The 115,343-nt window shown below is 60.9% G+C and carries 97 protein-coding genes and 1 other RNA gene; 58 read left to right on the top strand and 40 right to left on the bottom strand.

Features of this window, described 5'->3' with window-relative positions:
- The first annotated feature begins 537 nt into the window (after nt 1-537).
- Together FKB36_RS09960 and FKB36_RS09955 are read left to right on the top strand one after the other, a co-directional pair.
- A complete protein-coding gene (locus FKB36_RS09960) occupies nt 538-696 on the top strand; it encodes a hypothetical protein (protein ID WP_261597907.1) in 159 nt (52 codons plus the stop codon).
- Between the two features lie 89 nt (nt 697-785).
- The gene (locus FKB36_RS09955; protein ID WP_261597906.1) at nt 786-1,334 is read left to right on the top strand and encodes a hypothetical protein; all 549 of its coding nucleotides are present in this window, start codon (nt 786-788) and stop codon (nt 1,332-1,334) included.
- Between the two features lie 429 nt (nt 1,335-1,763).
- Here FKB36_RS09955 and FKB36_RS09950 read toward each other — a convergent pair whose 3' ends face one another.
- The 3 genes from FKB36_RS09950 to FKB36_RS09940 all read right to left on the bottom strand — a co-directional run bounded on the left by FKB36_RS09950 (nt 1,764) and on the right by FKB36_RS09940 (nt 6,220).
- The gene (locus FKB36_RS09950; protein WP_261597905.1) at nt 1,764-3,482 is read right to left on the bottom strand and encodes an asparagine synthetase B family protein; all 1,719 of its coding nucleotides are present in this window, start codon (nt 3,480-3,482) and stop codon (nt 1,764-1,766) included.
- A 132-nt stretch (nt 3,483-3,614) separates the two neighbouring features.
- Nucleotides 3,615-4,781 (bottom strand): CapA family protein, encoded by a 1,167-nt coding sequence (locus tag FKB36_RS09945; RefSeq protein WP_261597904.1) that lies wholly within the window; start codon nt 4,779-4,781, stop codon nt 3,615-3,617.
- 65 nt (nt 4,782-4,846) lie between these two features.
- On the bottom strand, nt 4,847-6,220 hold the full coding sequence (locus FKB36_RS09940) for a lipopolysaccharide biosynthesis protein (protein WP_261597903.1): 1,374 nt from the start codon (nt 6,218-6,220) through the stop codon (nt 4,847-4,849).
- Between the two features lie 188 nt (nt 6,221-6,408).
- Here FKB36_RS09940 and FKB36_RS09935 point away from each other — a divergent pair, with 188 nt between their 5' ends.
- A complete protein-coding gene (locus FKB36_RS09935; protein WP_261597902.1) occupies nt 6,409-7,884 on the top strand; it encodes a hypothetical protein in 1,476 nt (491 codons plus the stop codon).
- A gap of 254 nt (nt 7,885-8,138) precedes the next feature.
- Here the strand turns inward: FKB36_RS09935 and FKB36_RS09930 are convergent, their stop codons facing one another.
- From FKB36_RS09930 to FKB36_RS09875, 12 genes are all read right to left on the bottom strand, one after another.
- Nucleotides 8,139-9,476 (bottom strand): glycosyltransferase, encoded by a 1,338-nt coding sequence (locus FKB36_RS09930; protein WP_261597901.1) that lies wholly within the window; start codon nt 9,474-9,476, stop codon nt 8,139-8,141.
- Nucleotides 9,477-9,485: 9 nt separating this feature from the next.
- Nucleotides 9,486-11,312 (bottom strand): hypothetical protein, encoded by a 1,827-nt coding sequence (locus FKB36_RS09925; protein WP_261597900.1) that lies wholly within the window; start codon nt 11,310-11,312, stop codon nt 9,486-9,488.
- A gap of 26 nt (nt 11,313-11,338) precedes the next feature.
- Complete coding sequence (locus FKB36_RS09920; RefSeq protein WP_261597899.1) at nt 11,339-12,001, bottom strand: glycosyltransferase family 4 protein; 663 nt, start codon at nt 11,999-12,001, stop codon at nt 11,339-11,341.
- A gap of 946 nt (nt 12,002-12,947) precedes the next feature.
- Nucleotides 12,948-14,045 (bottom strand): glycosyltransferase family 4 protein, encoded by a 1,098-nt coding sequence (locus tag FKB36_RS09915; protein WP_261597898.1) that lies wholly within the window; start codon nt 14,043-14,045, stop codon nt 12,948-12,950.
- 90 nt (nt 14,046-14,135) lie between these two features.
- Nucleotides 14,136-15,080: an SDR family oxidoreductase gene (locus FKB36_RS09910; RefSeq protein WP_261597897.1), complete on the bottom strand. Its 945-nt coding sequence runs from the start codon at nt 15,078-15,080 to the stop codon at nt 14,136-14,138.
- Between the two features lie 12 nt (nt 15,081-15,092).
- Nucleotides 15,093-15,749: a class I SAM-dependent methyltransferase gene (locus tag FKB36_RS09905; protein ID WP_261597896.1), complete on the bottom strand. Its 657-nt coding sequence runs from the start codon at nt 15,747-15,749 to the stop codon at nt 15,093-15,095.
- Nucleotides 15,746-16,705: a UTP--glucose-1-phosphate uridylyltransferase GalU gene (galU, locus tag FKB36_RS09900; RefSeq protein ID WP_315901836.1), complete on the bottom strand. Its 960-nt coding sequence runs from the start codon at nt 16,703-16,705 to the stop codon at nt 15,746-15,748. The genes FKB36_RS09905 and galU overlap by 4 nt, the downstream gene beginning before the upstream one ends.
- Nucleotides 16,702-17,970, bottom strand: a complete 1,269-nt coding sequence (locus tag FKB36_RS09895; RefSeq protein ID WP_261597895.1) for a UDP-glucose dehydrogenase family protein — start codon at nt 17,968-17,970, stop codon at nt 16,702-16,704. Before FKB36_RS09895 ends, galU begins: the two co-directional genes overlap by 4 nt.
- A 26-nt stretch (nt 17,971-17,996) precedes the next feature.
- Nucleotides 17,997-19,190, bottom strand: coding sequence for a glycosyltransferase family 4 protein (locus FKB36_RS09890; RefSeq protein WP_261597894.1), 1,194 nt, complete (start codon nt 19,188-19,190; stop codon nt 17,997-17,999).
- Nucleotides 19,191-19,323: 133 nt separating this feature from the next.
- Nucleotides 19,324-20,301 (bottom strand): glycosyltransferase family 2 protein, encoded by a 978-nt coding sequence (locus FKB36_RS09885; RefSeq protein WP_261597893.1) that lies wholly within the window; start codon nt 20,299-20,301, stop codon nt 19,324-19,326.
- A gap of 1,189 nt (nt 20,302-21,490) precedes the next feature.
- Nucleotides 21,491-21,763: a type II toxin-antitoxin system RelE family toxin gene (locus FKB36_RS09880; RefSeq protein ID WP_014868005.1), complete on the bottom strand. Its 273-nt coding sequence runs from the start codon at nt 21,761-21,763 to the stop codon at nt 21,491-21,493.
- Nucleotides 21,760-21,990, bottom strand: a complete 231-nt coding sequence (locus FKB36_RS09875; RefSeq protein ID WP_014868006.1) for a DUF7557 family protein — start codon at nt 21,988-21,990, stop codon at nt 21,760-21,762. Before FKB36_RS09875 ends, FKB36_RS09880 begins: the two co-directional genes overlap by 4 nt.
- Nucleotides 21,991-22,166: 176 nt before the next feature.
- On the opposite strand from FKB36_RS09875, the gene FKB36_RS09870 reads away from it, so the two are divergent.
- Entirely contained in the window at nt 22,167-22,622 is a 456-nt protein-coding gene (locus tag FKB36_RS09870) for a hypothetical protein (RefSeq protein ID WP_261597892.1), read from the top strand.
- Between the two features lie 55 nt (nt 22,623-22,677).
- Here FKB36_RS09870 and FKB36_RS09865 read toward each other — a convergent pair whose 3' ends face one another.
- The gene (locus FKB36_RS09865; RefSeq protein ID WP_082070463.1) at nt 22,678-23,058 is read right to left on the bottom strand and encodes a type II toxin-antitoxin system HicA family toxin; all 381 of its coding nucleotides are present in this window, start codon (nt 23,056-23,058) and stop codon (nt 22,678-22,680) included.
- A 105-nt stretch (nt 23,059-23,163) separates the two neighbouring features.
- Between FKB36_RS09865 and FKB36_RS09860 the strand changes: the two genes are divergently transcribed.
- From FKB36_RS09860 to FKB36_RS09815, 10 genes are all read left to right on the top strand, one after another.
- A complete protein-coding gene (locus FKB36_RS09860) occupies nt 23,164-23,493 on the top strand; it encodes a nucleotidyltransferase family protein (protein ID WP_261597891.1) in 330 nt (109 codons plus the stop codon).
- Nucleotides 23,490-23,828, top strand: coding sequence for a HepT-like ribonuclease domain-containing protein (locus FKB36_RS09855; RefSeq protein ID WP_261597890.1), 339 nt, complete (start codon nt 23,490-23,492; stop codon nt 23,826-23,828). Before FKB36_RS09860 ends, FKB36_RS09855 begins: the two co-directional genes overlap by 4 nt.
- A gap of 477 nt (nt 23,829-24,305) precedes the next feature.
- Nucleotides 24,306-25,472: a Fic family protein gene (locus tag FKB36_RS09850; protein WP_261597889.1), complete on the top strand. Its 1,167-nt coding sequence runs from the start codon at nt 24,306-24,308 to the stop codon at nt 25,470-25,472.
- A 292-nt stretch (nt 25,473-25,764) separates the two neighbouring features.
- The gene (locus FKB36_RS09845; RefSeq protein WP_261597888.1) at nt 25,765-26,031 is read left to right on the top strand and encodes a hypothetical protein; all 267 of its coding nucleotides are present in this window, start codon (nt 25,765-25,767) and stop codon (nt 26,029-26,031) included.
- Complete coding sequence (locus FKB36_RS09840; protein WP_261597887.1) at nt 26,028-27,638, top strand: hypothetical protein; 1,611 nt, start codon at nt 26,028-26,030, stop codon at nt 27,636-27,638. The genes FKB36_RS09845 and FKB36_RS09840 overlap by 4 nt, the downstream gene beginning before the upstream one ends.
- Nucleotides 27,592-28,440 (top strand): DUF4350 domain-containing protein, encoded by an 849-nt coding sequence (locus FKB36_RS09835; RefSeq protein ID WP_261597886.1) that lies wholly within the window; start codon nt 27,592-27,594, stop codon nt 28,438-28,440. Before FKB36_RS09840 ends, FKB36_RS09835 begins: the two co-directional genes overlap by 47 nt.
- Complete coding sequence (locus tag FKB36_RS09830) at nt 28,433-29,401, top strand: AAA family ATPase (protein WP_261597885.1); 969 nt, start codon at nt 28,433-28,435, stop codon at nt 29,399-29,401. The genes FKB36_RS09835 and FKB36_RS09830 overlap by 8 nt, the downstream gene beginning before the upstream one ends.
- Before the next feature lie 2 nt (nt 29,402-29,403).
- Nucleotides 29,404-30,639 carry a DUF58 domain-containing protein gene (locus tag FKB36_RS09825; RefSeq protein WP_261597884.1) on the top strand — a complete coding sequence of 412 codons (1,236 nt, stop codon included), beginning with the start codon at nt 29,404-29,406 and terminating at the stop codon, nt 30,637-30,639.
- Nucleotides 30,639-30,932: a hypothetical protein gene (locus FKB36_RS09820; RefSeq protein WP_261597883.1), complete on the top strand. Its 294-nt coding sequence runs from the start codon at nt 30,639-30,641 to the stop codon at nt 30,930-30,932. Before FKB36_RS09825 ends, FKB36_RS09820 begins: the two co-directional genes overlap by 1 nt.
- Complete coding sequence (locus FKB36_RS09815; RefSeq protein ID WP_261597882.1) at nt 30,929-31,714, top strand: hypothetical protein; 786 nt, start codon at nt 30,929-30,931, stop codon at nt 31,712-31,714. The genes FKB36_RS09820 and FKB36_RS09815 overlap by 4 nt, the downstream gene beginning before the upstream one ends.
- Here the strand turns inward: FKB36_RS09815 and FKB36_RS09810 are convergent.
- Nucleotides 31,668-32,636, bottom strand: coding sequence for a DUF1616 domain-containing protein (locus tag FKB36_RS09810; protein WP_261597881.1), 969 nt, complete (start codon nt 32,634-32,636; stop codon nt 31,668-31,670). The genes FKB36_RS09815 and FKB36_RS09810 overlap by 47 nt on opposite strands.
- Nucleotides 32,637-32,648: 12 nt before the next feature.
- A complete protein-coding gene (locus FKB36_RS09805) occupies nt 32,649-33,812 on the bottom strand; it encodes a hypothetical protein (protein ID WP_261597880.1) in 1,164 nt (387 codons plus the stop codon).
- A gap of 259 nt (nt 33,813-34,071) precedes the next feature.
- On the opposite strand from FKB36_RS09805, the gene FKB36_RS09800 reads away from it, so the two are divergent.
- The 7 genes from FKB36_RS09800 to FKB36_RS09770 all read left to right on the top strand — a co-directional run bounded on the left by FKB36_RS09800 (nt 34,072) and on the right by FKB36_RS09770 (nt 50,362).
- Nucleotides 34,072-34,764, top strand: coding sequence for a PKD domain-containing protein (locus FKB36_RS09800; RefSeq protein WP_261597879.1), 693 nt, complete (start codon nt 34,072-34,074; stop codon nt 34,762-34,764).
- Nucleotides 34,765-35,098: 334 nt separating this feature from the next.
- Nucleotides 35,099-40,405, top strand: a complete 5,307-nt coding sequence (locus FKB36_RS09795) for a S8 family serine peptidase (protein WP_261597878.1) — start codon at nt 35,099-35,101, stop codon at nt 40,403-40,405.
- Between the two features lie 20 nt (nt 40,406-40,425).
- Nucleotides 40,426-44,229, top strand: a complete 3,804-nt coding sequence (locus FKB36_RS09790) for a hypothetical protein (RefSeq protein WP_261597877.1) — start codon at nt 40,426-40,428, stop codon at nt 44,227-44,229.
- A gap of 14 nt (nt 44,230-44,243) precedes the next feature.
- Nucleotides 44,244-44,933: a hypothetical protein gene (locus FKB36_RS09785; RefSeq protein ID WP_261597876.1), complete on the top strand. Its 690-nt coding sequence runs from the start codon at nt 44,244-44,246 to the stop codon at nt 44,931-44,933.
- 435 nt (nt 44,934-45,368) lie between these two features.
- Nucleotides 45,369-48,503: a PEGA domain-containing protein gene (locus FKB36_RS09780; protein WP_261597875.1), complete on the top strand. Its 3,135-nt coding sequence runs from the start codon at nt 45,369-45,371 to the stop codon at nt 48,501-48,503.
- 536 nt (nt 48,504-49,039) lie between these two features.
- A complete protein-coding gene (locus tag FKB36_RS09775) occupies nt 49,040-49,552 on the top strand; it encodes a hypothetical protein (RefSeq protein ID WP_261597874.1) in 513 nt (170 codons plus the stop codon).
- A gap of 96 nt (nt 49,553-49,648) precedes the next feature.
- On the top strand, nt 49,649-50,362 hold the full coding sequence (locus FKB36_RS09770; RefSeq protein WP_261597873.1) for a hypothetical protein: 714 nt from the start codon (nt 49,649-49,651) through the stop codon (nt 50,360-50,362).
- A 7-nt stretch (nt 50,363-50,369) separates the two neighbouring features.
- Here the strand turns inward: FKB36_RS09770 and FKB36_RS09765 are convergent, their stop codons facing one another.
- Both FKB36_RS09765 and FKB36_RS09760 read right to left on the bottom strand, forming a co-directional pair.
- Nucleotides 50,370-50,615 carry a DUF5671 domain-containing protein gene (locus FKB36_RS09765; protein WP_261597872.1) on the bottom strand — a complete coding sequence of 82 codons (246 nt, stop codon included), beginning with the start codon at nt 50,613-50,615 and terminating at the stop codon, nt 50,370-50,372.
- Nucleotides 50,616-50,617: 2 nt separating this feature from the next.
- On the bottom strand, nt 50,618-51,607 hold the full coding sequence (locus FKB36_RS09760; RefSeq protein ID WP_261597871.1) for a DUF7490 domain-containing protein: 990 nt from the start codon (nt 51,605-51,607) through the stop codon (nt 50,618-50,620).
- A 483-nt stretch (nt 51,608-52,090) separates the two neighbouring features.
- Between FKB36_RS09760 and FKB36_RS09755 the strand changes: the two genes are divergently transcribed.
- From FKB36_RS09755 to FKB36_RS09745, 3 genes are read left to right on the top strand one after another with little or no spacing between them, the layout of a single operon-like run.
- Nucleotides 52,091-52,996: an ABC transporter ATP-binding protein gene (locus FKB36_RS09755; protein WP_261597870.1), complete on the top strand. Its 906-nt coding sequence runs from the start codon at nt 52,091-52,093 to the stop codon at nt 52,994-52,996.
- Between the two features lie 4 nt (nt 52,997-53,000).
- Nucleotides 53,001-54,086 (top strand): ABC transporter permease, encoded by a 1,086-nt coding sequence (locus tag FKB36_RS09750; RefSeq protein WP_261597869.1) that lies wholly within the window; start codon nt 53,001-53,003, stop codon nt 54,084-54,086.
- Nucleotides 54,087-54,090: 4 nt separating this feature from the next.
- Nucleotides 54,091-55,509, top strand: a complete 1,419-nt coding sequence (locus tag FKB36_RS09745; RefSeq protein ID WP_261597868.1) for a COG1470 family protein — start codon at nt 54,091-54,093, stop codon at nt 55,507-55,509.
- Nucleotides 55,510-55,557: 48 nt separating this feature from the next.
- Here FKB36_RS09745 and FKB36_RS09740 read toward each other — a convergent pair whose 3' ends face one another.
- Nucleotides 55,558-58,350 (bottom strand): PAS domain S-box protein, encoded by a 2,793-nt coding sequence (locus tag FKB36_RS09740; protein WP_261597867.1) that lies wholly within the window; start codon nt 58,348-58,350, stop codon nt 55,558-55,560.
- 471 nt (nt 58,351-58,821) lie between these two features.
- Nucleotides 58,822-59,850: a GNAT family N-acetyltransferase gene (locus FKB36_RS09735; RefSeq protein WP_261597866.1), complete on the bottom strand. Its 1,029-nt coding sequence runs from the start codon at nt 59,848-59,850 to the stop codon at nt 58,822-58,824.
- A gap of 364 nt (nt 59,851-60,214) precedes the next feature.
- Here FKB36_RS09735 and FKB36_RS09730 point away from each other — a divergent pair, with 364 nt between their 5' ends.
- The 6 genes from FKB36_RS09730 to FKB36_RS09705 all read left to right on the top strand — a co-directional run bounded on the left by FKB36_RS09730 (nt 60,215) and on the right by FKB36_RS09705 (nt 63,932).
- On the top strand, nt 60,215-60,493 hold the full coding sequence (locus FKB36_RS09730; protein WP_261597865.1) for a ubiquitin-like small modifier protein 1: 279 nt from the start codon (nt 60,215-60,217) through the stop codon (nt 60,491-60,493).
- A gap of 14 nt (nt 60,494-60,507) precedes the next feature.
- On the top strand, nt 60,508-60,924 hold the full coding sequence (locus FKB36_RS09725; protein WP_261597864.1) for a molybdenum cofactor biosynthesis protein MoaE: 417 nt from the start codon (nt 60,508-60,510) through the stop codon (nt 60,922-60,924).
- The gene (locus FKB36_RS09720; RefSeq protein ID WP_261597863.1) at nt 60,921-62,135 is read left to right on the top strand and encodes a YcaO-related McrA-glycine thioamidation protein; all 1,215 of its coding nucleotides are present in this window, start codon (nt 60,921-60,923) and stop codon (nt 62,133-62,135) included. The genes FKB36_RS09725 and FKB36_RS09720 overlap by 4 nt, the downstream gene beginning before the upstream one ends.
- Nucleotides 62,095-62,748, top strand: a complete 654-nt coding sequence (locus FKB36_RS09715; protein WP_261597862.1) for a TfuA-related McrA-glycine thioamidation protein — start codon at nt 62,095-62,097, stop codon at nt 62,746-62,748. Before FKB36_RS09720 ends, FKB36_RS09715 begins: the two co-directional genes overlap by 41 nt.
- 547 nt (nt 62,749-63,295) lie before the next feature.
- On the top strand, nt 63,296-63,610 hold the full coding sequence (locus FKB36_RS09710) for an ArsR/SmtB family transcription factor (protein ID WP_261597861.1): 315 nt from the start codon (nt 63,296-63,298) through the stop codon (nt 63,608-63,610).
- Nucleotides 63,597-63,932, top strand: a complete 336-nt coding sequence (locus FKB36_RS09705; RefSeq protein WP_261597860.1) for a hypothetical protein — start codon at nt 63,597-63,599, stop codon at nt 63,930-63,932. Before FKB36_RS09710 ends, FKB36_RS09705 begins: the two co-directional genes overlap by 14 nt.
- A gap of 186 nt (nt 63,933-64,118) precedes the next feature.
- Here the strand turns inward: FKB36_RS09705 and FKB36_RS09700 are convergent, their stop codons facing one another.
- Complete coding sequence (locus FKB36_RS09700) at nt 64,119-64,955, bottom strand: alpha/beta hydrolase family protein (protein ID WP_261597859.1); 837 nt, start codon at nt 64,953-64,955, stop codon at nt 64,119-64,121.
- Between the two features lie 140 nt (nt 64,956-65,095).
- Between FKB36_RS09700 and rbcL the strand changes: the two genes are divergently transcribed.
- Nucleotides 65,096-66,388, top strand: coding sequence for a type III ribulose-bisphosphate carboxylase (rbcL, locus tag FKB36_RS09695; RefSeq protein WP_261597858.1), 1,293 nt, complete (start codon nt 65,096-65,098; stop codon nt 66,386-66,388).
- Between the two features lie 697 nt (nt 66,389-67,085).
- On the opposite strand, the gene FKB36_RS09690 is transcribed toward rbcL, so the two are convergent.
- Nucleotides 67,086-67,811 (bottom strand): DUF5591 domain-containing protein, encoded by a 726-nt coding sequence (locus FKB36_RS09690; protein ID WP_261597857.1) that lies wholly within the window; start codon nt 67,809-67,811, stop codon nt 67,086-67,088.
- Between the two features lie 325 nt (nt 67,812-68,136).
- Between FKB36_RS09690 and FKB36_RS09685 the strand changes: the two genes are divergently transcribed.
- The 4 genes from FKB36_RS09685 to uvrB all read left to right on the top strand — a co-directional run bounded on the left by FKB36_RS09685 (nt 68,137) and on the right by uvrB (nt 75,050).
- Complete coding sequence (locus FKB36_RS09685; protein ID WP_261597856.1) at nt 68,137-68,592, top strand: ferritin-like domain-containing protein; 456 nt, start codon at nt 68,137-68,139, stop codon at nt 68,590-68,592.
- Nucleotides 68,593-68,770: 178 nt separating this feature from the next.
- The gene (gene uvrA, locus FKB36_RS09680; protein WP_261597855.1) at nt 68,771-71,575 is read left to right on the top strand and encodes an excinuclease ABC subunit UvrA; all 2,805 of its coding nucleotides are present in this window, start codon (nt 68,771-68,773) and stop codon (nt 71,573-71,575) included.
- Nucleotides 71,572-73,122, top strand: a complete 1,551-nt coding sequence (gene uvrC, locus FKB36_RS09675) for an excinuclease ABC subunit UvrC (RefSeq protein WP_261597854.1) — start codon at nt 71,572-71,574, stop codon at nt 73,120-73,122. The genes uvrA and uvrC overlap by 4 nt, the downstream gene beginning before the upstream one ends.
- Nucleotides 73,119-75,050: an excinuclease ABC subunit UvrB gene (uvrB, locus tag FKB36_RS09670; RefSeq protein ID WP_261597853.1), complete on the top strand. Its 1,932-nt coding sequence runs from the start codon at nt 73,119-73,121 to the stop codon at nt 75,048-75,050. Before uvrC ends, uvrB begins: the two co-directional genes overlap by 4 nt.
- A 481-nt stretch (nt 75,051-75,531) precedes the next feature.
- Here uvrB and FKB36_RS09665 read toward each other — a convergent pair whose 3' ends face one another.
- The 3 genes from FKB36_RS09665 to FKB36_RS09655 all read right to left on the bottom strand — a co-directional run bounded on the left by FKB36_RS09665 (nt 75,532) and on the right by FKB36_RS09655 (nt 77,962).
- Nucleotides 75,532-75,753, bottom strand: a complete 222-nt coding sequence (locus FKB36_RS09665) for a PspC domain-containing protein (protein ID WP_074370236.1) — start codon at nt 75,751-75,753, stop codon at nt 75,532-75,534.
- Nucleotides 75,754-75,841: 88 nt separating this feature from the next.
- Nucleotides 75,842-77,101, bottom strand: coding sequence for a RecQ family ATP-dependent DNA helicase (locus FKB36_RS09660; protein WP_261597852.1), 1,260 nt, complete (start codon nt 77,099-77,101; stop codon nt 75,842-75,844).
- Nucleotides 77,102-77,170: 69 nt separating this feature from the next.
- Nucleotides 77,171-77,962 (bottom strand): N-formylglutamate amidohydrolase, encoded by a 792-nt coding sequence (locus tag FKB36_RS09655; RefSeq protein WP_261597851.1) that lies wholly within the window; start codon nt 77,960-77,962, stop codon nt 77,171-77,173.
- Nucleotides 77,963-78,136: 174 nt separating this feature from the next.
- On the opposite strand from FKB36_RS09655, the gene FKB36_RS09650 reads away from it, so the two are divergent.
- Nucleotides 78,137-79,432: a sodium-dependent transporter gene (locus FKB36_RS09650; RefSeq protein ID WP_261597850.1), complete on the top strand. Its 1,296-nt coding sequence runs from the start codon at nt 78,137-78,139 to the stop codon at nt 79,430-79,432.
- 12 nt (nt 79,433-79,444) lie between these two features.
- Here the strand turns inward: FKB36_RS09650 and FKB36_RS09645 are convergent, their stop codons facing one another.
- The gene (locus tag FKB36_RS09645) at nt 79,445-79,939 is read right to left on the bottom strand and encodes a redoxin domain-containing protein (RefSeq protein WP_261597849.1); all 495 of its coding nucleotides are present in this window, start codon (nt 79,937-79,939) and stop codon (nt 79,445-79,447) included.
- 111 nt (nt 79,940-80,050) lie between these two features.
- Between FKB36_RS09645 and FKB36_RS09640 the strand changes: the two genes are divergently transcribed.
- Nucleotides 80,051-81,367, top strand: coding sequence for a hemolysin family protein (locus FKB36_RS09640; RefSeq protein ID WP_261597848.1), 1,317 nt, complete (start codon nt 80,051-80,053; stop codon nt 81,365-81,367).
- Between the two features lie 493 nt (nt 81,368-81,860).
- Here FKB36_RS09640 and FKB36_RS09635 read toward each other — a convergent pair whose 3' ends face one another.
- The 5 genes from FKB36_RS09635 to FKB36_RS09615 form a co-directional block, all read right to left on the bottom strand.
- The gene (locus tag FKB36_RS09635; protein WP_261597847.1) at nt 81,861-82,370 is read right to left on the bottom strand and encodes an FKBP-type peptidyl-prolyl cis-trans isomerase; all 510 of its coding nucleotides are present in this window, start codon (nt 82,368-82,370) and stop codon (nt 81,861-81,863) included.
- Nucleotides 82,367-85,561, bottom strand: coding sequence for a tetratricopeptide repeat protein (locus FKB36_RS09630; protein WP_261597846.1), 3,195 nt, complete (start codon nt 85,559-85,561; stop codon nt 82,367-82,369). Before FKB36_RS09630 ends, FKB36_RS09635 begins: the two co-directional genes overlap by 4 nt.
- Nucleotides 85,562-85,861: 300 nt before the next feature.
- Nucleotides 85,862-86,248, bottom strand: a complete 387-nt coding sequence (locus tag FKB36_RS09625) for a rubredoxin (RefSeq protein WP_261597920.1) — start codon at nt 86,246-86,248, stop codon at nt 85,862-85,864.
- Nucleotides 86,249-86,403: 155 nt separating this feature from the next.
- On the bottom strand, nt 86,404-86,832 hold the full coding sequence (locus FKB36_RS09620; RefSeq protein WP_261597845.1) for a J domain-containing protein: 429 nt from the start codon (nt 86,830-86,832) through the stop codon (nt 86,404-86,406).
- 6 nt (nt 86,833-86,838) lie between these two features.
- Nucleotides 86,839-87,243, bottom strand: a complete 405-nt coding sequence (locus FKB36_RS09615; RefSeq protein ID WP_261597919.1) for a DUF126 domain-containing protein — start codon at nt 87,241-87,243, stop codon at nt 86,839-86,841.
- A 37-nt stretch (nt 87,244-87,280) separates the two neighbouring features.
- On the opposite strand from FKB36_RS09615, the gene FKB36_RS09610 reads away from it, so the two are divergent.
- The 3 genes from FKB36_RS09610 to FKB36_RS09600 all read left to right on the top strand — a co-directional run bounded on the left by FKB36_RS09610 (nt 87,281) and on the right by FKB36_RS09600 (nt 90,123).
- Nucleotides 87,281-88,453: a proteasome-activating nucleotidase gene (locus tag FKB36_RS09610; RefSeq protein ID WP_261597844.1), complete on the top strand. Its 1,173-nt coding sequence runs from the start codon at nt 87,281-87,283 to the stop codon at nt 88,451-88,453.
- Nucleotides 88,454-88,875: 422 nt separating this feature from the next.
- Nucleotides 88,876-89,319 carry a DUF5804 family protein gene (locus FKB36_RS09605; RefSeq protein WP_261597843.1) on the top strand — a complete coding sequence of 148 codons (444 nt, stop codon included), beginning with the start codon at nt 88,876-88,878 and terminating at the stop codon, nt 89,317-89,319.
- Between the two features lie 207 nt (nt 89,320-89,526).
- Nucleotides 89,527-90,123, top strand: a complete 597-nt coding sequence (locus tag FKB36_RS09600; RefSeq protein WP_261597841.1) for a GNAT family N-acetyltransferase — start codon at nt 89,527-89,529, stop codon at nt 90,121-90,123.
- A gap of 429 nt (nt 90,124-90,552) precedes the next feature.
- On the opposite strand, the gene FKB36_RS09595 is transcribed toward FKB36_RS09600, so the two are convergent.
- Nucleotides 90,553-91,791, bottom strand: a complete 1,239-nt coding sequence (locus tag FKB36_RS09595; RefSeq protein WP_261597840.1) for a proteasome-activating nucleotidase — start codon at nt 91,789-91,791, stop codon at nt 90,553-90,555.
- A 30-nt stretch (nt 91,792-91,821) separates the two neighbouring features.
- On the opposite strand from FKB36_RS09595, the gene FKB36_RS09590 reads away from it, so the two are divergent.
- The 9 genes from FKB36_RS09590 to FKB36_RS09550 all read left to right on the top strand — a co-directional run bounded on the left by FKB36_RS09590 (nt 91,822) and on the right by FKB36_RS09550 (nt 100,613).
- On the top strand, nt 91,822-92,340 hold the full coding sequence (locus FKB36_RS09590) for a multiprotein bridging factor aMBF1 (RefSeq protein ID WP_315901835.1): 519 nt from the start codon (nt 91,822-91,824) through the stop codon (nt 92,338-92,340).
- A gap of 315 nt (nt 92,341-92,655) precedes the next feature.
- Nucleotides 92,656-93,447, top strand: coding sequence for a 2-amino-3,7-dideoxy-D-threo-hept-6-ulosonate synthase (locus tag FKB36_RS09585; protein ID WP_261597838.1), 792 nt, complete (start codon nt 92,656-92,658; stop codon nt 93,445-93,447).
- A gap of 5 nt (nt 93,448-93,452) precedes the next feature.
- Nucleotides 93,453-94,238: a 2-amino-3,7-dideoxy-D-threo-hept-6-ulosonate synthase gene (locus tag FKB36_RS09580; RefSeq protein ID WP_261597837.1), complete on the top strand. Its 786-nt coding sequence runs from the start codon at nt 93,453-93,455 to the stop codon at nt 94,236-94,238.
- Nucleotides 94,235-95,221, top strand: a complete 987-nt coding sequence (locus tag FKB36_RS09575) for a 3-dehydroquinate synthase II (RefSeq protein ID WP_261597836.1) — start codon at nt 94,235-94,237, stop codon at nt 95,219-95,221. The genes FKB36_RS09580 and FKB36_RS09575 overlap by 4 nt, the downstream gene beginning before the upstream one ends.
- 5 nt (nt 95,222-95,226) lie before the next feature.
- Complete coding sequence (locus FKB36_RS09570) at nt 95,227-96,051, top strand: prephenate dehydrogenase/arogenate dehydrogenase family protein (protein ID WP_261597835.1); 825 nt, start codon at nt 95,227-95,229, stop codon at nt 96,049-96,051.
- On the top strand, nt 96,048-96,842 hold the full coding sequence (locus tag FKB36_RS09565; protein ID WP_261597834.1) for a prephenate dehydratase: 795 nt from the start codon (nt 96,048-96,050) through the stop codon (nt 96,840-96,842). Before FKB36_RS09570 ends, FKB36_RS09565 begins: the two co-directional genes overlap by 4 nt.
- A complete protein-coding gene (aroA, locus tag FKB36_RS09560) occupies nt 96,839-98,107 on the top strand; it encodes a 3-phosphoshikimate 1-carboxyvinyltransferase (RefSeq protein WP_261597833.1) in 1,269 nt (422 codons plus the stop codon). Before FKB36_RS09565 ends, aroA begins: the two co-directional genes overlap by 4 nt.
- Nucleotides 98,104-99,588 (top strand): shikimate dehydrogenase, encoded by a 1,485-nt coding sequence (aroE, locus tag FKB36_RS09555; RefSeq protein WP_261597832.1) that lies wholly within the window; start codon nt 98,104-98,106, stop codon nt 99,586-99,588. The genes aroA and aroE overlap by 4 nt, the downstream gene beginning before the upstream one ends.
- Nucleotides 99,585-100,613 (top strand): chorismate synthase, encoded by a 1,029-nt coding sequence (locus tag FKB36_RS09550; RefSeq protein ID WP_261597831.1) that lies wholly within the window; start codon nt 99,585-99,587, stop codon nt 100,611-100,613. The genes aroE and FKB36_RS09550 overlap by 4 nt, the downstream gene beginning before the upstream one ends.
- A gap of 433 nt (nt 100,614-101,046) precedes the next feature.
- Here the strand turns inward: FKB36_RS09550 and FKB36_RS09545 are convergent, their stop codons facing one another.
- Together FKB36_RS09545 and FKB36_RS09540 are read right to left on the bottom strand one after the other, a co-directional pair.
- Nucleotides 101,047-101,676, bottom strand: a complete 630-nt coding sequence (locus FKB36_RS09545; RefSeq protein WP_261597830.1) for a type I 3-dehydroquinate dehydratase — start codon at nt 101,674-101,676, stop codon at nt 101,047-101,049.
- Between the two features lie 81 nt (nt 101,677-101,757).
- Entirely contained in the window at nt 101,758-102,558 is an 801-nt protein-coding gene (locus tag FKB36_RS09540; RefSeq protein WP_261597829.1) for a pyrroline-5-carboxylate reductase family protein, read from the bottom strand.
- Nucleotides 102,559-102,656: 98 nt separating this feature from the next.
- On the opposite strand from FKB36_RS09540, the gene FKB36_RS09535 reads away from it, so the two are divergent.
- Together FKB36_RS09535 and tpiA are read left to right on the top strand one after the other, a co-directional pair.
- Nucleotides 102,657-105,188, top strand: coding sequence for a U32 family peptidase (locus FKB36_RS09535; protein ID WP_261597828.1), 2,532 nt, complete (start codon nt 102,657-102,659; stop codon nt 105,186-105,188).
- Nucleotides 105,189-105,258: 70 nt separating this feature from the next.
- On the top strand, nt 105,259-105,927 hold the full coding sequence (gene tpiA, locus FKB36_RS09530) for a triose-phosphate isomerase (protein WP_261597827.1): 669 nt from the start codon (nt 105,259-105,261) through the stop codon (nt 105,925-105,927).
- Between the two features lie 2 nt (nt 105,928-105,929).
- On the opposite strand, the gene FKB36_RS09525 is transcribed toward tpiA, so the two are convergent.
- Complete coding sequence (locus FKB36_RS09525; protein ID WP_261597826.1) at nt 105,930-106,484, bottom strand: CBS domain-containing protein; 555 nt, start codon at nt 106,482-106,484, stop codon at nt 105,930-105,932.
- 85 nt (nt 106,485-106,569) lie between these two features.
- Here FKB36_RS09525 and FKB36_RS09520 point away from each other — a divergent pair, with 85 nt between their 5' ends.
- Nucleotides 106,570-106,830 (top strand): hypothetical protein, encoded by a 261-nt coding sequence (locus tag FKB36_RS09520; RefSeq protein ID WP_261597825.1) that lies wholly within the window; start codon nt 106,570-106,572, stop codon nt 106,828-106,830.
- A gap of 41 nt (nt 106,831-106,871) precedes the next feature.
- On the opposite strand, the gene rnpB is transcribed toward FKB36_RS09520, so the two are convergent.
- Nucleotides 106,872-107,214: RNase P RNA component (gene rnpB / locus FKB36_RS09515), an RNA gene on the bottom strand.
- Nucleotides 107,215-107,383: 169 nt separating this feature from the next.
- On the opposite strand from rnpB, the gene FKB36_RS09510 reads away from it, so the two are divergent.
- From FKB36_RS09510 to arcS, 4 genes are read left to right on the top strand one after another with little or no spacing between them, the layout of a single operon-like run.
- Nucleotides 107,384-107,944 (top strand): flagellin, encoded by a 561-nt coding sequence (locus FKB36_RS09510; RefSeq protein WP_261597824.1) that lies wholly within the window; start codon nt 107,384-107,386, stop codon nt 107,942-107,944.
- 29 nt (nt 107,945-107,973) lie between these two features.
- A complete protein-coding gene (locus FKB36_RS09505; RefSeq protein WP_261597823.1) occupies nt 107,974-108,540 on the top strand; it encodes a TIGR00296 family protein in 567 nt (188 codons plus the stop codon).
- 5 nt (nt 108,541-108,545) lie between these two features.
- On the top strand, nt 108,546-109,997 hold the full coding sequence (gene tgtA / locus FKB36_RS09500) for a tRNA guanosine(15) transglycosylase TgtA (RefSeq protein ID WP_261597822.1): 1,452 nt from the start codon (nt 108,546-108,548) through the stop codon (nt 109,995-109,997).
- Nucleotides 109,984-111,618 (top strand): archaeosine synthase subunit alpha, encoded by a 1,635-nt coding sequence (gene arcS, locus FKB36_RS09495; RefSeq protein ID WP_261597821.1) that lies wholly within the window; start codon nt 109,984-109,986, stop codon nt 111,616-111,618. The genes tgtA and arcS overlap by 14 nt, the downstream gene beginning before the upstream one ends.
- A gap of 402 nt (nt 111,619-112,020) precedes the next feature.
- On the opposite strand, the gene FKB36_RS09490 is transcribed toward arcS, so the two are convergent.
- On the bottom strand, nt 112,021-112,344 hold the full coding sequence (locus FKB36_RS09490) for a YbjQ family protein (protein WP_261597820.1): 324 nt from the start codon (nt 112,342-112,344) through the stop codon (nt 112,021-112,023).
- Between the two features lie 7 nt (nt 112,345-112,351).
- Nucleotides 112,352-112,528: a hypothetical protein gene (locus FKB36_RS09485; RefSeq protein WP_261597819.1), complete on the bottom strand. Its 177-nt coding sequence runs from the start codon at nt 112,526-112,528 to the stop codon at nt 112,352-112,354.
- Between the two features lie 181 nt (nt 112,529-112,709).
- Here FKB36_RS09485 and FKB36_RS09480 point away from each other — a divergent pair, with 181 nt between their 5' ends.
- Both FKB36_RS09480 and gltA read left to right on the top strand, forming a co-directional pair.
- Nucleotides 112,710-113,570: a sulfide/dihydroorotate dehydrogenase-like FAD/NAD-binding protein gene (locus tag FKB36_RS09480; protein WP_261597818.1), complete on the top strand. Its 861-nt coding sequence runs from the start codon at nt 112,710-112,712 to the stop codon at nt 113,568-113,570.
- Complete coding sequence (gltA, locus tag FKB36_RS09475) at nt 113,563-114,909, top strand: NADPH-dependent glutamate synthase (protein WP_261597817.1); 1,347 nt, start codon at nt 113,563-113,565, stop codon at nt 114,907-114,909. The genes FKB36_RS09480 and gltA overlap by 8 nt, the downstream gene beginning before the upstream one ends.
- Nucleotides 114,910-115,343: the final 434 nt, after the last annotated feature.

Genomic DNA, 115,343 nt, shown 5'->3' with positions numbered 1-115,343 from the left:
GATCTTTTCCGGCATTCCGGATTTCGCACACACCCGCACATCCATCCACCCCGGCACCGGTACCGGGGGCTGTGTGCGTGTTCTGCTGTACTTCAGTACTAAGAGAGAGACGCATCTCTCTATCTGTATAGGTACTGCCTGATCCGGCGCCTTCCCCGGCCGTTCGATCTTCGCGGCCGGTGCTGGAATCCTGCGGTAAACCTGCTGCAACGTTGCAACTCGCACCTCCGGTGCTCGAACTCAGTTCCTCGCACCGGACGGTGCTCACGCTCCTGCCGTCCCGGCAGTCGCGCTCCGGAACATCGCAACCATTGGTGCTCCCGCTCCAGCCCGGAGCCCGTCGCGAGCTGTAATCGTCGGACCAGGGTTTGATAACTTATTGTCCTCCGGGAGGGTTACCGAAATGACCGACGCAAAGACTACCCGGGAGCTCGTTTACGAGACAAAACGGGATGTGAATTGGATCTGTAAGATGTTGCAGCGAATGGAGGCGCAGGACGCGATGGTTCGTGAGAACCGGAGCGGGAGTACCGCAAGATGCGACTTGAGGAGTTCGAGGCCCGGATCCGGGCGCTGGAGGGGTGGCGGGCAGAGAAGGCCGGGGAGGAGCGGAGGTTGTCGACGGGCAGCGCCGGGGCCGGCGGGGTTGTGGGTGGGGTGGTGGCGGTGATCGTGCGGGTGCTGGGTGGGGGGTGAAAGGTGGGGAGAACAGCCTGCCCTTCCGGTATCAGGCAGGAAAAGTTGAATCTAAGTGACTGTACAGCGCAAGATCTGTGATACCAAGCATGACAGTACCGCAGATATTCTGTAGACACCCGGACACCATCCATTTCGAGAAGGAGATCAGGCATCTGAGTGATCAAGAGGTCGTCGGCATCTTCACCAGTCAGGGAGAGTTGTTGCACAGTTACAGCAGCGATTACAATGGGGTCTTACACGTCAAGATACCAGATGCAGACCGATTGAGTTCACAACACCAGATACTGACTCACAATCACCCATCAGGCACCTCATTCTCGCTCCCGGATCTGGAGACCGCGGCAAAGCTCGATGTTGCGGAGATCAGGGTTGTCGGGGAAACGGGCGTTTACTCAATGATGCCCCCGCCGGATGGGTGGCCGGAGCCGGGTATCATCAGTGACCAGTTCAGAGAAGTGGATTCTGACCCGGAGTTTGACTCCCGTATGCTCGATATCAAGTTTAGCGCTGAATTCCTTGATCAGGCAAAAGATATCCATAAAGACATCGTGCGAATCCGTTCGGATCTCCACTGTCGTCTGGTGGCAGACACGGTCGGATTAGTCTATGAGGGGGCATGCTGGAAGGCTGAATAAGGGGATATCAGAGCTCCCGATCTTTCATCACTGCCCATGCTTTTGTTCGTGGGCTGCTCCTCTTCAAACAGAACGCCAACTGCAATGTCCCGGGCCCACGCCAGAACAAAGGCAGACCAGCCGCCCCCAGTTCAATTCAGAAAGCCCTAAACCGACACTCAACGTAAACTATTCATGCGCTACATCGTCACCGGCGGGGCCGGCTTCATCGGGTCAAACCTTGCAGACACAGTCGCACCTTAACGGTGCTCCCGCTCCGTTCCTGCGGAACATCGCACTTAGCTCAACACCACGACGTCGTCATCATCGACAACCTCGCCACCGGGTGGCAGGGCCGGCCTATTCTGTGCATCGAGTTCTACTCATCCACAAAACTTAATTCTCACATTTGCAGCCTCATAGAGAGCACAAACATACAACTACCTGCACTTATAGTGCTGACAGTACCTGATCTGCATTCTTGAAGTATCTCTTAACTGCACCACTTAACGAAGCGGGACAGAGCCTATTGATATAGGATAATCCAACAAATGAATTGACATGTTCTGCGCCCGAATATATTTTTAGGAAGCGATCTTTCGGAAGGATACCGTACCAAGCAAGAGGATGGGTGTCGTACTCGGTATGGATTCGCCTGAAAGTATAGACGTTTTTCCCAAGTTTCCCAAGTAACGGTAATTCTTTCAGGGAAGATTTGATATTCGATATAAAGCCATTGCGAGCGTAATGCTTACTACCAACCTTAAGATTGGCAGTGCTATCAAGATTCCGTAGAGTTTCTAAAGGACCTATAAACAATTTATTCATTGCATATTCCCGATATAGCACCTGTTTGAGCCTCAACATCAATGGCACCCTCAGGAAGAAATCGATCAATTCTGCATCCCACAGTGGGATTCGCCACTGAAATCCAAAAAACTCATAGACGCGAACAGAATTGACAATGAACTTCGCCTGCCTCTCATTGAAATTAAATAGTTCTATTACATTCGCACAAGATTCATTGTTGTGGACTGAAATGTCCTCTACGCTTTTCCCGATCTTACCCTCGAAGAGAGACCCAAGTTCAGCCTCATCCCACTTCCAGAGCCGATAGTGTTTTTTCAGGCTATCTTCCAGGAACTTTTCAAAAGTATAGGCCTGCGGTTGATCGTAATCTTGGGGAATCCAACTTCCTGCAAGCATATCCCCACTGTGTCCCGGCACAAAGACCACGTTTTCAGGGATCTTTCCCTCTCCCTTCAGTTCCTTAACGGCGAGATAGTCCTGTATGTGGGGAATTGACACCAGGTTGCCCGCGTAAGAATAATATGCCTTCATATCATCTGCATACGCGCAGGCATACCACTTCTCATTAGTATACTCAACGAAATGCCATTGGTACCCCAGCGCCTCCGCCACCTGCCTGCTGATCTCTGCCTCCCGGTTGCCCTTCTTCCCGTAGGTAAAACAGATCACCCCCTCCACACCGAGCCGTTTCAGCATCGCAACGATGATCCGCGAGTCCAGCCCTCCACTGAGAGGGACCACGATCTGGCGGCCCTTTGTGGACTCGATAAGCCGCTCAAAGACACGCACAAAGACTTCGTCAAGCTGGTCCAACAACTCCTCGTCCGAGTCCGAGAAGTAATTCCCATGCCAGAAACGGTGATAAAAGTGTGTGGCAAGGGCTCCATCCCTTTTGTTGTAGACGAGATACTCCCCGGCCAGGATCTGGGATATTCCATCAAAGAGGGTGTCGGGGCCGGTGACATATCCGGTGACCAAGAACTCGGCACCGTTTTCTTCATTGAAGGGAGGATTCAGGCGGTCCCGGAGATGGTTCGCATCGTCCGAAAAGAGAGCCTCACTCCCGCTCACAGCGTAGAAAAGAGGGGTACTCCTGACACGGTCCACCGCGCAGAAGATACACCCGGGACTCTCCATAGTAAGGGCAAAGTTCCCGTTCAGAGCAAGGAGAAGGGCCTTCAGGGCTTCATGGTCGACCCGGGAGCCCTCTAGGACTGAAGAAAAGAGACGAACGACATCATCACCCCGAAGGAGTTCATTCTCATAGAAGAACGTTCCCTTCAGCCAGCAGGTAATATCATTAGCTTTGATTTCCGTCCACGGGTAGTAATGATTATGGAAAGACATTTCAACCTTCATGGCCTGACTCCCAGTAGTATCCCCATAAATTCTCATTAAAGGTGAGGCATCTAAGTGTAATAAATGCTTCAGAGGCGCCATTCACGATCTTAGCAATAATAAGAAGCAGTACATTAGGAGTAAAGTATATTACTAACCATTTCCAGTTCTCTTAAAAACATATTTAGTCGCCCCAATCAGCAAGACTCTCCTAGCTGGATGCACAATATCTCGTATTATCACTCTCATTGAAAGGTACATTGTCCGAATTAATCCTCTCTGATTAATGCTATTTTGCACTCTTTTATTCATCTTATTTGGAGATGCGGACCGTTTCAAGATTTTTTCGCTATTGTTCGCATTCGAGGTCAATTTATTGCCGAAGTACACTCTAAAAGCTTCTCGCTCCCAGTGAGAATTGTACTTTTTTGAAGTTTGAAACACTTGTAATTTGTCATCAAAAGAATTCCTCACCGTTTCATTATTGTTTAATGACACATGTCCCGTATCTCCATCTATTCCTATATAATATTTAGTAATAGATGGGGGTTTGCTTTTAGCAAGATTTAATTCAATAAAATAGGATTCTGCTGTATATTGATGTTTTTTATGGCAAGGTATGTCAAAGCAGAAATTACCGAGCCCATAAACAATAATGCTTCTCTCATGAACCTCTATTCCCTGCGGGACATGAGCATGATGACCAATTATGATGTCGATACCTGAATCGGTCAATTTATGGAAAAATCTTCGCCTCCCCGGCTCCGGGATGAGGTTGAACTCTGTCCCTCCATGATAGCTAAATATGATATAATCTGGTTCGTCAGTATTTTTAATTTTTTTGATTAATTGTTTTAAATCTCTCATTTTAAATGAAAAGGGTGCAGGATTATATCCATCCCACAAAGGACCTTCTTTGTGGCAGGAAGCAATCAGTGCAACTTTTATATTATCTTTATTTAACAGAAGGTAGGAGTGATGACCGCCAATCCCATAGAATTTAATTCCATTTTGGTTAAGAGAATCTATGGTATTATTCAGCCCAATGCGACCACAATCCATGATATGGTTGTTTGCCAGTGTGCAGATGTTAATGTAACGATCCTTCAAATATTCTGCAGTTTTCGGGGGAGCTCTTAATGCAATCCCCCTCTTTTCCCTGAATGGAGCGTTGGTGATGGGGTTCTCGAGGTTGATATTTACATAGTCGGCGTTTTGAAATATCTCTCTAATTTCTTCATCTAGTATTTCATTTCCAGACGATACATTTTGGGAGAAAATTCCGCTAACAGAAAAATCTCCAGTAAATATTAGTCTCATTGGAAATCTACACCATATATTGGTGTTATAAGCATATAAAACAGTTTTGAAATTCTTTTTAGAAATTAGTTGTCGACTAAGGTTCTATTTAAGATATTGGACATTGCTTTAATATTTAATATAATGAGAATGTAGTTCATTGAAACTCTTATAATCGAATACACCAAAAGAGTGATGAGCACTGGAAATCCAAGAGCGTAACTGACATAAAATCCAAATAAAGCTAAAATAACCCGCCCAATGTCCCAGATGAGCTGCCACCGATTGTAACCATATAGACTTAAGAACGATGTTGGAGATACCACAAACCCCATTATAGCCGCCAGTGCCAACGGCCAGCAGTACCATCCTGCCTCAGCCCACGAACCTCCAAAAATGAACGGGACCACAAACGGAGCACACAGTGCTGGGATGCCGATCAGAGGGATAGCAATCACCAACAGGTGCTTGAGTGTTCTCACATACAGGGACCGCAGTTCCTGCGACCTTTCCCGAACCATCTTCGATGCTTCCCCAAGGTATGCCTGTCCCATTGAACCTGAAACAAACCTGCCTGGAAGCACCACTAGCATATTGGCAAGCGCGTAAAATCCCACAACCGCCGGATCATAGAGCGCAAGCAGCATGAGGGAAGGAAGCTCCAGCGACATTGTATTGACAATGGAGGCTGGAAAATTAAACGCCGGAAAACTCCTGTATGTCTTTGCGACGCTCTTCATGCGGCTCCAGGAGATGGCCTTGAGATTATTTCTCTCCTTCCTCCACATCGCACGGGCAAGCGTGGTTATCCCGGCGATCTGGGAAACAATATGCCCAATAATCAACCCTACCGGCCCGAGAGAGAGAATGCCGAGGAGGATCTTGCATACCGAACCGCCGGCACCCTGGTTGATCTTCGTGTAAGTGATCCTTTTGTAATCCCTCTGCCGGACAGCCCAGTAGTTTAACATGGTATACAGGCCCATCCCGAAGAAGCCGATGAGGAGGAACCAAATGTACTGCTCAATAACCCCAAGGTCGAGCGCATTGACCAGCAGATCCCTTCCAAAAAAGAGAATGAGCGCAAACGCCGACGTTGTGATACACAGGAGTATCAGACACAACCCAAAGAGATTGATCGTGTCTTCGTTCTCTTTGGGGAGTGCATATGCGAATTCATAGCGGAGAGTGGCTCCGACGCCGAAGATCGCCAGGACAGACGAATACACCGCAAGAATACCCATCTCTGATGGGAGGTAGAGCCGGGTGATGATCGGCATCGTGACAAGCCCGATCAACTGGGCAACCGCGGTGCCGCTGCCGAGGATGAGTACGCCTTTGTAGAGCGGATTATTCAGGATAAACTCAATCGCCCGGGAAGTATGGGGGTTCCTCTTCACGACCGGGATCAGGCATGAAAGGAACCTGGAGACTATGCTCTGCTGGTGGTTGCCTGTCATCTGTCTGGCTCAAAGGCTCCCCGGTGTACCGGGGCGTGCTCTCTTATCGATTCCCCTGTAATTGATCTGAATTTTAGACAGTTTTGGATCTATTATCTGGACGAGGATGAAGTTATATTCTCCGAATTGCTGCGCGAAAGAATGTTGATGATGAGGTCATCCCAATACTTTCGCGATCATGACGCTGCATGCCAGGTGAATCAGTCCCAGGAATGAATGCTCATATCGCTCGTATCATATCAGGATTCAAGGGGCTATCAAGCAGAGGCTTGGCACATGTTTTTGGGGATTGCGTTGCACAAACACCGGATAAATTCTACAGTATCCTCGAAGAGCGCCCAGAACTACCATCCATCTATCTGAACGCCCTCCTGAGAGGATTAACCGATGCCCGAAAAGGAGGTTCCGCCCTGGATTGGGGTCTGGCGATCGACTACATCCTGTATCTTGTCGAATCGGAAGATTTCTTGAGAGAGGAGACCGGAGATGCAAGATATAACTTCGAGCCCGATGCGGTAGTAGCGATTAGCGATCTGATCACGGAAGGCGTAAGACATGAGGAATATCTCTCCAGACCAGAGTTACGCTCAAAAACTGAGAAGATCCTTACGATCCTGGCAGACAGGACGACCCCTCAAGTCAGAGACGCGAGCGACTTTACTATGCTGCAGGTAATAACACCGCAATCTGCGATCTTCCACACAATGATCTCTTACTCAATGAGCGTCGCTCCGATAATTGAGAAGGAATCAGGAACCCGCTGGGTAAGAAGCATCAGGGATCGGTTTGTCAGCCAGCTCGGCCGGCCATCTGAGAGGACCCTTGAGTTTTTGGCTGTAGTGGGGAGGTGCCTGCCGCAGCTCTGCTATCTGGATGAGGACTGGGTGACAGAAAACCTGGATGCTATATTTCCCAGGGGTGATGAGAATCACTGGAGGTCTGCATTCAGGGGATACATACGGTATGCCGCGCCGAGCAGAAAGTGTTACAGGCTCCTGCGGGATCATCGCGACTATTCTAGAGCCCTTGGGGCCTTTGATGATGATCATGAGGTGCGGAAACTCCTTATTGCAAGCATCTGTCGGGAATACCTCAACGCTGAGGAGGAAATAGACGATCCCGGGAGTTTGCTGTCGGAGCTGATCGAGCGGGGTGATCTTAAGCAGATATCTACCATGATCTGGGCGATTTGGTACTTCAATAGACATGATTTGCTCAATGCAGAGATGAAAGGGAAGGTAAAAGCGCTCTGGAGGTGGATCATGAACCGCTATGCAGTCGGGGATGTTGAGCCAGATAAGCAGAAGATCCTGGCGGGATTGTTTAACTGGATCTCGATATTCGATGAGATAGACGATGAGATGTACGAATGGTTGAAAATATCTGCTGCCTACGTGCGAAATGGAGTGGGTAGTCTGCGTTTCTTTGATTACTTCCAGGAGCGTGTTGAAGTGGCGCCCGGGAAAGTTGCTGAGCTGACCCTGATCAACTCAAACATGGGGAACCACCTGCCGTACGAGGAGAAGCACCTTCGACGGATTGTTGATGTTCTCTATCGTTCCGGGCAGAAAGAGAGAGCGGACAGGATCTGTAACTTCTATCTGGCCGCGGGGTATGATTATTTACGGAAGATTTATTCCCGGAACAATGACGTGGCCCTCTAGAAGATCTCTGATAAGGGAGGTTGATCCCAGATCCTCAATCTCATGGCGCAATGGCAAGATTTGACTTATCGCGGAACACTCAAGATCTTCAAACGATCAAATTCTGAAGAGTGGGCAGAAGCGGAACGCCTGCTTCCAGCAGATGAACTGATACAGGGCCAGTGTACGATTTTCAGCACAATACAGCATTCCAGAAAAATTTCTAAGGCCACCTTTCCCTTGAACGCCAGGACATAAGCGGTATTTTTGGGGCCTTATTGAGTGAACTTCTGCGCCGAATCACTACGTGCAGCTACGGACGTGGAATGCTGAGATGCCTCTGTTTGGACCTTATCAAGAACGCCAGCGAATTTTTTCGCCATCTCCAGATGACTGTATTTGGAGGTTGCACTCTCTTCAGTGGGGGGTATTGCTCCGGTTCTTACGTACTCCGAATAATACTTGGACAAGGCAACTTCCAGGTCCTCCAACGATGTTGCGTAATGCCCGGCCCGTGTCTCGTTAAGCAAATCTTTCACGACACTCTCTTCTGGACCGCCTAGCGTGATGATCGGCCTCCCGGCGGCAAGGTACTCAAAGACCTTCCCGGTGTACACCCCTTTCTCCTGCGGGTTGTTCCATAAGAGCAAGAGTAAGAGTTGTGACTCACGCTGCCTCTGGAGCGCCTGGTCTCTCGGGACGAACCCGAAAACTTTGACAACACCTTCCAGGCCGGCGCCCTTGATCTCGTCGCATAACCAGGGATCCTGTGAGCCGAAGAAACGGACTTCAACACGCTCTGGGTCGATAACACCATCACTTATTAGATTTTTTAGAGCTTCAAAGAGCATTGAGGGATCCCGTTTTCCGCCATAAAGCGCCCCAGTATAGGTTATGGTGAATTTATCCGTTAATTCCGGTGGGGCAAAAGATGCATCCTCTGGATCAAATCCGTTAGTGATAACATATACTGGTTTATGGGTGTGCAGGCGGCTCAGGTCGTCTGCCAGAGGCCTGGATACCGTCACCAGTGCACTCGCTTTGTCAAGTGTCCGGAGTTCCAGGCGCCTTTCAGCAAACCTCCGGAGAGCGCAATGATTATGATAAGGATTCTGAGTCCAGAGATCACGGAGATCCGCAATCCAGGGGATCTGGTACTTCTCCGCGAGAGTCTTGGCAATAAGGTGACACGTTATGGGGTATGATGAGCTGAGGATTGCATCGATCCGCTCACTCTGGAGAAGTCTTTCTCCCGCCTGACCTGCATGCTTATACCAACCCCTGATAGGATCGGGATAGGTGATTATTTCATTCGGGAGGTATACAAGGCGATCTATGACAGAGGGGCGATCTTTCGCCCTGGAAACCCCCAATTGAGCATTTAACGATTCTTTTGTATTTAGCCCCATGCGTTTCTTCCAGAGCCCAACCACGTCGTCGTAGGGCGTTTGAATAACGCGGAATCGCGAATCTGGTTCCCCTGGCAAGACTGGTGTCAACATGATTGGGTTCCAGCCATACTCAGTGAGGTACTTTGCAAGCCCATATAAACGAATTCCACCGATATTGGGCGTAGGAGGGAAGAAATAGGTAATGATAAGAATATTTCTCAAACGACCACCTTAAACTACTGTAGTAACTTTCCGGAGGTCAAAGCCTCCGTTTGAGTACAGGAAACTCATACCAGGATCATAATCCAGTTGCTCAAAATCCTGTTCAGTAAATCGTAATTTCGCCATATTAGGGAATAAATCTACATACTGCAATCTGTCCCTTTGAGTTATAATCATATCAATCTCATCGGTATAATGAGCTGCTAATGTATGATGTCTATCGTATCCGAAATGCCATGGAACAATCCGACCTCCAAGATACATAGGAAGACGTTGAACAGATTGCTCTTCAGGAGTTAGAAACGCACGGGAAAATCTTCCTGGAGCGACGGTAATCCCTGTTACAGGTATGTCCACATCACGATAATCGTAAAAGAATGTCATCCCCATAACCTCAGATTGTGTTGTGTGGTAGTTCGCCCCTAGATTATACGGCGACGGATAGAGGATAAGCATACTGGCGAGGAATAGAAGGATAATTACCGCAGTTACACACGGCACTTTAAAGGCGGTTCTTTGTAGTAAAGAATTATTCTTCGATTTTCTATCAACCAAAAAGTGCGAGAGGAGATACGCTGCGAATAATGTTCCCAGCATTGAAATATAGATCATAAATCTAAGCGGGCCGAACGGCAGGTTGAAAATAAAGAGGATACCCATAATAAATAAAATGACGAAGAATGGGCCATAAAACGATAAAAGAGGCATATTCTGACCTCTAGCAGTAAATTCTCTCCATAACAACAGTAGAGCCAATAATGAGAGAAGAACAAGAAGCGCTTGTACACCGTACACCTTAAGGGCTTGCTCAATAACACTGTACCCATAATTCTGTGCATAAGAGATCTGATCTAGGAAAGCTGCACCTTTTGATTCTTTTTCCTCTAAAGCGAGGGTATCATATATATCTTTAATAGTATATCCAAAAACGTGGAACGAAGAGATCCAAAAGATAAACCAGCTAAATAGTAACAGAAAAGGAAATACTAGTCGGAAATCCTCACTGTTGTACTTTAAGATAAATGCCTTTTTTTCGCGTAGATTTTGAAGCACCTCCACCAATTTACCAGGGATCCAGAGTGTGAGGAGCATCAGCCCCAGGACAATAGCTGGAAGGACATGAAAAACAGGATAGAAGATGATGATAGCCGATAACGGGACGGCCCAGGTCCATACCCTCTTTTGAAGGAACCTAACAATTAAAAATAACGCAAAAGGAATTAACATATTAGAAAGTGCGTTCGGTGTCAGATTATGATACCAACCAAACGTCAAACAACAACTGATAACCCCGGCAAGTACAGCACCACCATAATTCGCAAATAAGGCTTTAGCAAGAACGTACATACACAGAGCGCAGAGCAGTCCAAAGGTGAGCGGTACTATTTTATGTAAAACGACCAGATCAAGACCGGTAAAAAAGACGAACTCAGACAGGTAAATATGAGTGATCGGATAAATTAGCGAGGTTGAAACATGTCCCGTATCGAGTGTTTCTTTAATCAACCCAATATGGCTGGCCGGATCTCCACCCATACACCACATGTAATAACCACGAATGATAAAGAGAGCTAGGCAGATAGTGTAACACAGGAATACGAGCAAAAACCCTATCTTCCAGAGGGAACTCTGTTCCAATTCATTCTTTGCTATCGATACAACGATAAGTGTAATCCCAACAATCACCGAAGCGATCAAGCTCACCCAGAGTATGAGCGGCGTCGATCGATAGATCGAGGACTCATAGCCCGTGGCGGGTGTATTCCAGGTGATAATGAGTGCTACGCTCAGGAGGAGAAATAAAAAGATCAGGACGACCTTCTGGAAGCGCTGCATATGGATTGCACTGGGGCTGAACATGACTACTCGACGCTCTGAAGAATTTCCTTCCAGTTCTCCACGGTTCTTTCAAACGAAAAATTCTCCTCCACAAACCGCCTTCCGTCCTTCGCGATCTGCTCCAGGTCCGGGGAGTCGAGCGCCCTCTTTACATTCTCTGCAATGCACTCCGGCGAGTTATTCTCCATAATAAATCCGGTCTTGCCGTCTATTATAACATCCGGTATCGCCCCGACCGGCGTCGCGAGCACCGGGGTCCCGCAGGCCATGGCCTCGAGCATGATGTTCGGGAGCCCTTCGGTGTAGGAGGGGAGGATGAGGAGCTGGAGCTGGTTGAGGTAGTTGGGAAGATCGTCGTGGGAGATCCAGCCCGGGAGGTCGACGTGGGCGGTGACACCCCTTTCCTGCAGAGAGGCCTCGATCGACTCTTTCAACTGCCCATCCCCGCCGATGAGCACCCGGAGGTCTTGCCGGTCGGCGAGGATGGCGGGGAGGGCCTGGGCGAAGTGCTGGACGCCTTTCTCCCCGCTCAGTCGGCCGATGTAGCCGATGAGAGGGGGCCGGCCGGGCAGAGGAGTGGTGACGGAGAAGGTGCTGAAGTCGAGGAAGTGCTCGTGGGCGATGAGGATTTTGTGGCGGTATTTTTCAAAGTTCCATTCGGATATAAGACTGTGAGAATAAAGCACTATATATGTAGAAAGATGAAAATTTACATTTAATGAAAATAAAGTCGCTCTATAGAACAAGTCATTAATGGATAAGGCATCTTTGATACTCGATCCACCTTTGAGTAATATGATTTTTTTCCCAAGTAATTTTGCAGTCAGCATTGGCAGAATATATTTATCACCACCAAAGAAAAAAACCCAAGCGTCAACGTTTTTATTTAACGCCTTTACAAGTAGAGCGAGTCGTAATTCCCTCTGCAAATACTTGACGATTTTTTTAATCGAATTAAATTCTAAAGTGTAGTTAATACTATAAGTACGGACCCGAGGATACTCATCGATCTGATCTAAATAATCAGTACTGGTCAGCAGATACGTTCGAGATGCAATCGAACTGAGTATATGTACTAAATTTTTGCTGGGTGTAGCATTTGATTTAGTTAACGGAAAAGAAAAAATCCCCAATTTCAAATTTTTTTTATTCATAAGCAAATCCATTCCGACAAACATCAAAATATACGCTCAAAATTACATTCTACATTTATATTAGAAGATGCAGGGGATTTCCCTCTATTAAATCACCAGAAATAACATAATCCCCAAATACACTAGGATACTGCTCGGAAATAAGATACCAATCCAATTGGTCGAGAACGTACCCTTTCGCATTTCTTGAGTGTTCAGAACGTTCATTTGATATATTTAATAGATAATTCAACATCTGAACAGATGCCATACTAACATCCCCATAGTTAAAGGTTTTCCTACAGTCGGCGTCTATCACAGTCGCTAATTCCGGGATATCAGACACAATACACGACAAACTCGAGATCATTGTCTCTGCAAGGCTCAAACGGGGCATACCTCCCTCATACTCTGGGGTTATAATATGGTAATCAGCGCAAGCATAGGGATACTGATGTCTTAGATTATCACATGTCATTTAGATCTCTCGCATCACGGATCAACCCTGGATAACATTATAAAATTCCTTAAAGTATTTATTTGAGATTATCTCCCAGTCTAAGTTTTTCCTAGCATAATTTCGGATCTCTTTAGAATAATTTGAGTCATAATTATTTAAGTAACCTAGAATTTCAGACTCTGCTATATCATCGTTTGAAGGGTGGAACAACAGTCCTAAGTTATTCTCTTCGATTAACTTAAAATTAGGTATCCTCGAAGCAATACATGGCAAACCTGACGCCAAAGCTTCTGCTACCGTAAGAGTGGGTTCCCCCCCCTCATATTTGCTAGTCATAAAGAAAAAATCTGAGCAACTGTATATTTCAGGTAATTCTTCGGATCTGACATAACCCAAAAACTTCACCCGCACGTCATTCTTTCTCGCGTATGCTTCTAACTCCGGTAAAAGTTTGCCCGCTCCAACAATGACCAAAAGGTAATCCTCAGAATATTTTTGAATCCTTTTGAATAGATCCATCATCCTAAACGGCATTTTGTGGTAAGTTAACCTTCCAACCGATAGAAATATCCTAGACCCCATTGGCAAGCCATATCTAGCCCGAATTTCATTTTTTTCGCTATTGGAGCTAAATACATCCGCATCTACCCCGTTAATTATTTTTATGACCTTTTTCCGATCAATTCCATTTGCTTTTAAATCTGAAATTGATTGTTCACTGACTGAAGAAAAAGGGATACTTGCATCCAGTTTATTCAGACAATAATTTTCAAGGGCCATACCCATGATTTGGTATGGTTTTAGATAGCATGGATACTTTATGCCATATGCTGTTGAATGAATGGTCACATAGCTCTTCTTGAAGGGATTGGATTTTAAAATTAATGGATAGTGTAACCAGGCCAAATCATATTGATCTTGTCGATTTTGAAAGTATTTTGATACTCTATGCCAGTAATGTATAAGAGAGAGCCTGCCGCACCTGGGTATGGCTTCAATTTTTATATCAGGCCCCGTAGGAGAACAAACAATGCATTCAACTCCCTTCTTTTCTAACTGTTGAACAACATTATATGCAACATTAGCAATACCCGAACCGTGAGGATAGTACTCCGTTGTGCAAACCAGCAATCTCATATTATCCCTCAGATCTATATTTAGGACCACGATTTCGGTCTATTAGCAACTCTATAGGCCTTGTAAACATAATTGGTAAACATAGTTTTCTCAGCGATGCTGCCTATACCATGCAACAAACCTGCCCAGGCCTTCTCTGATAGAAACTTCCGGCCTGTATCCGACCAATTTCTCTGCAAGAGAAGTGTCCGCAAGCGTATGCTCCGCATCGCCCTTCTGCTTGTCAGAGTACACAATCTCAGAAGCACTCCCGGTGATCTCCCGAAGGTGAGCGATCAGGTCGTTCACCGTGATCCGGTGGCCGCCGCCGACATTCATCGCATAGCCATCGGCAGCATTCGTATCAAGCAGCCGCCGGTTCACCCGGACGATATCGTCGATATAGGTGAAATCGCGGGTCTGCTTGCCGTCTCCATAGACCGTGATCGGCTCGTTTGCGAGCATCTTGCCGGTGAAGATGGAGATCGCGAGGTCCGGGCGCATCCGGGGCCCGTAGACCGTGAAGTAGCGTAGCGAGACCGTCGGGAGGCCGTAGACCTCGTAGAAGACGCGGCAGTAGTGCTCGGCGGCAAGTTTTGAAACCCCGTAGGGGGAGACCGGCATGGTGGGATGTGCTTCATCGAAGGGGAGGTACTTCACCTTCCCGTAGACCGAAGAGGAGGAGGCGTTGATCACCCGCTTGACACCGGCATCGAGGGAGGCCTTGAGGACGTTCAGGGTGCCAAGCACGTTGACGTTATTCGGTTTGAACGGGTCCTCGACCGATATCCGAACACCGGCCTGGGCGGCCTCGTGGTAGACGAACTCCACGTCAGCATCGATCACCCGCCGGAGAAGATCAGTATCGGTGATATCGCCCTCGATAAACTGCACATTCGGGTTTGCGAGGAGGAGTTTAAGGTTCCGTCGCTTTAACTCCAGCGAGTAGTAGTCATCGAGGTTATCGATAATGATGATTTCGTGTTCTGATACCAATTTCTCTGCAATGTGCGAACCGATGAAGCCAGCCCCGCCAGTGATCACGATTTTGGACATAAATAACTCCCGTTATTTCTCTTTGTGTGCAATTATGGTGAAATTTGTGGCATGATGGATATCTTTCCTCTGTTGAAATGAAAAAAGAGAGCCAAAGATCTTAGTTATCATGAAAAATAATCCGAGGACAAGAATGTAGAGAAGTGAACCGAAGGTTTTGTAGTCCTTATCTCGGGTAACTCTCCAACCAATCGCGCTGAAAAGCAAATATTCTATGTTGTCCAGTACGCCATAACTTCCATAGAGTTTATCCAAACAGAAGCCCGCCTTGCCAATCTCGTACCTTAAACCTTGATCAGTAAATCTCCTAAAGTCATAGTTTGAATGGATATGCTGTAGAAAAGGAACTGATAACCATAACACCCCATCATCTCTTAGAATACGGTTACACTCCTGTAACGCTATTCCAGGTTCAAGCACATGCTCTAAAACCGCATTACAGATGCAAGCATCAAAGACCCCGTCTTTAAAAGGCAATTTGTGTATGTCGGCAATTAATGCGGTATATTTGGATTTTTCAATATCGACACCAATATATTCACTACCAGGTGTAAAACCAACACGATCCAAAAGGTTCCCACACCCAATATCCAACATACGTCCATCCATTTGCGCAAAAGTCTCTTGCATCAATTTTAAATCGTTTTTATGAAACCGAGTATAGGTCATGGCTTTTCCTCAACCATATAATTTGCCTGAGGCTCCTGTTCCTTCTTTACCCCCATTGTTTGAGACTCTAAGCTATCCCAGATAGGCGGTTTTATGAATGCTCTATCAAGGTATTGAAGAATACTATCACGAGTCTCAGGGTTCTCTAACGCAAAATCAATGATCGCCTCGATATATCCTGCCTTGTCCCCGGTATCATATCTCTTCCCCTGGAACGCATGAGCGTAAATGTCCTGGAACTGGAGGAGGATCCGTATCCCGTCGGTGAGCTGGATCTCGCCGCCGACGCCCGGGGTCGTGTGCTCCAGGCATTCGAAGATCTGGGGGGTGAAGACATATCGGCCGATCGCTCCGATGTTCGAGGGGGCCTCTTCAACCCGGGGCTTCTCGACGATATCGTCGATCCGGTAGAGCGACGGGCTTACCCGCGTCCCCCGGATGATACCGTAACTGCTGATCTTCTCCCGGGGAACCGCCTCGACCGCAATGACGGATCGCTGCTTCTCCCGGTAGAGGTCGATGAGCTGCTTCGTGCAGGGAACATGGTTCCTGATGATGTCGTCCCCGAGGAGCACCGCGAACGGTTCGTCGCCGATGTGCTTCTCGGCACGCATGATGGCGTCGCCAAGCCCCCTTGGCTCCTTCTGCCGAATGTAGTGGATGTCAACGAGGGAGGAAACGTCCTGTACCATCTTGAGCGTCTCAAACTTCCCGTGGTCGCGCAGGTGCATCTCAAGCTCCGGCGAGTCGTCGAAGTAGTCTTCAATTGCCCGCTTCCCCCGGCCGGTGACGATGATCAGGTCTTCGATCCCCGAATCGATCGCCTCCTCAACCACATACTGGATCACCGGGCGGTCGATGAGCGGGAGCATCTCCTTGGGCATCGACTTCGTTGCCGGGAGGAACCGGGTGCCGAGGCCTGCCGCCGGGATGACGGCCTTCCGGACCTCCGTCACCAGCAGACCCCCTCGTAGATGTCGGCAGTCTTAGAGGCCGCGGCGATCCGACGGCCGTCGATGACGGTCGTCCCGCTGTAGTTGAGGCGCTCGAACTCCTCCCACTCGGTCGTGATCAGGACGGCGTCGGCCGTGAGGACAGCCTGTGCCGAGGGTGCGTATTCGATCTCCGGGAAGATTTTAGAGAAGCTCTCCATAGCAAGAGGGTCGTAGGCGACGACCACAGCGCCGGCATCGAGCAGCGCCCGGATGACCGGGATGGCCCGGCTCTCCCTGATGTCATCGGTGTCGGGCTTGAAAGCAAGCCCAAGAATGCCAATCCGCCGGCCCTTCAGGTCGGGGATATGCGCCTGGAGCAGCTGGACCAGTTTCAGGGGCTGGTCCTCGTTGACACGCAGCGCCGCATGGAGGATCTGGAGAGTTTCGTGGTGATCTCCCGCCCCGGCGATCAGCGCTCGGACATCCTTGGGGAAACACGAACCACCAAACCCGATCCCCGTCCGGAAGAAGGCCGGGCCGATCCGGTTGTCGAGCCCGACCCCGGCAAAGACCTCCTCCGCATCGATCCCGAGTTTCTTCGCGAGGTTCCCGATCTCGTTCGCGAAGCTGATCTTTGTGGCAAGGAAGGCATTGCTCGTGTACTTGATCATCTCCGCCGTCCGGATCGAGGTCTCGATCTTCGGGCAGGCAAAGGAGGCGTAGAGGTCCCCGAGCGCCCGCATCGTCCGAGCGTCCCCGGCACCGAGCACGATACGGTCGGGCACGCAGAAGTCGTGGACGGCGTTTCCTTCCCGGAGGAACTCCGGGTTTGAGCCGAGGCCGAAGTCCACAAACGCCTGCTTCCCTGACGCCTCTTCGAGCGCCGACCGGATCGGACCCTCGGTGCTTCCCGGGAAGACGGTGCTCTTGACGATAACAGGGTGGAAGTCCGGGGTCTCCCGCAGGGCCTTTCCGATCGTGGCACCTGCAGAAAGGATATAGGTGAGGTCTATCGACCCGTCGTCCCGGGATGGGGTGCCGACGCAGATGAATGTGATATCCGTATCGCGCACCGCAGCCGTGAGGTCCGAGGTCGTGACGAGGCGCTGCCGGTTCTTCTGGATCAGGTCCTCAAGAGAGGGCTCATAGATCGGTGACTCACCCCGGGCAAGGAGGTCCAGCTTCTTCTCATCAATATCGTAAAAGACGATGTCATGGCCAAAGCTGGCAAAACATACTCCGGTAACCGTGCCGACATACCCGCAACCAATGATCGATATCTTCATATCTTTATCTCCGGACGAAAACATCCCTATCCGTCAATTCTATCAGAATCTACAAGCTTCGGGGATTTCTCCGTAGCCTTCGAGACCTGCGGCGCCCTGTGACCCGAGGGAACGGGGTGAGCCAGCGAAGCATAGAGGTCGAGGGTTTTTGCGACCGTATCATCCCAGGAATACTGTGAGACAACCTTCACCCTCGCGGACCGCCCGAGGCTACGGGCGAGGACCGGGTCTGATGCCAGTGCTGAGAGGGCATCGGCCACGGCCCCGGCATCGCCGGTGGGGACGAGCGACCCGCACCCCGAGACGATATCGACGAGTTGGGGGAGGGCGGTGCAGACCACCGGCCTCCCGCAGGCCATCGCCTCCAGGATTGTCCTGGGAACACCCTCCTCAAGGCTTGGAAGGACGAAGAGAGACGACTCCTGGTACAGGCCGGGGAGTTCCTTGTTCGGGATGAAGTCCCTGAGGACCACCCGGTCTTCGAGATCCATCTCCCGGATCATCCTGACGAAGTCGTCCCTCAGAGGTCCCCTGCCGACCATCACGAGAGTGTAGTCAGGGAATTCCCGGGAGAAATCCTGGAATCCTTTCAGGAGATACTCCACGCCTTTTCCCGGGGTGAACCGTCCTATCCAGAGGATCTGTTTTTTGGATGATGGCAAATCTGAAGGGACAAAGACGTTGGTGTCGATGCCGTTATGGAGGACATGAACCCTATCAGGGGAGACACCGAGATCGACCACCTGGCCTCGTTCGGTGCCAGTGTAGCAGATGATCGCATCCGCCGATCTGAAGACCCACCTCCCTATCGTCGGGAGGTAGAGCCGTTGCAGCCAGTCGGGCGCAGTCTGTGACACGAGGCCGTGGTTCGTGACGACCAGCGGGGTGGACCGGAACTTCCGGGCAAGTGTGCAGAGAACCGTGGAGAAGAACAGGTGCGAGTGGGCGTGAACGACATCGTAAGAGTCCCAGCGTTGAAGGAGAGAGAAGAACTGGGAGAAGGAGATCGTATTCCCGAAGAGACGGAGTGATGCATCGGATCTGGCAATATGGTAACCGTCCCTATCCTCGGAGGAGGGCTGCCCGGAGTCGGTTCGGTAAGTGAGGACCGTGACATCATGCCCCCCCTCTGCCTGGATGCGGGACATCTCGTGGGCATGGAGGCCGACCCCTCCAACGACCGAGGGGTAGAGATCGGAGACGACACGCAAGATCTTCATACGTTCTGCCCCGCTCTCTGCTCCTTCACCAGCAGATCCCGGATAGGTGCAGCCGGGCAACAGATGCCCCAGCCGGAACCTTGCGTACCACATTTGTCGATATTTTCAGGCTGGATCCCATGAACAACCGCAATCATAGTGGACCTCTCCCGGCCGCGGAACTCCTGGTGATGATCACCAGCGAGTTCAAGATCAACCCCGACGTCACGAGCAGCAGCCCGAGGATCAGCGCCGCAAACCCGCCCGTGAAGACGATGTAGTGGAACTGCGCGGTGCGGTAGAACTCGGAGAACGTGTAGATCTCCGCCCCGATCCCGAACAGCGTGATAAGGGCACCCGGGATCCCGAAGGAGAGGAGAGGCCGCTTATAGCCGATCAACCCGACGATCCGGGCGAGCACCCCGAAGCCGTGGGAGACCGGGTTCTTCTTGTGCTTGTGGGGGACGTCGTAGGTGACGGAGATCGGGACCTCGGCCATCGCGAGACCGAGCGGGGCAAAGTGGGCGATCATGTCCGACTCGATGTTGTAGCCCTCCGAGGAGAACGTCAGGTTCTCCAGGGCCCGGCGGGAGAGAGCCCGGAAGCCCGACTGGGAGTCGGTCGTTGCAAAGCTGCCGCCGTCGACCGAGAGGTTCGTGAACCCGTTGAGGACCGTCTGGCCGGCCCGACGGTAGGCGGGGATCTTCGCCTTCACGTCCAGGAAGCGGGAGCCGATGACGAGGTCGGCAACGCCCGCGAGGACCGGGGCCGCCACGGCCGGGATCTCGTCGGGGTTGTGCTGGCCGTCGCCGTCGAGCATCACGACGGCCTCGTAGCCGAGGGCCCGGGCCCGGGCAAACCCGGCCATCATCGCTTTTGCCTTGCCGCCGTTCTCCGGCATCTCGATGACGTCGGCGCCGGCGAGCCGGGCGATCGCGGCGGTCCGGTCCGATGAGCCGTCGTCGACGACGATCACCTGGTCGGCGTACTGCCGTGCCTGGAGAACGACGCTCCCGATCACCAGGCCCTCGTTGTAGGCCGGGATGACGGCGGCAAGCGCCGGCTCGGGGGAGGGGGCAGCATGGACGCTCTCCGGGCAGGAGAGGCTCTGGGGAGTGACTGGCTGCATCATGGGTATGCCGGAATCTGGGTCGTTGGAAATCCCCGTAGGGGGGGCGGTACGGCTGTTCGCGGGCGGTGCCGGGGCCGCTGCTTCTGTTATGTAAATTGTCATGAATGGGGGGAAAAAGATACCGGTTCGAATCAGGGAAAGTTACATGAACATCATTGGAAATTACCCGGTTTGAGGGTGGGAACGGCGGCGCCGCCCCCGGGAGGGGGGTGGGGTTTGCGGGAGAACCTGCAAGTATTGATATAATAATTTTTCTAAAACGTATCGTTGCTGAGAGGGGCTAATTTGGGATAAGAACGGACAAAAACCGGCTTGAGGGAAAAATTCTTTCATTTTCCGGGCTGCACAGCGACCGGATCCCATCCGGTCGCGGATATCGCGTTTCCCGGCCATCCATGCTTTAAATGACCCTTCTCCCAACCCGGCCCGGGCCGGGATCGTCGCCCCCGGCGGCCCCGGGCCGGGAGAGAGAAAAAGCCCGGGACGGCCCCGATCCCCGATGCGCGCCATACCAACAACCATAACCGGAAACAGAAGAAGCAACGAGCACCTCCGCGGCCGCCCGGAAGGCTCCGGGCCGGCAGACCGACCAGGAGAGCGGTCCCGCACCCCCTCGGGCCCGCGGAGCGGGTGAAGGCCCCGCCGGCAGACGGTCATCGCTCAAGGTCTGGCCGGCGTACTCTGAGGAGTCTCGCCGGCACCGTGCTGCCCGGCAGAACCTGGAGCGGCCGGGGATCCCGCCGGGACGACTCCACCCCCGACAGAGGTCGGGGCATTGTTACCCGGGTGCAAAACCGACGGTATTCTATGGCATCAGAGGAGTATATTGAGAGAATGCAGGAGACCGGATAAAGAGAGACGCCGCGGTGTTGCCGCATAATGCTAGTATTCCCATTCTCCAGAGCCCGCCATGAGCCTTCAGCTCATAGATGAGCACGAAACGGGGTGGTCGACACGATCCTCCGCCAGCCGAAAGCGACCTCCGTTCACGCTTCGTGAACATATTGTTCACGGATCGAAAACAACATCTCCCCCCACCACAAACAACCTCTCGGGATCATGCTCAGAGAGATCTTCAAGACGGAAGAACGCATCCGCATCCTCCGCCACATCAGCCTCAGGCAATCGGCCACGGTCGGAACAGTCGCCCTCGCCACCGGCGTCTCCAAAGGGCTTGTCTCCGGCTACCTCAATATTTCCGATAGACGTTGCTCCGGTTGCCGACATCGATCACGGCAATAACCATCACATTATCCTCGAACACAAGAATGATCCGGTACTGTCCCACACGAAAAGAATACAACGGACTATTCGGATGTCCTTTCAGTTTTTTGGCGTACAGGCGAGGGTACGGCTCGTCTGCCAGGGCGTCGAGTTCGTCCTTGATTCGTTGGGCATCAAGGTCCGGGAGTTTATTGAGTTTCCGCTCGGCCCCTGGCAGGAGGTGAAGCCGCCAGATCATTTAAGGCCACGTTCCCGAGCATACTCTTCGAAGGGGCGACCCCGACCGGCCCGCATGTCCGCAATGCTTTCTTCGATCTCCTGCAGGGTCTCTTCGGAGAGCGGTTCCGGATCGAAGAACGCGTCCAGGATACGATTGAGTGTCTCGTCATAACTCTCCCGAGGATGCGTTTTCAGGGTATCCAGGCGGGACTTGGTCTCGGGTTGGAGCTGGATCGTCGTTGCCATAACTACCCATAGGTTACCATAAGGCATAAAGATTTTGTCAGGGCTCCGTTCAAAATAATGGGCTGAGGATTCCCGCGACTTGAGTCGTGGGAGGAATCGGCCCTCCACATATCCCGATACACGTTCACCTCGCGGCGGTATTCTTTATGCCGGGCGAGCGCCAATCGAGACGGTGTATGCAATCGGTGACTGAGTTGCGGTTGTTTGCGTCTCCCGACGAACGACGGCTGCTGTTCGCCACGATGGAGCGGTACAATGCGGCCTGCAACGCCGCCTCGCCGGTTGCCTTTTCTGAGGGGCAGTTCTCTGACCGTGGGCTCCAGGCCAGACGGTATCATCGTATCCGGGGGACCTTCGGGCTCTCGGCACAGATGACCATTCTTGCCCTCCGCAAGGTTGCCGGGAGTTATCGGAGCACCCGGGAGGCGATCAAGGAGCAGAACAAGATGCTCGCCGCTCTCGGCAAACTCTTGAAGTCTCTCACCGAGATCTCGTTCCGGGAGCACGGGGCCATCTGTTACGATGCCCGGGTACTCTCCCTCGGTCGGAACCGGGTAAGCATCTGGACGCTGGACGGCCGGATCAACCTCCGGTGCAGCAGGCGGTCTTCGAATGACAAAAGTCCTGTTTGACGGCTCGGTCTTCCGGCCGTCCGGCCCCATCGATCTCGAAGCAAGAAATACACCATCACAGTACACCTCTCCCCGGAAGAGCCCGACAAGGATCCCGCCTTCGAGATCGCGTCGCTTGCCGTAGACACCCATATCCCCGACCTTGCAGCGGAGCACGACCACTATCTCTACGGATCGCCGAAACGGGTTGCTCACGAGTAATGACAGGTGTTTTGTCGATTCGGCTTGCTGGATCGCACTCCTGAACAGGCACGATAACCTTCATGAAACCGCTAAAACCCTCCATAACCTCCTCGCGGGTGAGGCCTGCCTGCCGGATGATCGCTCGTAATATCCCTCTCCCAAGTTCTTCTCCCTGGTGGACAACGATACCTCTTCCATCAGAGTGCTGCAGAATGATGTGGCTGCCCCTCTGCCGGGTAAAAACCCGTATCATCTACTGGATCAACCGGCGCGATCCAAGGCCAACCCCTAACCGGCAAAACCTCATATCCTGTGATGGCAAAGAACTATCATCGGTAAGTCCCGGAGGTGAACGAGGGTGAAAGAATATCAATCCATCAAGTCGCAAGTTCTGGCCCTCCTTGAGCGTGAGCTTCCTGTCCTCCGGGAGAGATACGGCATTAAAACGATCGGTATCTTCGGCTCCGTGTCGCGTGGAGAGGACACACCGGAATCGGATCTGGACGTCATATACTCATTCCGTCCGGAAATGGACACGTATGACAATCTATTGGATTTAGGGGATTTTCTTGAGGGTCTTTTTCAGAGGAAAGTAGATCTGGTCCCCGAAGAGTGGATGAGTGAGAGGTTCCGTGCGAGTGTGATGACGGAGGCTATTTTCTGTGCACGCGAGCGAGGTACGGCATGACCGGGTTGCGATCGTATCTTGCGGATATGTACGAGCAATCTGAAAATATCATGAAGGCGACCGGACGAATGAGTTATGAGGAGTTTCTGGAGGATGCACTATACAGCGCGGGTCTCATCAGATTTTTTGAGATTATCGGCGAAGCAGCAAAGCATGTTCCGGATGATTTCCGAAACGAACACCCGGAGATTCCCTGGAGAAAGATCTCGGGGCTCCGGGATCGGCTGATCCACGATTATCCCGGCGTGAACTTGAAATACGTCTGGACTCTGGCAACAGTGGAAATACCTGTTCTGCACCGGCAAATCGGAGAGATTCTCGGCGATCTGGAGTAAACGTTACCTTTACCGGTACTTCAGCAGCTTCGTCATGAACTCCTCGCGGGTGAGGCCGGCCGCCACGTTGATCGGGTTATACCCCGACAAAAACAAACGTTTTTGTTGGAATATAACCCAACAAAATGTATGCCCTCGGTCCTCCCGCGTCACCGGGAGAAGAGCACGGTCCCCGTCTCCGCTGCCCGGCGGGTGAGGGGACTGCCTCCGGCGCCATGTTCACGCCCGGGGCGCCAGTCGACGACCGGCTCAGCGCTACCACCATCCCTCAATCGCCTCCCAGCCCCTCCTTGACCGCCTCGTCCGGGAGCGTCCCGGAAGCGCCGGACCCCACCGTCCCGGGTGTCGCGACGATGAGACCCGGTCGACCTGCACGCCCCGGCCCGTTCTAAATTAAGCAAACTTAACATAGAAGGCGATCCACCACTCTAAGTAAACAAAAGTTAACTTAGAGAACACTCACCTCGCAGGTGCTTCATGCAAGAGAGTCGATCCGGACATTTCGTTCACCAAAAAGGTGGCTATAACGCATTCATACCCAGGAGCCTCCCACCCGACCCGCCGATCGTATACGATGAGACGCTACAGTACCTCCTCTCGGAGGCCGACCGGGCGCTTGCAAGGCTCGACGGCATGGCAGTGACGCTCCCCAATCCTGACCTGTTCATCGCTATGTACATGAAGAAAGAGGCGCTGCTGAGCTCGCAGATCGAGGGGACAGAGGCCTCCCTCAAAGGGGTTCTGGAGTTCGAGGCGAACCTGAAGCCGACGGAGAACATCAACGACCTCCGTGAGGTCGTCAATTACCTGCGGGCCATGGACAGCGGGCTGGAGCGACTCAAAAGTGCTCCGATATCCCTGGATCTCGTCAGGGATATCCACTGCATCCTGATCAAGGGGACACGGGGCTCAGATCGGGAGCCGGGTAACTTCCGGACCGTCCAGAATTACATAGCCCGCTCGGGGGCTACCTCGATCCGGGATGCCGTCTTCGTGCCGCCACCGCCGGAACGCGTTGAAGCCCTGATGAAGGATCTTGAAGCCTTCATCCTCGCGAAGGGCTCCGTGCCGCCCCTCATTAAGATTGCCCTCATCCACGCCCAGTTTGAGACCATTCACCCGTTCCTGGACGGAAACGGTCGTATGGGGCGGCTGCTCATAACATTCTACCTCTGCTGGAAAGGGATCCTTGCAAAACCGCTCCTTTACCTGAGCATCTACTTCAAAAGACACCGGGAGGAGTACTACCGGACCTTGAACGAGGTCTGGACGGATGGAGCATGGGAGGCATGGCTCCGATTTTTCCTGCAGGGGGTTATCGAGGTATCCAACGAGTCGATCGCGTCGGCAAGGGAGATCATCCAGCTGAAGGACGGTGTCGTCGATACGCTCCTCAAACACGAGATCGGCGGAGCGAATGCCGTAAAATTGGTGTACGCGCTCTTCGATGAACCGATCATCACCACACGTGAGGCAGCGGAGGTGCTCGGGGTGAGCGGGCCGACAGCCTACCAGTTGATCGGAAGGTTGGAGGATATCGGCATCTTAAAGGAGATTACCGGCGGACGACGGTACAAAAAGTACATGTTCGCAGATTATGTCTCGATCATCGAGCGGGGAACCCGGCCGGGTCCCGGAAATTGAGAACTTCATCGATGGGCCGGGTTCCATACCGACGAGCGCGTGGCCGACACGGAAGCCGGTCCCCACCCCGGTTAACCTGCACGAGCGAGTCCCCCTTAATCAGGCAAACTTAACGTAGACACGGGAACCCCCCTCTCAGTAAACAAAACTTAACTAAGACGAACCCCGGAGAGAGAGGCCGGGGCGCCCCCGCCGCCACAGTCCCAGGACCGCCCAATTCCCCTTACCTGCCCGTCACAAAATAGTATACTTTCAATAGAATTATCTCTCGCAGAGCCGAAATTTAATCAGGATGGCGAGTGCGAAGAAATACTCTGCAGCGGCCGTACTCGCAGCCTGGCTCATCATCGTCGCCTTCTTCATGGTCTTAAACCGCGCGCTCGACCTCGAGGTCTTCTTCGTCCTCTCGCTGATCGGCCTCCTCGTCGTCGCGGTCCTGATCGACGGAGCCTTCTCGCGCCCCCGCTACATGCGCTACATCGGCTACCTCATCGCCGCGGGGGTCGCCCTCTTCGCCTACATCGTCGTTGAAAAAATCCTGGAGATCCTTGCCGCATGATCCGCCGGGCGTCCCACGTCATCCTCGCGGCGGCAGCCGTCCTCGTCCTCCTCCTCCTTGGAGCCCAGGCGGCCTCTCCGATCCTCTACACCGCGGAGAACACCGCGACCGCCGCCCACGCCGACCCCGCGACCGTCCAGAAGAAGTCGCCGGGCAACGCCGCGGCGCTCGTCCCCCTGATGGACGACCTGCTGGGCCAGACCGGAACCCTCGCCCTCACGATCAAGCTCAAGGACTACGAGAGCGCCGAACGCGACCTCGCCCGCTACAGCGAACTCTCGCGGCAGTTCGACCGGCTGGTTGTCACGCTCGACGTCTCCGGGACCGACATCGGTGAGTTCCAGCAGAACAACCGGCAGAACCAGGAAGCCCTCGCGACGCTCTTAAACGACACCCGGCGGTTCGAGGACTTAAAACGGCTCGAGATCGAGGTCCAGGGCGACGAGGGCCAGCGTATGGCCATCGCCTACGAGGGCGAGGCGCTCCGGCAGAAGATGCAGGAAGGGTTCGCCTCTTACGCAGGCCGCGAAGCGGCGACCACCCGGATCGCCGACCACTACGACCTGAACACCACCCCCTACCGCGAGAGCGTCGGGCACTTCGCAGAGGTCGCCGACGCCGCAGACGACTGGCGGGAGGAGACCGGCGGGACAGGTACCGGTGGAACCCCTGTACGCTCCCCGCTCACTATCGCGGTCGCCCCCGGTGAGGGGCGGTACGCCGAGACGCTCACGATCGCCGGAACCTACCCCGGCGGCGCCCCGGGAACCCGCGTCGAGGTCTACGTCGACAGCAGGAACGCCGCGGCCGCCACACTCGATGCAAACGGCACCTACGCCTGCTCCTACCGGATCGGCCGGATCCTCACGGGACCGCACCTCGCTTACGCCGTCGCGGGCACGGTCTACTCCGAGGTCGCGACGTTCGAGGTCCTCACGGAGAACACAACGATCACCCTCGACACCATGGAAGTGAACGCGACCGCCGTCGCCTGCACCGGAAACCTCACGGCCGACGGCCTCCCGGTCACCGGCGCTCCGGTCCTCGTCCGGGTCGACAACGCTACGCTCATCAGCACAGAGACCGACGGCAACGGCACCTACGTAAAAGAGATCGTCCTCGCCCCCGGGGAGCATACCCTCCAGGCGGAGTTCCACGCAGCGGGTTATCCCCTGAACGCCTCCGAGAGCGAGACCGTGGCCGTCCAGGTTCGGGGCGAGGGGCTCTCCCCCCTCCCGTTCATAGCGGCGCTCGCCGCCGCTGCCGGGGCCGGCTGGTACCTCCAACGGCGAAGGCCGGAGGAGAGCCCGGTGGAGAGACCCCCGGAGGAAGAGGCTGCGGTAGAACCGGCAGCAGCCGGCCCGCCGGAGGGGAGCGTGGCCGGCCTCCCTCCGCGCGAGGCCGCGACCGTCCTCTTCCGCATGCTCCGTGCCCGGCTCGGCATCCCCGGGACGAAGACCCCGAGGGACTGCGCCCGCATCGCCCCCGACCACGCCGGGTTCTTCGAGCGCTACGAGAGGATCCGGTACGCCGGCGAGACCCCGACGGAGGAGGAACTCCGTGCGATGGAAGCCGAAGCCCGGGGAGGTGACGAAGATGCAGCGTGAGGCCTGGGCGGTTCTCCTCATCCTCATTCTCGCCGGCGGTGCGCTCTTCATCCACGCCACCACCACCACCGAGGAGTACAGCCGCTGCAACATCGGCTGGAACGGCACCTCGGCGCTCGCCGCAGAAGAGATCCGCGATCTGGCAACCCTTCCTCCCGGCGCGACCCTCCTCATCCTCGCACCCGACCGGCCCTTCAGCCCCGAAGAGGCCGGCTACCTGCGGACGTTCCTCGAATCCGGAGGCCGTCTCCTCATCGCCGACGAGGACGGCAGCGCCAACCACCTCCTCGCCGACCTCGGGAGCAGGATGCGAGTCCGGCCGGAGAACCTCGCGAGCCTCGAGCGTGACCACGCCGAGCCCGGGCTTATCACCGGATACGTCGTCGGCAACGCAAGTCCCTTTGCCGGTGTAGAGACCGTCCTCGTGAACCGCCCCGCGGCGGTCGAGGGCGGCGAACCCCTCATCGAGACCTCGATCCTCACCTGGAACGACGCCGACGGCGACGGGCGCGTCAGCGGCGACGAGACCTTCGCGCGCCGGGCGGTCGCCGCCCGCGAAGGCAACCTGACCGTCCTCGGCGACCCGAGCCTCTTCGTCAACGCCATGCTCGCCGAGAACCCCACATTCATCGAGAACCTCGGGCCGATCCTGATCGACGCCGCCCACAGCAGAACCGGCACCGCTAACCCGATCGTCAACACCATACTCTGGATAGAAGAGAGACCACCGGCCGTGGCCGCCATAGCCGCCCTGGCCGTCCTGCCGGTAGCCTACCGGTTCGGGAGGAGAGAGAATGATTGATAACAACCTGACCGAGCGCATCGAAGCGATTGCAAACACCTACGAGACGATACAGATGACCATCCGGCAGGTGATCGTCGGGAATCGCGACCTCATCGAGGGGATCTTCATCAGCATGATCAGCGGCGGTCACCTCCTCATCGAGGGGGTTCCCGGAACGGCAAAGACCACCATCTGCAAGATCATCGCCCATCTCGTCGACTACGACTTCCGGCGGGTTCAGGGGGCGGTGGACATCCAGCCCGCCGACATCATCGGCGTCCGGATCTACGACAGGAACCGGGGCGAGTTCTTCCTCCAGAAAGGCCCGATCTTCACGAACTTCCTGATGGTCGACGAGATCAACCGCCTGACGCCGAGAACCCAGGCCGCCCTCCTCGAAGCGATGAGCGAACACCAGGCGACGATCGACGGGACGACCTACCCGCTCCCCGACCCCTACTTCACCATCGCCACCCAGAACCCCCACGAGGCCGAAGGGACCTTTCCGCTCATCGAGGCCCAGTGCGACCGGTTCATGTTCAGCTCCGTCCTCAACCATCTCGACGCGGAGAACGAACTCGAGGTCCTCCGCCGGGAGCGCGCCGGGGAACTGGACACGAGGATCTACCAGGTCGCCCCCGTCCTCAGCAAGACCGAGATCGCGGCCATGACCGTGACCGCCCAGGAGATCAGGGTCGACGAGTCGGTTCTCGGCTACATGCGCGATCTCGTCCTCGCCACGCGGTCGCACGGCGACATCCGGCTCGGCGCGAGTTCCCGTGCCTCGATCGCCCTCATCCGGGGCTCGAGAGTCCGGGCGGCCCTGAACCGCCGCTCCTACGTCATCCCCGACGACGTTCGCGCTCTCGCCCTCCCGGCGTTCCGCCACCGTATCCTCCTCACCCGGGAGGCGGCGATCACCGGGGTCACGGCGGACGCGGTCATCGCCGAGATCCTGGAAACGGTCGAGGTGTCCTAGAGATGATCCGGCCGACCCGGACGGCCAGCGGCATAGCTGCCCTCGCCCTCGCCCTCACCGTCGTCGCCCTCCCGCTCGCGAACCCGGCCGCGGCTCTCGCCGCCGGTTCTCTCGCCGTCTTCCTCCTCTGGCGGGGCTGGCGGTTCGAGCGCGATCTCGCGGCCATAGTAACCTCGCTCGCGGCCGACCGCGAACTCGACCGGACGATCCTCCGGCAGGGGACTGCCGTGACCGTCCGGGTCCGCGTCGACTGCACCGTCCCGGCGGGGATGGCAATCCGGGCACGCGACCTCCCGCCGGCGGTCGCGGTCGGCGACGCCCCGTCCGTTCTGCCGGGCGAGACCGCGACCTACACCATCCGGCTGATGGCCCCGGGGGAGACGGTGTTTACGGGGGTCGCCCTTGAGGCGCAGGACGCCTTCTTCTCCCGCAAGATAGTCTGCCGCCGGCACGATGCCCCGCGCCTCCGGGTCTTCCCCGCGGGAACCAACGGCAACGGCAGAGGGAGGGGAGCCACCAGCGGAGAGATCGAGGTGAACCGGCAGACCGCGTTTGCCGGGCAGAGCGTACGCGGGTTCCGGCCCTACCAGACGGGCGACGACCCCGGCCAGATCGACTGGAAGGTCACCGCCCGGCGCGACGCCTACTACGTCCGGCAGCTGACCGGGCTCGAGGGGGGAGCCCCCCTCATCGTCGTCGACCTCCCGGCCCGGACAGGGGATCCGGAGACCAACTCCAGGTTCTCGATGGCCGTCTACGGTGCGGTCGAAGCGGCGATCGCCTCCCGCGACGGTTGCTCGCTCCTGGTCGTCGCCGGCGGCGAGATCGTCCGGTTCCTCCCCCGGACACAGGACATCCGTGACGCGCTCGCGGCCCTCGGCGGGCTTGCGCCGCTCGAACCCCGGGCCCCCCTCTACCGGGCGCCGGGTCCCGCCGTCCTCGCGGCCAGGGCCCGGGTGCCCCGGAACGGGGGGGGCCCGGAGGAGGTGTACCGGGAGAGGCTCGGCGGGATCCTCTCGGCGTTTGCAAAAGAGAGCCCCGTACCGTTCGCAGCGGCGGTGAGGAGGGCGCTCGACCGGGCGGACGCCCGGGAACTCCGCCTCTACTCCCTCCTCCCCGCGGGCGATAAGAGCCACCTTGTTCAGGTGGTCAACGAGGCGAAGATCCGGGGGATGCAGGTCGTCCTGAAGGCTCCGGCCGGGACAATCCCCGGGGTCGATGCCGTGGAGGTGCTCTGATGGCGTTCGATCGAAAGTTCCTCCTGCTCTCTGCCGGCGAGGTGCTGGTCGTCGCCGCGACCGATCTCCTCGTTGCGCTTGTCCTGCAGGCGATCGTGCTTGCAGTCTTTCTCGAAGACCGGCGGGGCTACGGGGTCTTCGCCGTCGGGATAGCCATCTTTGCCGGGATCATCGCAGCCTCGGGAAACGTCCTCCTCCCCCTCCTCGGCCTTGCGGCCGCCCTCGGGTGCGGCTACCTCGCCCTCACCCTGCAGGACTACCGGATCGCCCGGTGGGCGGGAGGTGGCGCATGAGCCAGAACACCCCCTACCGGGGAGCCTTCCTCCTCATCGTCGCCGCGGCGGTCCTCCTCGCCGTCGCGGCCCTGACCGGCCGGGGCGACATCACCACGGCAACCGTCGTCCTCGCGGGCACCGGGTGCTTCGTCGCCGGGGTCTTCCTCCTCGCGCTCCACAAGGGCGAACCCATCGACCCCGAGATCGCCGCACTCCTCCCGGCGCAGGGGACGGTCACCATCGCCACGCTCTGTGCGGATCTCGGCGTCCAGGGCGACGGCTGGTTCGTCCCGGAGGGAGAGACCGTCATCGAGATCGTCCCGGTCGGGGAAACCCTCCCGGCGGCGACGGACGACGACTACTCCTACATCACCGCCGAAGGCGCAGCCGCCGTCCGGCTCGTCCCGGCATGCGCCCCGCTCCTCGCACGGCTGAAGGAGAAGCACGCGCTCGAGATCCCCGTAGAGGAGGACGCCCTCCTCGCCTGCATCGTCGAGGTCTGCGACGACCTCCTCGAGGTCGCGGAGAAGACCGAGGCCAGAAGAGACGGCGAGAACATCGTCGTCACCCTTGCCGGCTACCGGCTCATGCCCGGCTGCCGGGCGGTCCGGGCAGCCTCGCCGAAGTGCTGCACCATGATCGGCTGCCCGGTCTGCAGCCTGCTCGCCGTGATCGCCGCACTCGGAACAGGTCAGCCGACAACGATCGAGCACGTCGCCGTCGACGAAAAGAAGGGGATGCTCCGGGTTATTCTCACCGGACCCGCACCCAGAGGTGCAGATCCCGGTAACTCGCGTTGATCCGCTCCTCGCCCGCGACCTCTTCTCCCGGCACCGTCTCGTTGAAGAGCAGGAACTCGATCCGGTTGTACTCTCTCGACGGCACCGAGAACTCCCAGGGCACCTCCCGGGTCTCGTTGTGTGGAACCGTCAGCACGAACCGGTCGAGCGGTGCAACGGCATGGATCGTCGAGGTGTTCGTCGCGGGATCGAAGGTCTGGTTGAGAGCCAGCGCCTCGACCGTGTAGGGGATCTCCCGGTACTCGTGGTTCCCGATCCCGATGATCAGCGACTGCGTCGACCCGGCCGAAAAGGCGCTCGGGTAGTCCGCGGCCTTCCCCCCGGGCCCGAGGATGTAGAACTCGGTGAAACGCTCCCCCTCTTTTGGCACCGCGATGACGTAGGCGGTCGTCGCAAGCGCAGCCACGATCGAGACGACGAGAAGAACGGAGAGTGCCCGGTCGAGCCGGGAGGCCCCGGGGTCATAGAGTTCGGTCCACGCTGCACCGAGCATCTCCCGGGCCGGAACGGTGAACCGGTCGCCGGCAGGGAGGAGGAGCCGCCGGTACCAGGCGACCAGGGTCATCGCGAGGGTGAAGAGCGTGAGCGAGACAAGGATCGGGTCGAGCCGGATCCCCCAGGGGGTGTAGTTCAGCGCAAGCCCGATGAGGGGGACGACGGCGATCGAGAGCCCGAACGAGAGAGCAACCCGCTCGATCCCGTCGAGGTCCCCCTTTGCCGGGAAGAGCGCGGCGATCAGGGCGTAGCCGGGGATGAAGAGGACCATCGCCACGCCGAAGAGGATCCGGAGAAGACTCTCGTTCAAGACCGGAACGTAGACGCAGGCGAGGGTCGCGGCCGTGAAGGCGGCGACGGCGACGAGGTCGCCCGGGACGTCCCCGGCGGCCTCGAGGATCAGGGGTTGCTGGTCATCAGTCGTCATGGGTTGATCGTGTCAGCCTCTTCTCTTCCACCCAAGCATCAAGATTGTGAAAGCGATGACCGGGAGGAGGGGGGCGACCGGCGCGGCGGTCGGGGTCGTCTCCGCGGAGGTGGTCGTGGAAGTCGTGGCAGGCGTGGAGGTCGTCACGGTCGTGGCCGTCGGTTCAGGCGCCGATGCGGCGACGAGGAGGACGTAAGGCCCTCCCCGGGCGACCGGGGTCGTGATCCGGTCGCCCTCGATCCTCGACGGGACCGCCGTCCAGGCGCCGTCCTCGTACCGGGCGATCGTCGCGGTGGTACCGGCCGCCGGGAGGCGGAAGGAGAGGGTCGCCGCGGGGTCGAACGCCCGGTTCGCGGGGGTCACGGCGTAGGCGTTCCCGGAGAGGGACCAGCCGGTGGGGGCGGTGCCCTGCGCTGCTATCTTGAGAAGCCCGGCGCCCGCGATATCGGCTCCGGTTAGAGAGGCCTTCCCGTCGGCCGAGGTCACCGGCGCGGAGCCGGGGGTGGGACCGGTCGAGCCGCCGTTACCCCCGTTACCCCCGCTGCTGCCCGGGGAGGAGGTGGCGGTCGCCGTTGCCGTCGGCGTCGGGGAGGAGGACCCGATGGCGATCGCCCGGGAGAGGGCCTGGCTCCCGTCGACGAAGACGGTGACCGTCGCGGTGCCCTGGTCGACCCCCTCGATGGCAAAGGAGATCGTGCCGTCATTGGGCCCCTGCTTCGTGCCGAGAACCGTCAGGTCGGCGATGATGCTCGTGGCGTTGGCCTCCCCGCGGAGGGTGACGAGACTGAGGGTCCCGGCGGGGAGGTTGCGGGGCTGGCTGATCCAGAGCTCGTCGTTCCTGTCGGCGTTTTGGCGTATGCTGCCGGAGCTCCCGTCCGGCAGTTCCGCCGCGAGTTCGGTCCAGTTCGTGCCCTTCGTGTAGGCGTTCACCTCTCCCGAGGTGAGGGCGAAGGGGAGGGTGAGATCCCGGGCCGTGAAGGCAAACGTCTCGCCGGGGGTCGCGGCGAACTCACCGCGGATGCCGAGCGAGAAGGCAGCGCCGTCGGGAAGATCGTTTACGTTCACGGTGACCGTATCCCCGGACTCGATCGCGTCGGGGCTGATGCTGATCGTCGCCGCCGTTGCGGCCGGGACCAGGAAAAGTAACAGAAGCAAAAATATGCCGAATTTCGTCATAAACGGAGATCTCCTTTTGATAGATAGGATATAGGTAATTTTTGAGAGCAAAAAAGGCTTATGGATGAATAGCGTGAACTGCCCCGACCCGGGGACCGGGGTCTTCCCGCTCCGCCCCATATGCGATCGGCCATGAACCCGGGAGGGAGCCCGTCACGGCCGGACAGTGCTCCGCCGGTTCCCGGCGCAACCCCGGTTGACCATAAGTGCATCCCCCGGGGCAGGGGGGAATACAGACAAATCCTCCTCCATATCCGGGTTGGTCCCGGCCGGGACCGTCGTCACCGCCCGGATCGACGGCCGCGACTGCGGGTCGCTCACGCTCGCCACCGCCGGGGTCTACGGCGGGGATGCCCTCTTTGATGAGCGCCTGCTCGTCTGCGGGGAGGACGGCGATGCAGGGAAAGCGATTGTCTTCCTTGTGAACGGCACGCTCGCCGGGACAGCGGTCTATACCCCCGGCATCTCCACCCGCCTCGATATCACGGCCACGTCCGGAGCAGCCTTCTCTGCAGACGTCCCCTCCGGCCCCGCGCCGCTCACCGTCCGGTTCACCGATGCAAGCACCGGCCGCCCGGCGTCGTGGCATTGGACGTTCGACGATGGCGGCACCTCTGCGGCACAGAACCCGGTGCATACCTACACCCTCCCCGGCAACTACACCGTCACGCTCTCGGTGGATGGGGGTAGAGCGGTCTGTACGAAACCCGGGTTCATCAAAGTCACCCCGGTCCTCTTCGGTGACGCGAACGAGGACAACCGGATCGATCAGGCCGACACCCTTCTCGTGCTCCAGGAGGTCGTGGGGCTCCGGGAGAAGCCTCTCCCCGGCACCGGCCGGTTCACAAAGACCGACGTCCATGCAAACGGCGCGATCGAGGTCGGCGACGCGCTCTTCATCGCCCAGTACAACGTCGGCCTCCGGGACCCGTGGTTTGTGCTGTCGGGATGAATCCCCCGGTCCACCCGTTTTTCCTGGATCCGCGTAAGGAGAGGGGGCATGACAGCCGGAAACCCCGGATACCTGTTTTATTGAAAAATCCCCCGAAAACCGTTTAAAAAACTTTACTCTCGCTGATATTCAGGGGATCTGGCTCGCGCGCCGAAGATATCCCGGATATAATTGTTTCTATGAAGCGTGGATCTCTCCGGGGAGGTTATACCGAATCGAGGCTTGATTTGTGCATATTTTACCTATACCCACCATACCTCACGAATTGAAAACAAAATGAATATATGCTGTATCTGTGATTAAACTCTTCATTAATAGATTTTGGGTGATCAGTATGAAACTGTCTAAATCACAGGCAGGATTGATAGTCCTGCTCTTTGTACTGCTTCTGGCGGGCACAGTGAGTGCCCTGCCGGGCGATGACCGGACCATGCGGGATCCCCCTTCCGTCCAGGCGGGAGAACGGGTTCCAGTGTTCCTGGTCTTAAATGAACAGCAAAAGCAGCCTGCATCGTTTGCCGAGCTCAAAGCCGATGCTCTGGGCCGGCAGGCGCAGGTGCTGCAGACCGTCAAAACGGTCGACTCTGCGGCCGCGAAGACCGCCCGGTCTTACTGGATAGCAAACGCTGTCTGGCTTGAGGCCGACCCGGCAACCCTCGATCAGCTTGCCGCGATTCCAGGGGTCGACCACATCGAGCCGGACCTGACCGTGACGCTCGATGACCCGGTCGCGGTGGTCTCATCGACGATCAGCCCCGATGAGATATCGCAGCCGGAGACCGGGTATGCCACCGTCTGGAGCGTGGACTCTATCGAGGCCCCGTCCGTCTGGAAGAGCGGGAACACTGGTGAAGGCGTGACGATAGCCATCGTCGATACCGGTATCGACGGCGACCACCCCGCGTTCGGTAACCGCGTCGCCGAATTCGCCGACTTTGTCTACGGTGACAACTCCTCCGCCTACGACGACTACGGCCACGGCACCCACTGTGCCGGTACGGCAGCAGGCGGCACGGTCACGGCCGGTTACATCGGCGAAGAATACGACGTGGCCCTGGGTGTCGCTCCCGGGGCGAACCTGATCGGGGCGAAAGTCCTCAACGACGAAGGTTCCGGCCAGTTCAGCACCATTCTCCGCGGTGTCCAGTGGGCGATCGATAACGACGCCGATGTCGTCTCGATGAGCCTCGGCGGCTACATGGCCCCCGGTCAGGGCATAGAAGATGAGTACCTTCCCGGAGGCGAGAGTTATATCGTAAATCTTGAGGTCTCGTCAGAGTTGCGTGGTGACCCCGGCTCCCTGTACGAGCCTCAGTTCGTGATCGGATCGGTCGAGGCTGAGGATGAGTCCTATGCATACGCGGCGGACTACTTCGGCCCCACGAACCCCCTGCAGAACCTCACCATCACCCTGACCGATGGTCAGGGGAATGTCGCCAGCGGGGCGGAGGTCGACTGGGTCGGCTTCGACCAGGAGACGAACCGTTACTGCTTCAAGGCACCCTATGCCTCGAACTCTGTGGGCTGGAACGGCAACTGGAAGATCAATGTCACCAACAACGGAGAGACCGGTGTCTGGATCGAGGAGCTCAGCCTTCGTGAGTGCTACCAGTCCAGAGGCGACACCGTCATGGATAACGCGATTAACGCCGCTGTTGCCGGAGGCACCGTCGTCGTAATCTCCGCCGGGAACAGCGGCCAGTTCGGCACCTCAACCATCGGCACGCCGGGGACCGCAAAAGATGCCATCACCGTCGGCGCCACCGACTACCTGATGGACTACCGTGCATCCTTCAGCAGCATGGGGCCGGTCAACCGGGCAGCGCCGTACATCAAGCCTGATGTCATGGCACCCGGTGTCGGCGTCATATCGGCATACCCCGGAAACCAGTACGCCTCCATGCAGGGTACGTCCATGGCCTGCCCGGCTGTTGCCGGGACGGCGGCGCTGATGCTCTCGGGCAACGAGACGCTTACGCCCGCCGACGTGAAGGCCGCCCTGATGGAGACGGCAGTCCACATCGGTGAAGACGGGGCCATCCTGCCGGTGATGCAGAAGAACAACGCCTACGGTGCAGGCAGGATCAATGCCTACGAAGCCGTGAACACCACCGGCGGCCTTGATGAGGCCGAGCCGTGGGATGGGATCAAGCACGAGCTCATCGGCGGAACGCTCACTTCGTACTCCGTGACGGGCGATGCGCTCCCGGTCATGGCGGTCCTCTGGAACACGACCGCGGGAGAACCCCTTGCAGGAGCAGAACTTAACCTCAGCGTATGGTATGACTACTATACCAACTACCAGCACCAGTACATCTACATCGAGAACCGGACGCTCGTAGCCGATGCGAACGGTTGCGCCCGCTATGATGTGGACATATCCGATGTCCCCATCGGCGAGGACGTGTACGCCCGGTTCACCTATGGCAACCTCCAGTTAGAGGACTACGCGTACAAGAATGCGGTCACACCGACCCCGACCCCAAATCCGACCGTCCCCATCTATGAGTCGGCGTCCTACTCGGTGGATTACAACGCGACCGTCGAGATCAAGTATCCGCTTCTCGCCGCCGATGGCTCGGCCTATGAGGAGAGCGTCACCTTCGTGGTCAGGAACTCCAGTGGAGAAAGCATCTTCGAAGAGGCGCTTGTCCCGGTAGACGGTGTTATATCCTGCTCGCTTGACCTTGCCGGGCAGCCCCTCGATGCGACTTACTACTACATGAGGATCAACGACAGAAATGCAGGAAGCATCTACGTCGGCGAGGAGGGGTACTCTTACCAGGAGGTCATTCCGCTTCCGGATCGCGCCATCTGCCCGCCGGGAGAGAGTGTCGACCTCGGCATCATGGCCATGCCAATGCACGGCCAGAAGACCGTAAGCCAGGAGTTTGACGTCTATGTAACCACGTTGACCGAGACCGAGGTCCTCTCGCTCTCGTCGGCAGGCGCCCGCGCGCTCTCTGTCCCTGAGGAGGACGACATGGAGGCGCTTCTCGTCGAGATCGACGGGATGAAGCCGGAGACCTACTCGGGTACCGCCAGCCTCACGAACGGCATCGCGACCTACAACTTCACGATGCCGGAGGAAGGCTACATTGCAATCGTCCGGTTCGTTACTGACTATGATTACTACATGGAGGAGACCCCGGTTCTCGTCTACGGGACGCTTGAGCCCTGGTTCATGCACCGGAGCACTCCAACGGTATCCGAGGACTTCTATGACGGAAACCTGACCTATATCTACGGTGGTTATGACTGGCCGGCGACCTGGGACCAGGCCGCCTACGCGTCGGTTCCCTCTGGTGAGGCGACCATCACCGCGTACGTCTCCACCTACGACCCGGTCCGGGGAGTAGAGAGTCTCATGCCCGGACAGACCGTCTACCTCTACACAGAGAATGGTGTTGCGACCGACGTGACCGATGCGGACGGAACCTGCACCTTCACCGTCGCTACGGTAGGGAAAACGCAGCTGGATTACCTCCTTGTCACGCCGGGAATCTCCGGGTACACGACTACGTGGATAGGGGGCTCCCCGCTCAGCCCGATCTCGCATGCCCCCGTCAGCCCGGGGATAGTAACGAACACTTTCGTTGCACCTGCGCATATCGGGACGCTCTCCCCGGACTCCGAGACGCGCAGCGCCGGTGTTACCCGGGACGGCGATGCCTACAACGTAATCGCGACAAGCTACGGGCCTGCCGACGAAGCCATCCACGAGAAGGGCGCCTTCGTCTTCAAAAAAGTCTCCGAGACGTCTATCTGGTACTATACGGGAACCGAAGCGGCTGCCGTCGTGGACTTCACCGGCACGGGGACCAAACGCGTAACCCCGGCCGCGGAAGGGAACTATGAGGCCAGGTACGGCCTCCTGAACCCGAATACCCAGACCATCGGCAAGTACATCTACACCACGTTCCGCAACCCGGAGAGGTCCGTCTCCTACACAATGCCGGACTCAGTCCTCGTCGGATCGTCCGTACCGGTCGTCTTTAATGTATCGACCGGGGACGGATCGCCGATCTCCGGTGCACGTGTCGTGCTTGCGGCTGGCGCGGCAGGGGACTGGGAATGGTCTTCATACTACGACGATCCGAGGGATGCCAACATCCTCCTCGCGGCCGACTACTACCCTGACCCCTACACGGTGATCGCGACCGGCTACACCGACAACTCCGGTAAGGCAACCCTGACGTTCACCGCACCGACCGCCGGCCAGCAGGCACTGCGGGAGGCCCTCATTCACGAGTCGGATCTCCCCTACATGGTGCTCTGCTACCACAACGGCGAACTGGTACAGGAAGACTACGGCTATATGGGCGTGACAACCGCGCTCCTCCCCGACTTCGTGCCGGACGTATCCGCGCCGCAGGTTGTGAAACTCGAGCGGGACGACACCATCACGATCTCCAACGTCGCCCTCCTCATCAGTAACATCGGGACGGCGGACTACGTCTATGACCCAACCAACAAGATGGCCTGCACGGCTGAGGTCGGGCCCCACAGCAAGAGCACCTACTTCATGAAGAGTCTCGCTCAGGGTGAGAAGACGGATGTCCTCACCACGACGGTATCGCGCAACGCGCGTGAGTTCGGGATTAACACGAGCGACTACCGGCTGCCGGTCGACGTCAACGTCGGGGTAGAGGTCAACTCGAACCGGACGGTCGAGGAACTGAACTACCAGAACAACTATCTCGTGTATCCTGTCAGGATCACCGCCCCGGACCTGGCCGTGGAGATCCTCGCACCGAGGTATACCACGCCGGCGAGCACCACCACGATCGGTGTTCGGGTGACGAATCACGGTGAGGTCGGGAGCAACGCGGCGAACCTCTACTACAGCATCACCGGCAAGCCGGAAGCGACGATCGCGGTTCCGGCGCTCGAGCCCGGTGCGTCGACGATGATCTGGCAGAACCAGACACTTGTCGCCGGCGAGTACACGATCGATACCGAGGTCAACCGGGCGGGAGCGACCGACTACGAGACGACGTTTGCCAACAACCGCGTGAACGCCACGATCGGTTCGTACGCCCACCCGGCGACCAAGATCGAGCTGCCCAGAGACCTCGTGCTGGTGCCCGGCACGACTTACGATCTTCCGATAACCGTCAACCAGGTCTCCGGTCTTGCGGCCGCCAATATCAACCTCACCTTCAACGGATCCGTCCTTGAGGTTAAGGGGGTCACGGCTGGAGCGCTGCCCCTGATTGGTCAGCCAAACATTGAGTCCGGGCGTGTCCGCTTTGAGAGTGTATCGGTATCCGGTGTCAGCGGAAACGTCACCATCGCGACCGTCCGGTTCGATGTCACTGGTGTTACCGGCGATGAAACGGCATTAAATCTGGTTGCAGGGCTTACCGATGAGAACGTCCTTCCCATTCCTGTCGAAGCCGCGAGCGGCGATGCATATCTCCTGCTCTACGGCGATGCAAACTCCGATGGAGTCGTCAACCAGGCAGACACCCTGAAGGTTCTTCGGGAGGTCGTCGGCCTTGATGCGAAGCCCGCCATCGGGACGACGAAGTTCCTCCAGACCGATGTCACCAGGAACAGCGCCGTCGAGGTCGGTGATGCGATGTTCATCGCCCAGAAGAATGTCGACCTGAGGGATGAGTACTTCAGGATCAAGTGAGGGAAAAGGAGGAAAATGAAATGAGACATATGGTATGGAGCATCCTGCTCTTCACCCTCCTCTGCGGCGTCTGCTCTGCTGCCACGCTCTCTGTGGCCCCGGCGGAAAGCACCTGCGCCAGCGGGGAGACCGTGGACCTGACCGTCTGGGTCAAAGACGTCAGCAACCTGGGCGGTTTCGACTTCGATGTGACGTGGGACCCCCGGGTTGTCAGGCTTGACGCGACAGACAGCAACGTGACGAGAGGGCCCTACGTTGATAGTATCATGATGAAGTCCCAGAGCGGCAGGCTCCGGGTCGCAGGAGTCAGCGCCTATGGCATCACTACAGGCACTGACGGCGCCGACCTCTTCACCGTGCGGTTTGTCGGTGTCGACGACACAGGTGCTTCGACGCCGGTCGGCCTCATCGTCAACAACTATGGATTCCTGAACTCCACATCCGGCGAGGTGATTCCGGTCTCGGCGATCACCAACGCCACCATCACAACTGAGAAGAGCAACACCATCGACGCCCGGGTCGCCGTGCCGTCGAACCAGGTGATCTCCGGCCAGGAGAGCCGGTTTACCGCCTCCGTCGTGAACCGCCGCGGTGCCGTGACGTCCCCGCTGAACATCAACGTCAGCGTCGTCGACGGGAACGGTATCCCGGTTGATGGGGCGTTCTGGAACTATCCCAACGAGGTCATCCCCGCCTGGGGCAGGTTCCAGCGGGAACTTGCATGGACTCCGGCAACGGCCGGGACCTACACCGTGCGGGTCAACGTGACAAGCGATGATCACGTCACCGGCACGACGAATTACACGACAGGCCTCACCGCGAAGGAGTACACCCTCGAGTTCACCGACAACTACGTCTACGGCCCGTGGGACGGCAGGGCAACCGCCGGCTCACGGTTCTCCATGGGCGCCTACGTGAAGGCAAGCCAGCCGGGTAACATCTGGTTCAACATTACCGCCCCCGACCATGTCGAGGTTGACGGCGGGAAGACCCAGACCCGATACACGTATTCCTCCGATTGGAACTATATAGGTGTCTGGATGCGCTCGAACACGCCGGGCCGGATTGCTGCTGGCGACATCAAGTTCGATATCGCCGCGAACGGCAAGGCAGACTCGCTGAACGGGACGGAGGTCTTCATCTGGATCCCCTCGATCAAGGTCTCGTCCGTCAACTCCACGTCCGTAACCGGGACCCCCGGTGAACTGACCTTCAACACCCTCCACACCAACAACACCTACGACAACGTAACGAAACTCGTTATCCAGTCCGGCGCCCGCGGGCGCACGCTCTCCGGTCTCGACTACCTGGTCGGCTACCCCTACGGGTGCGTCGAGCAGACGACGAGCCGGATGCTGGCATCGTTGAACGTGAAGAACTACTACCTCGAACGCGGAGAGAGGCCGGCGGACTGGGACAACCTCCGGGAGACCGCGAACACCTCGATCTCCGGCGGTGTCCAGAAACTCATCAGGGGTGGCGAGGTCGGCCAGAACAGTGACGGCGGCTGGAGCCTATGGGGCGGCGACCCCTCGGAATCGTCGTCGAGTTCCTACGCGAGTTACACCCTCGCCCGGATCAACATGCCAGCCGAAGATCTGAACCGGCTCCTTGACGGGAAGGTCTCGAACGGCAGCACGGTTACCTCCGGCACCGTAAACTTCGAAAAACTGATCCAGTGGTTCCACGACAACCCGGACAACCCGGGCACCGGCACCTGGACGTGGAGCGCTCACGTCTGCCATTCGTGGACTCCGGAGTCAAACACCGCGTTCGTCATGCTCATCCATGACATGATCAACCAGACGGTGGAGCTGGATGCCGAGCACCGCGGCTACATGGAAGACAACATGAGGAACGCCACGCGGTACTTCATCGATACCCAGAAGCCTGAAGGCTCCTGGTCGACCGGTGATGACCAGGCGATGGCGACGGCGCTTGCCCTCTGGGGCCTTGAGTCGTTCGCGCTGTCCTCAGACGATGTCACCGATCAGCAGATCGCTGATGCAAAGGCGGCCGCGGCGGAGTGGCTGATTGAGAACCAGAACGCTGATGGATCCTGGCCGGTCAGCGGCTACTACGGCTGGTATGACAACGGGAGGATGACTGAGTCGACCGGCTACGCTGTCCTTGCCCTGAACGCGACCGGGCTCCAGGAGGATAACGCGACGATCAGCGGCGGTGTCAACTGGCTCATCGAGCAGTACGAGAACGGCGGAGGCTGGGGTTACACCTGGGCCACGCAGGTAGCCGTCGATGCGCTGATCCAGTGCCAGCCCAACGTCGTCACCACCGGCACGGTTGATGTCGCCATCGACGGTGAGCTTATCGGCACCTTCAACGTGGACGCGACCAACCCCCGTGTCACCCACACGCTCACATCCGATCAGATGGACGTCCTTATGGCAGGCGGAACCCTGAAGCATGATATCTTCGGCGACGGGTTCTCCACGGTGAGGTCGCATGAACTCACCGCCACCACCGCCGGGGCCAGCGGACCGATCCTGGTCAGCGTCGACCATTCGCAGTATGCTCCGATCAATGAGATCGACAACACCATGCAGTGGAACCCGGTGATCCAGTCGTTCGGCTACGAAGAAGAAGAGGCCGGACCCCTGCAGGTCTCGACCGATATCGAGACACTCTCCGATGTCGGCGAAGAGACTCACTACACCGTCAGCCTCACCTCGACCCCGATGGTCGCCGGCGAGACGGCGGATATGACCCTCAAGGTCGTATCGGATGCGAATGTCTTCTCCCCGATGATCGAGATCCCGATCGCAGGGTTCAGCTTCGACAACGACTCGACTATCTACGAGAACGGCAACCCCGGCGCGTTCGAAGTCCTCAACAGCACGACGAGCAGCGACCGGCTCGCGCTCTTCATCGAGTCGGTCGGCTGGGAGCAGGGCATGGAGATGACCTACGAGTTCACGATAACGCCCGAGGATCATGGGGCGCTGGATCTCGACCTCCGTATCCGGCCGCTCTATGATGACACCGATGTCTACCTGGTCAACGAGACCTTCCAGGTTTTGGGCAGAGGGAATGTTACCGTCAACGTCGTCGGTGAGGATGGTGCACCGGTCACCGCCGACAGCATCGCTCTCGGCGCGGACAGGGTTACCAACAGTGCGAGCCACACCTTCACCGGCATTCTCGAAGGGACCTACCCGCTTGTCGTGAACGAGACCGACTACCCCTCGATCCACACCACGGCCCGGGTCACGCCGGATGCGACGGCGCTCTACAACATAACGCTCCCGTCGTCCCTCATTGACCCGACCCTGGTCTTCTCTGAGGGAGGCGCAGGGAGCATCGCCGGCGTGGCATGGGTGGAGCCCGAGCCGCTCAACGCGGCCCGGAGCGAGAACACCACCTACAACGTGACGGTTCTCGGGAACGGCGGCGAACTCGGCATTGCGCTTGAGTTCCCGATGAGGTACCTGATGAATGAACCGGTGGTGAAGGTGAACGGCGTGGTGACGGACTATGAGTTGATCAATGGGACGTTCGAGTACGACCCCACTATGAGGACCTACTCAACCACGAATGCTACCCTGGTCATCTATAACGCGCCGGTCGGCAGCAACACGGTTGAGATCGAGTTTGAAGGTGGGGTTCTTGGCGATGCATATCCGGACGGAACAATCGATCCTACGGATGCGCTCATGATTCTGCACTTCTATGTCGGGAATATTGATGGATTCGAGAACTTCGACTATCCGTTCGTATTCAACCGCGAGGAACAGAAGATCGACCCTGTTGATGCACTCATGGTGCTCCATCGCTATGTAGGAAACGTAAACGAATACTACCAGTAAATGGTGAAAAACCCATGAATCCATTTTTTGTTCGCATACTCGTCCTTCTCTGTGCAGTATGCATAGCAGTTACAACCGTACAGGCAGCAGAAGTTTCCCTTGAAGACGACAGACTCGTTGTTACGGGCGTTGACGATAGCCTCGGACTCGGGGCCTTCGATGTCATACTGACCTACGGCAACGATGTAACCGTCGACTCGACTGAAGGATTGTCCGGGTTCATGGTTGCAGCGAACGTCAAAAATGACGAGGGGGTAGCGATCGTTGCAGGCATCTCAACCGAAGGGATGACAGGAACAGTTCCCGTTGCAACCGTGAAGAGAAGTGGGACCGGGATAGTCGACGTTACTGTCAGGATGCTCGCCAACACCAGAGGAGATCCCATACCCTTTACAGATCCGGAATTTTCTGGCAACACGCCGACCCCGCACCCCTCCGTGAGCAGCAGTCCGACCGAGACAACCCTGCCTACGGCCGCGGTCACACCGACCCTGACGGCGGAACCCGTTCGGGAGCAGGATCCGTCAGGAGTGCCTGCTGCCACGCAGACCACTACAGTGTCGGATTCCCCCATGACTTCTGGCGTGACCGAAGTTGTGGAAGTGGCGGAATCGATTCCGTTAGACACTCCTAAAGCAGGGTTGCCCTCGGTTATCGCAGCCATCTCGCTTTTGGCAGTCATGATATTAAAAAGGAAGTCTTAATAAAATTAAGTTAGATAATAGACTTAATAAAAATTAGGGGAGGATGAAGAGATGGTAAGGTTAACGGCAGGACTTAATAAGTTCCTACTACTACTCTTAACCCTGGCACTTTTATCGTGTACGGTGAGTGCGGCAGGAGCCGGCACACTGCACGTGATTAATGCTACCGGGGTGGCGAAAGATGATACTGCAATAGTGTCATTTGTTTTGAGCAACGACTATAACCCCAAAGTGGGCTCTTTAGGGCTTAAAATCTACTATGATAGCAATGTGACAACTGCTGTGAGCGCAGAGCCTCTTACAGGCTTCCTTCTTCCAGCTGACCTTTCCAGCCCAATAACTGTTGGTGGAGCACTAACATTAACGGGTGGACTGCCAAATGGAGACCCTGCTATTGTCAACATAACTTTCAAGTCCATGAAAGATGATGGGAGTGTGACTGACATTGGGCTGCATATCGATTCGGCGCGTGACATGTCTCTCCCCCCGGCCCTGCTAACAGTCTCTGTTATCAACGGCACCTTCTCCACCAAGGATGAAGTGCTCCCGGTGATCAATATCACCACGCCGGTGACTGTCTCGCCCACGTTCAACATCGCCGGGACGATCTACGATGTCGGTGGGATGGGCACCGCGCAGGCAACCCTGAAGAACACGACCCATGCAGCGGTCACGTACGATCTCACGCTCAACGGATTGGCCCCGACCTATACCTTCAGCGAACAGGTCACCTGGCCGATTGAGGACGGCGTCACCCTGACGGTCACCGCGACCGATGACGCAGGGAACACCAACACCTCGTCACAGGTCATCAACGTCGTGGATGTCGGTTTCTCGAATCCCGAGCCGACCGGTTACATCAATGCCACCCCGGCCCAGGCCCAGGCGTTCATGTCCCAGATAGACAAGACCGAGCCCATCACGATGTACCTCGGCTCTGCGACCGACGGGCCGACACTGCTGCCCCTCGATACCACCACCGACTACGCGAAGGGCAACCTGCCCAACGATCTCGTTGACGGCGAGTACTGGGTGAACGTCAGCGGAACCGACAACTTCGGCACCGGACGGTACCTGAACTGGACCTTCACGCTCGACACTACCGCACCGGTGATCAACACCTTCACTATCACCGACAGCGACGGTGACGGCTACATCGAGGCCGGCGAGAACCTCCACCTGGCGTGGAACGTCGCCGCCGACCCGAACTTCGACCACGTCGCCCTTGTCGACACGGTGACCGGCCAGGAAGTCTGGTCCAGCAGCAGCATCTCCGGAACTGCTACAACCCTGATCCTCGATGGAAACCGCGACCTCGCGTTCCGTGCCTATGACTACGCGCGCAACTCCGACAGCCGCGGGTTCCACCTCTACTACGACTACATGATCTGGATGAACTCGACCAAGATGGGCGAGATCGCCGGCATCGACACGACCTATACCGCGATGAAGGACTTCAGCAGGACCGCGGTAAGCTCCATCACCCTCTACGGGTGCACGGTAACCCTCCCCACCCTGAACACACTGGAGAGAACGGTTACGAACGTCGGCCAGGTTACTCCTGACACCTACGTGACCGTCGATGTGAACGCAAACAGGACTCTTTCCGGCAGCGAGACCTACCGGAACGTCTGGGTCCTTGACCCCGGCGTGGCTCTTGACTTCTCGGTGGGAGTGCCGCACGCCCACAAGGCCGTCCTCGTCCTCGCGGAGGCGAACGAGTCCTACATCGCCGACCTGATCTCCGGCGGAAGCGGCGGCATGCACTCGGTCAACTACACCGAACTCATCAAGAGAACCGCCTACATCTTCATCGAGGGCGGCTGGACGAAGGTCACGGTGGCTGACGACGGCACGCTCTCGATGGACGCACAGTCCGGAACCCCCATCACCAACGCAGGCAACATCTCTGCGACCCTCCGCCACCCTGCAAACCAGGTGGACCTGCACACCGGCTACCGGCTGAGCACGCAGGGCCTGACGGCAATCACGCCCGCTTCCGGTGACTATGTGCTTGCCGCAATCGCTATGGACGGCGACCGGATGGGTCTCCTCGGCGCGATGCCGGTCATGTACCTGGAGAGCGGCGATCTGGGTTCGATCTCCAACACGACTGTGGTGCAGGGAGGAACCTTCACCGCACAGTTCACGACCCCCTGCGAGCACCTCGGCGTGATCCTGCTCCGTGACGTCACCTATAACGGCACTGCGCTCATCGATGCGGCGAAGCTCGATAAAGAGTCCCTCCACCTGAACCTTACCTACAACGGTATTCCCGCGACCCAGAAGCTCATCGGCAACGTCTACGTCAGCCCGAGCAGCGGGAAGTATGTGGTGGCGAACACAAGCCAGGCCACAGTCTCGACGTCGGGACTGGATGCCGGCACCTACCGTGTCTACATGGTTGGGCAGAGTGCGAACGGAACGATGCAGGCCTACGGTCAGCACACGCTCCAGATCACCCCCGGTGGAAGCATTACCGTCACGTCCGTCCCCGCAGGTGCGGCAATCTCCCTCGACGGAGCCGATACGGGCATGGTGACGAACGGGACCCTGAACTGCGTTCCGGCAGGGAACCATAACGTCACGGTGACGCTGGCCGGGTATGCCCCAGCCTCCTCGCAGGTGACGGTCGTTGCCGGCCAGACCGCTGCGGTTCACTTCGCTCTCACCCCGGTTGGGAGCATCAGCGTAACGTCCGTCCCCACGGGTGCGGCAATCTACCTCGACGGAACGAGCACGGGCGTTGTGACGGATGGTACCCTGAACAATGTTCCTGTCGGGAACCACACCGTCATGGTGACGCGGTCCGGGTATAACTCTGCCTCCTCGCAGGTGACGGTCGTGGCCAACCAGACCGTTGCGGTCCACTTTACCCTGAGCCCCACCGGTGGCGGTGGCGGTGGAGGCGGCGGCAGCAGCGGCAGCAGCACCAGCACCTACACCTCGACAGGCACCCTGTTGACCGGCAGTTCGGGCACCGTCCTTAAGTCCGTCATAGTCAGCGCCGACGACAACGTGGGCAGCCTGTTCGTCCCGATCGGCACGAAGGCGCTCGATGCAAATGGCAACCCGCTCACCACCATCTCCATCGATCCCATCACGGGAAGCGTGGTTCCGGCGGTCCCGACCGGAGCGGTCTTCAAGTTTGCCGGCTACGCCTACGAGGCCGGGCCTGCAGGCGCCACCTTCGAGCCGGGCATCACCCTGACGCTGACTCCCCCGGATGACTTCTGGAACTCGCTCGATCTCACCAACAACCAGCTGACGCTGATGTGGTACAACCAGGAGAGCGGTCTCTGGGAGGAAGTCCAGGCAACCATCTCGCCGGGATCGAAGACCGTGACGGCAACGGTAACGCACTTCAGCACCTACGCGCTCTTCACCGAGCCGGGGACGACGCCGGTCACCCCGACCGAGACGGCGACCACCGTCCCGACGACGACCACCACGACGCCGACTGGAGAGCCGCCCGCTGAAGGCCTGCCCATGACGACGATCGTCTTCGCTATCGTTATCATCGCCATCATCGCAGCAGCGGGATACTACTTCTTCGTAATGAAGAAGTAATTCTCCCACTCTTTTTTGGATCCCGGGACTACCGGGACGGAACTCTCAGAAACCACGTTCGGCTTACTTTTCTCCGGCTAGTGCATCCTGTCACTTTATGTTAGAAATTTTAGCGTGTGGGGGCGGGTGCTATGGTCGCACTCCAGAGCACGGTTTTCCACCGGGTATCGCCATGACTGCCCCCGCCCCGGGGCGGGGGAGGAGGCCGGAGGCCGGGCGGGATGGGGGTTACGGGTATCCCATTCGGCAGTAGAGACAGGGGAGGGGGAGACCCCCTCCCCGTCGGCCCCACCCCCGCGAGGCGATATTCCCACGGTCCACTTGCAGGGGCATGCCCGGGGTGATTCCTCATCCCGGGTCTATGCTTCCCTATTCATGCCCTATTCAACAGAACTGAAATTTCGTAGCTTCGCGTGAAGCAATCCATGGTGCAGATCGGGATATGGTCCCACACTGAAGGCAGGCCGTGAGAGATGCGAAGGGCGGGAAAGGAAATTCATAGAGTTACATGACAACGAGCACTTAGATAATCCAGGATGGCAGGAAGACACGGTAAGGGTCGGACTGGCCTGCAGCGGAACGGCATGGCGGCGCACAACGAGGATCGGACGGACGCCGGGGCGGCGGAAGGTAGGGCACCGTGGAGAGACCCCGTCATCGGCATCCTTCTCATTCTTGCCGTATCGTGCATCGTCGCCGTCGGGTTCTTCCACTGGAACAACCTGATTGACGAGACACACCTTGCTGCGTTCCCCCGAGAAGGGGCTGTTGACGCCGCTTCCGTGACGCACCTCACCGAAGCTGACTTCCGGGAGCACCCGGCGCTCGGCGCGCTGATCCTCGATGGGAAGCGTATCCTGGTCTCGAAAGGCCCCCTGTTCGATGCACTTCTCTGGGTCGACCCCCGTTCTTCGTATAGCCCGTTCGGAAAAGAACATGAAAAGTGCAGTTCGCTCCGCATAACAACAGAGGAGATGCGGCGGATTCTCGCGAAGTATGCTCTCTGCGAATGGAACGGGACCGTCTACGGCGTGGCGCAGAGTGCGTGACGGCGATGGGTCTGCCGGAGAGTTGACCGACGGCACAGAAACGATATATGGTGCTCTCTCCTCTCTTCTCTTATGTACTGTTCAGCCGGAGGTGCGATGAGACCCTTCTATCTCGTATGTATCCTCCTCCTTGCCGCGTCCTTCCCGGCTGCTGCTGCTGTCGGAGCAGAGGATGCCGGGCGATATGTCGTCCACTGGTTCAACGGCGACGGTGCGGAGGTCTACTTCGACGGCGAGTACAGGGGGACGATCGCCGAGACCGAACTTACCGTGGCTGCCGACCCCTCGGCCCCGCCCGCACGGGAGTATACCGTCTGGAGGGGAGAGCGCCTGATGTACACCGGTTTCATCGAGAAGGCCCCGGCCGCCGGGGAGACGATCGACCTCTTCCCGCAACGCTACCAGGTCGAGCAGCCCGCCCCGGGCGCGGAGGTGAGCGAGACCGGCTGGTACCTGATCTACGAGCCGGATGGGGAGGAGATTTACATCGACAACACGTTCGCGGGCGTCGTCGAAGGCGGGACCCTCCGGGTCGCGGTAAACACCACACTCCCGCCTCCGGAAGAGTTTGTCTGCAGGAATAAGGATAGAGGGACGATGTCGCGATGTCAGCTCCCGCCCCTGCCGCCGCCGGGAGGGACGGTTCACGTCTACACCCGGGTGCAGCCGGCACCTCACTTCTCCGTCTCGGTGACGCCGAACACCTCCTCCCTCCCGGCGGAGACGGTGCCCACTTCTCTCCCCGGATTCGGGGCGGCGGTGGCGGCCGCAGGACTGCTGGTTGCCGCGAGATCCCTCGAAAAGAGATGAATCCTCTTCAGTGCTCTTTTTTAAGCAGCATCCAGTGGTAGCCCCAGACGACGAGCCCCACCACGACCTGCGCCACGCTCCCGGGAAGTTCGGGATAGTACTGCGGCACCGGGTAGGGCTGGGGCGGCGGATATATGAAGACCTCGATTGCGATCGCGATGAGGTTCACGGCACCCGCGATCGCGACGATGAGCGCGATGAACGAGACGGCGTAGAGGTAAACCCTCCACGCGGTGAGACCCTCAGGCACCACGCCTACCTCCTCCGTCTCAAAAACCCGGCGCCGAAGAGCCCGGCGGCGGCGAGCGCGACGGTAAACCCGGGTGAGTACGTCGGCGTCGGCGCACCGCTGCTCTGCACCCTGAACTGGCCTACCTGTGCGGAGGACGGCTTCCCCGGGGTAGGGGCCGGTGTCGAGAGAGCGACCGGCGACGTGCTCTTCGCGGGGCTGAAGACCGCACCGTCGGCGAGGATCACCTGCGGCGGCGGTGCCAGGGTGATCCGGCCGGTGCTGGTCGCGAAGGCCGCGCCGTTCTCGACGAGCCGGATGCGGATCTCGTAATCGTAGCCGTTCGGCACCGTGATGCTCACCCTCTTCTCGCCGTCCGAACCTTCGGGGACCGTCCCGAGCGGCCGGGACTCGCGGACGGCCGTGATCCCGGTCTGGAGGTTGACCGCCCGGATCTCCATCGCGAGGTTCCCGGACGAACTGCCGCTATTCAGAATCGCGGTGATGATCTCGAGCGTGATCGGGTCGGCGTCGAGATCCGGGGTCATGACGTCGATCGCGGAGACGGTGAGGAGCGAGTAGGCCAGTCGTTGCGTAGCGACCGTCCTGTCGGGGAGGAAGACATTCACCGATCCTTTCTCCCGCATGCGCCCGTCCTGCCATACCGTCACCCAGACATCGTACCCCCGGCCGTTCTCGAGCGTGAGCGTGACCTCCTCCTTCGCCGTCTTCCCCGAGACCAGGGTGCCGATGGAGCGAACCGTCTCCTCGACGACGATATCCGTCCCGGCCTCTTTTGCAACGACCTGCAGGTCGACGCCATTCACATCCGCGTAGACCGCGTCGAGGTAGGGGACCGCAACGACCCGGGTGACGTTCGACGGCGGCTGGCCGTCCGGGATGCTGACATCGACGCTCCGGATCGTCACGTAGCCCGCCGGGGGCTGGGACGAGATGCACCCGGCCGCGAGCACCAGGAAGAGGAGCACCACGACCGCACCGAGTAACCTTCTCATGCCTATCAGGAGAACCTTCAGGCCAGGGAGAGAAAAGGTTTTTGCATTGCGGCCCGGCTCCGAGGGTCTTGAAGAAGAAGGGCGGTCGAGAGGCTGTGGATATCCGTTATCGAAGTTCCTGGCCCTGCCGATGCCCGAATACCTGCCTTTGGTAGGTTCGATTTTTTTCGTAGTTTACCATCGCCTTATCTCCCAATCCTCCCTATACTCTCTCGCCGAACACCGAAAGGGGGTACGAGCATGGCCTGTATCCTCGGGAGACGCCGCTGCAGGACTTATGATTGGTGCCGCGCGAGGGCCGATACGCAGTCCAGTGCCCGATTCACAACGCATCTTGGGACTCTGCCGGAATAATCTTGACGTCTTAGACACCGGAATCACGATCATCACCTGAAGTGTAGACGATTGTCACAGAAAACGATAATAAGAGGGTGTCGTAGTCTGCAGTAGGACGCCGCCAAAAGGCCCTGGTGGGAGTGTAAAATGATACGAACGGAGAACCTCACGAAGATATATAATGGAAAAGCGGCCGTCGACGGCCTGGACCTCGAGGTCGGGGAAGGCGATATATTCGGCTTCCTCGGCCCGAACGGAGCAGGGAAGAGCACGACGATCCTGATGCTCACCGGCATGATCGAGCCCACCGGGGGCCGGTGCCTGGTCGACGGGATCGAGGTCGCGAAAGACCCGCTGAAGGTGAAGGAGATCATCGGCTACCTCCCCGAAGACGTCGGGTTCTACGGGAACATGACCGGCGAGCAGAACCTGGACTACTTCGCCCGGTTCTACGGGATGGACGCGAGGAAGCGGAAGGAGCGGATCGCCGAACTGCTCGAACTTGTCCACCTCGACGGTGTCACCCAGAAGGCCGGAGAGTACTCCCGTGGGATGAAACAGCGGCTCGGGCTCGCCCAGGCGCTGATCAACGACCCAAAAGTGCTCTTCCTCGACGAGCCGACGGCAAACCTCGACCCCGAGGGCGTCAGGGAGTACCGCGAACTCGTCACGCACCTTGCAGACGAAGGAAAGACGGTCTTCGTCTCCTCGCACATCCTCTCCGAGGTCAGGGAGGTCTGCCGGACTGTGGGGCTGCTCGCAAAAGGAAGACTGATGGCGCAGGGGACGCTCGAAGAGGTCGCCCGGGCGCTCGCGTCCCCCGACGGGGATATGGTCCGGATCGTCGTCGAGACCCGGGAGCATCTGCCTGCAATCGACGATCCCGCGATCATCTCCGTCGAAGGGAACGGAAACCGTGCGGTTGTCCGGGCGAAGGCCGATATCCGGGACCGGCTTGCCGCATCCCTCTTCGATCAGGGGCTGCACGTCCGGGAGATGCGTCTTGAGGAGCCCGAGATCGAGGACGTCTTCATGGCGGCCTACCGGAGGTGAGACGATGGCACTCGATCGATTGCTCAACGTAGCAAGAAAAGAGTTCTCCGACCACATCACCAGCAGGCGCTTTGTCATCATTCTCGGCCTGCTCCTCGTGATATCGACGATCAGCATCTACGACGGTATCGAGAACTATAACAACAGCCTGGAGGCGTATACCGAGCAACTCCGGCAGATGGAGGAGTTCGATGACCCGTACAGGAACTGGATGCCACAGAAACCCACGATCATGTACGTCTTCATCTCCATGATGAGTTACATGACGATGCTCGGCGGCATCCTTGCCATCGCCATCGGGTTCGACCTGGTCTCAAAAGAGAAGGAGACCCGATCGCTGAAGTCGCTCCTCTCCCACCCGGTCTACCGCGACGAGATCATCAATGGCAAGGCACTCGGGGGCATCGGTGCGCTCGGGTTCGCCATGGCGCTCGCCCTTGCCATCGCCGTCGCCATGCTCCTCCTCTTCTCGGTCGTCCCGACACTGGAGGAGTTTGCCGCCATCCTGATCTTCGGGGCGGTAACGCTTGGGTTCCTGCTCGCCTACTTCGCCGTCGCGCTCACGATGTCGACGGTCGCAAAAGAGAGCGGAAACGCGCTGATCTACACCCTCGTCATATTCTTCGCTGTCTCCTCGCTCCTTCCCATGTTCGGGGCGATGGCCGCAGGCGCTTTTGCAGGCGACCCGCCCGAGATGGGCCCCATGCCCAAAGAAGTCGTGCGGGTCGCGAGCAGCAATGGGTATTCCACTACCACCGTTGCGCAGAGTGTGGTATACGGCGGAACCGAAGACCCGGAGTGGAAGGCATACGAAGAGGAGATGAAGACCTATATCGAGAAACGGAGGCTCATCAGCGACGTCTCGAACCTCCTCTCGCCGCAGATGAACTACTACACCGTCGCGATAGCGGTGACGAACCCACAGCTTTCCTCGATGATCGCGTCGCCTTACGACACGGCGACGGAAGAGACGGCCGGCCTTGCCGGTGCTCTCGGCCGGGTCTGGATGAACATCGCCGCGCTCATCGTCTTCCCGTCGGCCTTCTTCGCAGCGACCTATGTGAAGTTCATGCGGATGGATATCAGGTGAGACAATGATCGACAGAAAAATCCTCGTAATCCTCCTTATCGCGGCGCTGGCAGTCCCGGGAGCGACCGCCGCACAGGGCGGGACGATGCAGACGGAGATCCGGTGCGACTTCCCCGGCGAGATGATCGAAGCCGGCGACACCGCTGTCTTCGATCTTGCGGTCACGAACCGCGGCGATACCGGGACGTGTCTCCTCAACTACTGGACGTTCCGCGGGACCGACAACTGGAAGATCCGGTTCGAGGCCGACGACCGCGAGGTATATCGGATGCTGATCCCGGCCGGCGAGACGAAGACCGTCCGCCTGGTGGCCGAGACATCCGGCCATGCCGCCGTGGGGGAGTATCCCATCCGGGTGGGCATCGGCGAAGGCACGATCTGGGTCTACGTCAAGGTCACGAAGACGCACAGCGGCGAAGCGGGAACGCTTGAAGCCACCGTGGTGGACAAGGAAGGTAACGTGGTGAAGGGCGCCGATGTTGGTCTCTATGACCGTGACACCAGGATCGAGGGGATGCTCGCGACCGCCGAGGGCAAGGTCTCCATCGGCGCCCCGATGGGCACCTACACCGTAAAGGTCACCCGGCCCGGGTACCGGCCATGGGAGAAGAAGAACGTCGAGATCCGGATCGGCCAGACGGTCGACCTCGGGATCGTGCCGCTCGAAAAAGAGAACTTCTTTGCCGAGGTTCAGGTGAAGTCCCCGTCCCGGGTCTCGGCGATTGGCGCCAGCCCGCAGTATGAGATGACCCTGAAGAACGCCGGCAGAAACGACGATACCTATACCCTTGCCGTCCAGGGCCTCCCCGAACAGTGGTACGCCCGGTTCAAGGAGAGCAGCGGCGCTACCGAAGAGGTCTCGGAGATCTACGTCCCGTCCGGTGAGGAGAAGACCCTCTACCTCGATCTCATCCCGCCCTACTCGGTGAACGTCGGCGAGTACAACTTCACGGCGGTGATCGGGTCCTCTGCCCGGGAGTACGAGGAGAACCTGACGCTCCGGCTCCGTGGCTCGTATGATCTGCGGACCTACGCGAAGAGTTACCGTCACGAGATCAACCGCGGCGACACGCTTACGTTCGACATGACAGTTACGAATGCCGGCGTTGGGGGAGCGCTGACGAACATCGGGATCAATATGAGCGCACCGGAAGGGTGGCGGGTGACCGTCGACCCGGCGTCGGTCGCGAGCCTTGAGGCCGGCGAACGGGCGACGGTGCAGGTGACGGTTATCCCGCCCGCCGATATCGTTGCCGGTGAATACAAGGTCATCGCGCTGGCCAAATGCGACCAGGACGAAGAGGAGGACGAGTACCGGATCGTGGTGAAGGAACAGTCCTACGTCGCGGTGCTCGGCCTTCTGGTGATGGCCGGGGTTGGCGCAGGGCTCTGGTACATGTTCAGGAAGTACGGGCGGCGGTAAGATCACACCGCTGCTTATTTTTTCCCGCGGCCGGCGGCTTCCATTCGCTTAAAACCGGACATTGCCCTTGGATACCGCCATCTCGAACCGCGCCCCCTTCCCGGGTTCGCCCGTCTCCCGGATGACAATCCCGGTGATCGAGAGAACCTCTTTCACCAGGAAGAGCCCGAGTCCTGTGTGGTTCCCAAAACCCCGATCAAATATCCGCTCCTTGTTCTCTTTTGGGACGCCGACGCCGTTATCCTCCCAGACGATCCGGGCCCCGCCGCCGTCCGGCACGGCCGTGACACGGATCTCGGTCACGGTCTTCCCGTGCCGGACGGTGTTCTCCAGAAGGTTGAAGAAGACGGACGAGAGGAGTGGGTCGGCATAGACGGAGAGCCCGTTGAGGTCGGTGGAGATCCGGATACCGCTCGGTCGAAGGGCTTTTGAGGCACCGGCGATTAGTGGTTCGACGGGGAACCATTGGGGAGCCCGGACGCCGAGATCCTGATAGTCCCGCGTGAATTCGATCTGCGACTTTATTATCTCGGCGGCGATCTGCTGCTTATCGAGGGCGGCGGCGACGGCCGGATCGAGCGGCCGGTCCCGGAGGAGAGCGATATGACCGAGCACCACTGTGATCTGGTTCAGGATGTCGTGCCGCACGATACTGTTCATCAGGGTAAGTTTCTTATTTGCCTGGATGAGCGCCGCCTCGGTCTGTTTCCAGGCATCGATGTCATGGACTGCGTAGTCGATTGCGACCGGACGCCCGTCATTTCCGTAGACCGGGATCGTGCAGACTTCAATCCAGACGTAACGCCCATCTTTCTGGCGAACCCGGAAGGCATAGGGCTGGTGGGCGCATGCACCCCGTTCGTCACACAGGGCAGAGAATATCTTCCGGTCGTCGAAATGGATCAGCTGCCTGATGAAATCCTGTTCATCCTGGAACACCTCCCGGGCGTACCCGGTCAGGTTCTCGCACGAGGGGCTGATATACTCGATCGTCTGCAGATCTGTCGTAGTACGGATGTAGCAGTCGTGCGACCGCTCCACGAGGCTCCTGAACCGCTCCTCGCTCTCGCGTAGTCGCTCCTGGGCGCGAATCCGGGAGAAAAGATCGGAAAAGAGGTTGCCGACGATCTCAAGCAGCGTGACGTCCTCTTCCGACCATACCCGCGCCTTGTGGGTGGTCTCGAACCCGATGACCCCGTGGAACACATCAACGGTTGCTATCGGCATGAGGGCGATCGACCGGACCCCGTGCTTCTGGAGGAACTCACGCTCCGCCGTCGCCTCTTCGGGGAGTTCAGCCATATCGGAGATGCAGATCGGTCTCCTGCTCTCGAGTTGCGCCATTCCCCAGGAGACCACATTGGTGGGGAGATTCTGCAGCACGTCTATCTGTGGTTCTATCCCCTCCGCACACCACTCGTGGGTGTTCTCAGCGCGGGTGAGGTCGGCTGAGAAGCGGAAGATATAACTCCGGTCGAGATCGAGGAACGACCCGAGCACCCGGAGCGTCTCCTCGAGAGCATCTTCGAGATCTGCCGGATCGAGGCCGATGAACCGCGTGGAGATTGACCTCACTATCTGCTCGGATTCCATCCGGTGCTGGATCTGCGCCTCCATCCGCTTCGACTCGGTGATATCGCGCAATGACTCGATCGCCCCGGAGAGTCGCCCCTGTGCATCGTAGAGCGGCGACGCTCTTGCCCAGAGGCAGATCTCCTCCCCCGTGCGGGGTGAAGTGATACGAACCTCCCGGGTGACACTCTCGCCGCCCCCCCGGGAGAGGACGGTCTCCGCCACCAGCGGGGACTGGAGTCCGGGCACCGCCCTGCAGACGGTTTCCAATCCCGCCCCGACGATACGGCTTTTCATGAGCCCGGTCATCTCCTCGATTGCCTGGTTCCAGATGATTATCTTTCCTTCGCGGTCGAGCACGAACGTCGGATCGGGGAGAAAATCTATGATGCCCCGCAGGTTTGCCTGGTAATCCTCCATCTCGCGGCACTGCGCTTCGAGCGTCTCCTGACCCGCTTTCGCCTCCTCGAACGCCGCGGTCATCTCCTCGTGCGCTGCGTTCAGGTCTTCCTCGAACCGTTTCCGGTCGGTGACATCGATCATCGACGCAACAGAGCGATCCGTTCCCGGGATGATGCCGATCGTCAGGTGCATATCTCTCCGTCTGCCCTGTCGGTCGACCATCTGAAACTCGTACGTCCCCGGCACCGAGTCAGATTTCGCCCGCCGCTGCCGGTGGTAGTCCGCCAGCCGTTTCAGGTCGTGTGGGGCGACGAAGGTCGTCCAGGAGATCTTCCCTTCCACTTCTTCTCGTGAGTAGCCGGAGAGGCGGGCGGCCTCGCTGTTTATGAGGGAGATTGTCATGTCGCCCTCGATGATGAGGGTGGCGGAACCGGTATGTTCGAAGACACTCCGGTACAGATCTCTGGCCCGCTGCATCTCCTCCTCAGCCCATCTCCCCCGGACTGCCTGGAGGATCATGTTCCGGAGTTCGGCAAACTGGGCAGAAGGGTTGCCGCCTTTCTGGAGGTAGAAGTCCGCCCCGCTATTGAGCGCCTCGATGATGATCTCCTCGCGGCCGCGGCCGGAGAAGATGATGAACGGTATAATAAGGCCTCTGCCGCGGATCTCCTTTAAGAGCGTGATGCCGTCCATCTCCGGCATCTCGTAGTCGGAAACGATGGCGTCGTATGGGGCTTTCGAGAGCATATCGAGAGCCTGTAGTGACGATGTCGTCGTCTCGACCCGCATCTCCCCGGACTGCGTCAGGTAGATCCGATTCAGCTCGAGAAGCACCGGTTCATCGTCGACCACAAGAATACGATACATGCACCACCCCTTTATGAAGTGAAGGATAATATAATTCTTAAGCATTGTGATTCGGTATTGATACTGGCATTTCCGGAAAGAAAAGGAAATTTTTTGATCTCCGGGCGATGCCATGTATCCGGAGGCTCTCTACATTATCCGAATACGGCACCGGTACCCCGAAGATCGGTACCAGGCCTCGCATCCTCATCCGGGGATGGCATGGCTTCCGTACGGATGTATACGGATCTCTTCCTTGAACTCTACGGCTGACGAGTTCCTCTGCAACCGATCGCGGGCGGCGCACGAAGGCGGGAGGCAGACGAACTTCGCCTGCCGTCAATCGTCTATGGTTATCCAGAAAGTGTCTGCAACGCTATCCCGCCGCAGACTTCCCGGCAATCTTTCAGATGCGCGGGTACGGATGCTACCGGCGGCGAGTTCGTCCAGCATAAGGCCGGGAATAGACGGATCGACGATAGGCACGGCCCGTCATTCGATGTAGGAGAGGACTTTGCGTTTCATCGGACCCTTGCTCGCAATGGTGCTGTAGGCCCATCGGGCAACCCTGCCGAGGATGTCCTCCTGGCTCACCTCTAAGAAGAGGGTGAGGGAGGGGTTGAACTTGGACTTGAAGAGGTTCAGGTTCTCGTTGTTCGCGCCGACGTTCTCCATGTGGCGGTATCCCGCCTCCTTTGCCCGTTGGAGAAGCAGCCACTGCAGGAACTCGTTGCCGGGCATCGCGGTCATCTTCGGGGCTCCCATCCAGAGGGTGAAGGCCTTGTACTCCTGGGTCGCCTGGACGCCCGTTACGGCATCTTCATCGTCGTAGAGGTAGTAGAGCCCGAGTTCGGTGGGATATGCCCGGAAGAGCTCCTCGAAGTAGGCGCGGCTGATCATGGGGATGTTCATCTCGGGGTCGCTGAACCGCTCCGCGACCGTGGAGTAGAAGATCGATATGTCGGTGCTCTTCTCGATGCGGTAGCCGTTCTTCTCGACCTTTCGCAGTTTGGTCCGGAGGTTGGAGGAGAAACTGTTCCAGATCTCTTCGAGCGGCGGATCGAGGGCGATCAGATAGGTGAAATGGAGCCGGGTCTGGTACCCATCCCTGAGAAACCGTCGGACATCGATGAAACCCGGGACCTGGGTTATGGAGAGGTAGTTCGGGGCCAGGGCCGCAAACTCGCCCTCCAGGCTGTCACCGACCAGTTTGAGCAGTGATTCCTTCTTGCTCTGCTTGGCGGTGTCGTAACGGCTGCCCATGACGAACCCGAGGTACGGCACCACCGACTGGAGCGGTGGCGGGGAGAGGAGGATGTTGATCCCGTGTGACTGTCTCTGGAAGAGCGGCATGACGGCGATCAGCTCGTTGCCCTTGAAGACCCCGTAGGGGAGAAATCGAAAGCCGGTATGCTTCTGCGTTATCCTCATGAAGTCCCACTTGTGGAAGAGGCGGCCGGTGGCACTTTCGTCTATGAATGTGTCCCAGGCGCTTCCATCATCGATAAGCCCTATCGTCATGCTCTCACTCCCTGCTCCGGTTCGCCTGCAGGGTCTTCCGGACTATCCCTCCCCAACGATATATACGTTTCCCGGGATGGGAGTGGCTCGCGGTGGATACCGGGTTTCCCCACGTGACCGGCGGGAGAGATCCCGGGCCGGGAGGAATTTTCGTGGAATCACAACGTTCAAATTGCCGGGGATACCACATCAATTGCGTATTCAACTGCGGAAGCGGACGTTTGCCTCTCCCGGCTCATCCCGGCAAACGAGGCGATCAAGTATATCGCCGGCACTGGCGGGCCGCCACGACGACGACCCTCCCGGTCGAGCGGCAGGAAGGCTGTAGCGTGTGCGGGATCGATCGGTGAGGCAAGGAGGAGAGATGCAGGTTCGGGTCAGGGCTTTTGCCCGGTTGCGGGAGGCGATCGGGGGCGATCTCATGCTGGAGGTTCCCGCCGGAGCGACGGTGAGCATGCTGCTCGCAGCGGTCGGGGAGACCTCTGAGCAGGCAGAGGAGGCGCTCTTTGAGGAGAACGGCGAACTCCGGGGATACGTGATACTGATGCACAACGGCAGGCGCGTGCGGCATGCGGAGACCACGACGCTCACGCTCGCCGACGGGGACGAGGTCGCGCTCTTCCCGCCGGTGGCGGGGGGATGACGGAGGAGAATGGAATGATCAGCATAACGCGAGACGATTTTGATGTGAACGAGGTGATTGGCCGGGTGAGAAGGCCCGATATGGGGGCTCTCGTCACCTTTCTCGGCGTTGTCCGGGACGACGGCGGAATCGACGTGATGGAACTCGAGGCCTATGAGGAGGTCGCGGTGAGGGAGATGGAGGCGATCCGGGATGAGGCGTTTGAACGGTTCCCTATCATGGCCGTTGAGATCATCCACCGGATAGGCAGGCTCCGGGTCGGGGAGAACATCCTCCTCATCGTCGTCGGTGCCGGCCACCGGAAAGAGGCATTTGACGCCTGCGAGCACATCCTTGAACGGATCAAGGAGAGCGTGCCGATCTGGAAGAAGGAGATCGGAGAGGGGGGCGAGCGCTGGGTGCCGGGCGAGTCGCACGGGGGCGACGCGTGATCCGGCTGCAGTCGTGCCGGAAGGCCTACGCGAAGGAGACCCAGCGGACGGTCCCGCCTGAGGAGACGCTTGCCCGTGCCCGGGCACGGCTTCCGGTGGCGGGGATCACCAGGGTCGCCGATATCACGAACCTCGACCGGATCGGGATCCCGGTCTTCTCGAGCATCCGACCGACCGCCGGGGCGGGAGCGATATCGGTCTACAACGGGAAAGGCGCCACCCCTATCGAGGCGGAGGTCTCCGCCGTGATGGAGGGGATCGAGCGCTACTCGGGCGAGATGGACGGCCGGGAGACGGTCGTCGGGCGGTATAGCGAGGTCTCGGCCGGGAGAGCCGCCATCGACCCCGCTGACCTGATCCTCCCCGAGCGGGTTCCGGCCGATATAGCCGTCCCCTGGGTCGAGGGCTACGATATCGTCGGGGAGGAGGAGGTGCTCGTCCCCGCCCACGCGGTCTACCACCCTCTCCCGGTGACCTGCGGGCGCCTCTTTCGGACCAACACCAACGGGCTTGCGTCTGGAAACACCATTGAGGAGGCGACCTTCCACGCCCTGATGGAGGTGGTCGAGCGCGACGCCTGGTCGCTCGTGGAGGTGACCCGGAACACCGGCCCCCGGATCGAGGGGATCGAGGACGGGCTCGCCGCCGACCTGCTCGGGAAGTTCGGGGCTGCCGGCGTCGAGGTGACGCTCAAGGAGATCACGAGCGATATCGGGATCCCCACGGTGGCCGCGGTCGCCGACGACGTCGTCCTCAGGGACCCGACGCTTCTCACGATCGGGATGGGGTCGCACACCTCGGCCTCCATCGCGGTTCTGCGGGCGTTGACAGAGGTCGCCCAGAGCAGGCTGACCCAGATCCACGGCGCGAGAGAGGATACCGATACGGCGGACGTCAGAAAGAGGATCGGCTACGAGCGGACGAAGCGGCTGAACCGGCACTGGTTCGCGGAGAGCGAGACTGTCCGGTTCCCGGAGATGCCGTCGTTTGACAGCGACGACTTCCTCACCGACATCCAGCACGTCGTCGACCGGCTTGGTGCTGCCGGGCTCTCCCGGGTGGTCGTGGTCGACCTCACCCGGCCGGAGATCGGTATCCCTGTCGTCCGGGTTATCGTGCCGGGGCTCGAGATGTACGCGATGGACCAGGACCGGATGGGCAGGAGGTGCCGTGACGCACGAAGTCGTCGTCTTCCTCGGTCCCAGCTGTGACCGCGAGACTGCCCGGGCAATCCTCGACGCCAATTACCGCCCGCCGGCAAAACGGGGCGACGTCCTGGAGGCCGCACGCGCCGGGGCCCGGATCATCGGGCTCATCGACGGTGTCTTCTTCCAGGACTGTGCCGTAGCCCACCGGGAGGTCCTCGCCGCCCTCCGGGCCGGGGTGCGGGTCGTCGGTGCTTCGAGCATGGGAGCGCTCCGGGCCGCGGAACTCGACAGCCTCGGGATGGAAGGGGTCGGGGAGATCTACCTGGCCTACCGTGAGGGGAGGCTCGTCGCCGACGACGAGGTGGCGCTCCTCTTTGACCCCGAGACGTTCGTGCCGCTCTCCGAACCGCTCGTGAACATCCGGGCGACCCTGCAGGAGGCGCTCGCGTCCGGGGTGATCGGTGCCGACGCGGCAGGGGCGCTCCTCGAGGCCGCCCGGGGGCTCTACTTCCCCGACCGGACTTACGATGCGGTCGTCGAGTCGGCGGAAGGGAAGGCTGACCCGGATGAACTCGCCCGGTTCGCGGCATTTGCCGGGGAGCATGCCGTCGACCAGAAACGCGAGGACGCGCTGCTCGCGCTCGAATACATCAGGGATCTCCCCGGGAAGCATTGAACCGCGCGGTTCAACGATCCTACCGTGGCCGCCGTAGCAATATATCGCCGTCCGGGCCGACTTCCTGTACGTCGGTGCGGAACCATTCCCACCGCAGGGGCAATGCGTTGATCGGGCCGGAAGCGGTTCTTCCCGGCAGCCGCCGTGCTTCCGGCATGTGCCGCGGGCCGGAGAAGATCCACGGCCGAAACCACACAAGCATGTACTGTGATTGCCCTGAATGCACCGGATCCTGGCGATGCCCACGCAGATGCCATCGAACAATGGTCGGATCCGATGCCGGCGGGGAGAACGTGCGATGTGGCTCTCCTACACCCACCTATCCTGATCCACCGGACGATTCCGGGGGGCACGTCCCTCCGGAAGTTCTCCCCGACCGCTACCGGTTCCACGTATCTACTGCACGAAGGGCCGCCTTAGCGCGATCGGCCGACGAACCTCCGCGGAGCACCTTCAGGGCGCACTTCTCCCGGTCGATCTCCTTTCTCGTGCGGGGCTTCGTATGGTAAGATCGATATGTGTAAAAAATAGTTAACACCTGTTGACATTGTCTTTCAGCACTCTCCCCGAACTGGCGCGGCTGCTCTCCCTGTTCGGGAACGAGCAGCGGCTTGCGGTACTCGGGGCGATCGCGGTCGAAGAGAAGTATGCCCGCGAGATTGCCGAAGAGCTCGGCATATCGCGGCCGCTGGCTGCCATTTATCTCCGGCAGCTCGAGAAACTCGGTCTCGCGGAGGCGGTCAGCCGGACATCGGACGAGCCGCCGTACCTCCGGAGGTACTATCGGGCGGTGCCTTTTGAGGTGGTGCTGAACCTGGATGTCATTACATCGCTACAGAGGTCAAAGGATGAAACAGGATAGGTGGAAACTCTACCTGAAGGCACTATGGGGCGCCGTTGTTGCGTTGCTCGTGATCAGCGGCCTTATTGCCGGCTTGCTCGGCGGTTCGAACTCCTTGAATGCCGTGCTCGCCGGATCCTTCATAGTTATTGTAAATCTCGGCGTCCTGACGCTGCTCTTCATCATCGCCGTAAGGATCAAGGAGTGGATCGAGAGGCAGGTGGCGAATGTCGCCGAACAGAAGGATGCCGGCGCGGAACTCCAGATGCTGCGGCAGTCGCTGGAGCGGATCGAGGCGAAGGTGGACAGGATCGAGAAGGTTCTCGACGGGATCTCCGAGTGAGCGCCAAAAAATGGTTGGGTACAGGTAGGACGTGCAGTAACACGCTACGGACTATGAAAGACGAGGCGCAGGCAGGGTTCCATCGCGCATGATGCCTGGCCATGTATTAGTAAGAATCAAGTATGTTATAATGTTTACCTTTTATGACAAAAGAATGTATTTGTAGCAATAATCCTTTCTTTCCCGCTACCGGGAACCGTCCAGCGAGAGCCGATCAGCCAGCCATGCGATGCGGTCGCGGCGGGCCGCTTCGTTCAGAGAATGGCCCGCGTCGTACCATTTGAGCGACTTTGGATCGCCCGCCTGCTCGAAGAACTCCCGGGCCTGCTCCTCCGTGAAGAACTCGTCGCGAAGAGCGGCCTGGAAGAAGAGCGGGGTGGGTGCGGCACGGCCGATCCAGACGGCAGGGTCGAGTTCCGCGAGCGTCCGGCGGTAATGCTCGAATTCCTCGCCCTGCAGGTCGGGCAGGTTCACGGCGGCAACGTCGACAAACCTCCCGGTGCCCGCCATCAGGACCGCGGCCTTCACCCTCCGATCGACGCCGGCGAGCACCGCCCCGAAAAGCGCCCCGACACTGTGGCCCACGAACCCGATCCGGTCCGGATCGACGGTTGGCTGCGCTACGAGGAGATCTATCCCCCGGCGAAGGTCGATCACCGTCCGGGTATACTCCCTCACGGCCTCCTCGGGATCCGTGACTGCCTGACCCCAGGCTGCTGCCGTATCGGCGGCCCAGGGGGCGTCGACGAGCAGGGAGGCCGCACCCATCCCGGCAAGGGCCACGGCCTCGGCGAGGAACGTGGCGCGGGAACCAAGTCCCGGGTGGAGGAAGAGAATGGCAGCGGAGCGTTTCGGCCGGTCAACTTCTGCCGGGGCCACCAGGTAGGCCCGAACCCCCCGTTCCGGTGCAGTCCGGTAGGTCAGGTCGCTGACCGAGACGCCGGTGCCGGCAATCTCGATCGCGGGAGGTCTTTCTGCATCGTAATCGAAAATCGGGCGCAAATTATCGGCAGTTCGTTCCATAAGACTCCTTCTGCTCTCCTCTCGACCCGCCGGCGGATAAACCTGGCGCCTGCGGGGAGAAAGTGATTCCGGCATTCTATACCCTGTTCAGAATGGAAGGTTTTTCTACCCGCGAGTTCCTTCCTTCAAGAGGTGATTTGATGGCAATTGACTGGTACGAAGAGTTTGTTGACCTGAACCACACCCCCGGTGCGGACGAACTCGTAGCCCTCTACTACTTCGAGCCTGCGGAGGGGATCAGCAGGGAGGAGGCGGTCGGGAGGATCGCGTCGGAGAGTTCGACCGGAACCTGGACGACGCTCTTCACCCTGCCGCCCCGGATGCGTGACCTCCAGGCGAAGGCGTTCGAGATCGAGGGGAACTACGTGAAGATCGCATACCCGCTCGCCCTCTGGGAGGAGGGGAACGCACCCCAGCTCCTGAGCGGGATCGCCGGGAACATCTTCGGGATGAAGGCACTCGACCGTCTCCGGCTGATCGACGCCTCGCTCCCTGCCGAATACCTCCGGCACTTCAAGGGGCCGCACTTCGGCATGGAGGGGATCCGGGATATGATGAATGTCCGCGGCCGGCCGCTCACGGGCGCGGTCCCAAAGCCGAAGGTGGGTTTCACCGCGGAGGAGCACGCTGAGGTCAGCTACGAGACCTGGATGGGTGGATTCGACTTCGTCAAGGACGACGAGAACCTGACGTCCCAGCCGTTCAACCGGTTCGAGGACCGCGTCCGCGCGATGGCGAAGATGCGGGATAAGGCCGAGAAGGAGACCGGCGACGTGAAGTCCGCGTTCATCAACATCACGGCCGAGACGGAGGTCATGAAGCAGCGGGCAAAGATGCTCGCTGACTACGGCTGGAACTACGCGATGATCGATGTCGTGGTCACCGGGACGGCGGCCGTCGCGACTCTCCGGGACTACTGCTCCGATCTCGGGCTTGCCATCCACGCCCACCGGGCGATGCACGCGGCCTTCGATCGGGACGAGAAGCACGGGGTCACGATGCAGTTCCTGGCGAAGATGATGCGCCTTGTCGGTGTCTCGCAGATCCATACCGGAACCGCTGTGGGGAAGCTGGTCGGTACCCGGGCGGAAGCCACGGTGCTTGCGGACGTGCTCCGGGAGAAGCGCACGAACGCCGTCGACCAGATGGCCCTCGACCAGGACTGGGGCAGTATCAAGAGCGCGTTCCCGGTCTCCTCAGGCGGGCTCCACCCCGGCCTCGTGCCGGACGTGCTCGATATCTACGGCACCGAACTCGTCCTCCTGGTGAGCGGCGGCATCCACGGCCACCCGAAGGGCACGCGGGCGGGCGCAGAGGCCGTGATGCAGGCGATCGAGGCCTGGAAAAACGGCGAGACACTCGACGAGAAGGCGAAGAAGGCCACGGCACTCCGGGAGGCGCTGGAGAAGTGGGGGTATCATAAGCCGAAGTGAGGAAGGGTTTGGAATTCCAGCTCGGAATATTGAATGCCGACCTATCCGTGTTCGTATGGTGATCTCGCACCACTTGATCATGATGAACTGCATGGCTCTGGTGTTGAGACAGGGGAGGGGGATGCTCCCCCCTCCCCGTCAGCCCCTCCCCGCGTGGCGATACTCCCGCGGTCCACTGCACGGGGACAACTTAGGAGAAACCAGGTTTGGGTTCTCCTGCAACCCATTCCAACCACTGCTTTTGCCGGTGTGACTTGAAGCAATGCTGCATGGGGCGTCATTGTTCTGAAACTCGGGTTGTAGGATTGTAGCTCGCACCCTCCGCCAGTCGAGATCGCATGCGCGGATTCCGTGGGGATATCGCCACGCACTGCCCCCGCCCCTGGGGGCGGGGGAGGAGGCCGCCGGGTGGGGTGGGGGTTACATGGTTATTTATGAGATAGAGGCGGGGGAGGGAGTGTGCCCTCTTCAAAGCCTAACGGCTTCTCGTGCTCCGTTCCTGTCGGAAGATCGCACTCGCACCTATCGGTGCTCAAGCTCCGGTTCTACGAACCGTCGTACTCCCCGTCAGCCCCTTCCCCGGGGTGATAGCCCCACGAAATCATACCTGAGACGCAATCAGAAGGTCACGCATGAGTGGTGCTGGTGCGAGCACCGTTAGGCGCGAGGCAGGGAGACCCGCACCCTCTTTCCCAAATCACGCCCTCGCCGGCCCCCGCCGCTCCGGGCAGCCTTCCAGAGCCGTCGTGTCCCCGGCGCGTATCTCCCCCGCCAGTTCCTCAAGCCCCTCGCGGAACTCGTCGATATAGCCCTGCATCGAGAGGCTGCCCTCCGGGAAGGGGCAGTCGATATCGTAGAGCCGTTCGATCATGGGGTCGGAGGGGAGCAGGTCGACGGCGATCCCGGTCGCTTTCGAGGCCTCGACCATGGCTTTTCGGAACGGCCCGATGCAGTAGGCGAGCCGGTGGCGGTAGGTCTCCCGGGTCTTCTCGAGGTAACCCTTCAGCCGGTAGACCTCGATCCGGTGGAAGTCCCGCCGGATTCGCTCGTCCGTGGCCTTGCCGAGCATGTAGTGGTAGTTCCGGTAGGGGTACATGCACTCGAGCTCCGCGGGAACTGTCCCGCAGGTCCCGAAGATGACGATATGGTAGTCCGCCGGGGCAAGGACGCCGTCGATGATCCGCCGGAAGAGCTTGTGGCTCGGGCTCTGGCTGTAGGGTTTCCGCACGGCACAGGGGAGGAAGAGGCCGATCTCTCTTGGCGCAACGACGTAGTCGTCGATGATGAACCGGTAGGCGTCCTCGAACTCGTTGCGGTAGAACGGCGGGTCGAATATCTCGATCGGGTTCCCGTGCCGGTCCTGCACGACCTCGACGACCCGCCGGGGAGCGCCTCCTCCCCGCACTATCCGTTCCTCCTGCATGAAAAAACCTCCCCCATCGTAGATAGAAGGTTGGACCGGGAATTGCAAAAACCTCTCCCCTTCAAGGGTTGGTGTCCGGATTGCCCCGGGCCCAGAAGATGCGGATCGCACCCGGGAGCGCACCGGCAGATGCGGTGGAGAACCGCATCATGAAGGCTCTCCTGATGCCCCTTTCGCCCACGGGAGCGCTGGTGCAGCCAGAAGCCGGGTTAGAGGGAAAGTATAAATGCCCGTATTCCCAATTAAGTTTAGTTCGTTAAATCGCGAACTAAGTGTGCAGCCGGTCCCGTGGCCGCATTTCTCAACAAAAGAGGAGATGAAAAATATGGATTCCAAAGAATTCCAGAATATTATCACAAACGCCATCGACAGCGAAGTAGAGTCGTATACCTTCTACAAGTCGGTCGCCGACAGGGCGAAGGATGCAAACCTGAGGACGATCTTCCTCGACCTTGCTGATGAAGAGAAGGGGCACCGGGAGTACCTTCAGGCCCTGCTGCTCCGTGACGCAAAGCAGATGCACTTTGTCGCGGCCAAAGACTACAAGATCACCGACTCCATCGATGCACCCACGCTCTCGGTCGACATGAAGCCGCTCGACGGTCTGTTACTCGCCATCAAGAAGGAACTGCAGGCCGCCCAGATGTACAAGCAGCTTGGCGCCGCCTCCGCGGATGCAGAACAGAAGATGGTCTTTGTCCAGCTTGCAAACATGGAGATGGGTCACAAGGCACGGCTCGAAGATATCTACACGAATATGGCATACCCCGAGGCGTGGTAATCGCCACCGCCTCACAACACCCTTTTACATCACCTCTCCTCACAGGGCGGGTCCGAACAGAGCTTGTTCTCTCTCACCGGGACGGTCCCGATCCCGGGCGAAACGTCAAGTTAGTATTTAAAAATTTTGGATCACAAACGGCTATGAGCTCAGAAGATCAATTTATCAGGGCAGGAAAATGAAGAAGATCGTCATCAAGGGGGCGCGGGAGCACAACCTCAACAATATCACCGTCGAACTCCCGCGCGACCGGCTCATCGTCCTCACCGGCGTCTCCGGGTCGGGGAAATCCACGCTTGCCTTCGATACCATCTACGCCGAGGGGCAGCGGCGCTACGTGGAGTCGCTCTCCGCTTATGCACGGCAGTTCCTCGGGCTGATGCAGAAACCGGACGTCGACAGCATCGACGGGCTCTCGCCCGCCATCTCCATCGAGCAGAAGACGACGTCGAAGAACCCCCGGAGCACCGTCGGCACGGTCACAGAGATCTACGACTACCTGCGGCTCCTCTTCGCCCGGATAGGGACGCCGTTCTGCCCGGAGCACCATATCCCCATCGAGGCGCAGTCACCGGAGAAGATCGCCGACCATATCGTCTCCACGATGGCAGGGACAGTCACCATTCTCGCCCCGGTCATCCGGCAGAAGAAGGGAACCTACCAGCAGGTCTTCAAAGACCTCAACCGGGAGGGCTACGCCCGGGTCCGGGTCAATGGGGATATCCACCGGACGGACGAGGAGATCACCCTCGAGCGCTACCGCAAGCACGACATCGACGTGGTCATCGACCGCCTCTCCGTCGACGAGCGCTCAAGACTCGTCGAGGCGATCGAGAACGCCCTTGCAAAGTCCGAAGGGCTCGTCATCGTCGTCGACGAGGACGGCAACGAGGAGACCTGCTCGGCGCTCATGGCCTGCCCGATCTGTGGGATTGCATTCGAGGAACTCCAGCCCCGGATGTTCTCTTTCAACAGCCCGTTCGGCGCGTGCGAGGAGTGCAACGGGCTTGGGTTCAGGATGGAGTTCGATCCGGACCTGATCATTCCGGACAAGAGCAAGTCGATCGCCGAAGGCGCCGTCATGCTCTACCGGAACTTCCTCGACGGCTACCGGAGCCAGTACCTCGGCGCCGTCGCGAAACACTTCGGGTTCTCGGTCCTGACGCCGATCAAGGATCTCACCGAGCAGCAGTACAACGCCCTGATGTTCGGCTCACCGGAGCACCTCCGCCTCTCGATGCAAACCCGGAACGGGGACTCATGGTCGCACTCCGGGACGTGGGAGGGCCTCGCCCCGCAGGCCGAACGGCTCTACCACCAGACCCAGTCGGAGTATCGCCGCCATGAACTCGAGAAGTTCATGAGGATCCTCCCCTGCCCGAAGTGCGAGGGCAGGAGGCTCAAAGAGAAGGTGCTTGCCGTGAAGGTCGCCGGGAAGTCCATCGTCGAGGTCACCGACCTCTCGGTCACGGGAGCGCGCTCGTTCTTCCGGACGCTGGACCTCACCGAGACCGAGCGCGAGATCGCAAAACAGGTCTTGAAGGAGATCGCCGCCCGGCTCGAGTTCCTGGAGCAGGTCGGCGTCGGCTACCTGACCCTCTCGCGGAGCGCAGGCAGCCTCTCGGGCGGGGAAGCGCAGCGGATACGCCTCGCGACGCAGATCGGGTCGAACCTCACGGGGGTGCTCTATGTCCTCGACGAGCCCTCCATCGGGCTGCACCAGCGCGACAACCGGAAACTCCTCGAGACCCTGCAGCACCTCCGCGACCTCGGCAACACCCTCGTCGTGGTGGAGCACGACGAGGATACCATCCGGAGCGCCGACTGGGTCGTGGACATGGGGCCCGGAGCCGGGCTCCACGGCGGCGACATCGTCGCGGAAGGGCCGCCGGACGCCATCGCGGCAAACCCGGCATCGATCACCGGCCGCTACCTCTCCGGCGATCTCAGGATCGAGGTTCCTGCTTCTCGTCGGAGGAGCGACCGGTTCATCAGGCTCTCGGGCTGCCGGGAGAACAACCTCAAGGGCATCGATGCGAAGATCCCCATCGGCGTCCTGACGGTCATCACCGGTGTCTCGGGATCGGGGAAGTCCACGCTCATCTACGAGACGCTTTACCGAGCGCTGATGCAGAAACTCCACGGTTCACGGGAACTTCCGGGGAAGCACGACAGCCTCGTCTTCGACGACGACCTGGACAAGGTGATCGTCATCGACCAGAGCCCCATCGGGCGGACGCCGCGCTCGAACCCGGCGACCTACACCAAGGTCTTCGATGAGATCCGGAAGGTCTTTGCCGAGACGAAGGAAGCGAAGGTCCGGGGCTACAAGCCCGGCCGGTTCTCGTTCAACGTCAAGGGCGGGCGGTGCGAGGCCTGCCAGGGTGAAGGTCTCATCAAGATCGAGATGAACTTCCTCCCCGACGTTTACGTCGAGTGCGAGGAGTGCAAGGGGGCGCGCTACAACCGCGAGACCCTCGAGGTGAAGTACCGGGGCAAGTCCATCGCCGACGTCCTCGACATGAGCGTCGAGGAGGCGCTGGCCCTCTTCGAGAACGTCCCCTCGATCAGGAACAAACTCGATACCCTTGCACGGGTCGGGCTCGGTTACATCAAACTCGGCCAGAGTTCCACCACCCTCTCGGGCGGCGAGGCGCAGCGGATCAAACTGACCCGCGAACTTGCAAAGCGGGCCACGGGGAAGACGATCTACCTCCTCGACGAACCGACGACCGGGCTGCACTTCCACGACGTGAAGAACCTGATCGCCGTCCTCGACGACCTTGTGGCGCGGGGGAACACGATGGTGGTGATCGAGCACAACCTGGACGTCATCAAGTCCGCCGACCACATCATCGATCTCGGCCCCGAGGGTGGGGATGCCGGCGGTGAGGTCGTCGCGACGGGGACCCCCGAGGAGGTCGCTCTGGTTGAAGGGAGTCACACGGGTGCGTTCTTAAAGGAGATCCTCAAGAAACCATGATCGACCCCCAGAGTCTTCCAACCGAGCCCGGATGCTACCTTTTTTCGGATGATGAGGGCACCATCATCTACGTCGGGAAGGCGAAGAACCTGAAGCGGCGCGTATCGAGCTACTTCTCCCGGCACGACCTCGACCCGAAGACGCGATGCCTCGTCGCCGCGATCGCCTCAATCGACTTCATCGTCACCGACACCGAGGTTGAGGCGTTCATCCTCGAGAACACCCTGATCAAGAAGCACCAGCCGAAGTACAACATCGACTTGAAGGACGCGAAGCGGTACGCCTACATCCACGTCACCGACGAGACCTATCCACGGATTCACACCGTCCGCCAGCCCGACGAGAACGGCCGCTACTACGGGCCGTTCGTCTCCGCACGGGAGCGCGAGGACCTCCTTCGGCTCTTGAAGACGCTCTTCGGGCTCCGGTCGTGCCGGCGCCTCCCCCGCCGCCCGTGCCTCCGTGCGCATATCGGTTCGTGCAGCGCCCCCTGCACGGGAAGAATCGGCGAGGACGAGTACCGGGAGCGGGCGAGAAGGGCGGAGGCCGTCCTGAAAGGGGATATCGCCGGGCTCATCCGGACGCTCCGCGAGGAGATGGCAGCCTTGGCAGAGCGGCAGGAATATGAGCGGGCGATGGAACTCCGCGACCAGATCGCGGCACTCGAGGGGCTGCGCGAACGCCAGCACGTCGACCGGCAGAAGACCTACAACGAGGATATCGTCAACTATATCGTGAGCGAAGGAACCGTCTTTCTGATGCTCTTCAACGTCGACCGGGGAACGCTCTCGGGGAAGCGCGAGTACACCTTCGACGAGACGGAGGGGTTTCTCGAGGAGTTCCTCGCCCGCTACTACGCCGACCACGAACCGCCGCAGGAGGTGATCCTGCCCGTTCCGGTCGACGACGCCGTCGCCGGCTACCTCTCGCACCTCCGGGGCGGCAAGGTCCGGGTGGTCGTGCCGCAGCGGGGCGAGAAGAAGAACCTGCTCGACCTGGTCAGGAAGAACGTGGAGATCGCGTTCTTCGGCGACCGGATCAAACTGGACGAACTCAAACGCCGGTTGCACCTCCCGAACCTCCCGGTCGCGATCGAGTGCTTCGATATCTCTCACCTCTCCGGGACGGCGATGGTGGGCTCGATGGTCCGGTTCCTCTGGGGGAAGCCCGACAAACGGAACTACCGGCGCTTCCGGATACGGACGGTCGAGGGTATCGACGACTTCGCGGCCATCGCCGAGGTGGTCAGGCGCCGCTACTCGCGGCTCCAGAAGGAGGGGGGCGAACTCCCCGACCTGATCCTGACCGACGGCGGGAAGGGGCAGCTTGCGGCGGCAACCACCGTGCTGAGAGACCTCGGGATCAGAGTCCCGATCGCGGCGATCGCGAAGCGCGAGGAGGAGATCTTCGTGCCGGGCTTCTCCCACCCCCTGCCGCTTGAGCGGCACGAGAAGGCGTCGCTCTTCCTCCAGGAGATCCGCGACGAGGCGCACCGGTTCGCGATCACGTATCACAGAACCCTGCGGAAGAAGACGGTGGCACCATGACGGCATTTCAACTGAAGGCGGAGTTCAAGCCGACCGGATCGCAGCCCGACGCGATCCGGAAACTCAGCGACGGGCTCGCCCGGGGCGAGCAGTTCCAGACTCTCCTCGGGGTCACGGGCTCAGGGAAAACGTTCACGATAGCAAACGTCGTCGAGGAGGTCCAGAAACCCACCCTCGTCATCGCGCACAACAAGACGCTCGCCGCGCAGCTCTACAACGAGTTCAGATCCTTCTTCCCGGAGAACCGGGTGGAGTACTTCGTCTCCTACTACGACTACTACCAGCCCGAGTCCTACATCGCGAAGCGCGACCTCTACATCGAGAAGGATGCCCAGATCAATCCGAAGATCGAGCAGATGCGGCTTGCGGCCACCGCGTCGGTCCTCTCCCGTCCCGACACCATCATCGTCGCCTCGGTCTCCTGCATCTACGGCCTCGGGAACCCCGCGAACTTCCAGGGGATGGGGTTCGAGGTGAAGGTCGGGGACCGGATGCGGCGGGACGATATTATTCGGAGGCTCATCGATATCCAGTTCGAGCGAAACGAGATGGAACTCATGCCGGGCCGGTTCCGCGTGAAGGGCGACACCATCGATATCATCCCCGGCTACTTCAACAACATCATCCGTGTCGAACTCTTCGGGAACGAGATCGACCGGATCAGCGAGATCGACAAGAACTCGGGAGAGCGGCTCGAGGCGATGGACTACTTCTTCGTCTACCCTGCCCGCCACTTCGTCGCCCCCGACGAGGTGAAGGAGCGGGCGATCGTCTCGATCGAGCAGGAACTCGAGGAGTGGCTCCCGAACCTCGGCATGCTCGAGGCACACCGCCTCCGGCAGCGGACGCTCTACGACATCGATATGATCCGCGAGACCGGGACCTGCAAGGGGATCGAGAACTACTCCCGCCACTTCGACGGGCGAAAGGCCGGGGAGAAGCCCTACTGCCTGCTAGACTACTTCCCCGAGGACTTCCTGATGGTGATCGATGAGAGCCACCAGACCCTGCCCCAGGTCAGGGGGATGTACAACGGCGACTACTCGCGGAAGAAGTCGCTCGTGGAGTACGGGTTCCGGCTGCCGTCGGCCTTCGACAACCGGCCGCTGAAGTTCGACGAGTTCTCGGCGGGCTACATGAGAAGCGCTATCTTCGTCTCGGCGACCCCCGGCGACTACGAACTGAAGCGTTCGAGCGTCGCGGAGCAGATCATCCGGCCGACGGGGCTCGTCGATCCTGCGGTCGAGATCCGGCCGATCGAGGGGCAGATCCCGAACGTGATGGCGGAGATCCGGGCCACGATCGATCGCGGCGACCGTATACTGCTGACGACCCTCACGAAACGGCTCGCCGAGGAACTCTCGGAGTATCTCGCCGACCAGGGGATCAAGACCCGCTACCTCCACTCGGAGATCGAGACCATCGAGCGGACGGAGATCATCCGGCAGCTCCGGCTCGGGAAGTACGACGTTCTCGTGGGGATCAACCTCCTGCGGGAGGGGCTCGACATCCCCGAGGTCGGGTTCGTCGGTATCCTCGACGCCGACAAGGAGGGGTTCCTCCGCGACGCGAGGAGCCTCGTCCAGACCATCGGCCGGGCCGCCCGGAACGTCAACGCGAAGGTCGTGCTCTACGCCGACACCATGACCGACTCGATCAAGAAGGCGATGGCCGAGACCGGGCGGCGGCGGGCGATGCAGCTTGCGTACAACGCAGAGCACGGGATCACACCGCAGACGATCAGAAAGCCGATCCGCGAGAAAGAGGTCGATATTACCGATATCAAGCATGTCCCGAAGTCCGAAGTCCCGAACCTGATCATCGAGCTCGAGGCCGATATGCGGGAGGCGGCGGAGCGCCTGGAGTTCGAGCGGGCGATAGCGCTGCGGGATATGATCAAGAGGCTGCAGGAGGGGAAGGGACGGTAGAGGGGCAGACCGTCGAAGCCACAGACTGTATAAGGGCTGTGATGGTGAAGGAAGCAATCGCCTTCCGCTGGTGAGTGAAACTGACGCACCGGGAGGTGTCAAGGTTCCATCGGGCGTTCGTCCGTACACGGCTTTCCAGTGGTTATCGCCACGCACTGCCCCCGCCCCGCAGGGGCGGGGGAGGAGGCCGGAGGCCGGGCGGGGTGGGGATCACGGGTCAACCTTACGTGGTAGAGACAGGGGAGGGGGGATGCTCCCCCCTCCCCGTCAGCCCCACCCCCGGTGGCGATGCTCCCACGGTCCACTGTATTGGGCTTTAAACTCCGGAGGTGAGTCCCGCATCACCGGCACGCACGGCCTGCTCCCCTCAGCGGAAAAAACGGGCGCAGCCTCTCAAATGTCTGTTCTTGTACCTGACGGTGCTCAGGCTCAGTTCCTGCGGAACCTCGCCACTCAAACTCCGACCCTTCGGCCCGTCGCTCTACGCTTCGCCGAACGTCCCCACCGGCCGCGCCTGCCCCTCCTCGGGCAGGAGAATCCAGAGCAGGATGTAGATGATGATCCCTGGGAAGAATCCTGTGGGCACGGTGAAGATGATCCAGATCACCCGGATGACGTTCGGGTCGATCTCAAGATACTCTCCTATGCCGCCGCATATCCCGGCTATCCACCGGTCGGTCGTCGAACGGGTTAATCTTTTCATGACCAAGCTCCGTGAATGCTCATGCTACCATCCCGGTAATAGATGTTTCTTTCACAGGAGGAAGAGGAGGACGGAATGTCCCGGTGTTTCATCCCGACGCCGGACGGACAGCACCGCGCTTCCGGCGCCCGGCGCGGGGACGGGCCTTGCCGGCCGGAGCACAGGCATCGCACCCGTTGCAGGGTTCCTTGAAGTGCTCCCCGAAGTAGGCGAGGAGCCGCTCCCTCCGGCACCCCGGTGCGGTGCAGTAGTCAACCATACTCTGGAGTTTCGCGCGTGCGACCTCGCGCTGGAACTCGGATGCAAGATCGCGGTCGATGAACGATCTGAGGCGCCGCGCATCGTCGTCGCTGTAGAAGAGGATGCAGTCGCTCTCGTTGCCGTCCCTCCCCCCCCGGCCGCTCTCCTGGTAGTAGGCCTCAAGAGTCTTCGGCATATCGTAGTGGACGACGAACCGCACATCTGACTTATCGATCCCCATGCCGAACGCGCTCGTCGCGCAGACGACCGGAACCTTCCCGCCGATGAACCGGTCCTGCGCCTCTGCCCGGGCTCCCGCCGTCATGCCGGCATGGTAGGGAAGCGCCGGAATACCGGCGGTGCGGAGCCGCGCCGCGAGCGTCTCGGCCCCCTCCCGGGTCGCGACGTAGACGATCCCGGCATCTCCTCTCCGGCCCTGAAGATAGGAGCGGAGCTGCTCGTACGCGTCTTCCTCCTTTCCGACGACGGTGTAACTGAGGTTCTTGCGGTTGAAACTCCCGACGTAGACCGACGGGTCCGTAAGGTTGAGCTGCCGCGCGATGTCGTCGCGGACGTCCGGGGTCGCGGTCGCCGTCAGGGCAACCATCGGCACACCGGGGAACCGCTCCTTGAGGACCGCGAGCGACCGGTACTCCGGGCGGAACTGGTGCCCCCACATCGATATGCAGTGCGCCTCGTCGACCGCGATCAGCGTGACCGGAAGGGACGCCATCAGGTCGAGGAAGTCGTCGCCGACCGCCTTCTCCGGCGAGACGTAGAGGATCTGGATCAGGCCCTCGTTGAGTTCCGAGAGGATTCGCCGTGTCGCGGCGTAGGAGCAGGAGGAGTTGAGCGCTTCCGCACCGATCCCGCGGGCCTGCAGGTCGTCGACCTGGTCCTTCATCAGCGCGATGAGCGGCGATATCACCAGCGTGACACCCTCGCCGATGAGCGCCGGAACCTGGTAGCAGAGCGATTTCCCGCCTCCGGTCGCGAGCACCGCGAGGACGTCGCGCCCGCCGAGGAGATCGCGGATGATCTCCTCCTGGTATGGGTTGAACGCAGAATGCCCGAAGTAGCGCTGGAGTATCAGGTGCAGGCGATCCATCAGTATATATGGGTACTCTACCGGCATAGTATCTTCGGCCGGAAAAATCTGGCCTGATTCGGCAGTTTCTCACCCCGAAACCACGTCCCAGAACCCGGTGAGGGCTGAGAAGATCCTCTCCCGGAGTTCGGCGAGGTCTGCCTCGTCGGCCTCGCGCTCTTCGGTCTCGTAGAGGCCGCGGTTGATCTCGACCTGAACCCAGGGAACCCGCCGTTGGCGATAGTGCGCCACCGATATGAACCCGCCCCGGAAGGGGTCGTTCATCGCAACCCGGCCCTCGCCGTCGAACTCCGCCTGAAACGACCGGGCAAGCGCCTGGAGCCACTCCGGGGGGCAGGTCACAAGACCGCCCGGCCTCTTCGGTCTCCCGTTCCGATCGCCCCGGTTGCTCAGGCAGAAGAGCGGGCGGGGGCGTCCGGCGTCCATCCTGACCGGCGGCGATCTCGGCAGCATGCTGTGGCAGTCGAAGGCGACCCCGATCGGCCGGGTATCGAGCACCCCGGCCAGCCGTTTGTGGAAGGGGTGGTAGTAGTTCTGCAGGAGGGTTCCTATCAGTTCCCTGTCGGGCGTCTGCCCGTTCTTGAAGACCGGGGTTCCATCCTGCGTGATGACCTTGACCACGCCATCCTGGGCCCGCGGCGGGTAGTCGTAGGGCGCCCGGTTGGTATCGACGAAGACTCTTGAGACATCGAAGTCGACCAGCGCCTCCACCCTATCGTCGAACCCGTAGATGCAGCGGGTATGAGGATCGCTATTGAAGACGATCTCCTTTCGCGTGAGGTTGATGAGACCGCGGAGTTCGGGCGGAACGACGGTGCCGCCGTGGGGGATCGAGACGAGGAACGGGTACCTGCCGTTCACGCTCGCTCCTCCCTGCCGGGGTCTCTCTGGGAACCGACGCTCATGCGACTTTCGACCACATTCGTATGGGGGCACCCGCTACAAAAGTGCAGTGGTCGCGGTGCCGGCACAGATGCATATAAAGGCGGAGCGCCTTCTTACCCTGGAGGAGACCGTCTCCAAACGGTGAGTGATATGGAACGGGAGCAGTGGTCGTCAACCCCGGGGTTCATCCTCGCCAGCATCGGCTCGGCTGTGGGTATAGGGAACATATGGCGGTTCCCCTACATCGTGGGCGAGAACGGAGGCGGCGCGTTCCTTGTCCCGTACCTGATAACTGTCTTCCTCTTCGGCCTCCCCTTGATGGTGCTGGAACTTGCCATCGGCCGTTCGACAGGGAACTCGGTCGTCTCTGCCTTCCGCTCGATACAGCAGCGATTCGCCGCGGCAGGCCTCTTCATCGTCGCCGTCGTCAGCCTGATCCTCGGCTACTACATCGTGATCGCGGGCTGGGTGCTCGCGTACGCCTTCTTCTTCACTCTCGGCCGGCCGGTGGAGTTCGGTGCGTTCACCGGCTCCTACCTCCCGCTCATCTTCTTCCTCCTCTCGGGGCTCGCGGTCTACGTGACGGTGCGTTCCGGGGTCAGGGAGGGGATCGAGAGACTCTCCCAGTATCTCATCCCGGCCCTCTTCGCGATCCTCCTCTTCCTCGTGGTCTTCTCGCTCACAGAGCCCGGAGCGGCCGAGGGGATCGAGTTCTACCTCTCCCCCGACTTCTCGAGGCTGGCCGACCCCGGGGTCTGGATCGCGGCCTTCGGGCAGGCCTTCTTCTCGCTCTCTGTTGGTATGGGCATCATGATCGCCTTCGGGAGTTATCTCGGGAAAGGGCCGCTCTTTCGGAACGCCACCATCATAGCCGTCGCTGATATACTGGTTGCAGTCCTTGCCGGGCTCGCGATCTTCCCTCTCGTCTTCACCGCGGGCCTTGACCCCGCGGCCGGGGTGAACCTCGCGTTCATCACCCTTCCTGCGGCCTTTATGGAGATCCAGTATGGCATGCTGCTCGGAGCGCTCTTCTTCGTGATGCTCTTTGCTGCGGCGCTCACATCAGCGGTCTCCATGCTCGAAGTCCCGGTGGCGACGCTGATGGACTCCTACGGCTACCCCCGGAAGCGCGCCACGCTCCTCGTCTTCGCCGCGATCCTGCTCCTCGGGCTCCCGCCCGCTCTCAGTTACACCGCCCTGAACCTCGAGGTCTTCGGAATGCCCTTCCTCGACCTCGCCGACTATGCATTCGGGACAATCGGCCTCATCGTCGCCGGGCTGATCGTGAGCGTCGTCGGAGGATGGTTCATGAGCCGCACCCGGATCTGCACGGAGATCGGCGGATGCGAGTGGCAGCAGAGAGCCTATATGGCGCTCATCCGCTACGCCGTTCCGGCGGTCCTTGTGATCACGCTCATCGGGAGCCTCTTTTTGGTTGCGGGATGACGTAACGCCGGGCTACGCCAGCGGCATCTCCTCTTCCCGCCTGCTCCTCTCGTGCGCCTGGAGGGCGCCCTTGACATCCTGCATATCGGGCATCGTCGTCGCCGGATATTCCGCGGCGAATATGACGCGTCCAACCTCGTCGATGACGATGTTCGCCCGCCGGGCGTAGCCCTTTGTGCCGTCGAAGACGTCATACATCTGCGCCACCTCACCGTGCGGCCAGAAATCCGCAAGGAGCAGGGTCTTCTTGATACTGAGGCTCCCTGCCCACGCCCGTTTGCAGGGGACGGAGTCCACGCTGATGCCGAGGGCAACGGCACCAAGTTCCTCGAACGCCTCCCTGTTTACTTCGAGCGCCTTCATCTGTTCAGCACAGATCCGGGTCCATGCCAGCGGATGAAACGAGAGGACAACCCGTCTCCCCGAAAAGCCCGACAAGCGGACGGTGTTCCCGTTCTGGTCCGGCATCGAGAAATCCCTGGCCTGCTCTCCGAGTTCGATCACCATGTATCACCGGACGGGACTCCGCCCCGGCGACGATAAATATTTCCTGCGAACGCCCCTCTCTCTGCCGGGAAGTCCGCAGGTTTAAGACTCCTGCCGGTAGAGGGTATTACAATGCCTCTGGCCACCGATATCGCGATCATCGTCCTGCTGATACTTGCAAACGGCTTCTTTGCGATGACGGAATTCGCAATAGTCTCTGTTAAAAAATCGCGCCTGGAGAAGAAGGCGGCGGACGGCGATCTCGGGGCTGCAACCGCCCTCGACCTTGCCGAGGACCCGACACAGTTCCTCTCCACTATCCAGGTCGGCATCACCACCATAGGGATCATCTCCGGGGCTTTCGGCGGGGCAACCCTCGCGGGACCCCTTGCAGAGATCTTTGCCGGTGTTCCCCTGCTTGCCCCATACAGCGGCCCGCTTGCGGGCGTAACCGTCGTCGCCGCCATCACCTATCTGACGCTTGTGATCGGCGAACTGGTACCAAAAAGGGTGGCCATGACCAACGCCGAGCGGATCGCATCGGCGGTCTCGCGCCCGATACGGCTCCTCTCCCTGGTCGTCACCCCCATCGTCAGGGTGCTGAGCATATCGACCGAGGCGGTCCTTACGGCGCTCCGGGTGCGCACGCCCTCCGGGCCGGAGGTCACCGAGGAAGACGTCAGGGTCCTGCTCGGTCAGGCCACCCGGGCCGGCATCTTCCAGGAGGCGGAACAGGATATGGTGGAGAGCGTCTTCCGCCTCGCCGACCGGCGGGTCAGCGTGCTGATGACCCCGCGGCCCGATATCGTGGCCCTGGACGTGGAGGACCCGGCCGCAGAGAACTGGGAGATCATGGAGGAATCCGGGCATATCTACTTCCCGGTCTACCGCGAGCACCTGGATAACCTGCTCGGCATCGTCTCCGTCCGCGACCTCTGGGCACGGACGATCTCGGGCGAGCTTCCCGACCTCGCAAAGGCGATCAAACCTGCTCTCTTCGTGCCTGAGAGCGTCCTTGCACTCACGGTCCTTGAAAGACTCAAGACCTCCAGAGCACGAATCGCCCTTGTCACCGATGAGTACGGGAGCATCCAGGGACTGGTCACCATCCACGACATCATGGAGTCGATCGTCGGGGATATCCCGTCGGCAGAGTACCCGCCGGAGGGCGCGGCGGTTCTCCGTGAAGACGGTTCGTGGCTGCTCGATGGGCTGCTCCCGATCGATGAGTTCCATGACCTCTTTGATGCAAGAACGCTGCCCGGAGAAGGACGCGGGTACTACCAGACGCTCGGCGGGTTCGTGATGATGTATCTTGAGCGGACGCCGAACACCGGAGATTGGTTCACCTGGAACGATCTCCGGTTTGAGGTCGTTGATATGGACGGTCACCGGGTCGATAAGGTGCTCGTGACCCCCGCGGGTGCCGGAAAAGAGATGGAAGAGTGACTTTTGGCCTCATAGAAATCCTCTCTGGAAAGCCGTTGATTGCGTCCCGGACACAGGGTCGGGGGGACTGCACGACTCGCACCTGACGGCTTCATATACTTCGGACATTGCCCGTCGCACCTTCGGCCAGTCGTGCTCACATAGCATTCGCACGGATTTCATGGGGATATCGCCACGCACTGCCCGCCCCCCTGGGGGGGCGGGAGGAGCGCGAAGCGCGGGCGGTGGGGGGTTACACGCGTCCTTCCTTAAGGGATGGAGACAGGGGAGGGGCTGCACCCCCTCCCCGTCGTCGGCCCCACCCCCATGGCGATACTCCCACGGAAACCGTGCTATATCACGAGGACTCAGCAGATTTGAAGGGGGTAACACCAGCACCGGAGATGCAAGATGCGCAGTCTCCTTGATATCCGTGCCGGTGTGGGCGGAGAAAAGTGAAGTTCGTTCCTGGGACGACGCTCCAGAGAGAGTTCCAAAAAATGTTGAGTGATCCCTACACGATCTCGACGAGGCTGACGGTGAACGTGAGGTCGATGCCGGCAAGGCGGTGGTTCGCATCGACGGTGACCGCATCTGCCGATATGGCGACGACCCTTGCGGGCAGCGCCTGCCCGCCCTGCAGGGACAGCCGGACCTGATCCCCGACCTTCAGGCTCTCCACGCCGTCAATCCCGGCAGGGTCGAGGGCAAAGACGAGGTCTTCGCGGTACGGCCCGTAGGCCCGGTCTACAGGAACATGGAGGGTCTTCTCCTCTCCGACCTGCATCCCGACGACACCCTCATCGAACCCCCGGATCATCGCACCGGCACCGACGGTGAACCGGAGCGGCTCGCCCCCGGCGGAACTGTCAAAGACCGTTCCGTTCTCGAAGGTGCCGGTGTAGTGGACCTTCACGATATCGCCGGGTTTCACCCGGGCCGCTTCGTCGCCGCCTGCAATGCAGCCCGAAGAAAGGATACACGCTATCAGCATCAGGACGCCGAATATCCGCCTGTCTCTCATTCTTTCCCTCCGTTATCGAGCGCCGTCTTGAAACACTCCACCGCATCGGCAAACCTGCCCTGCTTATCAAGTGCTCTCCCTTTCAGATACCATGCCCGGGCGTGACGGGGTTCGGCATCGAGAACGCGATCGAAGCACTCGGCCGCCCGGTCGGGTTTGCCGAGGTGGCCGAGAGCGAGCCCCTTCGCGAGCCAGGCATGCAGGTCTCCTCCGCCCAGTTCGACGGCCCGGTCGAACGCTTTGACGGCATCTTCGTGTCGTCCCAGCGCATCCTTGAGTACCCCGGCCGCGCTCCAGACGGCTGCGTTCTTCGGGTCGATCGAGAGCGCTTTCTCGTAGCTCGCGAGGGCGTCGTCGTACCTGCCCACCTTCTCGAGCACCGCCCCCCGCATGAAGAGCGCGGCGGGATTCCTGTCCTGAAGGACGATGATCTTGTCGATCGACCTGACCGCCTCCTCATAGCGCCCGAGGTGGATGAGGGCCGACGAGCGGGCGTGGAGGGTCTCGATGCTGGTCGGTTCCCGGTCGAGAACCCGCGTGTAGGCGGCAAGGGCATCCTCGTACCTGCCGGCCTTCTCGTGGGCCTCACCGAGCCTTCGCAGGGTGAGAACGTCGGCCGGATCGGCCTTGATCACCTTCTCGAAGCACCCCACCGCGTCGGCGTAGCGGCCGAGCCACATGAAGATCTCGCCGCGCCGCTGCCAGGCAGCCCGGTTCTCCGGGCTCGCCTCGACGATGCTGTCGGAACACTGGAGTGCCTCCTCGTAGCGCCCCATGCGCAGGAGGGCGCTCTCGAGGGTGTACCATGCTTCGGTGTCGCGTTCGTCGCCTTCGAGCACCAGTGCGTACTGTTTGATCGCGTCGCCGAACCTCCCGTCCCGTTCGAGCGCCATACCGAACGCCATCCTGGCGTCGCGGTCGTCAGCCGAGTTCTTCAGATAACGCTCGTATGCTGCCGCCGCCTCTTCGTGCCTGCCGACAGCTTCGAGCATATCCGCCCTGAGCCTTGCGACCGTGGCGTTCGAGGCGTCGGCGGCGAGCACCCGGTCGCAGCACTCGATCGCCTTCTGGTGCCTTCCGAGCCGCGCGAGCGCGACCGCGAGCGCGAAGCAGGCGCCGGTGTCTTCCGGCCGGCCTTCGGCGACTTTTGCGTAGCACTCCGCTGCATCCGCATACTGCCCCATCCTCTCCAGAGCCCTGCCCCGGTTGAACCAGGCAAAGAAGTTCTCCGGGTCGGCAAGCGTGGCCTCCTCGAACCGTCCGGCGGCCTCTTCGTACCGCCCGAGCACGGTGAGAACAAACCCGAGGTTTACCGGGTATCCCCCGGCTTTCGGGTCGGCCGCAAGGAGGTCTTCGTAACATCCGGCGGCTGCGTCATAGCGGCCGAGGGCCTCGAGGATCCGCGCCTTCCGGAGCAGCGTCCCGGCCTCATTGGGACTCTTCAGCCGGTCGATGGACCCGAGCGCCTCTTCGTAGCGCCCGAGGCGTTCGAGCGCCGTGCTCCGGCCGAGCAGAGCGGCACGGTCGACCGGGTAGACCGAGAGCGCCCCGTCATAGCAGGCGAGCGCCTCCTCGTAGCGCCCGAGGTGCATGAGCGCCTCTCCCCTGCCGATTCCTCCTGCCACATCGGTGGGATTGACGTTGAGGAGGGCTTTGAACGTCTCTGCCGCCTCCGTATAGCGGGCGAGGGCGAGGAGGATCTCACCCTTCCGGTAGAGGAGATGGGGTTCGTCCCCGGCTCCCTGCACCGAATCGAGGCCTGCCAGCGCATCGTCGTACCTGCCGAGGTTCACGAGCGCGTCCGCTTTCATCGACCCGACGACGGTGTTGTGCGGTTCTTCCTCGAGAACCGCATTCAGGCAGCGGGCGGCCTCCTCATACCTGCCGAGGTGGAGGAGCGCGGTGCCGCTCCGTTGCAGGACGGAGATGTTTTTGGGATCAGCCTCAAGGAGGCGCTCGAAGTCCTTCTGCGCCTCAGCATATCGCCCGAGGTGGAGGAGCGCGGTTCCCCGGCAGGTATAGACGAGTTCGTTGAGCGTATCGAACTTCAGCGGTTTCTGCTTCCGGGGCGCTCCTGTTCCGTCCCGCTCGAAGAGCGCAAGGTCGCTCTCGCTCCCGATCCACTTCATCCCGGTCGTCGCCCTGCTATCGAGCACGCGGTCGAACGACCGGATCGCCTCGGCATACTGGCCGAGGCAGAAGAGCGCCATGCCACGGGAGTACCAGACCTGGACCTGACCCTGGTCGTGCTTCAGGATATGGTCGAAACTCTTCACCGCCCGGTCGTAGCGGCCGAGGGTGTCGTAGACCATCCCCATGGAGTAGCGCACCGGAAGGTGATCCGGGTCGGCGAGAGCGACTTTCTCGAAGCATTCCAGGGCATCGGCGTGCTTTCCTGCGCGGAGAAGCATCGAACCCCGGTGGTACCAGGCCGGGGTGTTCCCGGGCTCGAGGGCAACGATCCCGGCATAACAGCCGGCGGCCTCCTGGTATTGGCCGAGTTGTTCGAGCGCCCGGGCCTTGCCGTAGAGCGCGTCGATCTTTTCCGGTTCCGTATCGAGCACCCGGTCGAAGATGCCGGCGGCTTTCGAGTAATCGCCCTGGTCGAGGTATGCCGCCCCGATGCGGGCGAGCATATCGGTGCCGCCGGGTTTCGCCCTGACGACCTTCTCAAGGCATGCCACCGCTTCCCGGTAGTCGCCGGCCCGCTCGAACATCCTCCCGCACCTCTCCCGCAGGACGATGTTTTCCGGGTCTCCCGCCAGTGCCCGCGTGTAGGCCGATGCCGCGTCGGCATACCGCCCGAGCCTCTCAAGCATCTCCCCCTGCCAGTATGAGGCATTCGCGTCCGCGGGATTCGCTTCGACGATCCGCGCGAAACACCCGGCCGCCTCCTCGTACTCGCCGGTTCTGGCGAGGATATGCCCCAGCATCCGGAGCGTCCCGGCATCGCCGGGATCCGCCTCGAGGGCCTTCCTCAGCCACCCGGCGGCTTCACTGTCCCTGCCGAGACCGGCGAGCGCCCGCCCCATATGCAACCGGGCGAAGGTATTTTCAGGTTCTATCTTGAGCGCCTTCTCGAAGCTCTTCACCGCCTCGCCGTAGTTTCCGGCCTCGAACTGAGAGGTTCCCTGCTGTATCGAGGGGTTTGCATTCTTCCCCTGCCCCAGAATATTACTGAAGAAATCCATCCAAGATCATCTGCCGCTGCTCGTTTGATACGCGATCGTTCAACGCCACATTCTCCGTGGGGGCTGCCCGTAACGGAGGCAGCCGGCCTCTTCTAACGTTGGTGCGCCGGCCGGTATTTGAAAGGGCCGGTTGTGAGTGAACGGACTGACTCAGGGTATAATGGGTGTCGGGGATTCATAAAAGAGTACTGCCGCAAAAATCCGGTATCGTGCCGGGGTGCCGGATCCCCTTGCAGATCGTGGGACCTCGGCCGGCACGGTTCGGCTCCGGGAGAGAGGGGAGAGGGTCTCCCTGCCCCGTCAGACGTCCAGGATGGGTTCGAACTGCGCTTTGCCGACCGGCCCATGGAAACTCGTGATCTGCGGGTCCATCCCGCAGATCGGGCATACGTAATCTTCCGGCAGATCCTCGAATGCGGTGCCCTTCGGATAACCGCGGAGCGGTTCGCCGCGCCTGTTGTCGTAGACGTAACCGCAGATCTTGCAGACGTACCTGGTCGGCTCCCAGAGTTCGAATCCCCACTTCCCGATCTGCCCCTTTCCGGTCGCGCCGCAGACCGGGCATACGTAGTCCTCCGGCAGGTCTTCAAACGCGGTACCCGCCGGAGTGCCGCGGTGGGGTTCGCCCCGGAGGGGGGAGTAGATGTAGTTGCAATACTTGCAGCGGTATCGCTTCACTTTCTCCATCGGCATCACGTTCACCTCAGGCTCGTTACCCGGACGAAGGCGGTTTTACCTGATAAGGTTTCCCGTGGTTCGACGGGGTCTCTCTGGATCATCCGCTCATCGCTGTATGCGATGCCGATCCTCTCCCGGAGGGGATAGCCCGATAAAAATGGTTTTCAGGAGTCGTGCCGTCGTCTGCTTCCTGATACGACACGAACGAGGAGCGACAGGACGAGGATGAAGGCGATCAGGACTCCCCCGAGAAAGAGGATAAGCGCGACGCCGAGCCTGCCTGTCCAGGAAGTCGGTGTCTGCCCGCTCCACGAGAACCCTTGCGTCCAGACAGTCTGCCCGTCGGGGCGGTACCGCTGGAACGGGTCATGCGGCCCGGCTATGCCGCCACGGAGAGCGAGGTCGTAGCGCGCCCGGGCATCGGGGTCGATCAGCGTCTCATAGGCCTGCTGGATCGCGATGAACCGCTCGCCCGCGTCCGGGTCGTGGTTTATGTCCGGGTGATACTGTTTGGCAAGCCTCCGGTAGGCAGCCCGGATCTCGTCGGGCGCAGCGTCGGGAGAGAGACCCAGGATATCGTAGTGCGTCTCCATGGCGCCTCACGAAACTTCGTCGCAGGAGACCTCGCCCGCATCCCCGTTCACCGTCACCGTGGTGCCGGGCGGGAGGCGGGAGAACTCCCCCGGGAGGCGGTCGACCATGGGGATCTCCGCGATGATCGCACCGACCGCGATGATCGGTTCGGCCTCGGCGTTGATGATCGCCGCAGGAGCGAGCCCGTTCTGCTTCAGCGCGTAGATCACGTAGGATCCGACCGTCGAGCCCTTCCCGTACGGGAAGGCCAGCACCCGCCCGGCGACGGATTGGCCTTCGAGCGGGTGGCCGTGCTCGACGACGATGCCGGTCTCGGGGTCGACGCCCGAGAGGAACGATATGGGTTCGGACGAGACGAGGAGTTCTCCGGTTCCGATACCCCGGGATATGCTTCTGCCGTGCACGATCATACCAACCACATTATAATGTGATTGGAGAACCAACTATATGAGTGACATGGACGAAACCATTGGCAGCACTCCCGGCAGTGAGCACGACATGCTTACTCTCCAGATCCAGGACCTGAAGGCGCAGATCCTGGACTACAAACTCAAGAACGAGTTGCTGGAGAAGGAGCTCCTGCAGCTTCGAAAAGAGAACGCCCAGTTAAAGCGGGTGCCGCTGTTTGTTGCCGCTGTGGTCGATGTACTTGAGAACGGCGAAGTCTATCTCCGGCAGCAGGGCAACAACCAGGAATACGTGACCACGGTCAACGAGAAGCTCCATCGCACCCTCAAACCCGGAATGAAGGTCGCGGTGAACAACACCCTCTCCATCGTCAAGACGATCGGCAACACCTTCGATGCCAGGGTCAGGGTCATGGAACTCGACGAGCAACCGAGCGTGACGTTCGAGCAGGTCGGCGGCCTGAAGGAGGAGATTGAGGAGGTCCGGGAAGCGGTCGAATACCCGCTCACGAAGCCCGAGATCTACGAACGTGTGGGCGTGGAGCCCCCGAAGGGCATCCTCCTCTACGGCCCGCCCGGCACGGGGAAGACCCTGATCGCGAAGGCGGTTGCCCGCCAGTCGAAGGCCCGGTTCATCAGGATGTCCGGGAGCGAGCTCGTCCACAAGTACATCGGGGAGGGCGCGCAGCTCGTGCGCGAACTCTTCATCCTCGCCCGGGAGCGCGCCCCGGCGATCGTCTTCATCGACGAGATCGACGCGATCGGGAGCATGCGGACGAACGACGGGACCTCCGGAAGCGCCGAGGTCCAGCGGACGCTGATGCAACTCCTGGCCGAGATGGACGGGTTCGGGAACCGCGGCAACGTCCGGATCATGGCGGCGACGAACCGGATCGATATGCTCGACCCGGCGCTTCTGCGCCCCGGCCGGTTCGACCGGATCATCCAGGTCCAGCTGCCGGATGCCGGAGCGCGCCTTGAGATCCTGAAGATCCACACCGCGAAGATGACGCTCGCCGAGAGCGTTGACCTCTTCGAGATCGCGGAACTCGCCGAGAACACCACCGGCGCCGAGTTGCAGGCGATCTGCCGTGAGGCCGGGATGATGGCGATCCGGCGGGACGGCGATGCCGTCGAGCGCGAAGACTTCCTCGCGGCGATAAAGAAGGTGAAGCGCGAGGTTGCGGCGCCGGACAGCCGGATGTATCTCTGAGGGGAACCACTCTTCCCCGCCAATCTTTTTTGTCCGCAACCTGCCGCCGGAGTATGAAAGGGGGCATCCGGATGCCGAACGGGTTCGAGGATTTCCGGGCTGCTCGCATATCGAAATCCAAAGTTCTGCCAGTTGCAGGCATGATACATGGATTCCGAGGGAGTATCGCCATTGGGGAGGCGGCTCGCGGGGAGGGGGGTCTCCCCCCCTGTCTCTACCTCATAGGGAGTATCTGTAAGCCCCACCCCACCCGGCCTTCGGCCCGCCCAAGGGGCGGGGGCAGTGCATGGCGATATCCCCATGGTCCAGCGTACCGGGCTTTACCATAGTTTATGACTTAATTTCTCTCAGACTCCCACCGACGAAGCCCCGGGCAGATCTCGAAGGAAACCTTATCGACCTCGCGCGCCTACAATAATGCAATGAACGTCCTCCTCATTCAGTCGGAGGGTGTTGACCTCTACGCCACCCTGCTCAAGTCCGAGACCAGCAGAGGCGTTCTTCGTTTTTATCAGCCTGATCGGCTGGAATACGGCATACGCATCAGAACGGCATCGCTCGGGAGCGCTCTTGCTCTCGTCTCCGAGCTCCGGTGGTACATCCAGCGCTACGTTGAGGAAGTTCTCTTCGAGCCCGTGGAAGGCATATTCTGTTCGTCCGGGCTTGCCCGGCAGATCTACGAGCGGGATGTGATGCCCGCGGAGCCGTGGGCATACCGCTGTCTCTGCCGGATCGCGGGCGACCGGATGATCGACACTATATGGATGGACGAGGGCGCGACACAGGAGGCGTATGCCGACCGGACGGAGCCTGAGGATACGGTGCTCGAGGTCTGGTGCACCGAAGAGGAGTACCCGGAAAAGTAGGACGGCGAAGGTTGATTGCCGTCGGCACCCGCGCCAGGCAGCAAGGCAGGTAGCAAGGGCCGTATGCCCGCCTCTGCTCCCGCGTATGCCCCGAAGGCGTGATCGTGATGCTGCCCGGCGCGTGGAATCCCGGTTGATATTCGGCCTTCATGAATATCGGTGCCCGGGTATCGTGCCCTTATATGCGGGGAGCTCGAAGACAGGTACATGCAGTTGAGCTGGATCGGCGCAGACCTGAGGTTCTCCTACTGCACCGAGCACGACCTTCCCGAGATATCCCGGATGCTCGCAAAGGAGTCGGTCTGCAGGTGGCTCTTCTTCGGGCCGAACACGGAAGAGGAGACCCGGTCTTACTTCCTCCCCCTGATCGAGGAGATACAGGAGGCGCTCGCAGAGGGGAGGACGCCGGAAGATCATGTCTTCACGATACGACTGAAGCATTCCGGGGAGTTCGTCGGGCAGTGCGCACTCCTGCCGGTCGACTTCAGCCCGGGATCGTACCTGATCGGCTACCAGCTCGACGATACCTGCTGGAGAAGAGGCTACGGCACCCTGGCCTGCACCTTTCTGGTCTACTTCGCGTTCACCGTCCTCGGCGGTTACCGGCTGAACGGCGACACCGTTGCCGATAACACGGCATCGCGGCGGGTGATGGAGAGGTGCGGCTTTGTCCAGGAGGGTGTCCAGAGGCAGTACTGGCATGCCGGGGGCGGGTATTACGACCGCGTGATATTCGGCCTCCTCGCGAGCGATCTTGCCCCGGAACGTCTTTCGAGACTGGGGGAGACGTTCACAGCGGCATGATGGCTGACCATGCACGGATATACCGCCCCTGTCGGATCCCTGTTTCGGTTCAGAAGGTCACCTCTACCTGTCCTGGATGACTGTAGCCCCCCACCCCGCCCCTCGGGGCGGGGGCAGTCATGGCGATACCCAGTGGGAAGCCGTGTCCCGGGAGCGACCCGAAATCTCGTTCTTCCCCAGAATCTCCCCGTGCAGTGGACCGTGGGGGTATCGCCACTGGGGGTGGGGCCGACGGGGAGGGAGCAGGCCCCCTCCCCTGTCTCCACCTGATTCAAGGAAAACACTAGCCCTCACCCCGCCCGGCTTCCGCCCTCCTCCCCCTTCCTGCAGGGGCAGGGACCGTACGTGGGATATCTTTCGGAATCCGTGTTTGGGGTGCAATCGACGAAAGGATCGCGGCAAAACTGTCATTCAAAAAAGAGGTGTCCTTCAGGCGAACATCTCGCCGAAGGTGGTATGGAAGTGGTGGCGGTCGAAGTCCACCGAGAGTTTGTCGATCGCCTTCAGGAAGTCTTCGCTGTTGACCGTATCGCGCTCCATCCTGATGGCGAACATCCCTGCCTCCATGCATATCGCCCGGAGGTCGGCGCCGTTCTTGCCCTCGGTGAGCCTTGAAACCTCCGCGAGGTTGACGTCCTCGCCGATGCTCATGTGCTGGGTGTGGATCTTCAAGATCGCGAGCCTCCCCTGGTGATCGGGGAGCGGGATCTCGATCATCCGGTCGAACCGGCCCGGGCGGAGGAGGGCGCGGTCGAGGATATCGATCCGGTTCGTCGCCGCGACGATCTTGACGTCGCCCCGGTTGTCGAAGCCGTCCATCTCGGCCAGGAGCTGCATCAGCGTCCGCTGGACCTCGCGGTCGCCGGAGGTGGTCGAGTCGTTCCGGTGCGCGCCGATCGCGTCGATCTCGTCGATGAAGATGATCGACGGCGCTTTCTGCTTCGCAAGGTCGAAGAGTTCCCTGACCAGGCGGGCGCCCTCCCCGATGTACTTCTGCACCAGTTCCGAGCCGACCACGCGGAGGAAGTGCGCGTTCGTCTGGTGGGCCACTGCCCGCGCGAGGAGGGTCTTCCCCGTGCCGGGCGGGCCGTAGAGGAGAACGCCCTTCGGCGGGGAGATGCCGACCTTCTCAAAGAGCTGCGGCTTTGTCAGGGGGAGCTCGACGGCTTCCCGGATCTCCTCGATCTGCGCTTCAAGGCCGCCGATGTTCTCGTAGTTCTCCTCGGGGGACTCCACCAGTTCCATGCCGTAGATCTGCGCGTCGTAGCTCGTGGGGAGCACGTCCACGATGGCGAGGGACTGCTGGTTGAGCGTACAGCGCACACCCGGTTTGAGGAGATCGGGGTCGATGAGCTGGGACGTACGGACCAGGAACCGCGGCCCTGCGCTGCTTCGCACGATCACGCGGCTGTTGTCGATAACGTCGGTAACTGTTCCGATCACGAGAGGAGGGCTTCTGAGCTGCTCGATCTCGCTCTTGAGTTTCCTGAGTTCCCGCTCGTAGCGGATCTTCTGGGTCTCAACGTATCGTTTTTCGGACTCCATCTGGCGGAACTGCTCGCGTAGCTCCAGGTTCCGGTTTTCGAGGTTCGTAATCCGTTCCAGGAGATACTGGTAGATGTCTTCACCGGTATCCTTCTCTGGTGCCTGCCGAGCGATATCTCCCATGGGTCTCCTCGATTAATTATATAGGTTAAAATGAATATAAAATTGTTTGCGAGACTTATGCAGTGCGAACTATGCGGCGTTCCTATCACGGGGCCGTCGAAAACTATCCAGATCGAGGGTGCAGAACTCTGTGTCTGCGTTCGATGTGCGAAACACGGTACAGAAGTCCAGCAATCGCGCCGAAGAGGTGCTCCGCAGGCAAAGCCAGGAATTGCCGCCCCCCAGGCCCCCCGGAGGAGGGGCCGGGACGTCTTTGACCTGATGGAAGGAGAACTCGTCGAAGATTACGCCGACCGTATCCGGGCAGCCCGGGAGGAGAAAGAGTGGTCCACGCTCGATCTTGCACAGGAGATCAAGGAGCGTGAGATCCTGGTCAAGAAGATCGAGAAGGGCGACCTCATCCCCGAAGACGACGTCCGGAAGAAACTCGAGAGAGCACTCAATATCAGGCTGATCGACTCGGCCGAAGACGGTGCCTCCACAGGCGGACCCGGCCGGGTGACCATGACCGTCGGCGACGTCATATCGTTCAAGAAGAGCCGGAAATAAGACAAACCGCCATATCTTTTTTCGCCGGCCCATCTCCCGCCCCGGATCCTTCTCCCGCGTGCAAATCCGGTATATATTTATACAAAAACACGGTAACGGTACTTCCAATGCGTGGTGGATGTTTTTTCGCCGGTGACCGCTTTTATCTCGGTTAACGGAGTAGCCATCACGTGCGCAGAAGCGATCTGCGAGTTTTTGACAGCCGACATCCGTAACAGTGGAGCGGCAGCGTTCTATCGCTATTTTGCCTGGTTTATCCAGTTTTAATCACTCCCGGAAAGACTACATCATCAAAATCCGGGGAGGACTATGGTTATGAGAGGAAAAGAGATTCGCCTGGAACGTATCATGGATCGGAACACCGGCAGGACGATCATCGTGCCGCTCGATCACGGGGTGACGCTCGGCCCCATCCCGGGGCTGGTCGATATGGGAAAGACCATCGACCTGGTCGCCGAGGGTGGAGCGAACGCGGTGATCGGCCACGTGGGGCTTGCATTGCACGGGCACAGGGGGCACGGGCAGGATGTCGGCCTCATCATGCACCTCTCGGCGAGCACCAGCATCGGACCCGACCCGAACGACAAGGTGCTCGTGAACACCGTCACGAACGCCCTGAAGATGGGCGCCGACGGCGTATCGGTGCATATCAACGTCGGCGCCGAGTCCGAGGCGCGGATGCTTGAAGACCTGGGCCGGGTCGCGGTCACGTGCATGGAGTGGGGGATGCCGCTCCTCGCGATGATGTACCCGCGCGGCAGGAAGGTCGCGGACGAGCACGACCTCGAGTGTGTCAAACTCTCCGCACGGGTGGCGGCGGAGTTCGGTGCCGATATCGTCAAGACCGTCTACACCGGCGACCCCGACTCGTTCCGGGAGGTGACGAGAGGGTGCCCGGTGCCGGTCGTGGTCGCGGGCGGTTCGAAGACCGATGAGCGGGCGATCCTCGACCTGATCGAGGGCGCGATGGAGGGGGGTGCCGCCGGGATATCGATCGGGAGGAACGCCTTCCAGCACCCGGCGCCCAATCGCCTTATCCGTGCCGCTGCACTGATCATTCATGAAGGGCGATCGGCAGAGGAAGCGATGGAGATTCTCAGGACGTGATGGATATGATAGGAAAAGAGATCCGCCTTGAGCAGATAATGGACAGGAACACCGGCCGCGCCGTGATCATTCCCATGGACCACGGGTTCACGATGGGCCAGATCGAAGGGCTCTGCACCATGACCGAGACCGTCAACGCGGTGAGCGAAGGGGGAGCAAACGCCATCGTCCTCCACAAAGGGATGGTGAAGGGAGGGCACAGAAAGAGCGGAAAGGATATCGGCCTCATCGTGCACCTCTCCGCAAGCACATCGATGAATCCGGACCCGAACGACAAAGTGCTCGTCTGCACCGTGGAGGAGGCGGTCGCGCTCGGTGGCGATGCGGTCTCGATCCACATAAACCTCGGCGCGCCGAATGAGTCGCGAATGCTCGAATCGGCCGGCGAGGTGGTGCGGGACTGCAACCGCTGGGGGATACCGCTCCTGATCATGATCTACCCCCGCGGCAAGGGGATCGATCCCACCTCGCCGCAGGCGATCGGGCACTGTGTCCGTGTGGCGGAAGAGCTCGGGGCCGACCTGATCAAGACGAACTACACCGGGAACCCGGAGACGTTCCGGCGGATAACCGCCGCCTGCTCGGTGCCGGTGATGATCGCCGGCGGTGAGAAGGGCGGGGATACGGAGACGCTCACGACCATCCGGGACGCGATCGATGCGGGCGCAGCAGGCGTCTGCATGGGACGAAACGCCTTCCAGCGCGACGACCCCGCCGGGTTCATCGCCGCGATCTCCCGGGTGGTGCACGAGGGTAAGAGTGCGTCCGAGGCCCTGGAGACTGAGCGATGAAACGGTTCTGGGTCGACCTCCGGCCGTGGCAAAAAGACCTCGCGACAACCGCGATCGAGAGCGGTGCCGATGCCCTGGTCGTGGACGACGCAGAGCGCGTGCGGGAACTCGGCCGGGTGACGACGGTCGCAGAGAACGGCGACCTCGTCCCCGGAAAGGACGCCTTCGAGGTCGAGATCGTCGACAAGGAGTCCGAGGAGGAGGCGCTCCGGCTCTCCCGCGAGGGCTACGTCATCGTCCGGACGCGGGACTGGACGGTCATCCCGCTCGAGAACCTCGTCGCGCAGTCCGACCGGATCATCGCCGCGGTCGGAAGCGCCGACGAGGCGAAGGTCGCCCTGACCGTCCTCGAACGCGGAGCGGCAGGGGTCCTCCTCTCGACCGACGATCCGGTGGAGATCCGGCGGGTCGCGAAGACGATCGCCGGCGCCGGCGCGCCTGTTTCCCTCGTCCCGTTCGAGGTGACCCGGATCGTCCCCGTCGGGATGGGTGACCGGGTCTGCGTCGACACCTGTTCGATCCTCGCCGACGGTGAAGGGATGCTCGTCGGCAACACCTCCTCGGCGTTCCTGATGGTGCACCCCGAGACCCTGGAGAACCCCTACGTGGCGCCGCGCCCGTTCCGGGTGAATGCCGGGGCGGTACACGCCTACACCCTCCTCCCGGACGGGAAGACCGCGTACCTCGCCGACCTCGCGGTGGGCGATAAGGTGCTCGTCGCGGAGCATACCGGCACGACCCACGAGGCGGTCGTCGGCAGGGTGAAGATCGAGCGCCGCCCGCTCCTCCTCGTCGAGGCAAGAGCGGGCGACAGAGCGGTGAGCCTGGTTCTCCAGAACGCCGAGACGATCCGGCTCGTCCGGGAGGACGGGACGGCCGTATCGGTCGCCGCCCTCGCGGTCGGGGATAGGGTGCTCGGCAGCGTCGCGGAGGGCGGGCGGCACTTCGGCATCGCCGTCAAAGAGACGATCCTGGAGAAGTGACATTAATGCTTGCAGGCATCATCGGCGGCACGGGGCAGATGGGCCGGTTCTTTGCGGAGGTCTTTGAGACCGCTGGGTGGGAGACGATCGTCTCCGGGACGGAGACGTCGCTTTCCAACCGGGACGTCGCGGAGATGGCGGATCTCGTGATGGTCTCGGTGCCGATCCGCGCCACCGTCGGGGTGATCCGCGAGGTTGCACCGCTCCTCTCGGAGGAGCAGGTCATCTGTGACCTCACCTCCCTCAAGGTCGAGCCCGTCCGGGCGATGCTCACATCCCGCGCGGAGGTGATCGGGCTCCACCCGATGTTCGGGCCGGGTGCTGCGTCGCTCCAGGGCCAGACGATCGTCGCGACACCGGCCCGGTGCAGCCAGGAGACCCTTGAAGGGCTCCTCTCCGTCTTCCGCGACCAGGGGGCAGCGATCACCCTCTCGACGCCGGAAGACCACGACCGGATGATGGCGGTGATCCAGGGGCTCACCCACTTCGGGACGCTCGCAAAGGCGGAAGCCATCCGCCGGACCGGCGCCGATGTCGGAGAGACCCTCACGTTCACGAGCCCCATCTACCGGATCGAGATGGGCCTCGTCGGGCGGCTCCTCGCCCAGGATGCGGGGCTCTACGGCGACATCCTCCAGATGAACCCGGCCGTGCCGGAGGTGCTCGGGAGGTTCGAGGAGGCTGTCCGGATGCTTCGCGAGATCGTCGAGTCCGGGGACGACGAACGGTTCGGGGCATTCTTTGCCGAGAATGCCGGACATTATGCCTCGTACCTCGGGGCGGCGACGGAAGAGACGGACGACCTCATCAGCCATGTGGTGAACCGATGATCGTCGTAACGCTCGGGCCGGCGGGAACGTTCAGCCACGAACTCGCGGTCAGGCTCTACGGGGACGATATCGAACTCCTGCCGACGATCCGCAGCATCATCAAGCGCGTGGCGGCCGGCGGAGCAAAGGGGCTCGTCCCGATAGAGAACTCGGAGGCCGGCGGCGTTGGGGAGACGCTCCAGGGGCTCCTGGAGTTCGATGTCTCGATCACCGCTGAAGCCTATATGCCCGTCCGGCACCACCTCGCGGCCCGGGGAGATCCCGGACGCCTCTCGGTCATCTACGCGCACCCGCAGACGCATGAGCAGTGCTCCGTCCTCCTCGATCGTCTCGGGGTGGAGGTCGTGCACACGAGCAGCAATGCGGCAAGCGCGATGGCGATGCAGAAGGACGAGCGCTCCGGCGCAGTCATCTCGGAGACGGCGGCGGCGGTTTACGGCCTCCCGGTTGCCGAGCGGGACGTCCAGAACAGCGAGGGTAACACCACCCGGTTCATCGAGATATCTGCTCTCCCCCGCGGGAGCGCGGGAACCACGAAGTGCAGCCTCATCGTCGATCCCGAACTCGACCGGGTCGGCCTCCTTGCCGATATCCTCGCGGTCTTCGCCCGGCGCGGGATCAACCTGACCCGGATCGAGTCGCGGCCGTCCCGCCGGGGCATGGGGAGGTACCTCTTCTTCATCGATATGGAGACCGCCGAAGGGTGGCGGGAGGCAAAGGAGGAACTCAAGAGCATGACCACCGTCAGAGAACTCGGGTGTTACGCCCGTATGGAGGTGCCGGGGCTATGATCGTCAGGGTCTCCCGGATCGGCCCGGTCGACGCGAGGTTCGAAGCGCCGCCGTCGAAAAGTTACACCCACCGGGCGCTGATCGCGGGAGCGCTCGCCTCAGGGAGAACACGGATCACGAGGCCGCTCCGGGCGGCCGATACGGAACTGACCGCCCGGGGGCTCGAGAGCCTCGGGGTGCCGCTCGAGTGGCTGCCGGGGGAGATCGCCGTCGCCGGCTGCAGCGGCACCTTCCCCGCACCGGGGGAGGTGACGATCGACTGCGGGAACTCCGGGACGACGCTGCGGCTCCTCACCTCAGCGGCGCTCCTCTCCCGGCACCCGGTGGTGCTGACGGGGAACCAGAGGATGCTCGAACGGCCGGTCGGCCCCCTTGCCGGGGCGCTCCGCACACTCGGCGGCGACGTCGCGTTTGTCGGCCAGCCTGGCTATCCTCCTATCTGCATCTCCGGCAGGCTCCGGGGCGGAAGGACGGAGATCGACGGGAGCATCAGCAGCCAGTTCGTCTCGTCCATCCTGATGGCGGCGCCTTACGCTGAGGAGGACGTGGAACTCACGCTCCCGGCGGCCCCGGCCTCACGGTCGTATCTCGACGTGACCGCGGACGTGATGCTCGGGTTCGGTGCCCGCATAGAACGGCGCGGGTACGACTGGTTCCGGGTTGAGAGCGGGAGAGCCTACCGGGGGAGGGACTATCCCGTCGAGGGCGACTACTCCTCGGCCTCCTACCTCTTCGCGGTCGCGGCCGTCTGCGGCGGGAGGGTCGCGGTCACGGGCCTCTCCCCGGATTCCGTCCAGGGCGACCGCCGGTTCCTCGACGCCCTCGAGGCGATGGGGTGCCGGGTGACCGCCGGGAGAGAAGCGGTGACGGTGGAGCGGACGGGAGACCTCCGCGGGATCGAGATCGATATGTCCTCGTCCCCCGACACCGTCCAGACGCTCGCGGCGGTGGCGGCGACGGCAGGGTCGCCGACGAGGATCACGGGAACGGCGCACCTGCAGTACAAGGAGAGCGACCGCGTCGGGGTGACGGCGGAGACCCTTCGGAGGATGGGTGCGGGGGTCGAGGTGACGGAGGACTCCCTCACGATCACGCCCGGTCCCCTCCACGGGGTGGCCGTCGACCCGCACGACGACCACCGGACGGCGATGGCGTTTGCCGTGCTCGGGCTCGCGGTCGGCGGGATGGCGATCCGTGACCCCGAATGCGTGGAGAAGTCCTTCCCCGGGTTCTGGGAGGCGCTCTACGGGGAGGGGCTGCTGTGAAGGTCGTCCTCGTCGGTTTCCGGGGGACCGGGAAGACCTCGGTCGGGCGGATCCTCGCTGACCGCCTCGGGGTGGCGTTCTACGACACCGATGCGCTCGTCGAGCAGCGGGCAGGGATGCCGATCCCGGAGATCTTTCGCCGGGTCGGAGAGGCGCACTTCCGCAGCCTCGAGCGGGAGATCGTCGCGTCGCTACGGGATGCGGAGGGCGTGATCGGAACCGGCGGGGGGGCGGTATGCGACCCGGCAAACGTCGCCGACCTCCGGCGGCATGGGAGGGTCTTCCTCCTCACCGCCCCGCCCGGGGTCATCCACGAGCGGATCGCCGGGAGCGACCGGCCGGGACTGACCGGTCTCCCACCGAAAGAAGAGGTGCGCACGCTCCTTCTCCGGAGAAAGGTGGCTTACCTCGGTGCGGCCGACGCCTGCATCGATACCGGGAGGCGCACGCCGGGAGAGGTCGCGGATCTGATCGTCCGGGAGATCGGTGGGGAAGCCGGCATCTCCCCGGACGAGAAACATGAAGATGCAGAGTTTTCCCGCAGCCTGCCACTCCCTTCGCGAACTTCGCGGCTTCGCGTGCGGCCTGATCCCCATCCCCAAATTCCTGTTTCACGCGAAGACGCGAAGACGCGAAATCATGAACGCGATATCCTCCTTGAGCAGTTTGGGCTCTCCACCCTCCGGGAGGAGATTGACCGTGACCCGGGCCTCATGGTATGCGGCATCGCCGGGAACCCCTGCGCCCACAGCAGAAGCCCGCTCCTCTACAACCGGCTCTTTACGCACTTCGGGATGAACTACCACTACACCCGCTTCGAGTGGCCGGATATGGGAACCATCATCCGCCTTGCCTCCCTCCTTCCCTTGAAGGGCTTATCCGTCACCATCCCTTTCAAGAGCGACGTGATGCGCTACCTGGATGAGGTGGACGAGCACGCGGCGGCGATCGGGGCGGCGAACACCGTCGTCCGGTGCGGCGGAAGGCTGTACGGCCACAACACCGACTGGCTGGGCGTCCGCTCGCCGCTTGCCCACCGGCGGGGGGCCCGGGCGGTGGTGCTCGGCGCCGGGGGCGCGGCGGCCGCTGCGGTCTACGCACTCAGAACGCTTGATATGGAGGTTACGGTGCTTGCCCGGCGGCCGGAGGCGGCGCGGAAGCTTGCAGAACGATTCGATTGCCGGTGGGGCGGCCTCGAAGGGTTCAAGGGAAGCGACGCCGATGTTGTGGTGCATACGACCCCGGTCGGGATGGAGCCCGACACCCGGAGCCTGATTGCCGCTTGCTCCCTCGAGCGGAAGACGACCGTCTTCGACCTCGTCTACACTCCGCCGGAGACGCCCCTTCTCCGGGCGGCGAGGGAGGCCGGGTGCGAGACGATACCCGGCACGGAGATGTTCGTCCACCAGGCGGCGGAGCAGTTCCGGCTGATCACCGGGATTCTCGTCACGCCTGAGCTGGTGCGGGAGATGCTTTCATGAACACGTTCGGGAGAAACTTCAGGTGCACGACGTTCGGCGAGAGCCACGGGCCGGCGATGGGCGCGGTCATCGACGGCTGCCCGCCCGGTATCCCCCTCGCGGAGGCGGATATCCAGCCCTACCTCGACCGGAGGCGGCCGGGGAAGAGCGCGCTTGAGTCCGGGAGGCAGGAGGCCGACCGGGTGGAGATCCTCTCAGGGGTCTTTGAGGGGCGGACGACTGGCGCTCCCATCGCGCTTCTCGTCAGGAACCGGGACGTCCGGTCGGAAGATTACGACGCGCTCCGGGATGTCTTCCGGCCGGGGCATGCGGACTACACCTGGCAGGCGAAGTACGGTCTCCGCGATCACCGCGGCGGCGGGAGGAGTTCGGGCCGGGAGACCCTTGCCCGGGTCGCCGCCGGAGCGGTGGCGGTGCGCTGCCTCGAACCCTGCGGCGTAACGATTCGGGGGAGAGTTCTTGAGGTGCATGGTGCGACGGATCCGGCAGCGATGGAGGCCGAGATCCGTGCCGCCCGGGATGCGGGGGATTCCGTGGGCGGGATCGTCGAGGTGACGGCGTCGGGGTGCCCGGCGGGGCTCGGCGACCCGGTATTCGGGAAACTCGACGCCGCCATCGCCGGGGCGATGATGGGGATCGGTGCGGTGAAGGGCATCGAGCTCGGCGAGGGGTTCGGCGCCGCCCGGTTGTTTGGAAGCGAGATGAACGATCCCATCACCGAAGCCGGGTTTTCGAGCAACCGTGCGGGCGGGGTCCTCGGCGGGATCAGCACCGGGCAGGATGTCGTCGTCCGGCTCGCCGTCAAGCCGACGCCCTCGATACGCAAGGCGCAACGGACCGTCGATATCACTGGAAAGGAGCGGGAGATCTCCGTCGAAGGGCGGCACGACCCCTGCATCGCGCCGCGGATCGTCCCGGTCGCGGAGTGCATGATGGCACTGGTTGTTCTGGATGCGATGCTCGAGCAGGCGAAGTACCGGGGATTTGGGGGGGAGCAGGGCAGTCCCTTTAGGGAAGGGTTTTAGGACCCCTGCCTTGCGAGGTATCGCTATCCCTGTGGAATCGAGAGAGCCCGGTCACCGAATATTGGAAGAAGCCCGATACGGTGGACCGTGGGGGTATCGCCATGGGGGTGGGGCTGACGGGGAGGGGGGAGCATCCCCCCTCCCCTGTCTCCACATCCTAAGGGATTCCTGTAACCCCCACCCCGCCCGGCCTCCGGCCTCCTCCCCCGCCCCCCAAGGCGGGGGCAGTGCGTGGCGATATCCCCTGGTAAGCCGTTGTAAGGGACAGGAGGGAAAACTGTCTTTCGATTACGTAGAACAAGCGTGAACCTATGGCAGTCAAGATCGTGGCGAGCACACCCACACCCTCAGCGCTCGCACACTCACCATTTTGCCGAACTCAACTCGAAATTCACTATCTTCAAAAGCCCACCCCAGGCCGGGCCGTCCCCCCTCACTTCAACAGATCCGCAAGTTGCCGCATCTCCCGTATATGGTACTGCCCCTCGGCCGTCGGGGTGCCGGCATGGCAGTAGACGAACTCTGAGCCGAGGAGCGGCAGGATTGCGCGGGCGTAGCGGAACTCCGCGCCCATGATGCTCGTGCAAACGGGTTTCTGGGCGCGGTGGGTGAAGGCGATCAGGTCGAAGAGATCGTCCCGGGATTTAGGGTGCACGACGATCTTCGGAATGTCGCCGTATGACCGGAGCATCTCCTCGATCCTCCCGAGCTCCGGCGGTGTGGGCATCTCGTTCGTGTGGAGCGATGCAAGGATCTGGACACCCTGGCTCTTGATGAACGGCGCGTGATCCCGGTAGCGCGCTTCCACGTCCACGATATCGACGTAGCGCGCTATCGGCCCGACGATCCGGGCCCAGAGATCTGCATCGCCGACAAACCGGCCACCCTCGTCCCTGCTCCTGAGCGTGGCGATCAGCGGGATGACGGTCTTCTCACGGATAGCACGGACCTGGTCCAGCAGGTCCCCCTCCATCCGGTCGAGCCTTAGCTCGATGAACGTCGGGTTGTACTCCGCCACCTCGCCAACAGCGGCGGCATTCTCCACAGAGACGACGATCTTCATAGTTACCGGATGTATTCCCGCCCTATCATTTAATAGTCTGCCTGCGATCGCCCGAAGATCGGGAGCGGTCCCGGCCCACCGTCACTTCCCCACCGCGCCGTAACGCTCCAGCATGGCGGCGACCGCCTCATCGAAGACCCCCGGCAGCCGCTCCCGGAGTCTCTTCACCCCGGCCTCCGTGACGCCGCCGCCGGTTGCGACCCGCCCGACCAGGTCACCGGGCGCTTCGCCGGTCTTTCGGAGGTAGGCTGCCGTAGCCGCGGTCGTCTCCGTTGCGAGGCTAAGCGCCCGATCCGTCGTAAGGCCGCTCGCACGGGCCGTCGCGTCCGCCAGTTCCTCGATGATTGCGGCGAGCAGCCCCGGCCCGCAACTCGAGAGTATGGTGGCCGCCGGGAGCTCCTCCTCCCCGACGAGCATCACGTTCCCGATGGAAGAAAAAAGCCCCTCCACACGGGAAGCGTCCTGCATGCCTGTCTGCCGCCCATGGCAGACGAGCGTCGTCCCCTGCCCGACCGTGGAGGTGATCGTGGGAATGACCCGGGTGACCTGACCCGGGAAGAGCCCCTCAAGCTCCGCGAGGCTGATGCCCGCGGCGAGCGAGACGATATGCTCGTCGCCGTCCATCACGGGGACGATCTCGCGGAGGACTTCCATCACCTCCTGCGGCCGAACAGCGAGGATGATCGTCCGGCACCGCCGGGCGAGTTCACTGTTCGTTCCAGCGATGCCGATGCCGGGCCATGCTGCGGCGCATGCATCCCGGCTCTCCCGGCTCCTCGATGTAACCACGACCTCATCGATACCGAGCACGCCGGACGAGAGAAACCCGTCCACCAGCATGCTGCCCATGTGTCCGTAGCCGATAATACCTATACAATCCATACGCTAGCCCCTCTCCAGGTCGCTCTCCCGCCAAAAAAGGATACCCGCTCTGCCCCGGGGTGGGTATATAGGCCGTCGAAGCGAACGGTACGGAACAGATGCCGCACAATCACCATCAGACGTCCGGGTTGCCGGAACTGCTTGCGCCGGCCGGGTCGCCGGAAGCCCTGGCCGCGGCGGTTGCCGCCGGTGCCGATGCCGTCTACCTCGCCGGGCGACGGTTCGGAGCCAGGTACTACGCGGCGAACTTCTCCGACGAGGAGCTCCGCTCCGCTGTCGATTACGCGCACCTCCGGGGAGTCGGGGTCTACGTCACCGTAAACGTCCTCGTCCGGGACGCCGAACTCCCCGACGTCGCCTGCTACCTCCTCTGGCTCTACGAGACCGGGGTCGATGCCGTTCTGGTGCAGGACGCCGGAGTGGCGTCGCTTGCCCGGGAGGTCGTCCCGGACCTCACCCTCCACGCCTCGACCCAAATGGCGATCCACAACCGGGAAGGCGTGGCGCGGGCGGCACGGGAGGGGTTCTCCCGCGTGGTGCTCGCCCGGGAACTCACCCTCGCTGAGATCGAAGATATCGCGGCCGATGCCGGGGCGCAGGGGGTCGGTATCGAGGTCTTTGCCCACGGAGCGCTCTGCTACTGCTACTCGGGCCAGTGCCTCCTCTCCTCGGTCATCGGGGGACGGAGCGGCAACCGCGGGATGTGCGCCCAGCCCTGCCGGAAGCCCTACCGCCTCGTGACCGCCGGGACGGACGAGTACGGGCGGCCAAAAGACCTCCGCCCCGTGCCGGGAACCGATCGCTACCTCCTCTCGACCCGGGACCTCTCGGTATACCCGTGCCTCGACCTCCTTGCACGTGCGCCGGTGGCCTCGCTCAAGATCGAGGGGAGGATGCGCTCGGTGGAGTACGTCGCCATGGTGACGGCCATCTACCGGCGTGCTCTCGACGCGATCGCCGCCGGGGAAGACTGGTCGCCCTCGCAGGGGGATATGCGCGACCTCGCGCTTGCGTTCAACCGGGAGTTCACGGAGGGCTACATCCTCGGCGCCCGCGATATCATGGCCCGCGACCGGCCCGGGAACCGGGGCGTTCTGCTCGGCACGGCCATTGGCTACGACCCCCGGAGGCAGGAGGCGACCGTGCGCCTCACCGGCGACGTCGCCCCCCGTTCGGGGGATGGGCTCGCCTTCTCTTCCGACGACCCCGACCGCGATGTAGGGGCGGTCGTCCGCGGCACCCCCCCTGTCCGCTCCGGCACGGTGCGGCTCTCCGTCCCCGCACCCGTCGATGTCGGCGCCCGGGTCTTCCTGACGAAGAGCGCGGATCTCGAGGAGCGGGCAAAGCAGATCATGAAGAAACACCTGCAGCCGCTGCCGCTCGACGTAACGGTCGCCTGGGAGGACGGGACACCCTGCCTGGAGGCGGTCGTCGACCCGGACGGCGGCGAGCCGCTCCGGGTGCGCTACCGCTCCGACCTCGTGATGGAGCCGGCACGGAGCCGGCCGCTTACCGAGGAGCAGATCGAAGAACAGCTGACAAAGACCGGGGGGACGCCGTTTGCGATACGAGACCTGACGCTCCGCTACCCCGGCGGGCTCTTTGCGCCGCTTGGGGAACTTAACCGGGTCAGGCGAACGTTTCTGGAGAAAATCGAGGAGGCCGTGCTCGCCGCACGTCGCCCCGGGGAGGATGCGGTGCGTGCGGCCCGGGAGAGGGTCGAAGCGGCAGTTACCGGGCTGGAGCGGCCGGCAGGCGCTCCCCGGAACCCCCGGCTCCCGTCGGTCTCGGTCTACGCGAGTAGCCTCGAAGAGGCGGAGGCCGCCGCCCGGTCAGGCGCCCGCACCGTCTACCTGGAGGCCCCCGCCTCCGGCATCCTCGAGGAGGCCGCTACCGCCTGCCGGGAAGCGGGTGCAGACCTCGTCTGGAAATGGCCGTCGATCACCCGGCGCACCTTCCTCGACGCGGCGACCCCACTCCTCCCGTCGCTCTATGATGCGGGCGTCCGCGGGGTGATGGTGAGCGGGATGGGCGCCGCGGACGCGGTGCGGCGGGCCGAGCCCCGGATGGCGCTCTACGGCGCCGTCGGGCTGAACCTCTGGAACCACCGCACCGCCGCGGAACTCGCGCCGCTCTTTCTGCGGTGCACGGCCTCCCCCGAACTCCCGGCCGACGACCTCGCCGGGCTTGCGGCAGCGGCCGGGGATATCCTCCTCCTCGAGGTGCTCGTCCAGGGGAACGTCGAGGCGATGGTGACCGAGGACAGGCTCGCGGCGGCGATCACCGGAGGAGAACCCGGCGGCCGGTTCCTGGGCCTCCGGGACGGAAGAAACCGCGTCTTCCCGCTCCGGTGCGACGGCGAGGGGCGGACTTACATCGCGAACGCCGTCGAGACCTCTCTCATCGACCACCTGCCCCTGATCGCCGCGATGGGCATCGATGCCGTCGCCATCGACGCACGGGGACGGGGACCGCGCTACGCAGCGGAGATGGCCCGGCTCTACCGGACGGCTATCGAGGCCGTGGCCCACAGAGACGTCCGCGCCCTTCCCGCGCTCAAGGACGAGGTGAAACTGCGGGCGCTCGGGGGCATCACTGGCGGGCATTTCGTCAGGGGGATCGAGGAGTGAGGGGCGTCACCTGCCCTCGGCATCAGAGTTAATATCAGGAGGAGCAATCTATCAGTCAGAAGTGATGAATATGGATTCCCCGTTCATTCTGGTCAATCTCAAGACCTATCAGGAAGGTATGGGCCACAACGCCCGCCGGATCGCCGTTGCGGCCGAGACCGTGTCGAGAGAGAGCGGAGCCGTCATCGGCATCGCGCCGATCTTCACCGAGATCCGCCCGCTGAGCCAGCATCATGCGATACCGGTCTACGCCCAGCATATCGATGCGATCACCCCCGGCGCCCATACCGGCCATATCCTCCCGGAAGCGGTCAGGTCGGCAGGCGCAAGCGGCACCCTGATCAACCACTCCGAGCGCCGCCTCACCCTGGCCGATATCGACGCCTGTATCCAGGCCGCCCGGAGGCTCAACCTTGAATCGGTCGTCTGCACGAACAACGACGCGACGAGCGCCGCCGCCGCAGCCCTCAAGCCCGACTACGTGGCGGTCGAGCCCCCGGAACTGATCGGGAGCGGGGTCTCGGTCTCGAAGGCCGACCCTGGGGTCATCGAGCGGTCGGTCAACGCCGTCCGGGCGGTGAACCCGGATGTAAAAGTCCTGACCGGAGCGGGCATCCAGTCGGGCGAGTGCGTCAAGATCGCCATCGACCTGGGGACGTGCGGCGTCCTCCTCGCCTCAAGCGTGGTCAAGGCCGAGGATCCCGAGGCGGTCCTCCGGGATCTGGTCTCGCTGCTCTAAAATCAGGTTATCAACGATATCAGGTCGTGCTTGGTGATCACACCCTGCACCTTCCCCTTCTCGATCACGATGACCGCGTGGCTGTGGTGCAGGAGGTGGACGACCGTATCGATGGACGCCGTCGGCGGAACCGTCGGGAACCCGGGCTCCATATAGTCCTGCACCACCTTCCGGTGCGTCTGGTGGAGCCCTCCTTCCTCCATGGCGTTCATGATCGCCGACTCGGATATGCACCCGACGGGTACGGCGTTCTCGAGCACCGGCAGCTGGGAGATACCGTTCTTGCCCATGATCTCGACGGCGCGGCTGACAGGGTCGTCCGGGGCAACAGAGAGCACGGGGGTGTGCATCACGTCGGCCGCCGTGACTGCCGAGTTCTCGGCTGCCCGCAGAACCTCCACGATCCTGGCGAGCGTGCTCACCCTCGGGTCGACGCTCCCCGCCTCGATCCGCGCGACCATGGATTGACTTATTCCGGCCATACGGGCAACATCGGCCTGTTTTAATCCCATCTGGAGCCGTTTCTCGCGCAGTTCAGTGGGGGTGGGTATCTCCATCTTATTACTATAGGTAATTTTTTGACTTATATATTTGCCTGTGGGCGCTGGAGAGGTTAATATACCCCCGGGCGCATGAGTGAGTATGGCCGTAACAGAGGAAGAACAGCAAGCCGTCCTTACAAAGGTCAGGGATATCCTCTCGACCATCCATACCCGGGACGCCGTCCGGAGCGAATTGGAATCCCTCGGGTTCGAGGTCAGGGCGGAGCACGGCGACGTCGTATCCATGGAGAACGCGCCCGCCGAGATCTTCGTCCATATATCCATGAACGACCGGGACGAGATCGTCGACTCACACGTCGTGACGTTTGAGGAGATCGACCTGAAACCGCGAGGCGGCTGAGGCTAGTTCTGAGAGATCCGAAAAAAGCTCGCGATTGTGAAGAGTGGGAGGAGTAAGCCTCCTTCTGTTCTGTGCGGCATTCAGCTACGCGCCGTACCTGGGCGGATACCAGACGATCCATGTGCCCGATTCTGGCTTGCACCCGCAGGGATTCACCGTTTCATCGTTTCCCGCCGCTACGTTCAACGAGTTGCGCGGAGACCCGCGCCGCTCGCCCCCGGATGGGGGCTCGATCGTTTCATCACTGACGGCGGGCCGTGTCGTTTCTGTGTCATTGCCGTGACTCTCGCCACCCGCACTTGCATGCGGCTGCGTGTCTGGCCGGTGGGAGGACTTTCCTCAGCGGCACAAGCATGTGCCACCGTCGGCCGCACTCTCCCTCTCCCATGTACTATCCGCCGCGGGAGTATATACCCGTGCGGGTGTTCCGCCCGGGCCCACCCGTAGCCGCCGGAAATGCGCCCGTTCTGCAGGGGGCTCCCATTCGGCCGCGCATACCGCGGTAGCAGATAGACATATATACCGGCTCCGGGGTCTTACCATTGGCGTTACCATGGGGGGAAGCGACGCTCATACACACCTGGAGCTTGCGGCGATCTTTGCGGCGCTCATTGCCGTCACCACACTCTTCTCGTTCGTCTCGCTCGGGGCGAACGGTATGACCGGGAGTTCCTCGCCCGATTTGGGTATATATCCCGTCTGCGCCGCAGGCGAACCTTGTCTGGAACCGGTCGGGGAGGTCACCGGCTCCTCGTCGGTTCCGGGGCACTCCGGCACCTTCGTCGATACCGTCGCCGTCCGCGTCGCCCATACCGGAAGAGGCGATCCGGTCGACCTTGCCCGGACCACCGTGACGGTCATGGCAGGGACTTACCTCGAGATCCTCGACCCGTCCGGGGACGTCCCTCTGCAACCGGGAACGTGGTCGGCGGCAACGCCCGGGGGCGACAACCTTCTTTCCGCCGGGGAAGAATGCACGATCCTCCTCCGCCTCGACCGCCCCATCCCCGCGGGCGAGTCCGTGACCGTTCTGGTGCGGCCCGAGGGCAACGCGCCCTGCTCCATCACCGGCCCGGCCGGTGCTCCCGCTTCCTCTTCCCCCGGGAAAGGCTAAAAGTATACAATATCATACGACCCATTTTGATGGAAATGCTGACCCCGGAAGAAGGCAGAACGGCAGTTCGACTGGCACGCCAGGCCATCGAGAAGGCCGTCGACGGTGAACGGATGGTGCTGCCCGATCTCCCTGAGGTCTTCAGGGAGAAGCGTGGCGTCTTCGTCACGATCAAGCGGCACGAACGTCTCCGCGGATGCATCGGCCTCCCATACCCGGTAAAACCGCTCGGCGACGCGATCGTCGAGGCGGCCGTCTCGGCGGCTATCGAGGACCCCCGGTTCCCGCCGGTATCGGGGTCGGAACTCACCGACCTCGATCTCGAGGTGACGGTGCTCACGCTCCCCCGGAAGCTCGACTGCCCGCCGGAGGAGCGCCCCGCCCATGTCGAGGTCGGGAAGCACGGCCTGATCGTCAGCGGCCTCGGGAGAGGAGGTCTCCTCCTCCCGCAGGTCCCGACCGAGTATGGCTGGAGCAGCAGGGAGTTCCTCGACCAGACCTGCGTCAAGGCCGGGCTTCCGCCCGGGTGCTGGAAGCGCGGCGACGTTGCCCTGCAGACGTTCGAGGGGCAGATATTCGAAGAAAAGGCGGTTTAACCCGAATGACAATCACGTTTGAAGTCATACACAAAGATATCGCGGGACGGGTCGGCAAGCTCAGGGTGAACGATAAAACAGTCCGGACGCCCGCGCTCCTCCCCGTCGTCAATCCCCACCTCCCCCTGGTCACCCCCCGCGAGATGCAGGAGATGGGCGTCGAAGCGCTGATCACGAACGCCTACATCTTCAGGCGGAGCGAGGCGTATCGCGACCGGGCGATAGCGGAAGGGCTTCACGGCGTCCTCGACTTCGACGGCGTCATCATGACCGACTCCGGCTCGTTTCAGCTCTCCGTCTACGGGGAGGTCGAGGTGAGCAACCAGGACACGCTTGAGTTCCAGCAGGCGATAGGAAGCGATATCGTCGTCCCCCTGGACATCCCGACCCCGCCGGACGCGGGGAGGGAGAGGGCGGAACGGGAACTTGCGGTCACGATGGAGCGGATCCGGGAGGCACAGGCCCTCTTCCCCGACGCGAACCTGGTGGGGCCGGTGCAGGGTGGCATCTTCCCCGACCTCCGCGAGGAGGCGGGCCGGGCCGTCCAGGACCTCGGTTTTGCCTTCGCTCCCATCGGTGCCGTGGTGCCGCTCATGGAGAATTACCGCTACCGGGAACTGGTCGAGGTCGTCCTCGCGGCCAAACGCGGTCTCTCCCCGGCGACCGCGGTCCACCTCTTCGGCGCCGGCCACCCGTCGATGTTCGCCCTCGCCGTCGCGATGGGCTGCGACCTCTTCGACTCGGCCGCATACGCCCTATTCGCACGGGAAGGGCGCTACATCACCCCGCATGGGAGCCTCAAGATAGACGAACTCGCGGAGCTCCCCTGCCCCTGCCGGGTCTGCCGCTCGATGACCGCCGACGAACTCCGCAAGGCCGACGACCGGGAGCGGCTGCTCGCCCTCCACAACCTGCACGTCACCCTCGCGGAGATCGCCCGCATCCGGCAGGCGATCCAGGACGGGACGCTCTGGGAACTCGTCGACGAGCGGTGCCGGAGCCACCCGCGCCTGCTCGACGGCTACCGGGAACTCCTCGCCCACGCTGCGGAACTCGAACGCGACGACCCCGTCTCCAAGCGCCGGTTCTTCTACCGGGGCTCGGAGACCTGCCGGAGGACGGAGGTGCTCCGGTTCCACGAGGTCGTCGGCCGGATCCCCGTCGGTGAGCGGGTGCTCGTCTCGTTCGACGGGAAAGCGGTTCCCGGGTTTGATACCCTCCTGAACTTCAAACCGCCTTTTGGGCCGTATCCGGTGGAGCTCGCGGAGACCTTCCCGGTAGGCCAGAGCGAGGTCCCGGGGTGGGACGACGAGATGGTCAGGTCGGGATGCGCAGGCATCCGCTCGCTGATGGAGGCGCACCCAGAGAGCCGGTTTGCCATCCGGTGCGACCCGGTGTGGGCGCGTCTCGTCCTCGAAGAGGTACCGGGTGCGGAGGTGCTCCATGAGCAGGTATGAGGCGCAAAAGCGCGACGGCCTCGCCCGGATAGGAACCTATGCGGAGGGGGAGACAAGCGTATCCCTCCCCGCCGCCCTCGATACGGGCGCCCTCTTCCCGGCGCTCCGGGAGCGCCCCCTCTCGAACGTCCCGCTCGGCATCGACCCGGCGTTCGTGGAGAACTACTTTTGTCCCGGCGAGGGGCAGCCGGTGGCCGTCCACCCGCTCGCCGCCTCGGCGGAGTCCGGGGACTGCGTCATGGTCGCGAACTGGCACACGGCAGGGAAGAACCCCCGGAACTACGCGGCGTGGCTTGCCGCCCTGAAGGAGAGCCTCCCGCCGGACACCGCGTGGTATGCCCCGGCATCGGCGCTCCCCTCGACCGCCTGCCTCCTCGTCTACTCGGGCTTCGACCTCTTCGACTACCGGGGGGTCGACCTCGCCTCCGCGCAGAAGAAGTTCTGCCTCCCCGAAGGCGAGTTCCCGGCAACACTCATGGAGACCGGGGTCTGCGGGTGCGAGGGCTGCCGTGAGGGCGACCTTCTGCAGCACAACCGTCTCGCGCTCGACCGCGAACTCGCCCTTGTGCGCCACTACATCGAGTCGGGACAACTCCGGGAACTGATGGAGGCCCGGTGCCGTGCGGACGCTGCACAGGTCGGCATCCTCCGGTTCCTCGACCGGAACTACGAACTCATGGAGCGTTCCCTCCCGGTGGCGCGGGCGGTTCCGATGCGGGCAAACACCTCTGAATCGCAGAACCGGGTGGAAGTCCGGCGGTTCGCCGACCGGGTGATCGAGCGGTTCGTCCCGACCAGAACAGACGTCGCGGTTCTCCTCCCCTGCTCGGCAAGGAAGCCCTACTCCCTCTCCCGGAGCCACAAAATCTTCATGAACGTCGTGGACCGGCGGGCGCACGAACTGATCGTCACCTCGCCCCTCGGCCTCGTCCCGAGAGAACTCGAGCGGATCTATCCCGCTGGCCACTACGACGTGCCGGTGACCGGCTACTGGGACCGCGAGGAGTGCGCCTTCATCGCCGATATCCTCGCCCGCTACTTCGCCGCGCACCCCTACCGGAGGGTGATCGCCCACCTCGACGGCGGGGCGCTCACGGTTGCGGAGATGGCGGCAAAAGCCTGCGGGTTTGATCTCGAAGTGACCTCTCAGGGGCACCCGACGGCGCCCGCCTCGCTCCGGGCCTTGAACGACGCCCTCGAAGGCGAGCGGCGGATGCAGACCGACACCATCCGCGGCACGGTCTCCTGGCAGTTTGCGACCGATATCAACACCAGAGGTCTCCAGATCCGGGGGAGGAGCATGCAGATGGCGGTTCTGCGTGGGAAGCAGCAGCTCTTCAGCATCGATCCCGGGACCGGGCTCTTCCGCCCGACGTTCGAGGGCTGGGCCCTGATACCGGAGGGTTACCGGGTCAGGATAGACGAGTTCGTGCCGCAGGGCGATGTCCTCGCGCCGGGGATCACCGACTGCGACCCCCGGATACGGGAGGGCGACGAGGTGCTGGTCGAAGGCCCGCTCGCGATCGCCACCGGGCGGGCGGTGATGGGCGCGGACGAGATGCTCCGGTCAAAGCGCGGGGTCGCGGTGCGGGTGCGGAAGGTGAAGAAGATCGGGGAGTGAGGGGCTTCACTTCCCCCTGGGGTCATTTTTTGTGGCGGTTGGCCCTGAAATCGCTGCAGGGCGTCGTTTTTTGTACCTGAGGCATCAGGGAACACAGCCTGGCGAGTATAGAGCCCGGTACAGTGGACCGTGGGGGTATCGCCACTGGGGGTGGGGCCGACGGGGAGGGGGTTCTCCCCCCTCCCCTGTCTCTACCCCAGAAGGCTATACCTGTGCCCCCACCCCGCCCGCCCTCCGGCCTCCTCCCCCGCCCCCGGGGGCGGGGGCAGTCATGGCGATAGCCGATGGAAATCCGTGTTATAGACACGTGAGTAGCAAGAACTTTAGCCCCGGCAAGAGGTCAAACACGTACTGTTAATCCCGATTAAAAAAGAAAAGCAGGATCCCCTGCCCTGAAAACCCTTACTTCCCCGGAACGAGCTTCACCGCCGTCCCGTAGGCGAGGAGTTCCGCTGCGGTCGCCATCGTCTGGGACGTCGTGAAGCGTATGTTCACCACGGCGTCGGCCCCGAGATCGCGCGCGGCGTTGACCATCCGGTTGTAGGCCTCGGTCCGGGCGTCGGCGAGCATATCGGTGTACTCCTGGAGTTCCCCGCCGAGGAGGCTTTTCAAACCCGCTGTGATATCCTTCCCGATATTCTTCGTCCGTACGGTGTTGCCGAAGACCACGCCCAGGATCTCTCCCACGGCGTAGCCCGGCACCTCTGCAGTCGTCGTCAGTATCATAGTCTGCTCACTCTCTGATTGCTTCGATCTTCTCCTCGCGCCCCCGCCACACGATCAGCGCGAGGCCGATCACGATGAACGGGACGGCATAGATGAGGAGGAACGGGATCCCCAGGATCGCGACGATCGCGATCGCTGCGCCGATGGCGGTCAGGGCAATCCCCCAGATCATCTGGTTTCGCATACTTATTTTCTGTGACGGAAAAGTGGATAACAGTTCGCGTTTTACCCGGCGACCATGCCCATCACGGCAGAACCCGGCGCCACCCTCTGGACTTGAGCAGCTGCAGTAAAGAGGCTGGAGTCACAATATGTACGAAGCGTTAGATCCAATTCGACGTTGAGATCGACCGGGGTAATCAGGAGTGAATCAGTTGTATAAGATAGAAGCGGCGACCCGACTCGCCGACCGGGTTTACGAATACTGGATACGTGCGCCGCAGGTGGCCGAGCACGCACGGGCGGGCCAGTTTGTCATTCTGCGCCTGCACGAGGAGGGCGAGCGGATACCGCTCACCATCTCCGCGGTCAGAGGGGACGCCGTACGGGTGATCTTCATGACCGTCGGTAAGACGACCGAGGAACTTGCGACCCTTCGCGCGGGCGACAGCATCAGCGACGTCGTCGGACCGCTCGGAAAGCCGAGCGAGATCGACAACTACGGCACCTGCTGTATCATCGGCGGGGGCGTGGGGATCGCGAGCACCCCTCTCATCGCGAAGGAACTGAAAAGTGCCGGCAACCATGTCATCGGGATCATCGGGGCGAGGAGCGCCGATCTCCTCATCCTCGAGGACGAGATGCGCGAGATCTGCGACGAACTCCATATCACGACCGACGACGGGAGCAAGGGCGTCCACGGGTTTGCGGCCGACGTCCTGAAGAAACTGCTCGCGGAGAGGAAGATCGACCGGGTCTGGATCATCGGCCCCGCCATCATGATGAAGGTCACCGCCGGTGCGACGGTTCCCTACGGCGTGAAGACTTACGTGAGCCTCAACCCGATCATGGTCGACGGGACAGGGATGTGCGGCTCCTGTCGGGTGACCGTCGGGGGAGAGACGAAGTTTGCCTGCGTCGACGGCCCCGAGTTCGACGCGCACCAGGTCGATTTTGCCGAACTGATGCAGCGGCAGCGGATCTACACCGGGCAGGAGAAGGCCTCGCTCGAGCGGTTTGCGGAGCACCGGTGCCGGTGCGGCGAAGGAGGCCACCACCATGAGTGACCGGCCTGCCGACGTCCGGGTCAAGGATTTCAAGGAGGTCGATGGCGGCCTCTCCGCCGACGAGGCGATAGCCGAAGCGGAGCGTTGCCTCCAGTGCAAGAAGCCGCTCTGCGTGAAGGGCTGCCCCGTCTGCATCGACATCCCCGCGTTCATCGGGCACGTCGCGGAAGGGGACTTCCCCGCCGCCGCACGGGCGCTCAAGGAGCAGAATATGCTCCCCGCCATCTGCGGCCGGGTCTGCCCGCAGGAAACCCAGTGCGAGGGCGTCTGCATCCTCGGGAACAGGGAGACGGCGATCCGGATCGGCGCGCTCGAGCGGTTCGTGGCCGACCGGGAGCGGGAGAGCGGCGCCGAACTCCCCGATGTGGCAAAGGCGACCGGGAAGCGCGTGGCGGTCGTGGGCTCCGGCCCCGCCGGGCTGACGGCCGCGGCCGAACTCGCCCGCACCGGCCACGCCGTCACGATCTATGAGTCGCTCCACGAGGCCGGCGGTGTCCTGACCTACGGCATCCCCGCGTTCCGTCTCCCGAAAGACGTCGTCAATGCCGAGATAGACCAGGTGCTCGCCCTCGGCGTCCGGTTGAAGAAGAACCACCTCGTAGGCCGGAGCGTCAGCGTCGACGAACTCCTCGGCTACGACGCGGTCTTCCTCGGGACCGGGGCGGGGCTTCCTGCGTTCATGTGCATCCCCGGGGAGAACTTAAACGGCGTCTACTCGGCAAACGAGTTCCTGACGAGGGTGAACCTGATGCACGCCGAGGCGTTCCCCGAGGTCGATACCCCGGTTCTCCATGCCGGCCGCGTCGCGGTGATCGGCGGCGGCAACGTCGCAATGGATTCGGCCCGGGTGGCCCGCCGCCTGGGGGCGAAGGTCACGCTGATCTACCGGCGGGGCGAGGAGGAGATGCCGGCACGGAGGGCCGAGGTCGAGCACGCGAAGGAGGAAGGGATCGAGTTCCTCACCTGCACGAACCCGACCCGGATCCTCGGCGAGCAGTGCTGTGTCACCGCTATCGAGTGCGTGAAGATGTCCCTCTGCGGCCTCGACGCGAGCGGCCGCCGGTCGCCTGAACCGATCGAGGGGAGCGAGTTCACCCTCGACGTGGACATGGTCATCCAGGCGATCGGCACGAGCCCGAACCCGCTCCTCGTCTCCCTGATCCCGGGGCTTGAGCGCGGCCGGAGAGGCAACGTCGTCGTCGACGAGAACGGCCGGACGTCCATCCCCCGCGTCTATGCCGGCGGGGACATCGCCACCGGTGCGGCGACGGTGATCGAGGCGATGGGCTCGGCAAAGCGCGCGGCGGCGGCGATCGACGCGATGCTGAAAGGAGAGTAACCTTTTTTTGAGGCGGACCCAAAGCGAGTTGTGGAGGTTCACATTCAAAGGGTTTCGTTCCCTTGCCTTTTGCCCAGTGTGCCTCGAAACCCCTCGTATGTTATATGTTCAGTTCTAGGTCTTTCTTTGGATATTGATACTGACGAGTGCCACTTCTCCACATCAACAGATCTCCCTTGGATATCACGACTGTGGGTGGGCTGATGGAGGTGTTCCATTCCTCAGTCTCTAACTCGCAAAAATCCGCATGTCACATCGACCCCACCCGACCTCCTCCTCTGCACCTCCGGTGCTCAAACTCCTGCCGTTCGCTACGCTCCCGGCAGTTGTTCCCCGCCCTAAGGGCGGGGCAGTCATGGCGATACCTGGTGAAAAGCCGTGCCCTGAGTGCCCCCTAATTGTGGCCATCTGGAACAAACTGGTAGGTTCGGCAA

Source organism: Methanoculleus formosensis, from assembly GCF_025384765.1.
In the GTDB taxonomy this organism is placed as follows: Archaea; Halobacteriota; Methanomicrobia; order Methanomicrobiales; family Methanoculleaceae; genus Methanoculleus; species Methanoculleus formosensis.
This window is presented reverse-complemented; position numbering and strand designations above follow the sequence as displayed.

What these genes read in the sequence shown, in the direction of transcription:
- FKB36_RS09505 (WP_261597823.1), top strand. Translation starts at nt 107,974, where the DNA reads ATGGAAATGCTGACCCCGGAAGAAGGCAGAACGGCAGTTCGACTGGCA.
- FKB36_RS09525 (WP_261597826.1), bottom strand. Translation starts at nt 106,484, where the DNA reads ATGGAGATACCCACCCCCACTGAACTGCGCGAGAAACGGCTCCAGATG.
- FKB36_RS09580 (WP_261597837.1), top strand. Translation starts at nt 93,453, where the DNA reads ATGATAGGAAAAGAGATCCGCCTTGAGCAGATAATGGACAGGAACACC.
- FKB36_RS09750 (WP_261597869.1), top strand. Translation starts at nt 53,001, where the DNA reads ATGGCACTCGATCGATTGCTCAACGTAGCAAGAAAAGAGTTCTCCGAC.
- FKB36_RS09790 (WP_261597877.1), top strand. Translation starts at nt 40,426, where the DNA reads ATGAGACATATGGTATGGAGCATCCTGCTCTTCACCCTCCTCTGCGGC.
- FKB36_RS09795 (WP_261597878.1), top strand. Translation starts at nt 35,099, where the DNA reads ATGAAACTGTCTAAATCACAGGCAGGATTGATAGTCCTGCTCTTTGTA.
- FKB36_RS09865 (WP_082070463.1), bottom strand. Translation starts at nt 23,058, where the DNA reads ATGATACGGGTTTTTACCCGGCAGAGGGGCAGCCACATCATTCTGCAG.
- rbcL (WP_261597858.1), top strand. Translation starts at nt 65,096, where the DNA reads ATGGCAATTGACTGGTACGAAGAGTTTGTTGACCTGAACCACACCCCC.
- FKB36_RS09820 (WP_261597883.1), top strand. Translation starts at nt 30,639, where the DNA reads ATGGCGTTCGATCGAAAGTTCCTCCTGCTCTCTGCCGGCGAGGTGCTG.
- uvrA (WP_261597855.1), top strand. Translation starts at nt 68,771, where the DNA reads ATGAAGAAGATCGTCATCAAGGGGGCGCGGGAGCACAACCTCAACAAT.
- FKB36_RS09730 (WP_261597865.1), top strand. Translation starts at nt 60,215, where the DNA reads ATGCAGGTTCGGGTCAGGGCTTTTGCCCGGTTGCGGGAGGCGATCGGG.
- FKB36_RS09935 (WP_261597902.1), top strand. Translation starts at nt 6,409, where the DNA reads ATGCCAGGTGAATCAGTCCCAGGAATGAATGCTCATATCGCTCGTATC.
- FKB36_RS09565 (WP_261597834.1), top strand. Translation starts at nt 96,048, where the DNA reads ATGATCGTCGTAACGCTCGGGCCGGCGGGAACGTTCAGCCACGAACTC.
- FKB36_RS09740 (WP_261597867.1), bottom strand. Translation starts at nt 58,350, where the DNA reads ATGTATCGTATTCTTGTGGTCGACGATGAACCGGTGCTTCTCGAGCTG.
- uvrB (WP_261597853.1), top strand. Translation starts at nt 73,119, where the DNA reads ATGACGGCATTTCAACTGAAGGCGGAGTTCAAGCCGACCGGATCGCAG.
- FKB36_RS09875 (WP_014868006.1), bottom strand. Translation starts at nt 21,990, where the DNA reads ATGGCAACGACGATCCAGCTCCAACCCGAGACCAAGTCCCGCCTGGAT.
- FKB36_RS09960 (WP_261597907.1), top strand. Translation starts at nt 538, where the DNA reads ATGCGACTTGAGGAGTTCGAGGCCCGGATCCGGGCGCTGGAGGGGTGG.
- FKB36_RS09810 (WP_261597881.1), bottom strand. Translation starts at nt 32,636, where the DNA reads ATGACGACTGATGACCAGCAACCCCTGATCCTCGAGGCCGCCGGGGAC.
- FKB36_RS09735 (WP_261597866.1), bottom strand. Translation starts at nt 59,850, where the DNA reads ATGACGATAGGGCTTATCGATGATGGAAGCGCCTGGGACACATTCATA.
- FKB36_RS09700 (WP_261597859.1), bottom strand. Translation starts at nt 64,955, where the DNA reads ATGGAACGAACTGCCGATAATTTGCGCCCGATTTTCGATTACGATGCA.
- FKB36_RS09585 (WP_261597838.1), top strand. Translation starts at nt 92,656, where the DNA reads ATGAGAGGAAAAGAGATTCGCCTGGAACGTATCATGGATCGGAACACC.
- FKB36_RS09510 (WP_261597824.1), top strand. Translation starts at nt 107,384, where the DNA reads ATGGGGGGAAGCGACGCTCATACACACCTGGAGCTTGCGGCGATCTTT.
- FKB36_RS09545 (WP_261597830.1), bottom strand. Translation starts at nt 101,676, where the DNA reads ATGAAGATCGTCGTCTCTGTGGAGAATGCCGCCGCTGTTGGCGAGGTG.
- FKB36_RS09805 (WP_261597880.1), bottom strand. Translation starts at nt 33,812, where the DNA reads ATGACGAAATTCGGCATATTTTTGCTTCTGTTACTTTTCCTGGTCCCG.
- tgtA (WP_261597822.1), top strand. Translation starts at nt 108,546, where the DNA reads ATGACAATCACGTTTGAAGTCATACACAAAGATATCGCGGGACGGGTC.
- FKB36_RS09490 (WP_261597820.1), bottom strand. Translation starts at nt 112,344, where the DNA reads ATGATACTGACGACGACTGCAGAGGTGCCGGGCTACGCCGTGGGAGAG.
- FKB36_RS09485 (WP_261597819.1), bottom strand. Translation starts at nt 112,528, where the DNA reads ATGCGAAACCAGATGATCTGGGGGATTGCCCTGACCGCCATCGGCGCA.
- FKB36_RS09755 (WP_261597870.1), top strand. Translation starts at nt 52,091, where the DNA reads ATGATACGAACGGAGAACCTCACGAAGATATATAATGGAAAAGCGGCC.
- FKB36_RS09905 (WP_261597896.1), bottom strand. Translation starts at nt 15,749, where the DNA reads ATGACCTATACTCGGTTTCATAAAAACGATTTAAAATTGATGCAAGAG.
- FKB36_RS09645 (WP_261597849.1), bottom strand. Translation starts at nt 79,939, where the DNA reads ATGGTGATCGAACTCGGAGAGCAGGCCAGGGATTTCTCGATGCCGGAC.
- FKB36_RS09870 (WP_261597892.1), top strand. Translation starts at nt 22,167, where the DNA reads ATGCAATCGGTGACTGAGTTGCGGTTGTTTGCGTCTCCCGACGAACGA.
- gltA (WP_261597817.1), top strand. Translation starts at nt 113,563, where the DNA reads ATGAGTGACCGGCCTGCCGACGTCCGGGTCAAGGATTTCAAGGAGGTC.
- FKB36_RS09745 (WP_261597868.1), top strand. Translation starts at nt 54,091, where the DNA reads ATGATCGACAGAAAAATCCTCGTAATCCTCCTTATCGCGGCGCTGGCA.
- FKB36_RS09635 (WP_261597847.1), bottom strand. Translation starts at nt 82,370, where the DNA reads ATGAGAGACAGGCGGATATTCGGCGTCCTGATGCTGATAGCGTGTATC.
- FKB36_RS09660 (WP_261597852.1), bottom strand. Translation starts at nt 77,101, where the DNA reads ATGGATCGCCTGCACCTGATACTCCAGCGCTACTTCGGGCATTCTGCG.
- FKB36_RS09830 (WP_261597885.1), top strand. Translation starts at nt 28,433, where the DNA reads ATGATTGATAACAACCTGACCGAGCGCATCGAAGCGATTGCAAACACC.
- FKB36_RS09925 (WP_261597900.1), bottom strand. Translation starts at nt 11,312, where the DNA reads ATGCAGCGCTTCCAGAAGGTCGTCCTGATCTTTTTATTTCTCCTCCTG.
- FKB36_RS09725 (WP_261597864.1), top strand. Translation starts at nt 60,508, where the DNA reads ATGATCAGCATAACGCGAGACGATTTTGATGTGAACGAGGTGATTGGC.
- FKB36_RS09620 (WP_261597845.1), bottom strand. Translation starts at nt 86,832, where the DNA reads ATGGAGACGCACTACGATATCCTGGGTCTCTCTCCCGACGCTGCGCCC.
- FKB36_RS09815 (WP_261597882.1), top strand. Translation starts at nt 30,929, where the DNA reads ATGAGCCAGAACACCCCCTACCGGGGAGCCTTCCTCCTCATCGTCGCC.
- FKB36_RS09540 (WP_261597829.1), bottom strand. Translation starts at nt 102,558, where the DNA reads ATGGATTGTATAGGTATTATCGGCTACGGACACATGGGCAGCATGCTG.
- FKB36_RS09945 (WP_261597904.1), bottom strand. Translation starts at nt 4,781, where the DNA reads ATGAGACTAATATTTACTGGAGATTTTTCTGTTAGCGGAATTTTCTCC.
- tpiA (WP_261597827.1), top strand. Translation starts at nt 105,259, where the DNA reads ATGGATTCCCCGTTCATTCTGGTCAATCTCAAGACCTATCAGGAAGGT.
- FKB36_RS09520 (WP_261597825.1), top strand. Translation starts at nt 106,570, where the DNA reads ATGGCCGTAACAGAGGAAGAACAGCAAGCCGTCCTTACAAAGGTCAGG.
- FKB36_RS09775 (WP_261597874.1), top strand. Translation starts at nt 49,040, where the DNA reads ATGGCAGGAAGACACGGTAAGGGTCGGACTGGCCTGCAGCGGAACGGC.
- FKB36_RS09535 (WP_261597828.1), top strand. Translation starts at nt 102,657, where the DNA reads ATGCCGCACAATCACCATCAGACGTCCGGGTTGCCGGAACTGCTTGCG.
- FKB36_RS09605 (WP_261597843.1), top strand. Translation starts at nt 88,876, where the DNA reads ATGAACGTCCTCCTCATTCAGTCGGAGGGTGTTGACCTCTACGCCACC.
- FKB36_RS09850 (WP_261597889.1), top strand. Translation starts at nt 24,306, where the DNA reads ATGCAAGAGAGTCGATCCGGACATTTCGTTCACCAAAAAGGTGGCTAT.
- FKB36_RS09890 (WP_261597894.1), bottom strand. Translation starts at nt 19,190, where the DNA reads ATGAAGATCTTGCGTGTCGTCTCCGATCTCTACCCCTCGGTCGTTGGA.
- FKB36_RS09575 (WP_261597836.1), top strand. Translation starts at nt 94,235, where the DNA reads ATGAAACGGTTCTGGGTCGACCTCCGGCCGTGGCAAAAAGACCTCGCG.
- FKB36_RS09595 (WP_261597840.1), bottom strand. Translation starts at nt 91,791, where the DNA reads ATGGGAGATATCGCTCGGCAGGCACCAGAGAAGGATACCGGTGAAGAC.
- FKB36_RS09770 (WP_261597873.1), top strand. Translation starts at nt 49,649, where the DNA reads ATGAGACCCTTCTATCTCGTATGTATCCTCCTCCTTGCCGCGTCCTTC.
- FKB36_RS09685 (WP_261597856.1), top strand. Translation starts at nt 68,137, where the DNA reads ATGGATTCCAAAGAATTCCAGAATATTATCACAAACGCCATCGACAGC.
- FKB36_RS09915 (WP_261597898.1), bottom strand. Translation starts at nt 14,045, where the DNA reads ATGAGATTGCTGGTTTGCACAACGGAGTACTATCCTCACGGTTCGGGT.
- FKB36_RS09845 (WP_261597888.1), top strand. Translation starts at nt 25,765, where the DNA reads ATGGCGAGTGCGAAGAAATACTCTGCAGCGGCCGTACTCGCAGCCTGG.
- FKB36_RS09760 (WP_261597871.1), bottom strand. Translation starts at nt 51,607, where the DNA reads ATGAGAAGGTTACTCGGTGCGGTCGTGGTGCTCCTCTTCCTGGTGCTC.
- FKB36_RS09910 (WP_261597897.1), bottom strand. Translation starts at nt 15,080, where the DNA reads ATGTCCAAAATCGTGATCACTGGCGGGGCTGGCTTCATCGGTTCGCAC.
- FKB36_RS09640 (WP_261597848.1), top strand. Translation starts at nt 80,051, where the DNA reads ATGCCTCTGGCCACCGATATCGCGATCATCGTCCTGCTGATACTTGCA.
- FKB36_RS09665 (WP_074370236.1), bottom strand. Translation starts at nt 75,753, where the DNA reads ATGAAAAGATTAACCCGTTCGACGACCGACCGGTGGATAGCCGGGATA.
- FKB36_RS09880 (WP_014868005.1), bottom strand. Translation starts at nt 21,763, where the DNA reads ATGATCTGGCGGCTTCACCTCCTGCCAGGGGCCGAGCGGAAACTCAAT.
- FKB36_RS09895 (WP_261597895.1), bottom strand. Translation starts at nt 17,970, where the DNA reads ATGAAGATATCGATCATTGGTTGCGGGTATGTCGGCACGGTTACCGGA.
- FKB36_RS09785 (WP_261597876.1), top strand. Translation starts at nt 44,244, where the DNA reads ATGAATCCATTTTTTGTTCGCATACTCGTCCTTCTCTGTGCAGTATGC.
- FKB36_RS09705 (WP_261597860.1), top strand. Translation starts at nt 63,597, where the DNA reads ATGAAACAGGATAGGTGGAAACTCTACCTGAAGGCACTATGGGGCGCC.
- FKB36_RS09650 (WP_261597850.1), top strand. Translation starts at nt 78,137, where the DNA reads ATGGAACGGGAGCAGTGGTCGTCAACCCCGGGGTTCATCCTCGCCAGC.
- FKB36_RS09630 (WP_261597846.1), bottom strand. Translation starts at nt 85,561, where the DNA reads ATGGATTTCTTCAGTAATATTCTGGGGCAGGGGAAGAATGCAAACCCC.
- FKB36_RS09885 (WP_261597893.1), bottom strand. Translation starts at nt 20,301, where the DNA reads ATGATGCAGCCAGTCACTCCCCAGAGCCTCTCCTGCCCGGAGAGCGTC.
- FKB36_RS09625 (WP_261597920.1), bottom strand. Translation starts at nt 86,248, where the DNA reads ATGGAGAAAGTGAAGCGATACCGCTGCAAGTATTGCAACTACATCTAC.
- aroA (WP_261597833.1), top strand. Translation starts at nt 96,839, where the DNA reads ATGATCGTCAGGGTCTCCCGGATCGGCCCGGTCGACGCGAGGTTCGAA.
- FKB36_RS09940 (WP_261597903.1), bottom strand. Translation starts at nt 6,220, where the DNA reads ATGACAGGCAACCACCAGCAGAGCATAGTCTCCAGGTTCCTTTCATGC.
- FKB36_RS09600 (WP_261597841.1), top strand. Translation starts at nt 89,527, where the DNA reads ATGCAGTTGAGCTGGATCGGCGCAGACCTGAGGTTCTCCTACTGCACC.
- FKB36_RS09855 (WP_261597890.1), top strand. Translation starts at nt 23,490, where the DNA reads ATGACCGGGTTGCGATCGTATCTTGCGGATATGTACGAGCAATCTGAA.
- uvrC (WP_261597854.1), top strand. Translation starts at nt 71,572, where the DNA reads ATGATCGACCCCCAGAGTCTTCCAACCGAGCCCGGATGCTACCTTTTT.
- FKB36_RS09955 (WP_261597906.1), top strand. Translation starts at nt 786, where the DNA reads ATGACAGTACCGCAGATATTCTGTAGACACCCGGACACCATCCATTTC.
- FKB36_RS09690 (WP_261597857.1), bottom strand. Translation starts at nt 67,811, where the DNA reads ATGCAGGAGGAACGGATAGTGCGGGGAGGAGGCGCTCCCCGGCGGGTC.
- FKB36_RS09615 (WP_261597919.1), bottom strand. Translation starts at nt 87,243, where the DNA reads ATGATCGTGCACGGCAGAAGCATATCCCGGGGTATCGGAACCGGAGAA.
- FKB36_RS09550 (WP_261597831.1), top strand. Translation starts at nt 99,585, where the DNA reads ATGAACACGTTCGGGAGAAACTTCAGGTGCACGACGTTCGGCGAGAGC.
- FKB36_RS09570 (WP_261597835.1), top strand. Translation starts at nt 95,227, where the DNA reads ATGCTTGCAGGCATCATCGGCGGCACGGGGCAGATGGGCCGGTTCTTT.
- FKB36_RS09950 (WP_261597905.1), bottom strand. Translation starts at nt 3,482, where the DNA reads ATGAAGGTTGAAATGTCTTTCCATAATCATTACTACCCGTGGACGGAA.
- arcS (WP_261597821.1), top strand. Translation starts at nt 109,984, where the DNA reads ATGAGCAGGTATGAGGCGCAAAAGCGCGACGGCCTCGCCCGGATAGGA.
- FKB36_RS09825 (WP_261597884.1), top strand. Translation starts at nt 29,404, where the DNA reads ATGATCCGGCCGACCCGGACGGCCAGCGGCATAGCTGCCCTCGCCCTC.
- FKB36_RS09840 (WP_261597887.1), top strand. Translation starts at nt 26,028, where the DNA reads ATGATCCGCCGGGCGTCCCACGTCATCCTCGCGGCGGCAGCCGTCCTC.
- FKB36_RS09590 (WP_315901835.1), top strand. Translation starts at nt 91,822, where the DNA reads ATGAATATAAAATTGTTTGCGAGACTTATGCAGTGCGAACTATGCGGC.
- FKB36_RS09610 (WP_261597844.1), top strand. Translation starts at nt 87,281, where the DNA reads ATGAGTGACATGGACGAAACCATTGGCAGCACTCCCGGCAGTGAGCAC.